The organism is Armatimonadota bacterium (assembly GCA_022563855.1).
In the GTDB taxonomy this organism is placed as follows: Bacteria; Armatimonadota; Fimbriimonadia; order Fimbriimonadales; family Fimbriimonadaceae; genus JADFMN01.
In genome coordinates, this window is sequence record JADFMN010000004.1 from 1 (window position 1) to 115,343 (window position 115,343).

General features: G+C 59.8%; 111 protein-coding genes and 2 tRNA genes (1 of these 113 running past the window's edge). 64 read left to right on the forward strand and 49 right to left on the reverse strand.

The genetic code is table 11. The annotated features are described in order from the left end of the window. The first annotated feature begins 207 nt into the window (after positions 1–207). The 4 genes from IH944_05970 to IH944_05985 all read left to right on the forward strand — a co-directional run bounded on the left by IH944_05970 (position 208) and on the right by IH944_05985 (position 3,109). Positions 208–705, forward strand: a complete 498-nt coding sequence (locus IH944_05970; GenBank protein ID MCH7904099.1) for an HIT domain-containing protein — start codon at positions 208–210, stop codon at positions 703–705. Next, on the forward strand, positions 702–1,307 hold the full coding sequence (locus tag IH944_05975; protein MCH7904100.1) for a uracil-DNA glycosylase: 606 nt from the start codon (positions 702–704) through the stop codon (positions 1,305–1,307). Before IH944_05970 ends, IH944_05975 begins: the two co-directional genes overlap by 4 nt. Beyond that, positions 1,304–2,314 carry an FAD-dependent oxidoreductase gene (locus IH944_05980; GenBank protein MCH7904101.1) on the forward strand — a complete coding sequence of 337 codons (1,011 nt, stop codon included), beginning with the start codon at positions 1,304–1,306 and terminating at the stop codon, positions 2,312–2,314. The genes IH944_05975 and IH944_05980 overlap by 4 nt, the downstream gene beginning before the upstream one ends. A gap of 147 nt (positions 2,315–2,461) precedes the next feature. Beyond that, positions 2,462–3,109 (forward strand): 1-acyl-sn-glycerol-3-phosphate acyltransferase, encoded by a 648-nt coding sequence (locus tag IH944_05985; GenBank protein ID MCH7904102.1) that lies wholly within the window; start codon positions 2,462–2,464, stop codon positions 3,107–3,109. On the opposite strand, the gene IH944_05990 is transcribed toward IH944_05985, so the two are convergent. The 3 genes from IH944_05990 to IH944_06000 all read right to left on the reverse strand — a co-directional run bounded on the left by IH944_05990 (position 3,024) and on the right by IH944_06000 (position 6,005). Continuing rightward, on the reverse strand, positions 3,024–3,635 hold the full coding sequence (locus tag IH944_05990; protein MCH7904103.1) for a hypothetical protein: 612 nt from the start codon (positions 3,633–3,635) through the stop codon (positions 3,024–3,026). The two genes, IH944_05985 and IH944_05990, sit on opposite strands and share 86 nt — an antisense overlap. A gap of 124 nt (positions 3,636–3,759) precedes the next feature. Beyond that, positions 3,760–4,575 carry an FAD-binding oxidoreductase gene (locus IH944_05995; protein MCH7904104.1) on the reverse strand — a complete coding sequence of 272 codons (816 nt, stop codon included), beginning with the start codon at positions 4,573–4,575 and terminating at the stop codon, positions 3,760–3,762. After that, the gene (locus IH944_06000; protein MCH7904105.1) at positions 4,572–6,005 is read right to left on the reverse strand and encodes an FAD-binding protein; all 1,434 of its coding nucleotides are present in this window, start codon (positions 6,003–6,005) and stop codon (positions 4,572–4,574) included. Before IH944_06000 ends, IH944_05995 begins: the two co-directional genes overlap by 4 nt. Before the next feature lie 43 nt (positions 6,006–6,048). Here IH944_06000 and IH944_06005 point away from each other — a divergent pair, with 43 nt between their 5' ends. After that, positions 6,049–6,654, forward strand: a complete 606-nt coding sequence (locus IH944_06005; protein ID MCH7904106.1) for a dTMP kinase — start codon at positions 6,049–6,051, stop codon at positions 6,652–6,654. Here the strand turns inward: IH944_06005 and IH944_06010 are convergent. After that, positions 6,651–7,124: a purine-binding chemotaxis protein CheW gene (locus IH944_06010; GenBank protein MCH7904107.1), complete on the reverse strand. Its 474-nt coding sequence runs from the start codon at positions 7,122–7,124 to the stop codon at positions 6,651–6,653. The two genes, IH944_06005 and IH944_06010, sit on opposite strands and share 4 nt — an antisense overlap. A gap of 105 nt (positions 7,125–7,229) precedes the next feature. Between IH944_06010 and IH944_06015 the strand changes: the two genes are divergently transcribed. After that, positions 7,230–8,318: a redoxin domain-containing protein gene (locus tag IH944_06015; GenBank protein MCH7904108.1), complete on the forward strand. Its 1,089-nt coding sequence runs from the start codon at positions 7,230–7,232 to the stop codon at positions 8,316–8,318. On the opposite strand, the gene IH944_06020 is transcribed toward IH944_06015, so the two are convergent. Genes IH944_06020 through rlmN form a run of 7 tightly spaced genes read right to left on the reverse strand, consistent with a single transcriptional unit; the run spans position 8,315 to position 14,533 of the window. Then, on the reverse strand, positions 8,315–8,737 hold the full coding sequence (locus tag IH944_06020) for a pre-16S rRNA-processing nuclease YqgF (protein ID MCH7904109.1): 423 nt from the start codon (positions 8,735–8,737) through the stop codon (positions 8,315–8,317). The genes IH944_06015 and IH944_06020 overlap by 4 nt on opposite strands. Beyond that, positions 8,734–10,233 carry a DUF3084 domain-containing protein gene (locus IH944_06025; GenBank protein ID MCH7904110.1) on the reverse strand — a complete coding sequence of 500 codons (1,500 nt, stop codon included), beginning with the start codon at positions 10,231–10,233 and terminating at the stop codon, positions 8,734–8,736. Before IH944_06025 ends, IH944_06020 begins: the two co-directional genes overlap by 4 nt. 2 nt (positions 10,234–10,235) lie before the next feature. Then, positions 10,236–11,345 carry an LptF/LptG family permease gene (locus tag IH944_06030; GenBank protein MCH7904111.1) on the reverse strand — a complete coding sequence of 370 codons (1,110 nt, stop codon included), beginning with the start codon at positions 11,343–11,345 and terminating at the stop codon, positions 10,236–10,238. Continuing rightward, on the reverse strand, positions 11,342–12,103 hold the full coding sequence (lptB, locus tag IH944_06035; GenBank protein ID MCH7904112.1) for an LPS export ABC transporter ATP-binding protein: 762 nt from the start codon (positions 12,101–12,103) through the stop codon (positions 11,342–11,344). The genes IH944_06030 and lptB overlap by 4 nt, the downstream gene beginning before the upstream one ends. Then, a complete protein-coding gene (locus IH944_06040; protein ID MCH7904113.1) occupies positions 12,100–12,939 on the reverse strand; it encodes a hypothetical protein in 840 nt (279 codons plus the stop codon). The genes lptB and IH944_06040 overlap by 4 nt, the downstream gene beginning before the upstream one ends. After that, complete coding sequence (locus tag IH944_06045) at positions 12,936–13,442, reverse strand: hypothetical protein (GenBank protein ID MCH7904114.1); 507 nt, start codon at positions 13,440–13,442, stop codon at positions 12,936–12,938. The genes IH944_06040 and IH944_06045 overlap by 4 nt, the downstream gene beginning before the upstream one ends. Positions 13,443–13,453: 11 nt before the next feature. Further along, on the reverse strand, positions 13,454–14,533 hold the full coding sequence (rlmN, locus tag IH944_06050; GenBank protein MCH7904115.1) for a 23S rRNA (adenine(2503)-C(2))-methyltransferase RlmN: 1,080 nt from the start codon (positions 14,531–14,533) through the stop codon (positions 13,454–13,456). A 64-nt stretch (positions 14,534–14,597) separates the two neighbouring features. On the opposite strand from rlmN, the gene IH944_06055 reads away from it, so the two are divergent. Then, positions 14,598–15,767, forward strand: coding sequence for a trypsin-like peptidase domain-containing protein (locus IH944_06055; GenBank protein MCH7904116.1), 1,170 nt, complete (start codon positions 14,598–14,600; stop codon positions 15,765–15,767). Positions 15,768–15,848: 81 nt separating this feature from the next. Beyond that, complete coding sequence (locus IH944_06060; GenBank protein ID MCH7904117.1) at positions 15,849–17,432, forward strand: AAA family ATPase; 1,584 nt, start codon at positions 15,849–15,851, stop codon at positions 17,430–17,432. Positions 17,433–17,587: 155 nt separating this feature from the next. Here IH944_06060 and IH944_06065 read toward each other — a convergent pair whose 3' ends face one another. From IH944_06065 to IH944_06075, 3 genes are read right to left on the reverse strand one after another with little or no spacing between them, the layout of a single operon-like run. Next, positions 17,588–18,946 (reverse strand): flotillin family protein, encoded by a 1,359-nt coding sequence (locus tag IH944_06065; GenBank protein ID MCH7904118.1) that lies wholly within the window; start codon positions 18,944–18,946, stop codon positions 17,588–17,590. Continuing rightward, positions 18,946–20,265: a flotillin family protein gene (locus IH944_06070; GenBank protein ID MCH7904119.1), complete on the reverse strand. Its 1,320-nt coding sequence runs from the start codon at positions 20,263–20,265 to the stop codon at positions 18,946–18,948. Before IH944_06070 ends, IH944_06065 begins: the two co-directional genes overlap by 1 nt. A gap of 5 nt (positions 20,266–20,270) precedes the next feature. Next, the gene (locus tag IH944_06075) at positions 20,271–20,921 is read right to left on the reverse strand and encodes a hypothetical protein (GenBank protein MCH7904120.1); all 651 of its coding nucleotides are present in this window, start codon (positions 20,919–20,921) and stop codon (positions 20,271–20,273) included. A 139-nt stretch (positions 20,922–21,060) separates the two neighbouring features. On the opposite strand from IH944_06075, the gene IH944_06080 reads away from it, so the two are divergent. Together IH944_06080 and dnaE are read left to right on the forward strand one after the other, a co-directional pair. Further along, positions 21,061–22,248, forward strand: a complete 1,188-nt coding sequence (locus IH944_06080; protein MCH7904121.1) for a hypothetical protein — start codon at positions 21,061–21,063, stop codon at positions 22,246–22,248. Continuing rightward, positions 22,229–25,849: a DNA polymerase III subunit alpha gene (gene dnaE, locus IH944_06085; GenBank protein ID MCH7904122.1), complete on the forward strand. Its 3,621-nt coding sequence runs from the start codon at positions 22,229–22,231 to the stop codon at positions 25,847–25,849. Before IH944_06080 ends, dnaE begins: the two co-directional genes overlap by 20 nt. Here the strand turns inward: dnaE and IH944_06090 are convergent. From IH944_06090 to IH944_06105, 4 genes are all read right to left on the reverse strand, one after another. Then, positions 25,850–25,925: transfer RNA gene (locus IH944_06090), tRNA-Arg, on the reverse strand. It lies immediately after the preceding gene. A gap of 30 nt (positions 25,926–25,955) precedes the next feature. After that, positions 25,956–27,326: a hypothetical protein gene (locus IH944_06095; GenBank protein ID MCH7904123.1), complete on the reverse strand. Its 1,371-nt coding sequence runs from the start codon at positions 27,324–27,326 to the stop codon at positions 25,956–25,958. Between the two features lie 111 nt (positions 27,327–27,437). Then, entirely contained in the window at positions 27,438–28,139 is a 702-nt protein-coding gene (locus tag IH944_06100; protein MCH7904124.1) for a metallophosphoesterase, read from the reverse strand. Then, complete coding sequence (locus tag IH944_06105; protein MCH7904125.1) at positions 28,105–28,983, reverse strand: matrixin family metalloprotease; 879 nt, start codon at positions 28,981–28,983, stop codon at positions 28,105–28,107. Before IH944_06105 ends, IH944_06100 begins: the two co-directional genes overlap by 35 nt. Before the next feature lie 184 nt (positions 28,984–29,167). On the opposite strand from IH944_06105, the gene IH944_06110 reads away from it, so the two are divergent. Beyond that, a complete protein-coding gene (locus IH944_06110; protein MCH7904126.1) occupies positions 29,168–30,145 on the forward strand; it encodes a Gfo/Idh/MocA family oxidoreductase in 978 nt (325 codons plus the stop codon). A 162-nt stretch (positions 30,146–30,307) separates the two neighbouring features. Here the strand turns inward: IH944_06110 and prfA are convergent, their stop codons facing one another. Beyond that, the gene (gene prfA, locus IH944_06115; GenBank protein ID MCH7904127.1) at positions 30,308–31,366 is read right to left on the reverse strand and encodes a peptide chain release factor 1; all 1,059 of its coding nucleotides are present in this window, start codon (positions 31,364–31,366) and stop codon (positions 30,308–30,310) included. A 92-nt stretch (positions 31,367–31,458) separates the two neighbouring features. On the opposite strand from prfA, the gene IH944_06120 reads away from it, so the two are divergent. Next, the gene (locus IH944_06120; GenBank protein ID MCH7904128.1) at positions 31,459–31,719 is read left to right on the forward strand and encodes a hypothetical protein; all 261 of its coding nucleotides are present in this window, start codon (positions 31,459–31,461) and stop codon (positions 31,717–31,719) included. Here IH944_06120 and IH944_06125 read toward each other — a convergent pair. Continuing rightward, positions 31,698–32,651 (reverse strand): SPFH domain-containing protein, encoded by a 954-nt coding sequence (locus tag IH944_06125; protein MCH7904129.1) that lies wholly within the window; start codon positions 32,649–32,651, stop codon positions 31,698–31,700. The two genes, IH944_06120 and IH944_06125, sit on opposite strands and share 22 nt — an antisense overlap. Before the next feature lie 32 nt (positions 32,652–32,683). Beyond that, the gene (locus tag IH944_06130; protein ID MCH7904130.1) at positions 32,684–33,364 is read right to left on the reverse strand and encodes a M50 family metallopeptidase; all 681 of its coding nucleotides are present in this window, start codon (positions 33,362–33,364) and stop codon (positions 32,684–32,686) included. A gap of 152 nt (positions 33,365–33,516) precedes the next feature. On the opposite strand from IH944_06130, the gene IH944_06135 reads away from it, so the two are divergent. The 15 genes from IH944_06135 to IH944_06205 all read left to right on the forward strand — a co-directional run bounded on the left by IH944_06135 (position 33,517) and on the right by IH944_06205 (position 44,375). Then, positions 33,517–34,236: a flagellar hook-basal body protein gene (locus tag IH944_06135; protein ID MCH7904131.1), complete on the forward strand. Its 720-nt coding sequence runs from the start codon at positions 33,517–33,519 to the stop codon at positions 34,234–34,236. Positions 34,237–34,352: 116 nt separating this feature from the next. Continuing rightward, positions 34,353–35,141: a flagellar basal-body rod protein FlgG gene (gene flgG, locus IH944_06140; protein ID MCH7904132.1), complete on the forward strand. Its 789-nt coding sequence runs from the start codon at positions 34,353–34,355 to the stop codon at positions 35,139–35,141. 6 nt (positions 35,142–35,147) lie between these two features. Continuing rightward, complete coding sequence (locus IH944_06145) at positions 35,148–36,308, forward strand: hypothetical protein (GenBank protein MCH7904133.1); 1,161 nt, start codon at positions 35,148–35,150, stop codon at positions 36,306–36,308. Next, positions 36,305–36,907: a flagellar basal body L-ring protein FlgH gene (locus IH944_06150; protein MCH7904134.1), complete on the forward strand. Its 603-nt coding sequence runs from the start codon at positions 36,305–36,307 to the stop codon at positions 36,905–36,907. The genes IH944_06145 and IH944_06150 overlap by 4 nt, the downstream gene beginning before the upstream one ends. 12 nt (positions 36,908–36,919) lie before the next feature. Further along, positions 36,920–38,095, forward strand: coding sequence for a flagellar basal body P-ring protein FlgI (locus IH944_06155; GenBank protein ID MCH7904135.1), 1,176 nt, complete (start codon positions 36,920–36,922; stop codon positions 38,093–38,095). Further along, positions 38,095–38,637 (forward strand): rod-binding protein, encoded by a 543-nt coding sequence (locus IH944_06160; GenBank protein MCH7904136.1) that lies wholly within the window; start codon positions 38,095–38,097, stop codon positions 38,635–38,637. The genes IH944_06155 and IH944_06160 overlap by 1 nt, the downstream gene beginning before the upstream one ends. Beyond that, entirely contained in the window at positions 38,638–39,117 is a 480-nt protein-coding gene (gene flgN, locus IH944_06165) for a flagellar export chaperone FlgN (GenBank protein ID MCH7904137.1), read from the forward strand. Positions 39,118–39,135: 18 nt separating this feature from the next. Further along, a complete protein-coding gene (gene flgK / locus IH944_06170; GenBank protein ID MCH7904138.1) occupies positions 39,136–40,509 on the forward strand; it encodes a flagellar hook-associated protein FlgK in 1,374 nt (457 codons plus the stop codon). Between the two features lie 30 nt (positions 40,510–40,539). Then, entirely contained in the window at positions 40,540–41,424 is an 885-nt protein-coding gene (gene flgL, locus IH944_06175) for a flagellar hook-associated protein FlgL (GenBank protein ID MCH7904139.1), read from the forward strand. Beyond that, the gene (locus IH944_06180; GenBank protein ID MCH7904140.1) at positions 41,421–41,879 is read left to right on the forward strand and encodes a flagellar assembly protein FliW; all 459 of its coding nucleotides are present in this window, start codon (positions 41,421–41,423) and stop codon (positions 41,877–41,879) included. The genes flgL and IH944_06180 overlap by 4 nt, the downstream gene beginning before the upstream one ends. Before the next feature lie 48 nt (positions 41,880–41,927). Next, a complete protein-coding gene (gene csrA, locus IH944_06185) occupies positions 41,928–42,137 on the forward strand; it encodes a carbon storage regulator CsrA (protein MCH7904141.1) in 210 nt (69 codons plus the stop codon). An 83-nt stretch (positions 42,138–42,220) separates the two neighbouring features. Next, a complete protein-coding gene (locus IH944_06190; protein MCH7904142.1) occupies positions 42,221–42,616 on the forward strand; it encodes a hypothetical protein in 396 nt (131 codons plus the stop codon). A gap of 23 nt (positions 42,617–42,639) precedes the next feature. After that, positions 42,640–43,551: a riboflavin biosynthesis protein RibF gene (gene ribF, locus IH944_06195; protein ID MCH7904143.1), complete on the forward strand. Its 912-nt coding sequence runs from the start codon at positions 42,640–42,642 to the stop codon at positions 43,549–43,551. A gap of 37 nt (positions 43,552–43,588) precedes the next feature. After that, positions 43,589–44,068, forward strand: coding sequence for a hypothetical protein (locus IH944_06200; GenBank protein MCH7904144.1), 480 nt, complete (start codon positions 43,589–43,591; stop codon positions 44,066–44,068). Between the two features lie 85 nt (positions 44,069–44,153). Beyond that, entirely contained in the window at positions 44,154–44,375 is a 222-nt protein-coding gene (locus IH944_06205; GenBank protein ID MCH7904145.1) for a hypothetical protein, read from the forward strand. 87 nt (positions 44,376–44,462) lie between these two features. On the opposite strand, the gene IH944_06210 is transcribed toward IH944_06205, so the two are convergent. Then, the gene (locus IH944_06210; GenBank protein MCH7904146.1) at positions 44,463–44,903 is read right to left on the reverse strand and encodes an SRPBCC family protein; all 441 of its coding nucleotides are present in this window, start codon (positions 44,901–44,903) and stop codon (positions 44,463–44,465) included. A 153-nt stretch (positions 44,904–45,056) separates the two neighbouring features. Here IH944_06210 and IH944_06215 point away from each other — a divergent pair, with 153 nt between their 5' ends. Continuing rightward, positions 45,057–46,289, forward strand: coding sequence for a M48 family metalloprotease (locus tag IH944_06215; protein ID MCH7904147.1), 1,233 nt, complete (start codon positions 45,057–45,059; stop codon positions 46,287–46,289). Here the strand turns inward: IH944_06215 and IH944_06220 are convergent. Next, a complete protein-coding gene (locus IH944_06220) occupies positions 46,237–47,463 on the reverse strand; it encodes a hypothetical protein (protein MCH7904148.1) in 1,227 nt (408 codons plus the stop codon). The two genes, IH944_06215 and IH944_06220, sit on opposite strands and share 53 nt — an antisense overlap. A gap of 56 nt (positions 47,464–47,519) precedes the next feature. Here IH944_06220 and IH944_06225 point away from each other — a divergent pair, with 56 nt between their 5' ends. The 14 genes from IH944_06225 to IH944_06290 all read left to right on the forward strand — a co-directional run bounded on the left by IH944_06225 (position 47,520) and on the right by IH944_06290 (position 58,867). Further along, on the forward strand, positions 47,520–49,058 hold the full coding sequence (locus IH944_06225; protein MCH7904149.1) for a hypothetical protein: 1,539 nt from the start codon (positions 47,520–47,522) through the stop codon (positions 49,056–49,058). A gap of 5 nt (positions 49,059–49,063) precedes the next feature. Further along, complete coding sequence (gene purH / locus IH944_06230; protein ID MCH7904150.1) at positions 49,064–50,596, forward strand: bifunctional phosphoribosylaminoimidazolecarboxamide formyltransferase/IMP cyclohydrolase; 1,533 nt, start codon at positions 49,064–49,066, stop codon at positions 50,594–50,596. Positions 50,597–50,638: 42 nt separating this feature from the next. Then, entirely contained in the window at positions 50,639–50,977 is a 339-nt protein-coding gene (locus tag IH944_06235; protein ID MCH7904151.1) for a hypothetical protein, read from the forward strand. 264 nt (positions 50,978–51,241) lie between these two features. Further along, positions 51,242–52,315, forward strand: a complete 1,074-nt coding sequence (locus tag IH944_06240) for a rod shape-determining protein (protein MCH7904152.1) — start codon at positions 51,242–51,244, stop codon at positions 52,313–52,315. A 134-nt stretch (positions 52,316–52,449) separates the two neighbouring features. Further along, complete coding sequence (locus tag IH944_06245; GenBank protein MCH7904153.1) at positions 52,450–53,115, forward strand: rod shape-determining protein MreC; 666 nt, start codon at positions 52,450–52,452, stop codon at positions 53,113–53,115. Further along, on the forward strand, positions 53,112–53,603 hold the full coding sequence (gene mreD / locus IH944_06250) for a rod shape-determining protein MreD (protein MCH7904154.1): 492 nt from the start codon (positions 53,112–53,114) through the stop codon (positions 53,601–53,603). The genes IH944_06245 and mreD overlap by 4 nt, the downstream gene beginning before the upstream one ends. Next, positions 53,600–54,853 (forward strand): Glu/Leu/Phe/Val dehydrogenase, encoded by a 1,254-nt coding sequence (locus IH944_06255; protein MCH7904155.1) that lies wholly within the window; start codon positions 53,600–53,602, stop codon positions 54,851–54,853. Before mreD ends, IH944_06255 begins: the two co-directional genes overlap by 4 nt. A gap of 21 nt (positions 54,854–54,874) precedes the next feature. Beyond that, on the forward strand, positions 54,875–55,459 hold the full coding sequence (locus IH944_06260) for a hypothetical protein (GenBank protein ID MCH7904156.1): 585 nt from the start codon (positions 54,875–54,877) through the stop codon (positions 55,457–55,459). Positions 55,460–55,509: 50 nt separating this feature from the next. Beyond that, positions 55,510–55,597: transfer RNA gene (locus IH944_06265), tRNA-Leu, on the forward strand. A gap of 120 nt (positions 55,598–55,717) precedes the next feature. Further along, complete coding sequence (locus IH944_06270) at positions 55,718–55,954, forward strand: hypothetical protein (GenBank protein MCH7904157.1); 237 nt, start codon at positions 55,718–55,720, stop codon at positions 55,952–55,954. Between the two features lie 36 nt (positions 55,955–55,990). Next, on the forward strand, positions 55,991–56,263 hold the full coding sequence (locus tag IH944_06275) for a TlpA family protein disulfide reductase (protein ID MCH7904158.1): 273 nt from the start codon (positions 55,991–55,993) through the stop codon (positions 56,261–56,263). A gap of 82 nt (positions 56,264–56,345) precedes the next feature. Next, positions 56,346–57,209 (forward strand): methylenetetrahydrofolate reductase [NAD(P)H], encoded by an 864-nt coding sequence (gene metF, locus IH944_06280; GenBank protein MCH7904159.1) that lies wholly within the window; start codon positions 56,346–56,348, stop codon positions 57,207–57,209. Beyond that, positions 57,210–57,890 (forward strand): phytanoyl-CoA dioxygenase family protein, encoded by a 681-nt coding sequence (locus IH944_06285; protein ID MCH7904160.1) that lies wholly within the window; start codon positions 57,210–57,212, stop codon positions 57,888–57,890. A gap of 47 nt (positions 57,891–57,937) precedes the next feature. Beyond that, the gene (locus tag IH944_06290; GenBank protein ID MCH7904161.1) at positions 57,938–58,867 is read left to right on the forward strand and encodes an aminoglycoside phosphotransferase family protein; all 930 of its coding nucleotides are present in this window, start codon (positions 57,938–57,940) and stop codon (positions 58,865–58,867) included. 46 nt (positions 58,868–58,913) lie between these two features. Here the strand turns inward: IH944_06290 and IH944_06295 are convergent, their stop codons facing one another. Both IH944_06295 and IH944_06300 read right to left on the reverse strand, forming a co-directional pair. Further along, a complete protein-coding gene (locus tag IH944_06295) occupies positions 58,914–61,922 on the reverse strand; it encodes an alanine--tRNA ligase (protein ID MCH7904162.1) in 3,009 nt (1,002 codons plus the stop codon). A gap of 25 nt (positions 61,923–61,947) precedes the next feature. Next, on the reverse strand, positions 61,948–62,916 hold the full coding sequence (locus IH944_06300; protein ID MCH7904163.1) for a hypothetical protein: 969 nt from the start codon (positions 62,914–62,916) through the stop codon (positions 61,948–61,950). A gap of 55 nt (positions 62,917–62,971) precedes the next feature. Here IH944_06300 and IH944_06305 point away from each other — a divergent pair, with 55 nt between their 5' ends. Both IH944_06305 and IH944_06310 read left to right on the forward strand, forming a co-directional pair. Continuing rightward, entirely contained in the window at positions 62,972–63,157 is a 186-nt protein-coding gene (locus IH944_06305; protein MCH7904164.1) for a hypothetical protein, read from the forward strand. Further along, positions 63,154–64,716, forward strand: a complete 1,563-nt coding sequence (locus tag IH944_06310; protein ID MCH7904165.1) for an FAD-dependent oxidoreductase — start codon at positions 63,154–63,156, stop codon at positions 64,714–64,716. The genes IH944_06305 and IH944_06310 overlap by 4 nt, the downstream gene beginning before the upstream one ends. On the opposite strand, the gene IH944_06315 is transcribed toward IH944_06310, so the two are convergent. The 11 genes from IH944_06315 to IH944_06365 all read right to left on the reverse strand — a co-directional run bounded on the left by IH944_06315 (position 64,713) and on the right by IH944_06365 (position 81,369). Further along, a complete protein-coding gene (locus tag IH944_06315) occupies positions 64,713–65,519 on the reverse strand; it encodes a UDP-3-O-acyl-N-acetylglucosamine deacetylase (protein ID MCH7904166.1) in 807 nt (268 codons plus the stop codon). The two genes, IH944_06310 and IH944_06315, sit on opposite strands and share 4 nt — an antisense overlap. Beyond that, entirely contained in the window at positions 65,509–66,555 is a 1,047-nt protein-coding gene (gene lpxD / locus IH944_06320) for a UDP-3-O-(3-hydroxymyristoyl)glucosamine N-acyltransferase (protein ID MCH7904167.1), read from the reverse strand. Before lpxD ends, IH944_06315 begins: the two co-directional genes overlap by 11 nt. Continuing rightward, positions 66,525–67,520: a hypothetical protein gene (locus IH944_06325; GenBank protein ID MCH7904168.1), complete on the reverse strand. Its 996-nt coding sequence runs from the start codon at positions 67,518–67,520 to the stop codon at positions 66,525–66,527. Before IH944_06325 ends, lpxD begins: the two co-directional genes overlap by 31 nt. Next, positions 67,504–68,151, reverse strand: a complete 648-nt coding sequence (locus tag IH944_06330) for an OmpH family outer membrane protein (protein ID MCH7904169.1) — start codon at positions 68,149–68,151, stop codon at positions 67,504–67,506. The genes IH944_06325 and IH944_06330 overlap by 17 nt, the downstream gene beginning before the upstream one ends. A gap of 10 nt (positions 68,152–68,161) precedes the next feature. Next, positions 68,162–69,946: a BamA/TamA family outer membrane protein gene (locus IH944_06335; protein ID MCH7904170.1), complete on the reverse strand. Its 1,785-nt coding sequence runs from the start codon at positions 69,944–69,946 to the stop codon at positions 68,162–68,164. 83 nt (positions 69,947–70,029) lie between these two features. Further along, entirely contained in the window at positions 70,030–74,460 is a 4,431-nt protein-coding gene (locus tag IH944_06340; protein ID MCH7904171.1) for a translocation/assembly module TamB domain-containing protein, read from the reverse strand. A gap of 65 nt (positions 74,461–74,525) precedes the next feature. Beyond that, entirely contained in the window at positions 74,526–75,425 is a 900-nt protein-coding gene (gene lipA, locus IH944_06345) for a lipoyl synthase (GenBank protein MCH7904172.1), read from the reverse strand. A 58-nt stretch (positions 75,426–75,483) separates the two neighbouring features. Continuing rightward, on the reverse strand, positions 75,484–77,892 hold the full coding sequence (gene priA, locus IH944_06350; GenBank protein ID MCH7904173.1) for a primosomal protein N': 2,409 nt from the start codon (positions 77,890–77,892) through the stop codon (positions 75,484–75,486). Between the two features lie 77 nt (positions 77,893–77,969). Further along, a complete protein-coding gene (locus IH944_06355; GenBank protein ID MCH7904174.1) occupies positions 77,970–78,362 on the reverse strand; it encodes a four helix bundle protein in 393 nt (130 codons plus the stop codon). Positions 78,363–78,406: 44 nt separating this feature from the next. Beyond that, the gene (locus tag IH944_06360) at positions 78,407–79,876 is read right to left on the reverse strand and encodes a sulfatase (protein MCH7904175.1); all 1,470 of its coding nucleotides are present in this window, start codon (positions 79,874–79,876) and stop codon (positions 78,407–78,409) included. A gap of 17 nt (positions 79,877–79,893) precedes the next feature. Further along, positions 79,894–81,369: a hypothetical protein gene (locus tag IH944_06365; GenBank protein MCH7904176.1), complete on the reverse strand. Its 1,476-nt coding sequence runs from the start codon at positions 81,367–81,369 to the stop codon at positions 79,894–79,896. 97 nt (positions 81,370–81,466) lie between these two features. On the opposite strand from IH944_06365, the gene IH944_06370 reads away from it, so the two are divergent. Then, positions 81,467–82,297 (forward strand): methyltransferase domain-containing protein, encoded by an 831-nt coding sequence (locus tag IH944_06370; protein ID MCH7904177.1) that lies wholly within the window; start codon positions 81,467–81,469, stop codon positions 82,295–82,297. Between the two features lie 308 nt (positions 82,298–82,605). Here the strand turns inward: IH944_06370 and IH944_06375 are convergent, their stop codons facing one another. Beyond that, a complete protein-coding gene (locus IH944_06375; GenBank protein MCH7904178.1) occupies positions 82,606–85,008 on the reverse strand; it encodes an extracellular solute-binding protein in 2,403 nt (800 codons plus the stop codon). A 176-nt stretch (positions 85,009–85,184) separates the two neighbouring features. Here IH944_06375 and recA point away from each other — a divergent pair, with 176 nt between their 5' ends. The 7 genes from recA (at position 85,185) to IH944_06410 (ending at position 93,016) form a co-directional block, all read left to right on the forward strand. After that, positions 85,185–86,234: a recombinase RecA gene (gene recA / locus IH944_06380; GenBank protein MCH7904179.1), complete on the forward strand. Its 1,050-nt coding sequence runs from the start codon at positions 85,185–85,187 to the stop codon at positions 86,232–86,234. After that, positions 86,231–86,692 (forward strand): regulatory protein RecX, encoded by a 462-nt coding sequence (locus IH944_06385; GenBank protein MCH7904180.1) that lies wholly within the window; start codon positions 86,231–86,233, stop codon positions 86,690–86,692. Before recA ends, IH944_06385 begins: the two co-directional genes overlap by 4 nt. 95 nt (positions 86,693–86,787) lie before the next feature. Then, entirely contained in the window at positions 86,788–87,558 is a 771-nt protein-coding gene (locus IH944_06390; protein ID MCH7904181.1) for a TIGR00282 family metallophosphoesterase, read from the forward strand. Between the two features lie 164 nt (positions 87,559–87,722). Further along, the gene (locus IH944_06395; protein MCH7904182.1) at positions 87,723–88,499 is read left to right on the forward strand and encodes a hypothetical protein; all 777 of its coding nucleotides are present in this window, start codon (positions 87,723–87,725) and stop codon (positions 88,497–88,499) included. Between the two features lie 56 nt (positions 88,500–88,555). Continuing rightward, a complete protein-coding gene (locus IH944_06400) occupies positions 88,556–89,353 on the forward strand; it encodes a phosphatidate cytidylyltransferase (GenBank protein ID MCH7904183.1) in 798 nt (265 codons plus the stop codon). Between the two features lie 7 nt (positions 89,354–89,360). Further along, entirely contained in the window at positions 89,361–90,338 is a 978-nt protein-coding gene (locus tag IH944_06405) for an ATP-binding cassette domain-containing protein (GenBank protein MCH7904184.1), read from the forward strand. Positions 90,339–90,406: 68 nt separating this feature from the next. Next, entirely contained in the window at positions 90,407–93,016 is a 2,610-nt protein-coding gene (locus IH944_06410) for a valine--tRNA ligase (GenBank protein MCH7904185.1), read from the forward strand. On the opposite strand, the gene IH944_06415 is transcribed toward IH944_06410, so the two are convergent. From IH944_06415 to IH944_06435, 5 genes are all read right to left on the reverse strand, one after another. Next, on the reverse strand, positions 92,985–93,857 hold the full coding sequence (locus tag IH944_06415; GenBank protein ID MCH7904186.1) for an MBL fold metallo-hydrolase: 873 nt from the start codon (positions 93,855–93,857) through the stop codon (positions 92,985–92,987). The two genes, IH944_06410 and IH944_06415, sit on opposite strands and share 32 nt — an antisense overlap. Next, on the reverse strand, positions 93,841–95,214 hold the full coding sequence (locus tag IH944_06420; GenBank protein MCH7904187.1) for a ComEC/Rec2 family competence protein: 1,374 nt from the start codon (positions 95,212–95,214) through the stop codon (positions 93,841–93,843). The genes IH944_06415 and IH944_06420 overlap by 17 nt, the downstream gene beginning before the upstream one ends. 5 nt (positions 95,215–95,219) lie before the next feature. Further along, positions 95,220–95,519: a DUF721 domain-containing protein gene (locus IH944_06425; protein MCH7904188.1), complete on the reverse strand. Its 300-nt coding sequence runs from the start codon at positions 95,517–95,519 to the stop codon at positions 95,220–95,222. Beyond that, positions 95,516–96,625: a DNA replication/repair protein RecF gene (recF, locus tag IH944_06430; GenBank protein ID MCH7904189.1), complete on the reverse strand. Its 1,110-nt coding sequence runs from the start codon at positions 96,623–96,625 to the stop codon at positions 95,516–95,518. The genes IH944_06425 and recF overlap by 4 nt, the downstream gene beginning before the upstream one ends. Positions 96,626–96,843: 218 nt before the next feature. Continuing rightward, the gene (locus IH944_06435) at positions 96,844–97,587 is read right to left on the reverse strand and encodes an RDD family protein (GenBank protein MCH7904190.1); all 744 of its coding nucleotides are present in this window, start codon (positions 97,585–97,587) and stop codon (positions 96,844–96,846) included. A gap of 23 nt (positions 97,588–97,610) precedes the next feature. On the opposite strand from IH944_06435, the gene IH944_06440 reads away from it, so the two are divergent. Both IH944_06440 and IH944_06445 read left to right on the forward strand, forming a co-directional pair. Beyond that, complete coding sequence (locus IH944_06440) at positions 97,611–98,921, forward strand: DUF58 domain-containing protein (GenBank protein MCH7904191.1); 1,311 nt, start codon at positions 97,611–97,613, stop codon at positions 98,919–98,921. A gap of 9 nt (positions 98,922–98,930) precedes the next feature. Then, positions 98,931–100,658, forward strand: coding sequence for a long-chain fatty acid--CoA ligase (locus tag IH944_06445; GenBank protein ID MCH7904192.1), 1,728 nt, complete (start codon positions 98,931–98,933; stop codon positions 100,656–100,658). Between the two features lie 227 nt (positions 100,659–100,885). Here the strand turns inward: IH944_06445 and IH944_06450 are convergent, their stop codons facing one another. Together IH944_06450 and IH944_06455 are read right to left on the reverse strand one after the other, a co-directional pair. Then, on the reverse strand, positions 100,886–101,332 hold the full coding sequence (locus IH944_06450; protein MCH7904193.1) for a hypothetical protein: 447 nt from the start codon (positions 101,330–101,332) through the stop codon (positions 100,886–100,888). Further along, complete coding sequence (locus IH944_06455; GenBank protein MCH7904194.1) at positions 101,316–101,549, reverse strand: hypothetical protein; 234 nt, start codon at positions 101,547–101,549, stop codon at positions 101,316–101,318. Before IH944_06455 ends, IH944_06450 begins: the two co-directional genes overlap by 17 nt. Positions 101,550–101,592: 43 nt before the next feature. Between IH944_06455 and IH944_06460 the strand changes: the two genes are divergently transcribed. Both IH944_06460 and IH944_06465 read left to right on the forward strand, forming a co-directional pair. Further along, positions 101,593–102,642 (forward strand): dipeptide epimerase, encoded by a 1,050-nt coding sequence (locus IH944_06460; protein ID MCH7904195.1) that lies wholly within the window; start codon positions 101,593–101,595, stop codon positions 102,640–102,642. Then, complete coding sequence (locus tag IH944_06465) at positions 102,642–103,670, forward strand: DUF1611 domain-containing protein (protein ID MCH7904196.1); 1,029 nt, start codon at positions 102,642–102,644, stop codon at positions 103,668–103,670. The genes IH944_06460 and IH944_06465 overlap by 1 nt, the downstream gene beginning before the upstream one ends. 17 nt (positions 103,671–103,687) lie before the next feature. On the opposite strand, the gene IH944_06470 is transcribed toward IH944_06465, so the two are convergent. The 4 genes from IH944_06470 to IH944_06485 all read right to left on the reverse strand — a co-directional run bounded on the left by IH944_06470 (position 103,688) and on the right by IH944_06485 (position 107,075). Next, on the reverse strand, positions 103,688–104,353 hold the full coding sequence (locus IH944_06470; GenBank protein MCH7904197.1) for a C40 family peptidase: 666 nt from the start codon (positions 104,351–104,353) through the stop codon (positions 103,688–103,690). Positions 104,354–104,439: 86 nt separating this feature from the next. Continuing rightward, complete coding sequence (gene purQ, locus IH944_06475; GenBank protein ID MCH7904198.1) at positions 104,440–105,126, reverse strand: phosphoribosylformylglycinamidine synthase I; 687 nt, start codon at positions 105,124–105,126, stop codon at positions 104,440–104,442. Then, positions 105,123–105,356: a phosphoribosylformylglycinamidine synthase subunit PurS gene (gene purS / locus IH944_06480; protein ID MCH7904199.1), complete on the reverse strand. Its 234-nt coding sequence runs from the start codon at positions 105,354–105,356 to the stop codon at positions 105,123–105,125. The genes purQ and purS overlap by 4 nt, the downstream gene beginning before the upstream one ends. A gap of 42 nt (positions 105,357–105,398) precedes the next feature. Next, the gene (locus IH944_06485; protein ID MCH7904200.1) at positions 105,399–107,075 is read right to left on the reverse strand and encodes a hypothetical protein; all 1,677 of its coding nucleotides are present in this window, start codon (positions 107,073–107,075) and stop codon (positions 105,399–105,401) included. Between the two features lie 178 nt (positions 107,076–107,253). On the opposite strand from IH944_06485, the gene IH944_06490 reads away from it, so the two are divergent. From IH944_06490 to IH944_06520, 7 genes are all read left to right on the forward strand, one after another. Continuing rightward, entirely contained in the window at positions 107,254–107,859 is a 606-nt protein-coding gene (locus tag IH944_06490) for a TetR/AcrR family transcriptional regulator (GenBank protein ID MCH7904201.1), read from the forward strand. 301 nt (positions 107,860–108,160) lie between these two features. Then, positions 108,161–110,170 (forward strand): S9 family peptidase, encoded by a 2,010-nt coding sequence (locus IH944_06495; GenBank protein ID MCH7904202.1) that lies wholly within the window; start codon positions 108,161–108,163, stop codon positions 110,168–110,170. A gap of 53 nt (positions 110,171–110,223) precedes the next feature. Then, positions 110,224–111,099 carry a three-Cys-motif partner protein TcmP gene (gene tcmP / locus IH944_06500; GenBank protein MCH7904203.1) on the forward strand — a complete coding sequence of 292 codons (876 nt, stop codon included), beginning with the start codon at positions 110,224–110,226 and terminating at the stop codon, positions 111,097–111,099. Beyond that, entirely contained in the window at positions 111,100–111,819 is a 720-nt protein-coding gene (locus IH944_06505) for a phage Gp37/Gp68 family protein (protein ID MCH7904204.1), read from the forward strand. Between the two features lie 315 nt (positions 111,820–112,134). Continuing rightward, positions 112,135–112,746 (forward strand): hypothetical protein, encoded by a 612-nt coding sequence (locus IH944_06510; GenBank protein MCH7904205.1) that lies wholly within the window; start codon positions 112,135–112,137, stop codon positions 112,744–112,746. Between the two features lie 260 nt (positions 112,747–113,006). Next, positions 113,007–113,219 carry a hypothetical protein gene (locus tag IH944_06515; protein MCH7904206.1) on the forward strand — a complete coding sequence of 71 codons (213 nt, stop codon included), beginning with the start codon at positions 113,007–113,009 and terminating at the stop codon, positions 113,217–113,219. A 182-nt stretch (positions 113,220–113,401) separates the two neighbouring features. Next, complete coding sequence (locus IH944_06520) at positions 113,402–113,698, forward strand: hypothetical protein (GenBank protein MCH7904207.1); 297 nt, start codon at positions 113,402–113,404, stop codon at positions 113,696–113,698. 92 nt (positions 113,699–113,790) lie between these two features. Here IH944_06520 and IH944_06525 read toward each other — a convergent pair whose 3' ends face one another. Beyond that, positions 113,791–114,405: a DUF1080 domain-containing protein gene (locus tag IH944_06525; GenBank protein MCH7904208.1), complete on the reverse strand. Its 615-nt coding sequence runs from the start codon at positions 114,403–114,405 to the stop codon at positions 113,791–113,793. Between the two features lie 168 nt (positions 114,406–114,573). Between IH944_06525 and IH944_06530 the strand changes: the two genes are divergently transcribed. Then, positions 114,574–115,343 carry the beginning of an ATP-binding protein gene (locus IH944_06530; protein ID MCH7904209.1) on the forward strand. 1,129 nt of this gene lie beyond the right edge of the window, so 770 of the gene's 1,899 nt are visible here — the first part of the coding sequence; it begins with the start codon at positions 114,574–114,576; its stop codon lies beyond the right edge, outside the window.

Genomic DNA, 115,343 nt, shown 5'->3' on the forward strand with positions numbered 1-115,343 from the left:
CTTAGTCTGCGGCTGGCGCGTGCCCCCAATCGCGCTCCTTCGATCCGCTCAGGATGACGATTGGGGGTACTGATCCTATTCGCAATATCCTTTCCTTCGACTCCGCTCAGGATGACGATTATGGGTACTGACTCCGAATTGCACTGCTGTTCGGCACAGGCATCCGAACAATAGTGGCGCAAGGTTTCGTAGTGCCATACTCCAAGCATGGCCGAGAGGCTATGGGCACCGTGGCGGTTTGACTACATCGCGCAGGCTGGCAAGTCGGGCGCCAGCGGCAACATCTTCGTAGACCTCCCCGCCGAGGACAGCGATCGCGAGAACTTGATTCTGTTTCGTGGTCGGACCGCGTTCGTGATCATGAACCGGTTCCCCTATACCAACGGCCACCTGATGGTCGCGCCGTACCAGCAAACGCCTGAGATCGGTGGCCTGGACGACGAAGAGCTGCTCGAGATCAACCGGCTGATCGCCCGGTGCATCGAGTGGCTGAGAACCGCGTACGAGCCGGAGGGGTTCAACGTCGGCGTAAACTTGGGCGCCGCCGCAGGTGCGGGAATCGCGAGCCACCTGCACTGGCACGTCGTGCCCAGGTGGTCGGGCGACACAAACTTCATGACGACCGTCGCCGACACGCGGGTGATCCCCCAAGATCTGCGCGACTCGTACGACCTCTTGAAGAAGATCATCGAGGGTAGCGAATGAACCTGGACGAACTCCGAGACTCGGCCTCGACCTGCACAGCCTGCGGACTGTCAGAACGAAGAACCAACGTTGTGTTTGGCGAAGGCAACCCCCGAGCGCCGCTGGTCATCGTCGGAGAAGGCCCCGGAGAAGAGGAGGACAAGACCGGTCGTCCGTTCGTCGGACGAGCCGGCAAGATGCTGGACAAGGCGCTCGCCGACAACGACCTTTCGCGAGACGACGTGTACATATGCAACACGCTGAAGTGCCGTGCGTGCGAGTGGATCGGCGACCGCCCGCGCAACCGCCCTCCGACGCCAGAAGAGGTCGCGACCTGCCGGCAGTGGCTTGTTCCGCAACTGGCCGCGATCGCGCCTCGCGTGATTCTCTGCGTCGGCGCGCCGAGTGCGAAGAACCTGATCCGATCGGACTTCAAGATAACGCGCGAGCGCGGCAAGTACTTCGAGTGCGAATACGCGCGGGTCGCCATCGCGACCCTGCACCCGGCGTACGTCTTGCGCCTACAATCCGCGACGAACGACGGCGGGTACTCGCTTATCGTGTCGGACATCGGTCGTGCGTGGGCGTGCGCCCAGAAGCTGCTTGAGACCGCGAGCGTATGAACGTAGCGATCATCGGCAGCGGGCTCATGGGATCGTGCGCCGCGCGGGAGTTGGCGAAGCGCGGGCACGAGGTCACGGCGTTCGACCAGTTCGAGCTCGGGCACACTTTGGGCTCGTCGCACGGCACTTCGCGGATTGTCCGCAAAGCGTACGCGGACCGCATGTACACCGAGATCCTGCTGGACGCGTATCCGATGTGGCGCGAGCTGGAGGAGGAGGCGGGCGAGCGACTGCTGTACGAAGTCGGGCTACTGTACTTCGGAAGCGAGACTGCGCCTGAGATCGTCGACCAGATCGAGGCGCTGACCGACCTGGAGGTTCCGTTCGAACTGAAACGAGGCAACGAAGCAGGAATTGCGCTGGAGCCGGACGAAGTCGGAGTTTTCACGCCCGAAGCCGGCTGGGTTCATCCGCCGACAGTGCTGGGCGCCGCACGTCGGATCGCGTCGTATCGCGGCGCGCGGTTCGTCCAGCGAAAGATCGAGCGGCTCGACGATCTCGCCAGTTTCGACAGAACCGTCGTCACGGCTGGCGCCTGGGTGCGGAGGTTCGTCGACGTACCGGTCAGCGTGCGCCAAGCGACGTTCGCGTACGTGCGGGGCGTCCACACGGGGCCAGTGTTCATCGAGGCGAGACGCGGCCAGGTGTACGGGTTTCCGAGCGAGCCCGGGAACGAATCGATCAAGGTCGGCTGCCACGATCTGCTGAGGGAGATAGATCCGGATGAACCGCGAGGCGGGCCGGACGACGACGCCCTTGAGATCATTCGAGACTTCTGCGTCCGAAGATTCGGCATGGATGAACCCGAAATCGTGGACGCCCAGACCTGCCTGTACACGCGAACGCCGGACGAGCACTTCAGAATCGGCTCTATCGACGACCGAACCGTCGTGGCCAGCGCGTGCAGCGGACACGGCTTCAAGTTCGGCCCGTGGATCGGTAAACTTCTCGCCGACATGTGCGAAGGCAAGGCGGACGTCGGCAGGTGGCCGTGTTTTTCCCTCTGACATCCGCTCCGTCTCCCAAAGAAGCAAACGCCCCGATCGCGCGAGCGGGTCGGACATAATCGCGTCGTGGATCGCGGAGGCAACCGTTGGTACTGGTTCGTCATCTTCGTCGCGCGACAGATCATCCTGCGCGCGCTGAGCGGCGGTATGAAGGTCGTCGGGCTTGAGAACGTTCCAGAGTCCGGCGGGGTCATCTTTGCGCCGAACCACGTTTCGATGTTCGATCCGCCGATCGTCTCCTGCGCCTCCCCGAGAGCCGTGATGTTCATGGCGAAAGAGGAGCTGTTTCGGCCCCCGATTTTTGGTTCGCTCATCAGAAGCGTCGGTGCTTTCCCGGTGAGGAGAGGGCCGGGAGACGTGTCGGCGATCAAGCTCGCCATTTCGAAGCTCAAGCAAGGCAACGTGCTCATTATGTTTCCTGAGGGCACACGAGGCGACGGGAAGACGCTTGGAGAAATCCAATCAGGTGTGGCGATGCTTGCAAAGCGATCCGGTGCGCTTGTCGTTCCGGTCGGAGTGTACGGCTCGCACAAGATCTTGCCGAAGGGTGCGAAACTTCCGCGCTTCTCTCGACTGAAAGTCGCGTTCGGCGAGCCGATCAAGTACACGGACACAGCTACAGCGCAGACGGAGAAGGAGAACCGCAAGCTGTTCGCCGACGAGCTATCGATAAGGATTCTCGAACAGTGTCGGATCGCCGGGCTCGAACTCAGAACCGGGCGTCAATCTGCAGACCGAGGATCACCTGATCCTGGCGAAAGAGAAAACGGAAGGTCGCCCCCTCGACAGGACTGATCTCAAACCCGGCCGTTAGTCTCATCGTGTCGTGCTCGGCGACAAGGATGAGATGCTTGCTGAACGGAAGCCTCGCGCCACCGAACGCCACGCCCCTTTCCTTGTTCCAAAGGCCGATGGTCAGCTCGGTCGGCACATCTTGATTGTGCACCCCGTAGTTCCCGTACCGAAACGTGACGGCGACGTAAATCCCGCGACCGTCCTCGGTCACGTTCAAAGCGTCCTGTACGCCGAAGCTGATGCCGGGCGCAAAGTCGGTCAGCGGAACCATGTAGTTGTAGGCGAAGTTCACGCTGGTCAACATTCGGCTTGAATCGAGGCTCTCTGCGCTGAACTCAAGTTCGAACAGCTCCCCGAGGCCGATGCCGATCCAGCCCTGCGTCCGGTCGCGGCTTGGCACTGCCAGGAAGTCGAGCCGCACGGTGCTAGACAGCAGTTTGCGCCCCGTAGGGATTAGAATCAGCCGATCTGCAGCAGCCGGCAGTCCGGCACAGACGAGACAGAGAGCGCACAGCGCGCGCCTCATCGGGCGCCCCTGCCAACCAATCGGTTTGACGACGATTCCATGATGCGGGTCTTGGGGGCTGCAGGTGTGGGCACTAGCGCCTCATTATAGACGCGCTGCGCAGGTTGCTTGGTGCTGTTCGAGATCACTCCGCCCACCCCGGTACAAACTTGCCGTCCGGGTTGAACAGCTCTTTGGCTCTAGCTTCCATGTACGAAGGCTGAGGAGTGCGCCTACGATATCCGCGCGGCCCGATCACCCAACCCTCCGCTGTTTTCGATGGCTCATCATCGCACCAGATAGTACACGACGCACGGTCGATCGCCTGAATCCGCTCCGCCGTTTGAACCGCATCGTCGAACTCGCTTCGCAAAGTTCGCTGGATGTAGCACGGTTCGTGAGAGTCGTCTAAGAGATCGACGGAATCGAGTGGCAGAGCGCCGATGGGCAAGGCGCGCAGAGTTGCCGATACGATGACGCCCAGCTCGCCGCGCGAACCAACGAACAGCTTGTGCACGTCGTAGCCCGCGACGCTCTTCACGACCTTGCTGCCGCACTTTGCCACCGTACCCGCTGAGCGCACGACTTGCAGTCCGAGCGTCCACTCTCGCGGACCTCCGGCCTGCGCCTGCAATCCGTGCGGCAGGTTCATTGCCAGCAGCCCGCCGACCGTGCCTGGGAAGCCAGCAACGGACGCCGGAAACTCGTTTGGCGACAACAGCGGCAGGCACAGGTCGTGCTCCTTCAGAGCCTCTTGCAGCTCGGCGATAGGCGTCCCCGCGAGCACGACGACGACTTGATCGGCAGGCTCGAACTCGACAATTCCCGTCAACTCAGCTAGCGAGAGTTCTTCGCCGCCCGAGTCGGGCAGAAACGAGGTCTTTGTTCGAAGCCCGACAGGGCGGAAGCGCTTGGTCGCCCGAACCGCTTCTTGCACATCTTCTATCGTGCGTATGCTCAAGTCGCAGCTCCGCGCCACCTTCGCATATGCTCAACGCAACCTTTTTGATCTGGGATGATCTTGCACGGGTTGCAAAGTTCGCCAGGGTTGAATATCGCGCGAGCGTCGCGCTGCAAGCCCATGTCGTCGTCGTTGAACATGAGGCGCAGCAACTCCGCCTTCTCAACGCCGATGCCGTGCTCGCCGGACGCGCTCCCTCCCAGCTCGATGCACTTGCGAATCACTTGCTCTCCGGCTGCAACGACCGCATCGACAGTGCCCGGTATGCGATCGTCGAAGTAGAAGATCGGATGCAGGTTGCCGTCTCCGGCGTGGAACATGTTGCCGACGCCTAGCCCGTGCTGGGCTGCAACGTCGTAGATGAACTCAAGCATCTCCGGCAGCTTCGAGCGCGGGATCACACCATCGTGCGTGATGATGGTCGGTGCGAGCCGCCCCATCGCGCCGATCCCCTTCTTTCTCGCCGTCCACAGGCGCTGGCGATCCGCTTCGGTTGCAGCGATCTGCACCTCGATCGCTCCGAACTCCAAGCACAGCTCCCGAACTGCGGATATCTCCTTCGTCGTGACGTCGCTCTCGCCGTCGCACTCGATCAAAAGCAGCGCCTCTGTGTCTTTCGGCACGTCTAGATGAAACGCTGCCTGGACGGCCACCAAGCAGTTCCTATCGATCATCTCTAGCGCGGCCGGAATGATCCCCCGGCTGATGATCGCGGCGACGGACTCCGTGGCCGCACGGACGCTCGGGAACGAGGCGAGCGCCGTCTCGATGCTCGCTGGAACCGGGACCAGCCTCACCCAGGCTTCTGTGACGACTCCCAGCGTCCCCTCTGAGCCCACGACCAGCGCCAGCAAATCGAGTCCCGGCGTGTCTCGGACGCGACTGCCGATGCTGACGACCTCTCCCTCGGCATCCACCAGCGTGACTTCCAGGATGTGCTGAGAGGTCACGCCGTGCTTCAGGGTGTGCGGCCCGCCGGAGTTCTCGGCGATGTTCCCTCCGATCGTGCACACGGTCTGACTCGATGGATCGGGCGCAAAATGCAGCCCGTACTCCGCGACTGCGCGCGAGAGGTGCAAATTGACGGCGCCAGCCTGTGCCTTCAAACATCGATTCTCCACGTCGATCTCCAGAATCTTGTTCATCCGCTTGGTCGAGATGAGAATCCCGCCCATGGCTGGCAGCGCGCCTCCGCTCAAACCTGTTCCTGCACCGCGCGGGGTGTACGGCACACGGTTGGCAGTACACCACTGAACAACTCGCTGGACTTCCTGTGTGTCTACTGGAAGCACAACGCATGCGGGTGGAGACCGGTCGATCGTGTACGCGTCGCAGTCGTACGCACGCTGCACGGCTGAGCCGGCGAGCACGCGCTCGTCGTCGAGCAGCTCAGACATCGACTGCACCAGATCGCGTTCATCCTGCGCCATACGGCGATTCTATCCGCTCAGTCCGTGAGTAAGCTTAGAGAGCATGTTCGTGACGTTCGAAGGCCCGGAGGGGTCCGGCAAGAGCACGGTGCTGAAGGAGATCGCCGTTCGCTTGAAGGCTGAGGGGATCGCTGTCGTCACGACCCGTGAGCCAGGCGGCAGCCCGGTCGGCGAGCAGGTCCGGAAAATCTTGCTGCACGGCCAAGAGCTGGAACCGATCGCCGAGCTGTTTCTCTTCCTGGCCGATCGGGCGCAGCACGGTGCGACCGTCATCAGGCCGGCGCTTGCCAACGGCAGTTACGTCCTGTGCGATCGATACGCGGATTCGACCGTCGTCTATCAGGGGCACGCGAGGGGCCTTGACAAGGAGCGAATCCGAAGCCTCAACGATTTGGCGACCGGCGGGCTGCGTCCGGACCTGACGATCCTATTGGATATTGAACCTGAGATCGGCTTGAGCCGCGTCAGCGACCGTGACCGGCTAGACGACGAACCGATCGAGTTCCATCGGCGCGTGAGAGACGGATTCCTGCGCGAAGCCGAGCTTCAGCCAGAGCGGTGGCGCGTCATCGACGCTTCCCAGCCGCTGGCCGACGTGGTCGAGCGGTGCTGGGATGCGTTTACCGACGTCAGTTCGAAGCGCGGCTAGGCAGCGAAGTCGGACGATTCCTTGCCCTGACTCAGAATCCGTTCTCGGACATCTGCCGGGAGGATGTGGTTCGGTTCTAGGAGAACGACCAAGCGCTCATCATCTTTGCCCACTCCAGACAAGAAGTCATCGTTGCGATCCTTGAGCATCTCGGCAGCTTCGTCGATGTCGTCGCTGTCGAACATCACGATTCCGGCTACAGCGTCGACCTTGATGGCACACTTTCCCGTCTCCGTCCGTATGACGATGTAGTTGGATCCCTCACCGTCCCACTCGGGGAAGGAGAACCGGACTCGCAGATCAATCGCCGGAATGGTCTCGCCCCTGAGGTCGAAGACTCCGAGAAACATTTCGGGAGACTTAGGGATCGGCGTTGGCTTCTGTTCCGGCAGAATTCGCTCCACGGCATCGATCGGGATACCGTAGCGCTCATTGGCCAACAGAAATACGATGAATTTTTGCTCTGACATGACAATACTCCTAGCGCATGGACTACAAATCCCTTATGCCACGCCGATATCTATGGCTACCCGGTAAAATCACCGGAGCTCCACTACATCAGGCGAAGTTAGACCATGCTAGGAATCTTGCTCGTAGCAATAACAGTCGTACCCGAACGGCAATCCGACGCTGCAGACCGGTTTGAGCGGTATATGTCCAGGGCGAACAGCTTGACCGTAGACATCGAGGTTCGCGAGAAATCCAGCCCGCTCGTCGGCAGGGGAATTTTGGAGTGGCGACGACCGAACAGCCAGCGGTTCACAATCGACTGGGGGAGAGAGCGATTCGAGTTCGTCCAGTCGCCCAAGGGAGTGATTTCGATCCGTCATGACTGGATGCAGTACCACGAAAACTTCGCGCGGAACACAATTGCGCCGCCGGCCGAAGAGCTCGCCGACAATGCGCAGTTGGCATACCCGGACATACTCCTGGCTACTACTCTTTCCGGCGATGATAGCTGGAAGCCGAATGGCACTGAAATCATCGCCGGTGTCCTCTGCGATGCATTGCGCTCACCGTTGAGGACGGCGTTCGGCGAAGGCCACACAACCGTTTGGATAGATCCAGCGGGACGCGTTCTCCGTTGGCACCGGCTGATGAACGGGCGAACCCAAGTGATCGACATTACCGTTGACTTGCTGAACTACAAGTCAACATCTCGTTCGTCGTCAAACTTCTACAGCGTCGAACCTCCGCTCGGATACTCTCCAGCGTCGATCCCGTTGCCGATGTCACCTACCATCACCGTCATGCAGCCGGCACCGCTTGGAAAGTGGTACGACGCGAGGGCAAAGAGAAACGTCGACGTCGCAGCGAAGGCGAAGGATCGTTTTATCGCGATCGTCTTCACCGATCCCGAGTCGAACATCTGCAAAGCTGCGGAACCTGCGTTCAACTCTCTGAGACAGCTTCTAGCCGAGCACGATTGCGAGCTGATCGAGCTGTCGCTTGGAGACAAGCAGCCGGACTTGGATAACAAGGACCCAGAGCGACCAGTGTTTTGGGATAGGAACGGTGAAATAGAGCGGTCTTACGGGATCGTCGGTACGCCGTATATAGTAGTCGTCGATCCGAGCGGCAACATCACCCGAGCTTGGCAAGGGTACCGAAAGGAGCTGAGAGACGAGATGTTCGAGACCCTGCTCAAGGCCTTCGACGACTAGCCGACTAAAACGCGCTCGGCAAGTATCAGCGCCACAAAATCATCTACTGGCGCGGGCGGAACCTGCATCGAGGCAGGAAGGAGCTTGCGCCATCCGCTGCGAGGATTGTGCAGCCAGTACCGCTCGCGAGCCTGCAAAGTCGTGTCTCGCTCATCAACGACGAGGATCCCGACCTGCGGCATGCGCTCGCGCAACTCCTCGATGAGGTTCTTGGAGCGCGTTCCATTGCCAACGATGACCATCGAGAACGGCCGCACGGCGCTCGCTTCATCGACCGCCTGGAGAAACTCCTTGGCCGGGGAGATTCGCCGCCACAGCAGCGACAGCTCGCCTTCACCGGTTCTCACGACCAACACCATCCCACACTTGGAGCTTCCAGGGTCGACAGCGAGAACAACCTTCTCGGTTGACGGCGTCACGAGATCTGAAACTCCACCTGCAACGGATCGCCCGCGCGGGTCTGCCGCGCCGCAACGACGCTGACCGTCACGTTGCGACCGGCCCGAGTGATGTCGCCAATCAAGTTCTGCAGATCCTCTTGCGGCACCTCTCCGAGTGGTTGCGGCTGTCCAATCGCCGGGATCATGCCATCCTGCAGCGCAGCCTGGCTCAGCTTTGTCTGAAGGAACTCGACTAGCTGCTCCGTCGCGCTCTGTATCCCCTTGCTCCCGTCGATCGTAGTCTGAGCGATCACGTCGCCAGCTTCATAGACGATCGGGTTCGGCCAGATGCTGACGATCAGCGGGACCCATTCGCCCCTGAACGCGTTGAACGGTGCGTGGGCGACGACGATTTGCTCAAAGTTCTTGCCCATCAGCCGCTCGACGGCCTGATCGAACAGGGTTTCCTTTGTTTGCCCTTCAGCCAACCAAAAGTCCGCCTCGCTGCCGGTCAGTCGGTTCTTTATAGCACCGCGCTGCCGGGCCACGCGAGTTGCATTGCCCAGCAGCGCCAGGATGAAATTTCTCGCCTCGGCTCGTGTCAGGAGCGACCGAACAGGTATGCGGCAAATTTCGTCCTTCCGATTGTAAATGAGCGGGCTGACTCTGGCCTGATTGCTCTGCGCAAGCAAGGCGTTGGCGAGGTTCTGTAGGTCGACAAGCTCCCTCTCAGCGTCGCGCAACTCCTTTTCGGCGTCCCCCAGCTTCTGGAGAGCTGCCTGACGATCCGACTCGATTCTGGCCAGTTCCCCCTCGAAACGATCGCTGGCGACCTGTTGGGCCTCTTCTAGCTGAGCGGTCTCTCGCTCCAGGCCTGAGATCTCCTTTCCGAGATTGTCAACCTGCATTTCTAGGCTGGCGTTGACATCCCGAAGCCTGATATTCTCGTCGTTCAGCTCGGCCTGTTGATCCTGAAATTCCTTGATGTTCCCCTTGAGGATTTCGGATTCACTGGTCAAGTCATTAAACTCGACTTTCAGCGTCAATAGAGCTTTCTGCGACGAAGCCAAAAGGACTCCAAGCTCCTGAACGTCTAGTCGCAACCGCTCCACCTCTGCATGCAGCCTCTCGGCCTCCGCCTTAGCCAGCGCAACGTTGCGCTGCTCTTGCCGCAGCTTCTCCGTCTCCTCGGCAAGTTCGGATCGCACGCTATCGATCTCAGATTCTGCGGACGCCACTTCCTTCTTGGCGTCCGCGAGCTCCTCCTTCGACTGCGCCAGTTCCCTCTGCACGCGAATCCCGTCACGCAGCCAAGTTTCGACCTGATCGCTGAGCGAGGCGATAATGAGGATAGTCGCCAATGTTCCGACCATTCCGGCCAAGAACGTGAACAGCACCGCCGTGTGCTTCGGACGCAATCGACCGATGCGCAGGCGCTTCTTTCCCACCCGGCGACCGATGTAGTCACCGAGGGCCGCGAGTGCGCCGCTCACCAGCACGAGCAGCGCTACGAATGCGATTGTAATAGGATCCACTGCTATCTATTCCGACGTTGTACGAGCACGATTGCAGTCACAAGACCGATGAGAACCGGAAGAAAACTCGCTACGTAGGACGGTACCTGACCGCCCTGCGCGGCTATCGCCATTACGTTCGTGAGCAAGAAATACAGGAAGATGATCGCAATCGCCAGGCCGAAGCCGGTCGCCTTCCCGGCACGGTGGTTTCTGATTCCGAGCGGCGCTCCGAGCAGTCCGAATACGAGCGCCGCAAGCGGCAGCGCAATCTTGTTCCAGTATCCGAACTGAAGGTTGGCGACAACGCCGCGCCGAGCGAGAGGGTTGTTCTTTTCGCGCTCGATCTGCTCTCGCATCTGACCCATGCTAAGGGCTTCTAGCTCCTTGAGCGCCTGCGTAAACAGGTCGTCGGGGGTGATGTCTGGCTCAGGAACGTTGGCGGGGAACATTCCGTCTGGATGGATGCTCCGCGCGCCCGACGCAACGTCCAACAAGCGTGCTTCGCCGATAATCTTCCAGTTGGTCTCATCCACGAACTCCATCTTGTCGGCCATGAGGAACATGGACGGCTTCTCGTCTTCGCCATAAACGGTGAGAACGACGCCGCGCAGCACCTTCTCGGAGATGCTGAAGTCTCGTGCCGTCAGGTACATCTGCAGCCTGCCGTCCTTGAAGATCGCCCGAGCGGTCGCCTGCTCCTTGCGATCGAATATCTGAGACTCGATGTCCAACCTGATCTGCACGGCACGGTAGGTTGCCCGCGGCACGACCATCTCGCCGAAGCCGAACGCCAAGAGCGAGACGGCGACTCCGAACGCGGCGACCGAAGCCATGATTCGGGCGAGGCTGATGCCCGCAGCCCGCAAGGCTATGATCTCGCTGTCTCCGCTTAAACGACCGAACGCCAGCAGCGCGCCGAGCAAGACCGCCATTGAAAACGTCTTGGCGATGATTCCTGGCAGCAGCAGGATCATGAACTGTACGGTAAGCCCGAAGTCTGCGCCTTTCGCGAGGTAGCCGGTCACTTGGAACAGGAACTGCCCGGCGGCGATCATGACCGTGAACATGCTCACCCCCAGCAGCCACGGACCGACGAGCTCCGAAATGATCAACCGATCTACGGTCTTCACGAATCGGCTTCTCCGGACTTGACTTCGTCGGGCTGTCCATTCCCATCGAGGCCTTGGCCGAGATAGAACTTGCGGACCTGGGCGTTTGCTCTGATCTCAGCTTCGTCACCCTCGGCACGGATCACGCCATCGATGAGAATGTAGTTGCGATCTGTGATAGAAAGCGTTGCGCTGACATTGTGGTCCGTGATGAGAATCCCGATCCCATCGTCTCGCAGGCGCAGGATTATCTTCTGAAGCTCTTCGATCGTCACGGGATCGATGCCTGTGAACGGCTCGTCGAGCAGGATGAAGCGCGGCTTGGTGGCCAGCGCGCGAGCGATCTCAACGCGCCGCATTTCCCCGCCTGAGAGGATGCCGCCGCGACTGTCCAAAATCTGCGTGATGTGCAAAGCCTCGGCCAGCTCTTCGACCCGCTCATCGATCTCCGGCTTGGACAGCGACGAAAACTCGAGGACCAGGCGGATGTTGTCGCGAACGGAGAGTCGGCGGAACACAGAAGTCTCCTGCGGCAAATACCCGATGCCGGCTCGTGCCCGCTTGTACATCGGCCACTTCGTTACGTCTTCGTCGTCAAATATGACCGTTCCGGAGTTCGGTTGGATGACGCCCGTGATTATGTAAAACGTCGTCGTCTTCCCCGCGCCGTTGGGGCCGAGAAGCCCGACGACCTCCCCCTGATCGAAGCTGAAACTCACCTTGTCAACGACGCGGCGACCTTTGTACGCCTTCACCAGCTGCTGAGCGGCGATCTTCACTCCCCGCCTCCGATCTTGGCCTCTCCGGCACCGGAGGACCAGTTGGCGATTTCGCCGTTTTCGTCAAATGTGATCGCGACGAAGTCGTTTCTGAAGGTAATTGGATCGCCCTCGCTATCTGCAGTCGTTGTCACAATCGTAGTCACGACGTCGCCTTTGAAGGTGAGCGTCCGAGTCTTGGAGTCGTACGTCATGCTCTGGGCCGTCATGTTGTAGATCTGTACTTCTTCTGGCTTATCGTCTTCACGCCGTGTAGTCGTGATACGGACGGTCACGGGCCCCGGCACCTGCGCTGACCTCAGGGGAATTGCATCGGTAGACTCCGCTGTCAGCGACGGAAGCACGAACGTCCCGCTCGGCCCGCGAAGATCGATTTCCCGATGGCCGAACTCGATCTCCGAGACCATTTTGTACTTAAAAGGTTCTTTGAACGTAACGACTGCAGTTTCGCCGTCGTCGCTCAGCGTCATCCACTCGCTGAGCATCGTCGACTTTGATTTGCGCCCATCTCTGTCCACGGACTCAATATCAAAGCGAACGTTTTCGCGTGCGTCGACATCCTGGAGGCGCATTTCTCCATCAGAACCTCTGACGATCACGCCATCTAGATGGCCCGCGCTGAAGGTCAGTCCTTGATCCTTGAACCAGCCCCGCGCAGGAATTGCCGTGAACGTTATTCTTTCCGTTGGCAAACCTTCTGCCAGCCACTCGGTGGCGAACAGCGCGAACCTGCCGTCCTTGTCCTCGAGCTTGGCTTGCTCGGTCTGTGCCTGGCCGACCTGGCCGGCGGCGTAGCAAACTAGGAATAACGCTGCGAAAATCACACGACTGCTCATGACTCAAAAATCTCCGGCGTACCGACTCGCTCCAGGCCCGGCGTCGCTAAGAGCGTGTTAAACGGCCCCAGGCGTATGCTGGCGGACTCGATCCTCACATTGCCCTCCGCTGTGACATACCCAGCCTGCTCGTTGAACACCACCCGATCGGCTTTCAGGAAGACGTTCTCGCCAACAGAAGTCAACGTCACACGTCCGGTCAGTTCGAGGTGGCCTGTGCTCCGGTCCGCAACGCCGAAGTCTGCGACGAACCTGCTGGCGATACCGCCACCGTCTTGGTCCAGCAGATCGCCAGAGACCTGCGTCAAGTTGATCACCGCGGAACCGCTGTCTGCCACTGTCGCGCTGGAATCTTCGGCTTGCAACTCCCAGTAGTCCAAGAAGATTTCGACCGGGCCGCCCTCGAAGACGCGCTTGTCTTCGGCAACAAGTTCCGCGCCGTCAGAGCCGACAGTGGGCGCGGACGCGGGATCGGCGCCACAACTGCTGAGTGCTGAGCACAAAGCGATGACCGCTACCGTTGCGCTTGCTGCAGATCTAATACCTGGCTCCTTCGTGCGAGTCTTCCTTGGCTCTTGCCAGCTAGCTGCCCGCAGGCGGCCGCGATGTCGTGGCCTCGCTCTACTCGCTGAGTTACGGTTGCTCCCAACGACTCTAGTTTCGCTCGAAATCGTCGAATCCGTTCAGATTTAGGACGCTTGAACCGGTTCGGTGTATCCACATAATTGAACGGAATCAGGTTGATGATGCACTTGATCCCTCTCGTCAGCCGTGCGAGAGCGACCGCCTGGTCCAGCAGGTCGTTGACCCCGTCGATCAGCAGGTACTCGAACGTCACCTTCCGCCCTGTGGCCCTTTGGTAGTCGCGCAGCGCACCCACGACCTCTTCGACCGGCCACTTTCTGTTCACCGGCATCAGTTCGTCCCGCACAGCGTCGAACGGCGAGTGCAGCGACAGCGCGAGGTGAATCGGCAACTTCAATTCGGCTAGCTTCCGTATTTGCGGCACCATACCGACCGTCGAGACCGTGATGTGCCGGTAGCTCAGGCCAACCTCCTCGTGCAGCAACGCCATCGCCTTCACCAGATGGTCGAGGTTCAGCAGCGGCTCGCCCATGCCCATGAAAACGACGTGACCGATGCGGCGCTCGGATAGCCGTTGAAGCAGAAGATACTGTCCAACGATCTCTCCTGGCGTCAGGTTCCGGGCGAAACCACCAAGGCCGGTCGCGCAGAACGTGCAGCCCATCGGGCAGCCGATCTGCGAAGACAGGCAGCAGCTGACCCGATCGCGATACGGCATCAGCACGGCCTCGCACACCTCGCCATCGCCCATCTTCACGAGCAGTTTCTCAGTACCATCGCTGGATACTTGATGGTCAGCGATCGTGACCGGGTTCACAACGTGGTCAGCAACGAGCCCTTGCCTGAGGCTCGACGGCAGGTTCCCCATACGGTCGAATTCCGGCTCTGCTCGTCCGTAGATCCACGAAGCGAGCTGCTTGGCGCGATACGGTGATTCGCCCAAGCCGGTGACGACTTCAAGGATTTCAGGTGTTGACTGGCCAACAAGGGAGCGGCGGGCGTCGCTCACAGGTTCGAGTGTACCTGTCGTTAAGATGAAACTAGCGCCACCCTACCGAGCGTATGAACATGCAATGGACTCGATTCTGTCGATCAAGAACGCGGTGCTGATCTTCGCCGTCGTATTCGGGTCAGTGCTCTCAGCACTGCTGGTCAACAACGTGATGGTGTCAAAGACGGGAGCCGTCACTGATTCGCGGGGCTACAGCGGGCTCGAATCCGCCAGCTACGACGGACTCGAGGCACCGTTTGACTTCCGCGCCGCCGCACGCCGTGTGATGCCGAGCGTCGTCACCATTGACTCCGCGATTGAGCTAGACAGTTTCATGTCGGGCAACCCGATTGTGCAGCCTACGGGGTCAGGATCGGGCGTCGTCATGTCAGCGAACGGTTACATCGTGACCAACGCTCACGTGATCCGCAATCCGAACCGGAAGGGCTCGGCGGTGGCGGCCGATCAAGTGCGCGTGCGCACCAGCGACGGGCGAGGTTTTGACGCTGAAGTCATCGGCATCGACCCGATTAGCGACCTCGCGGTCATCAAGGTCGACGCTCAAAACCTGATCCCATCGGTTTTCGGCGACAGTGACGAAGTGGAGATCGGCGAGTGGGTGTTTGCTATCGGCAACCCGCTCGGATTCGAAAACACGCTCAGCGTCGGCGTCGTGAGTTCAAAGGGGCGATGGCTTGAGACGAAAGAAGGGTCGATCATCCTGAACTCGATCCAAACCGATGCGGCGATCAACAAGGGCAACAGCGGCGGCCCGCTTTGCAACACGAAAGGGGAGGTCATCGGGATCAATTCAGTTCTCGCAGAGAGCAACGGTGCGCCTGTGGGCATCGGTTTCGCCATCCCATCAAATCACGTGCAGCGCGTGTTCGCCGATATCCAAACCTACGGACACGTGCGATACGGGGTGCCTGGGTTTTACTTCGGCCAATATCAACCGTCGCTCGCAGCGCCTTCGAACAGGCTCCGCATCCTCCGGCTTACAAACGCCAGCAGCGAACCTCCTAACTACGGGCTCGTCATCAGACAGGTCGATCCGGGCTCGCCAGCCGCGACGGCAGGGCTCGGTGGGCTGGACATCGTGATGGAAATAGATGGGAATCGAATTGAACGGTACCGTGACTACATTCGCCTAATGATCGAGAAGCGACCAGGCGACAAGGTTGAGTTCCTGATTTGGTCCGCCGGAGAAAAGAAGACGATAACTCTGGTCATGGCTGAGTACAACCCGTAGCGCTCGGGCAACGGGCGCTACGCAAGTTCCGGTAAAATCGACCCGTCCCCAAAATTGTATTGAGTTCGACGTATCGCACATATGCCTAACACCGTCAACGGCCTTTTGCAACTGCTTGAAGTGCTGCCGCCCGCTATTCGCGCGAAGCTCGTCGACAGCCCGGAGATCGAGAGTTTGATCGAGGTCGTGCTCGACTACGGTCGTGCAGCCGAAGCCAGGTTCAAGGGGCACGTCGAGCGATGGCCAGGATTGATCACTTCGGACGAGGACATCAAGTTCGTCACGGCGTCTTTGGGTGAGTTCGGCGCCGACAATCGAGCCGGGATCGAACGAACTCTACACCGCATCTCCGCTATTCGGAACCGGCACGGCCGCATCATCGGCCTAACCCTTCGCGTTGGGCGCGCGCTGGAGGGCACGATCGATATCATCGACGACATCGTGCGCAGCGGACAGTCGATCCTGCTGCTGGGGAAGCCGGGCATCGGCAAGACGACGAAGCTCCGCGAGATCGCTCGCGTGCTGGCCGACGAAGTCAACCGGCGGGTCGTCATCGTCGATACTTCCAACGAGATCGGCGGCGACGGCGATATCCCGCACCCGGCGATCGGAACGTCGCGCAGGATGCAAGTGCCGATCCCGTCCGAGCAGCACAACGTGATGATCGAGGCGGTCGAGAACCACATGCCCGAAGTCATCGTCATCGACGAGATCGGCAACGAGGCCGAGGCAGTAGCCGCACGAACCATCGCCGAGCGCGGAGTGCAGCTGATCGCAACCGCACACGGTCAAACTCTTGAGAACTTGATGCTGAACCCGTCGCTGTGCGACCTCATCGGCGGCATCCAGGCGGTGACGCTGAGCGACGACGAGGCGCGGCGGCGCGGAACGCAAAAGACCGTGCTCGAACGCAAAGCGCCACCGACGTTCGACATAGTCATTGAGCTCTTGGACTTCGAGAAGCTGGCCGTTCACCACCACGTTCAGAAGGTCGTAGACCTGATGCTTCGAGGCGTCCCACCCCGACCCGAAGTCAGAGTCCGCACGGACGAAGGACGCGTCGAGGTTCTGCAGCGCGAGGCGATTCCGGAACAGGACGCGACGCAAGACGATCCACCGGTTGAGCGACCGCACACGCTTGAAGAAGCCCCGATATACGACGAGCCGACTCGCCCCCCGCGAAGGCGACAGAACAGCAAGAGCCGGCTCCGCATCTATCCGTACGGCATCGCCAGAACGCGTTTGGAGCGCGCGATCCGAGAGACTCAGGCCGACGCTCACATCACGAGCGACATCAATCAGGCTGACGCGGTGATAGCGATGCGCTCCACCTTTGAGAGCACGCCGAGGAAGCTGCGGGACCTTCGGCGGCCGATACCGACCGTCGTCATCAAGTCGAACACCTTCAGCCAAATATCGGGAGCCCTAAACCAACTGGTTAGCGAGAGTTTAAGCGGAAGGAACAACAAAGACAGGGCAGTGCAAGAGGTCAAGAAAGCGATCACCACGGTCCGGCGCTCCGGAAAGCCGGTCGAACTCTCGCCACAGACGGCAAATCTGAGAAAGGTGCAGCACGAGATCGTCGAAGGCAGCGATCTAGCCGCAGAATCGTTCGGCCAGGACCCGGATCGCAAGCTCAGGGTTATGCCAAAACGGAACAAGTAGACATTTATATACTATCCGTGCCATGATGGAGTCATGAACATTCGATTGGACGCGATTGGGATCGTTGTCTCTAGCATCGATCGCTCCGCTCGATGAAGCCAAGTAACGGTCAGCGCCCGCAACACGATTGATTTCGCGCTGCGGGCACCTCCTCTCTAGTCGTCGCCTGCGATCGGCGGCGGCTCGTTGTAGACTGCGGGAGCGTCGGACGAGCGCGACCTACGCTTCGTCACCTTCCGTTCCGGCGCGGGCGAGCTTTGCGGCGCGGGCTCCGGCGCGATCGCCATTGCGGCGGGTTCTCCCGGTGTCTTGGTCATATCCTGGAGCTTGCTGACGACGTCGATCCCGAACACCTCTTTCACCTGCTCTGCCAGCATCAGCATCTTTCGCGAGTCCATGCCGCTTGAGCCGCCGACGTCGATGACCGTCATCTTTTCGATCCTCGCGCCGCTGATCGTGTCGGTCAGCTTGTCGATGATCGGCTCCATCTTGCGCAGCAGGAATATCTCCCGAGCCTGGTCGCCCGCGTTGTTCCAGCTCCTCGCCAGGTTTCGCAGGGCCTCGGATCGAGCACGACCGTCCTCGATGATCGGCGCGACTTTGGCTTTCGCGTCCTGCTCTTGTGCCTCGCAGTGCGCCTTGGCCGGCTGGATTACGTCTGCGTCGAGCCGCCTCTTCACCTGTTCGTACCGCGCCTTCTGCACTTCGACGTCGGCCGACGCCCTCGCGACCAGGGCCGCGACGGCGGCCTTCTCTTCAGCGACGACCGCAGCTCTGCGAGTCATGATGTCCGCGAGCTGCTTCTCGGCGTCAGCGTTCGCCACCTGGATCGCAGCGGTGACCTCGGCGGTCACCTCTTGCTCCAAGTTCTCGGCGTTCCGAACTTTCGAGTCCGCTCTAGCGATGGCCTCCGCGATGCGCGACCGGCTCAGCAGCTCGGAGTTCCGGATCCTTCCGATCGAATCGAGGTATTCGACGTCGTCGGTGATGTTCTGGATTTTCAGCGTGTCCACTACCAGACCGAGCGCCGTCATGTCCTGATCGACCTCCTGCACGACCTCTTCCGCGAACACGTTCCGGTCTTCGTTCAGCTGCTCTGGAGTCAGAGTTGCGAGAACGCCGCGCAGCGAGCCCTCTAGCGTCGCCTTGGCTACGCCCATGATCTCAGCCTGATCTTTGCCCAAGAACCGCTCGATGGCGTTGTTCAGTGTTGGTTCGTGCCCCGCGATCTTCACGTTTGCAACGCCCTGAACATTCACGGGAACGCCGCCCTTCGCGTAGGCGTTGGTCACCGTCAGATCGATGATCATGTTGCTGAGGTCGAGCGCATCAACGCGCTCGAGCAGCGGTACGCGCCAGCCGACTCCACCTTTGAGCAATCTTGGCCCCTTCTTGTTCCCAGAGAAGATCATCACCTTGTTCGGCGGGCACCGATAGATCAGGCCCTTCAGGCTCAGCACCAATAGGACGAGAAGTACGCCGACGACGATTAATACGACTTGCAGGATATCCATTATTTGGCCACCTCCGACTCTTTTCTCCCGCTGAGCGTGCCCGGGATGTCGATACCGATCGTGTTGTTAACGGCGTCGAACACAGACCCAAGCATTGCGGGATACGCGGCTATGTAGTTCGAGAGCGTCTGACCATCGCCGCTGTCGATGACCGTGAGCCCCTCCACTTTGATCTTCTTGACGCCGCGCACCGCGCTCTCCAAGATCGTCTCCAGATCCTCGATGAGCGCGATCTGCATGGCGCTGTCGCCGGCCTCTGCCCACGCCTTGTACATAAGCTCAAGCGCCTCGGCGACCGCCGCACCGCGCTCTCTGATGAACGCGGCCTCTCCTCGGGCTTCGAACTCCTTGCTCTGCCGGTTCGCGTCAGCCGGGAGCACCTCGTCGACCTGCAGCCGCATCTCTTCGAGCCCCGACCTGATCTGCTGAAGCTCCTGTTCGGCTTTGGCGCGCGCTTCGCGGGCCGCAGCCTGCGTCCGCTCCTCCTCAGACTGAACCTTCGCCTCCAAATCCGCTCGGATTCTTCGCAGGTCGTTTCTGAGCCTGGCCACAGCAGCTTCCGCCTGCGCAGTCCGCACGTCCGCACGGCCGGCGTTCTCGGACTCTTGCTGCTCTGCGGCTCGACGCGCGTCGGATTCTGCGATCTCGGCCGAACGCAAGACATTGGCTATCGACTTGCGGCCGGTCGTGTCCAAGTATCCGACCTCGTCGCTGACGTGGAGAATCTTGAGCGTGTCCAGATGCAAGCCCAGCTTGTTCAGATCCTGCTCAGACTCGGTTCTCAGCGCGACTGCGAACTTCAGGCGGTCTTCGTTGACCTGCTCAGGCGTCAGCTCCGCGATAACGCCGCGCAAGTGCCCCTCCAGCGTCTCCTTCGAAACCCTGCGCAGCTCGTGAACGTCGCTGTCCAGGAACCGCTCGATCGCGTTGTTCATGATCTTCGGGTCGCTCGATATCTTCACGTTCGCCATCGCCTCGACGTTCATGGCGATGCCGCCCTTCGAATATCCGTTTCGCACGGTGATTGGCACCTCCATTAGGTTCAACGAGATCCGGTCGATCTTGCGAATGATGGGTATGGCCAGAGCTCGCCCGGACGTCTGCGGCGTGAACCCGAGCTCCCGTCCGCCAGCGAGCTTCTGCCTCTTGCCCGTGACCACCAGCGCCTCGTTCGGACGACAGATGCGCAGCATCGACTTGTAGATGCCGAGCACGATGAGAATCACGCCCAGGATCACGACCGCAGTCACGATCACCTTTGGGTCGAACTGCTCCATCAGCCCCTGATCGACCTGTCCAAAAATACTCGATGAAACCATAGTTTTTAACCCAAAACGTCCGTCTTGCGAGCAATGCAGACGCGTTCCCCCTCCAGTCCAATAACGACAACCACTTCCCCTCGCTCGATGTCGGCTCCCTTTTCGCTCAACGCCAACATATCGATGATGTCATCCTTGATACGCAGTCTGACCTTGCCGGGTTGCGCCCCGCGCGTACCGACGATCATCTTGCCCTGCGTACCGAGGAAGTCCTGACTCGTCACGCCGCTGTGAATCTGCGACTTCCTCAAGAACCTGATCGCCATCGAGACGCCGTACCCCATCAAGAACCCTGTGATGAGGCTCGTCGCCAAGATGGTCGGAGCGGACGCGACTTTCAGCCAAGTCATCACGACGCCAAGAATGCCGAACGTGCCGATGAAGTAAGTCCAAAACCGTAGGCTCAGGAACGCGAGCCACACGTCGGAGAGGTGGAAATCGGACGCTATGTAATCGCTCGAGACCTCGAATCCGGGGTCGAATTCGTGGTCTGCGCCAACGGTCGCGGAGAGGTCGTGATCGAAGTCGATATCGTGCGAGGCGTCGAAGTCGATATCGTGCCCGACGTCGACGTCCCCGCCCCCCATAGCGCCAAGCGCGGAGATGAGAATCAACCCTCCGCCCACAACGCCTGCAATGATATAAAAAGCCAGCATCACCCTGCTCCCGTCCGTTCCTATCCGCGTTTGATGAGCGGGGTTGCAGGGTACCCCTAGCTGACTGTGGCCGCTTATGGAAAATCGTGGATATCTATAGTGTATAGTAGATATCTTTCTACTATACTAGAAGACTGGAATGCGTTATTTTTTGTATTTGAGCTTGGATCAGTTCTATGTCAGGCAGCACGAGGCTGGGCTGGCGACGGTCGTCCACCGCGAGGGCGCCGTTCTGGACTGCTGCGAACTCGCGCGTGCTCGAGGGGTTCGACCCGGTACGCCGACGAGCGAGGCCAAGGCGATCTTGCGCGAAGACGCCCGCAATATCGAGTACCGGCTGGAGCAGTACACGCAGGCCCGCGACCGCTGGCTCGACATCTGCACGCTGTACAGCAGCTCGATCGAGCACGAATCCCCCGCCACCGCGTGGGTCGACCTCAGCGCGCACCCAGAGCCTGTGGACATCTCCGGGCGGCTCATCAGCGAGGTATGGATGCACACCAGCTGCCCGATCTCGGCCGGGATGGCCTCCTCGAAGTGGGTCTCTGTGCTCGCCGCGCGCCCGTGCGACCCCAGCGCCATGAGCCTCGGAATCGCAGATATTGAACCTGTCGAGTCCCCTGAGTCGTTCCTCGCCCCTCTCCCCACCATGCGGTTGGCGCCAATCCCCATTCAGCACCGAGAGCGGCTTGTGCTGCTGGGGTATCGAAGGGTCGGCGACGTCCGCCGCGCGCCGCTGAGAGCGCTGACAGAGCAGTTCGGCCAAGACGGGCTGCTCATACACGAGGCCGTCTGCGGGCGCCTGCGCGACCACCTCCAGCCCAACTACCCCGGCGACTCGCTCGCCCGGCGCCAGCGGTTCGAGGGCGGGGTCAGCAACCAGATCGCACTAGAAGACGGCGTGTGCCAAATCGCCAGCCGACTTGCCGAGGACCTACAGGCCAGAGACCAGCATGCGGTTGAAATCCACCTGATTTTCGAGCTTGAGAGTGGGAAAACCGCCGATATCCGCCGCAAGCTGCCGAAGCCGATCCAGGACGAGCGCGCCCTGCGCTCGTGCCTGCAGTACCTGCTTGGGCAGATCAAGCTCGACGAACCCGTGATCGCGGTACGGGCAAACGCGCCCCACCTGCGCAAGACGCCCGCCATACAGCGCAATTTGGAGCCGCGTTTGAACCCGCGCGAGCGAACCAAGGCGATCACCCTGGCCCAGAGGAAAATCCACAGCGTATTCGGCGCGGAGTCGATCCTGAGAGCCAGCGATGTGAAACCGCCCCGCAGAAAACGTCTTTTGAGGGCTTGGCAACATGCGACCGGATGGCGCTAAGCTCGTAGCGAAGTGGCGCGAGACAGGCGCCTGGTGGGCCGGGGAAACGCCGGTCGAGGTCGCCGAGTGGAGGGATCGATCGGGCGTGAAGCGGCGAGCCGAGCGGAACCTGCCACCGCTGATCCAGTCGAACGACCAGCGCGAGCACCACGAGAACAGTACCGAGGACATCTCGCTGCGCCCGTTCAAGACCCGCGACGAGAAGGTCAGCAAAGCGTGCGGGCACGTCCCGCCGGACTACACCCCCGCCAGATGCCCCGCGCAGGGCGCCTACGCCCCATTGCACGTGCTCAGCGGGTACTCGTTCGGCCACAGCGTTCTGCTCGCCCGAGAGCTGGCCAGACGCGCGGCGAACCTGGGGATACCCGCCCTGTGCATCACCGACAGGCTCGCGCTCACCGGCGCGATGGAGTTTGCGCGCGAAGCTAACTCAGTCGGGATCAAACCGCTGATCGGCGCGACTCTCGAACTGGATACAGGAGGCGAGATCGTGCTGATCGCCCGCGACAAGCAAGGGTACGAGTCCCTGTCGCTGCTCATCACCGCCTGTCACCTGCGCGAGCCGCGCCTGTATCCGCTATGCACCTGGGAGCGGCTGGAGCACCACACCCGCGGGCTGCTCTGCCTGACCGGCGGCGACAACGGCCCGATCAACCGGCTCCTGCTCCATCGGCAGTACGAAGACGCACGCCTCCTAACCACGCGGTTGGTCGATCTGTACGGCCAGGCGAACGTGTTCGTCGAAATCGACCGGAGCTACCTGCCGTGGGACATCGCCGCCAACGGAAGGCTGCTCGAACTGGCGGATCAACTGGACCTCACGCCCGTAGCCGGGGGAAGGGTCACCCACGCCGCGCCAGAGCAGTTCCCGGCTCAGGACGTGCTGCTGTGCTCCGAAACGCTCTGCACGGTCGAGGAGATCATCGGGCGCAAACCTCTGCGCGACGCGTCCCAGCCACAGGTTCAAGATCGCCCCTCTCGAGCCCTCAACGCAGAGAGGTACCTGCGCTCCGTCAAGGAGATGAGGCAGCTGTACAGCGACCGCCCTGACCTGCTCGAGAACACCCTCCGTGTCGTCGACCGCTGCGACGACGACGTGCTGCCGGCCCGCACCCGCCTGCCGCAGATATTCGCGCACCCGGAGCAAGCGTTGAGGGAGATCACTTACGCGGGGGCTCAGGTGAGGCACAAGAGCGTCACGCCGAAGCTTCACCGTCGGCTCGACTTGGAGCTTGAGCGCATCACCCGCCTTGGGTTTGCCGATCACTTCCTTGCCGCGTGGGATATGTGCAAATGGGCGGAGGAACAGGGCATCCAGCACAGCGGGCGCGGTTCCGTGGTCGACTCAGCGGTCGCGTACTGCCTCGGCCTCAGCAGGATCGACGCGATGCGGCACAATCTGCACTTTGACAGGTTCCTCCCAGACGACGGCAACAAAAGGCCGGACATCGACATCGACTTCGAGGCCAAGAGGCGCGACGACGTGCGCAACTACATGATCACGAAGTACGGCGCTGAGCACGTCGCGACCGTCAGCGCGATCGGCGCCTACTGCACGCGCGGCATCGTGCGCGAGGTCGGCAAGGCGCTGGGGCTCTCGCCCAAAGCGATCGGCTTCCTTGCCAAGCGCATCCACGGCGGAGTGCCGCCAAGAGAGCTTGAGAGCGCGCTCAGCAAAAGGCCGGAGCTGCGCGACAGCGGCATCGACAAGCAGCGGCTGCACTGGATTTTCAAACTCGGCCATATGCTGCTCGACGTGCCGCGCAACATGCGGGCGCACTCCTCCGGCATCGTCATCTCCGACAGGCCGCTCGCCGAAATAGTGCCCGTGCAGTGGTCCGGCGGCTTGCAGAACGACGGCGAGAACGAAGAGCACCTACGGATCATCCAGTGGGACAAGCGCAGCGCCAAGCACTGCTTCGACAAGTTCGACATTCTCTGTTTGCGCGGGCAGGACGTGCTCTCGGGAACACAGGAGCGCGTCCGCGTCCAGACCCCGGATTTCGACGTCAGCCAGATTCCGAGCGACGACGAAGAGACGTACCGCGCGATGCGCTCGGGGGAGCTGATCGGCATCCCGCAATCCGCCAGCCCCGCGATGCGGCAGGCGCACATGCGGCTGCAAACTTCCGACCTGCACGACGCCAGCCTGGTGCAGGCGGGCATCCGCCCCGGCGTCGGCGGCGCGGTCAAGATCAACGAACTGATCGCGCGCCGCAGGGGGACGAAGACGTTCTCGTTCGAACACCCCGACTTCGAGAAAATCCTCGGGATCACGTACGGCATCATCGTGTTCCAGGAGCAGGTCGATCAGATCCTGCAGACGTTCGGTGGGTACACCAGCGGGGAAGCAGAGGACATCCGAGAGGAGATCCACAAGCGCAGACGCGAAGACTTCGGCCAGGTGATCCACGACGAGGTGATCCGGAGAACAGTAGCGCGCGGCTACACGCAGAAGGTCGCCGAACTAGCGTTCGAATACGTCGCTGGGTTCAAGGGGTACGGGTTTGCGCAAGGTCACGCACTGGCGTTCGCAGAGATTTCGATCCGCTCGATCTGGTGCCAGCAGAACCACCCGGCGGAGTACTTCGCGTCATTGCTAGACGCGCAGCCAGCCGGCTACTACGGGCCGTGCACTCTGGTCAACGAAGCGCGCTCGCGCGGCGTCGCGATCCTCCCGCTCGATGTGAACAGGAGCGGCAACAAGTTCCTCGTCGAAGACGTGCAGTCCACCGAAGACCCGAAGCTCGTGTTCCCCAACGGCGGGATCCGCGTGTCGCTCCGGTCGGTACACGGGTTGTCCACGAACACGATCGAGCGCATCGTGTCTCAGCGCGGAAGTGGTTACTACTCGCTGTGCGCCTTCGTCAGCCGTGTACAGCCAAACCGCGACGAGCTGGACCAGCTCATCCTGTGCGGCGCATTCGACTCGATCGAGCCAAACCGGCGTGCGCTCCTTTGGGGAGCGTCTCCCGCTTTGCTGTGGGCCGCTTCGCCGTCGCCTAGTGGTCGCCTAATTGTTGCTGAATCATCGTCCATTGGTGACTACTTGGCGACAACTTGGCGACAACTAGGCGACGTTCCCCCTCTCGGCGACGTTCCCCTGCTTCGCCTACCAGAGCCGACGATCAACTCGGACGTCCACGACTTCACCGAAGCGGAAAAGGCGATCCGCGAGCGCAAGGTCTTGGGGCTGGACGTCGCGCGCCACCTCATGGCGTACGAGCGCGAAAGGATCGCAAGCAAGGGCGGCATCACGACGGCGGAGGGCAAGCGGCTCAAGGACGGTGAACAAGCGATGCTCGTCGGCAACCCGATCCGGCTGCGGTTCCCGCCGACCGCTAGCGGCAAGCGCGTGGTCTTCTTCGACCTCGAAGACGAGACCGGCCTGCTCAACATCACCTGCTTCGACCAGACGTACCGCCGGTACGGCCACGCGTTCGTGTGCTCGCCGTATGTGACTCTGATCGGGCACGGGCAGTGGCGCGACGGCTGCACCGCGTTCCTCATCGAGCGCGCCTACTCTTACGAGCCGACGATCACCGAACTCGCGAACCAGGCCGAAGCACCGATCAAGACCCGCGATTTCTTGGTGGGGTAGTGGCACCCCCGGCCCGATTCGAACGGGCGGCCAACAGCTTAGAAGGCTGCTGCTCTATCCACTGAGCTACGGGGGCACAGGGGCGAGGCTAGTTTACCGCTGGCGGCTAGCTGCCTTGCGACTCTCTCTGGTTCAACAGACGCCGCAATTCGCTGAGCGTCACGCCCAGCGCCCCGCGATGCTGCTGGACCATCGACTTGCACCGCTGACCGATGTCTTCGCGGCTCTCCGGCGAGTTCAGGACTCCGAGCCAGTGGACCGCGAGCTGAGAGACCTGGCCGACGCGAGTGCCGACCCCTGCCCGCTCGCAAGCCTCTTGGATGGCGGCAAAGTTCCCGCGGTTCATGCCGTAGCTCACGGGTATGCCCCATTCCAGCGGCTCGATCACGTTGTGGCCCATACCGTTCAGCGAACCGCCCACGTACGCCGCAGTGGCGAACCTGTAAGCATACGAAAGCTCACCGAGCGTGTCTAGCAGGTAAACATCTGCATCCCCCTGCATCTTCGAACGGCGCGACACCGTGAGCCCCATATCCCTAGCGAGTTTTTCGAGATCTGCCGCGCGCTCCGGTCTGCGCGGCGCGATCATGAGCTTTGCCGCGTGCGTTTTTCGGACGCTCGCGAACGAGTCCAAAACGAACTGGTCCTCGACCTTGTCGACCGTGCTGCCAGCGGCAAGGATCGGCGTGTCTCCAGCATTGGCCAGCCACTTCTCCACGCGAACTGCCCTTTCCGGCTCGATCGGAATATGGCTTAGATCGAACTTGATGTCGCCGGTGCTGGCCGACGTCGTGCGCCGCCCGAGAAACTCCGCAGCGTTCGCCATGTCCTCTTCGTTCTGAAACAGGGCAGACCCGAAGGCGCCGAACAGCCAGCGGTAGTACGGCTTAGCGAACCTGAAGAAGAACTTGCGTCGTTTGCAGCGACCGTTGACCAGCATGAGGTCGGCACCGTACCGCCGCGAACCGATGACCAGATTAGCAAACCTCCACCGCTCGACGAAAACGATTACGTCTGGTTTCGTTTGACGCAGCCATCGGACAACGGGGGTGATCCAGTCGTACGGCCAGAGTACGACCGATTGGTCGGGGTGCATCTTTATGACGTGGTCGGCAGTCTGAGAATCCCTGATCGCCCACGTGATCTTAGCTCCCGGCCGCTCGCTCCGCAGCGCCTTCGTCAGCTTGTCGACGAGCCGGAACTCACCAAAGCTCGCTCCGACGATGACAATGTGCGCACCGGGTCTATCGAGCAATTCCTCCGTTATCTTCGGAGTCAGCGACATAGCAGACCATCGTCCAACAATGAACGGCTCTCCCTTTGATCGCAACACAGTCCGCCTAAGCCGGTGGATGAGGCTGAGAGGCAGGAACAGCAGCTGGGCTGCATTCCACAGCGCCAGTCGGAGATCCCACCAGCAGCGTCCTGCTTTGCTGGCGCGCGATCTCTCCGTGTAATTTGCTCGCGTGATACTCATTCAGCCTTTCTCAGTGGCGCGGACAACCTCCGGCCACGGTCACTCCGTTGACGGCTTTTTCGACACAACTTTACCTGATTGCGAGGTTCTGATCGAGGCTCGGCCCAGCCTTCATGCCTGCCCGTGTAGCGTAAGCAAAGTGACCTCCGGTGGACAGAAAAGGCGTGCCGGCGGGCCGGTAGTTCCCAGTCCCCGAGAAACGTAGAGCGGAATCGGCGCATCAGGATAGTATCCCCGAATGAACTCTCGGCCGTTCTCCGCTGTAGCTGGAGCCCAGCCCCAGGGCGTAACGAACTGCCCGCCGTGGCTGTGTCCGCTCAGCATCAGCGCTGGTCCACGGGGCGCAAACCTCACGGCGTCCGGCTCGTGCCACAGCAGTATCGTCGGGAGCGACGGGTCGGACTGCTTCACAGCCTTGAAGACGTCGGCCCGGTCGGCGTTCACCGAATCGACGCATATCCAGCACACCGAGCCTTGAATCGCACACTCGTTGCTGAGCAGCCGCACGCCGAACTCGTCGAGAACAGGTACCAAATCGGACGCCTCGCCTCCAAAGTAGTCGTGGTTGCCAGGCACGGCCAGCGCAGTGCCGTCATACTCTTGAAGGGGAGCCAGAGCCCTACGGATCATTGACTCGACGCCAGGCTTCCAGTACGCGATCAAGTCACCAGCAAAGACTACGATGTCGGGAGACTCGGCCAGAGCCCAACTCAGTGCGCGCTGGGTGAGCGAGATCGTCTCTTCGTCACGAATGTGATGATCGGCCAGCAGCGCGATCTTATAGCCGTCTAAACGGGTTGGCCATCCCGCCAAATCCAGACGAACGCGCTCTTCGCGCAGCTTTGCGGTTTCGAACAGGGCGCCGTACAGCAGCGTTCCTGCGCCGAGGAGTGTTGTTCCGAATAGGAGCCGTTTCCAGTTCACGATGTGCCGCCGACCAACTTACCTCTTGCTTCTTCTCTGCGTTGCGCGCGATGGTGGCCTCAAGGCTGGCATCGGCCTTCGCCAGCACTTGGCGCACTTGATCTCGGAACGCGAGAAGACCCTCGATCTCCCGGTCCGAAGCGCGCATGACCGGTCGATTGAACAGGAGCGGCCCCATGATATCGCCTTGTCGCCCACTGTCTTCCAAACCGAGAATGTGGCCGAACTCGTGGGCCGCAGTGTGACGCATCTGCGAGTAGTTCATCATCCCGCCGTTCGGCTTGTGTGTCCGCAGCGTGATATAAGCTGTGACTCTGGTGGTGTAGCGGTCGTTTGACCAGGCCTGCACCTGCCGACTCCAGCGAGCGTTGCCAGCGGCCTCCCTGCCGCCGAACTTCATGACTCCCGTGTAGGCGACGATCACGTCGGCCTCCTCACGCGTCGTAAACCGAAAGTTAACCTCGCGGTTGAGAGCCGACTCCCAGAGCTCAGCTGCGCCCATCAGCGCCCTCAGCGCGTCGGATCGCATGTCTCTAGGCAGGTTGCTTCGATCGACGAAGACCTTGATGTCCTCCCTCATCAGCATCAGTTCAGCGTACGCCTGGGCCTCGTTTACCCGGCCCTTCTCGACGAGATCCTGGGCGTAGTCGAGGTGTTGATACATCCGTGACTGCACCATCTCGCTCCGGCCTTTGCCGTTCGAGAATCCGAGCAGGCAGGTGGCGACAGCCATGCAGAATCCCACCTTCGCGCACCCTTGTAAAATACTCAGCCTATTCATTGTTCGGTCGCCCCCAGCCTTGCGCCCGACGGGCGCTTGTCCCTTACGTCGTTTGTTCCACATGGATTTGCCTGTACCACCAGGTATTGTTTTCGGAGTCTAGGAGCGCGAAATTAACGGTACCGGGCCGGTTAATATGAATAAAGTTCGAGTTGGCCTCGTCGGATGCGGCGGCTTTATGCGCCACCGTCTGCCGCAAATGCTCGGCCTTGACGAGATCGAGATCGTCGGCATGGCCGATCCGGTGAACGAGCAGCTGGACGAAACGGTCGCCGCACACCCGGCGCTCCAAGAGTCGCCGCAGTTCGCGAGCCTGGAAGCCCTGCTCGCTGGCTCAGACTTGGACGCCGTGCTGATTGCGACTCCCCACCAGTACCACTGCGGGCAAGTTGTGCGCAGCTTCGACGCCGGCCTTCACGTCTTGATCGAAAAGCCACTGGCCTGTTCGGTTGAAGATGCCCAGGCGTGCATCGACGCGCGTGATCGGAGCGGCAGGGTCGGCGCAGTGAGCTACCAGCGGCACGGGCTGCCGGAGTTCCAATGGCTTCGGGAAAAGGTGACCGGCGGCGCGTACGGCCCAGTTCTCATCGTGAACTCCATGCTCGGCCAGGACTGGAAGAACTTCACTGCCGGAACGTGGCGGCAAGACCCCGAGATTTCGCAAGGAGGAATGCTGAACGACTCTGGCAGCCACATTTTCGACATTCTGCTCTGGACCACTGGGCTGACCCCGGCCTCGGTCTGCTGCTTTGCCGACAACTGCGGCACACCGGTCGACATCGACACGGCGACGACGATCCAGTTCAAAGGTGGAGCGCTTGCGACGGTGTCAGTCATGGGGCACGCAGCGACGTGGCACGAGCGGCACGTCATCACTCTGGAGAACGCGATCATCACATGGACCGACGGAAAGACGATGCTCCAGGAGCGCGGATCGGACGAGCAGGAAGTAGACGACTGGCCTGAGGCGACGACTCCAGACGCGAACTTCATCGACGCCGTGCTAGGCCGGGGCGAAGTGCTCGCTCCGTTCGAGTGCGGGATGGACGTCGTGAGACTTACGCGAGCGTGCTACGAGTCGGCTGAGGCCGGTGGATCGGCTGTAGATCTGTAGAAATTGGAGCGCGGACTCTCAGTCCGCATCCCGGCCCGTGGACTTTTAGTCCACGACTTCGGCCTCACACGTTGAAGAAGAACGGTGTCGCGGGAAGCCACCCTCTGTATGTGCGGCTCGCGGGGACGCTCGCCCTCCCGGACGACTCAGCTTGCGAAATCGTCACTGCGATTCGGCGATCTTGCGAGCTTCCTCCTCTTGGTTGAGGGCGTCGATCATCTTCTGGATGTCGCCGTCGAGGTACTGCGGGATGCCGTGGGCTGTGAACCCGATCCTGTGGTCGGTGATGCGGTCCTGCGGGAAGTTGTAGGTGCGAATCTTCTCTGAGCGGTCGCCGGAGCCGATCTTGCTGCGCCTCAACTCACCTCGCTCTTTGGCCAACCGGTCCTGCTCGGCGTCGTAGAGCCGCGTGCGCAAGACGGTCATCGCCTTGAGCTTGTTCTGCGCCTGGCTCCGCTCGTCCTGGCACGTCACTACGGTGCCCGACGGCTTGTGCACGATCCGGATCGCTGTGTCGTTCTTCTGCATGTGCTGGCCGCCTGCCGAACTCGAACGGAAAGACGATATATCGAGGTCGTCTGCTTTGATCTCGATATCGACCTCTTCGGCCTCGGGCATCACGGCGACCGTGACGGTCGAGGTGTGGATGCGACCGCTCGACTCGGTCTTCGGGACGCGCTGCACTCGGTGTACGCCGCTCTCGTGCTTCAGTTGGCTGTAGGCGCCGTTCGCGTCTATCGAGAACACGACCTGCGACATCCCGCCGATTCCCGACTCCTCTGCTGAGATCACGTCGTACTTCCACTTCCGACGCTCTGCGTAGCGCGAGTACATGCGAAACAGCTCTGCGGCGAACAGCGCGGCCTCGTCTCCGCCGGCTGCGGAGCGGATCTCGACGATGACCGACTTTTCGTCGTTGGGATCTTTGGGGAGTAGCATCACCCTCAGCTTCTCCTCCAGCTCCGGTATCTCCACCTTCGCTTGGTCGCGGTCCTCCTTGGCCAATTCCGCCATCTCGGGATCGCCGAGCAGCTCCTCCGCCTCCTTCAGCTTCTTCAGAGAGGCTTTGTACGCCCGGATGACGACGACAAGCGGCTCCAGTTCGGCGCGCTGCTTGCCGTACTTCTGGATCTTCTGCGGATTGACCGCGATCGCAGGATCTTGGAGCATCTGCTCGATGTCCTCAAACCGCTTCTCGATCTCGTCGAGCTTGTCGAGCACGATCTTTTCGAGCATCGGGGGCCGAGTGTACCTTCGGGCAATCCCGGGCCAGAGGGCCGCTGACCAGGCCGCCCTGGGCGCATGCTTGGCTAATGGATCGGGTCAAATTGAGGAAGGCAGAACGCGAGGACGCCTCAGCAATCCTGGCGTTCATCGAACGCCTCGCTGAGTACGAAAAGCTCTCGCACGAGCGTGTCGCGATCGAGGAGGAGCTTGTGCGCGTGGAATGGTGGGTGCTCGACTGGTACGAGCCCTCCATCAAGTTCTACGAGAGCATCGGCGCGAAGCCGATGTCGGACTGGACCGTGTACCGGATGGACGGCGAGGCGATTCAGTCGTTCGTCGGCGACTGAGCATCACGCTTCACCGTAACAGCGTTCGCAAACTGTGGAATGCTCCTCATAGCCTCGAACACTTCGATCGGCAGAGCCAGGACGACCGTGTTCGAGCTGGACGGCCCTAGCCCGTCCAAAGTCTGGAGCGTTCGAAGCTGCAGCGCGCCGGGCGAGGCGGCCATCGTATGCGCGGCGGCGGCGAGGTTGTCGGCAGCCTCGCGATCTCCCTCTGCTTTCGTGATGGTAGCCCTCTTCTCGCGCTCGGCAGACGCTTGCCGGGCCATGACGCGCTTCAGATCCTCGGGGAGTTCGATGTCCTGAATCCTGATGCCTTGCACGTGCAGGCCCCATCCGTCGATCTCGGTCGACACCATCTCCTCGACACGACGACCGAGCGCCTCGCGCTCGGTCAACAGGTCGTCCAGCGTCATCGAGCCGACGATATCGCGGAGCGCCGTCTGCGCGTACTCTTGAACAGCCTGTTCGTAGTTCTGGACGCGAACGATCGCGTTTTCCGGCGTCTCGACTCTCATGAAGATCACACCGTCTATCCGAACTGGGACGTTGTCTTTCGTGATCGCCTGCTTGTGAGGTATCGGGAGGGTTTGAATCCTAGTGTCGATCAGCTTCACCGTATCGAAGAACGGCACGACGAAGAACATTCCCGGGCCGCGCTGAACCATGAACCGACCAAGCCGGAATACCAGTCCCTTCTCCCACTCTGCAGCGATTTTCACCGTCATCGACCCAAAGATGCCGATCATCCCGAGCGCTCCAGCGGCAATCATGCCGGACATGGACCAGGCCGTGGATAAGCCGATCCCAACGCCGATCCCCGCGAAGAACAGGAAGATGATCGCTTGGATCGGGTTCGCCATCGCGAGGGTCTGCGGGGCGCGGTAGCGAACGACCGGCCCACCGAAAGGATCCTGGTAATTGCCGTTTGACATCTCTAGATCCTATGATACAGGCAAAACCCTCGCTATTTGGGCTTTGTCGACCAAGCGTGCCGAACCGCCCAGAATACGATCGCCGCAGACATCAGCAGCCACACGATCGAACTCGCTAGGGCCGGTATCCCTGTCTCGTCCTGCAAGAGCACGGCGTCGTTGTGCTGGTTGGTGAACGCCGTCAGTTGGAGAAGGACGAGGAAGGCGTGCGCCGACGTGATGCACTGCTGAATCCCGAGGAACTGCGCCGCAAAGACGACCTTGCCCTGCTTGAGCCACTGGCCGCACGCGAACAGCACTGCGATCCAAGAAATCGCGCTGACAACGCCTATCGTCTCGCCTCGCACGAAGAACAGCAGGCTGAACAGCAGAAAACCAGCCGCTATCCAGAGTGTTCTTCGAGCGCCTTTTTCGGTTCGAGAGCCGGCGATCAGCATCCCGCCGACGATCGCGCTGCCTACGTATCCGCTCGACGCCAAGAGCCAAGGTGACCCACCCAAGACGCTCGTCACCCCGCTACCGTTTGCGAAAACTAGGATTCTCAACACCTCCCCGCCGGTTGCAACGGCGGCCAGCGCGTGGCAAAGCTCGTGGATATGTGTGTTGTAGTAGACAAGCGGGAGCAGAAACGGGCGGAAAAAAGGGAACAGCCACAGGACAAGGGACGCTAACCCCGCCAGCAAGAGAATCGATTGGTCCTTCCGCAATGCCATTCGTCAACGGTTCATACGGCATTCGAGCGCTTTGGAGGCACTTTTATTCCATGTTTTTGGTCACGACTCATGCTTGAACCCGCCAAACCTGAAGTCGATTGCGAAGTTTGCGCCCTCACGGCCCCGGCATAAATACCGATAGTCAACCTAGGATGCTTAGAGGTCTTTATTCGACCGCTTCCGGTATGGTCGGCGCCCAGCAGTTGTTGGATGTCGTCGCCCACAACCTAGCCAACGTATCGACCAACGGCTACAAGCGAGAGGGCGTCGTCTTCAGCGACGGCTTTACCCGATTGCTGAACGCCGCAGACGGTCGTGAAATCGGCTCGTTGGGCAGCGGCACAACGATGAAAGGGCAGTACACCGTCCACGAAGTCGGATCGCTGACAACGACGGGCAACCCCTTGGACGTTGCTATCCAAGCCAAGCGCGGAATGTTCGCCGTCCAGACCGATAACGGCACGCGATACACGCGCAACGGCGCGTTCACTTTGAACTCGGACCGCGAACTGGTTGCGAAAAGCGGCCTGCCGGTGCTCGATGACCGGGAGAGCTCTATCATCTTGCCGACCGGAAAGATCGAGATCAGCATCTCCGGCGCAGTAAGCGTCGATGGCGAGCTGGTCGCAAACATTGGGATCTTCGATGGAGCCGTCCAAAAAGTCGGCAACGGCCTCTATTTCGGCCAGGGGATGCAGCTCGTTGACGAGCCGAATCTCCAATCCGGAATGATCGAAGGCTCGAACGTGAACGCGATTGAAGAGATGATCCACATGATCCAGTTGAACCGGATCTACGAGATGGCCCAGAAAGCAGCGCAAGGCCACGACGACATGACACAACGGTTGATCCAGAGCCTCGAAGGCCGATAGCGATGCTGGACCGGTCCAGGGATGGATCGGAGGCACGGAGCGCACGCAGAATGCGGGCGCAGGTCTAGGAAGGCGATGCTCAACCCCAATTGAAAATTGAGGATATTGCCAAGAAAATGATACGAGCACTCAACACTGCCGCGACCGGCATGGTCGCACAGCAGCGTAACTTAGACACAATTGCCAACAACTTGGCCAACGTCAACACAACGGCGTTCAAACAGCAGAGGGCGGAGTTCCAGGACCTCGTTTACCAGACGTTCCGGGCGTCAGGCGCCAGCACTAGCGCCAGCACGGCCGTTCCTCAGGCGGCACAGATCGGCCTCGGCGCGCGCTTTTCGGCGTCCGCGACCAGCTTTGCGATCGGTTCGATCGAGTCTTCGGCCAACCCGCTGCACTTTGCAATCACGGGCAGCGGATTCTTTCAGGTCACACTGCCGGACGGAACGACCGCCTACACGCGAGACGGCTCTTTCAACATGGACGCCAACGGCCAGATTGTTACGTCTGACGGTTATCTCGTAGAACCCAACATCGTAATCCCGTCCGGCGCGCAGGCTCTGACGGTTTCGCCGTCTGGAATCTTCACCGCAGTCCTCCCCGATCAGAACGACCCGACGGAGTTGGGCGCCCTTCAGATCGCCATATTCCCGAACCCAGGCGGTCTCACTCGACTCGGCCAAAACCTGTACCGGGGGGGCGGAGCGAGCGGAGACCCGACGCTGGTGACTCCAGGTGAGCAAGGCTCAGGCGCGGTCGGTCAGTACCTCCTCGAGGGATCGAACGTGCAGGTCGTCGAGGAGATGGTCCGGATGATCATCGCGCAGCGCGCCTATGAGATCAACTCGAAGGCGATTCAGACCGCAGACGACATGTTGAGCACCCTCAACAACCTCAAGAGGTAAGAACTGATGTTTGTCGCAGCTGTTTCCATTGCAATCCTGAGCACAGGCACAATCGACTTCTACGTCGACGGACCGGGGTTTGTCCGGTTCGTGCGAGAAGGTCGCTCGGTGTACTCGCGCGACGTCCAACTTACGTACGCGGACTCGCAGATTCGGCACGAAGGCGGCTTGGCGCTCAACCCGAGCATACACCTCGGATCTGCGCCCGACGATCTGCGCGTCGATCTCGATGGTCGACTGTTCGGAACGCTCGGTGAAAGCGAGGTCGAGCTGGGGCGGATCGTCTTAGCGCTCTTTCCAGACGACGTCCGGCCCGTTGTGAGCGGCGGCTTCGTCGTCTCGCCGATCCGGCCAAAGATCAAGGCTCCGGGTACTGACGGTGCAGGCGTGATCCGAATGGGCAAACGGCCGCGGCGCGGCGTGACGGCGCGTCGGACTCCGAATGACGCAGATCAGAAGCCCAGGAACGACCAGTGGGCTGGCGCTCCGAAGATCGAACTGCTCGCGGAAGCGGTGATCGACGGCAATCGCATCGTCCTCGGACAGATCGCGACAATAAGCGCGAGTGAAACCCTGAAGCAGAAGATCGGGCAGGTTTCCATCGGTCTCACGCCCGCCTTTGGCGTCTCAACGCGGCTCTCGCGCGACCTCGTGCTCCTCAGGCTTCGCTCCGCGTTCAAAGATGCCGACGCATACGAACTCATCGGAGCGACGTCGGTGACGGTCAAGAGAAAGTCGCAGTTGATCCCCCACGACCGATTCGTCGAAGCGGCGATCGCGGCGGCAACACAACAGATCAGCGAGGACGCGACCTACGCCAGCACCAAGCCGGCGCCGTCTATGGCCGCGCCGTTTGGAGAGGTTGAACTCATCGCCGAGTCTGTTCGATCAAGCGGCTCGACGGTGACGGCTGTCGTAGCGCTGTTCGTCGATGGAAAACGAATCAACAGCCGAACGATCAAACTCGACTCCAGCGACCCGTTCGGCAAGATACGAATTGGTCAGACGGTGAAGGTCATCGTGCGCTCGAATGCGGCGTCGGTCGTGACGACCGGCACCGTCAAGGGGAAGAACGCGGCAGCCCGAACCGTGACGGTTCGCACAGCGACGGGCGCAATGCTCGAAGGGGTTGTGACCGCGGTAGGGGTCGTAGAGGTAGCAGCATGAAAAAGCTCTTTATATCAATCTTGATCGCGGCAGCGGCCGCAGCCTGCTTCGCGCAGACGAGCGACCAGAAAGGGAACCCGGGATCACTGTTGGACACGACGTACGTGAATCCGTTCGTCGACAGCGTCGCGCGTCGGGTCGGCGATCTTCTGACCGTCATCATCGACGAAGAGTCGACGGCGAATTTTGCGGCATCGACCGAGGCGACCAAGAACGACAGAAGCTCCATCAGCACGCAGTTCTTCAGCGATCTTCTGGACCGTCTGTTCAGACCGATCTCGACGGGAGGCAACAGCTCTGTGAGCGGAGACGGCAAGACGAGCCAGTCCAGCAGCATGGCCGCAACGCTCACGGTTATCGTAAAGCAGATCCTGCCGAACGGCAACCTCGTGATCGAAGGGCATCGCACGCTGATCACGAACAAGCAGACACAGACGTTCACGCTGAGCGGCGTACTTCGTCAGGCCGACATCAAGCCGAACAACACGATCGCCAGCTCGCAGATCGCGGAGATGGACGTGAAGATGGACGGTTCTGGACTGATCGCCGACAGGCAGCGCAGGGGAATCTTGACGAGGATAATCGACTGGCTGTTTTAGCGAGGAACTAACATGAAAAGCACTTTACTGATCGTTGGAATCGCGGCCCTCGCGCCGTGCGCTTGGGCTCAGCCCGACCCGGACACCCAGCAGCGAACTGCCAGCTCTCAGCTCAACGACGCCATTTTGCGCGCCGAACGAGAGGGAATCGAGGTCCGCATCAAAGACATCGCCCGCTTCCGCGGCGTTCGCCCCAACCAGCTGGTGGGGTACGGAATCGTTGTTGGCCTGGACGGATCGGGCGATAGCCAGCAGACTCCGTTCACGCGCACGCTGTTGCAGAACGCACTCAAGCTTTGGGGCACCACGTTCGACGAGACGAAGTTCCGTCCAAAGAACTTGGCCGCTGTTTCGATCACGGCAGTGTTGCCGCCGTTTGCCGCGCCGGGCAACCAGATCGACGTCACGGTCAGCTCGCTTGGAGACGCCAAGAGCTTGCAGGGAGGGACGCTTCTGATGTCTCCGCTCTTCGGTCCGACCGACCGGTCGACCATCATCGCCATGTCGCAAGGGTCGGTCAGCATCGGAGGTTTCGGCGCCTCCGCTGGCGGCAGCACGACGCGTAAGAACCATCCGACCGTCGGGCGAATTCCGCGCGGCGCCATCGTCGAGCGCAGCGTGCCGACTCAGATCGTGTTTGGCGATCACGAACTGTACCTGGAGTTAGACCAGGCCGATCTCACGACTGCGCAACGAATCGCTACGGCGCTGACCGAGGCGTTTCCTGCTTTCTTCGTGACACCGCAAGATGGCGGGACGATCAGGATCAAACTCCCAGAGGAGTACCCCACGATGCTAGCGATCATGGAAATCGAGGCGACGAAAGTCTGGGCCGACGTTCCCGCGATCATCGTCGTCAATGAGCGGACAGGCACGATCGTGATAGGTGGCAACGTCCGCATCGGCCCCGCCGTGATTGTGCACGGGTCGTTGCAGGTGCGAATCGACAACCAGCCGATCATCAGCCAGCCTGCGCCGTTTTCGCAGGGCGAGACGGTCGTTACCGAGCAGAACTTCATCGACGTCGAGGAGACGCCCACACAGATCGGCGTGATCCCGCCCAACGCGACGATCAACGACCTGGCGAAGATCCTGCAAACGCTGAAGCTTTCGGCCATAGACATCATCGCGATCCTTCATGCGCTCGCGGACCAGGGCGCGCTCAAGGCCCGGATCAGGCAGCAGTAATGACACAGATCAATTCCAGTTCCGCCGCAATCGTCCGGGCAAGTCTGCAGACGCAGGCCGCTCGGACGGGCCTGGACGACTCGCTCTCGCTCAATCCGGAGTTTCAACGAGCCCTCACGGCGAAGCTCGAGTCTTGGCTCGGTAAGCCGGGATCTGCGAACCGCGCTCGCATCGAGAGGGCGGTCGAGCACCTGTTGGCAGAGCCGGACGCGGCCGGCATTCGCCACATCGATCTCGACAGCTTGCCGCTTGACATGCGCGCGAAGCTCAAGAAGCTGGAGAAGGCCGCTCAGGACTTCGAGGCGATCTTCGTCAAGCAGCTGTTGTCGCAAATGCGGCAGTCCAGCTTCTCGGAGGAGATCGGGCCGATGGGCGACATGGCGAAGGACATGATGGACCAAGCCCTCGCCGAAAGCGCCAGCCGAGGCAGGAACTCGATCGGCATAGCGAAGACAGTTTTTCTCAGCATGGCCCAGAACGTCGCGCGATCGGTCGATCCTGCGGCAACGGGCACGAATACTCGAACGGAGATAAAAGCGTAAATGGCAAAACAGACGAAGAAATTACAAGCGCTCTGGTGGGACTGGCTCAGCACGGCCGAACGGTTGTTGCTGTCCCTGCACGAACAGACCGCATCGCTGACCCTCAGGCGGATCGAACGGCTGGAAGAGATCCAGCCGGAGGTCGACAGCATGATGGGAAAGCTTCGAGAGATTGACGACAACGCTGTGGCGTCGGCGAGACGGCTGGCTGAGGAGTTTGGTTGCGAGCCAAGTCTTCAGGGCCTAGTCGGCGTCCTTGAAAAGGCGGAAGCACAGGAAGTCCAGGCAATTGCGAACCGCGTCATTGTGGCAGGTCGTAGCGTTCAAGACGTGATCGACAAGAACCGCGCGCTGATCGAGAATGAACTGGAGTACGTCAACGGCACGGTTGCACTCGTAAGCCGCGTTGCACACGAACAGCAAGGTCCGTATGCGAACAAGGCGAAGGACAGCAACTTCGTGATGAACCAGGTGGCCTAGACCCGAAGGAGACGAACAATGCCAGGAATCCTTTCAAGCATCAACATGGCGTCCAACGCTCTGAGAATGTTCTCCAGGGCGATGGAAACCTCCGGACACAACATCGCCAATGTCAATACGCCAGGCTACTCGCGTCAGACCGTTGAGTTCAAAACGAACCCGGCTCTGACGATCTACAGCGCCGGATGGAAAGCGCTCGGCACCGGCGTCGGAATGAGCGGAATCGAGCGCATCCGAAACGAGTATCTGGAGCGAAGCTCTCACGGCAGCTCCGGATCGCTGGGCAAGTTTCAGACGATTGCTACGATGCTCAAGAGCGTGGAAGGAGTCTACGGCGAGCCAGGCGACAACGGCGTCGCCGCAGCGCTCGATCAGTTCTTCGACTCATGGTCCGCTCTGGGCTCCAACCCGACTGAGCCAGCGGCACGACTGCAGGTCCGCCATGCGGGCACGGTTCTCACGGAGCGCATTCGCGGCGCTCACAATCAGATAGTCGGGCTCGAGGCGCGGGTCAACGCCGAGGCGAAGGCGACGATCCAACGCATCAACAAGCTCGCGGATAGCATCTCCGAGCTGAACGGAAGCATTCGAGCGTTCTCCGTAACGTCCGGAACGCCGAACGATCTGCTCGACCAGCGGGATTCGGCTATCCGCGAACTGAGCGGTCTAGTCAACGTAACGGTGAGTGATTGGCCGGACGGAACACGCGCCGTCTACATCGGAGGCTTCAACCTAGTCGATAACGTCGGCGCTCACGCGCTCCCCTCGGACTACGACTACATCGCCAGCACCGTTACCGACGGCACGAACGATTATCCGATCAGGTCAGGCACCCTCGCCGGACTGTTCCAGACGCTGGGCATGATCGACGATCAAAAGGCGGAGATCGGTGCCCTCGCGGACGAGTTGAGAACGCAGTTCAACACAATACACGCCACCGGAATCAACGCGAACGGCGACACAGGCATCAATTTCTTCAAGCCGACCGGCATTGCCGGGGCTGCCGACTTCTCCTTGAGCGATGAGGTTTTAGCCTCGCTCAACGCAATCGCGGCGGGCACGACCGGCAAGCCTGGAGACGGAGGTCTTGCGCTCTCGCTGGCCGGTCTTCGAGACACGGCGATGACCGCGCTCGGCGATCAGACGTTCCACGCGTACTACAGCGGCAACATCGGACGCCTGGGGACCAACGTCAGCTTCTATGAGTCCGCCAGGAGCACAGAGGCAGCTGTGGCCGCGCAGATATCGAGTCAAATGGCCTCGGTCAGCGGCGTGTCGCTCGACGACGAGATGGCGGACATGATTCGGTTCCAGCGAAGCTACCAAGCTGCGGCCCGTGCTCTAATGGTGTTCGATCAAGTGGCCGAAGATTTAATAGGGATGATCCGATAACAGGCAAAAATACCGGGGATCGCAGGCACGATGAGAATCAGCACCGCTTACAAGTTCGAAGCCTATAGCAGCAGAATTCAAGAGGCTGCTTCACGGTACTTCGAGGCACAGGAGAGGGTGATGACCGGCAAGCGGTATACCCGCGTCAGCGAGGACCCCGTGTCGGCCATAGTGGCTATGAGCGCGCGCAGCCTCCAGACTCGCCTTGAACAGCTCACGGACAACCTCGCCAATGCAAGGGAGTACGCAGGCACGACCGAACAGGTTCTCGACGAGACGGGGCGGCTGACCCGCAAAGCGTATACCCTGGCAATACAGGGCGCGTCGGACGCCACGACGCAAGAGTCGCGGGACGCGATGGCCAGAGAGATAGCGACGATTCAGAACGCGATCCTGGAAGCAGCGAACACGAAAGGCCTGAACGGAAAATATATTTTTGCGGGACAGAAGACCGACACCAAGCCGTTCACGGCATCAGGCGGCACTCTGACGTTCAACGGCGACACGCTTCCGGTCAGCGTCGAGGTGCGGCCAGGAGAGATGATGCGCGCCAACCTGGAGAACGCAGATGTGTTCTTCATCGACCTCTACGACACGCTGGAGACGCTGCGACTTGATTTGGTCGGCGGCGACATCGGCAAGATCAGCGATCAAGACATCGACGCCCTGCTTCGATCGATAGACACGATTAGCGTTGCCAGAGGCTCGAACGGCGTGCGGCTCAACGACATCACGCGAATCGAAGCGGAGAACACGCGCCGCACCGACAACTTGACGAAGACGATCTCCGACAACGAGGACATCGACCTCGCCGACGCCATTACGCAGATGCAGATGGCAGAGACCGCATACGCGGCAGCGCTACAGACGGCTGGACAAGGTTTCCGGCTTAGCTTGATGGACTTCTTGAGATGACGCAGCAAGCTCTGAAATCCACGCGGTTTGGAACGATCGAGTTCTCGAAGGACGATATCGTCGAGTTCGTCTCAGGGCTCGTTGGCTTCGAAGAACTGCGCTCGTTCATCTTCATTGAACACGGTGAGAACAGCCCGTTTCGGTGGATGCAGTCTCTGGATGACCCGAACGTGGCGTTCTTGGTTATCGATCCCATCCACTACGTGCCTGAATACGCTCCCGAGATGCCGCAGGCTACGGCAGATCGGCTCGATCTCGGACCGGGAACGGGCCGCCTAGTCTATACTATCGTTACGATTCCTCCGGGCAGGCCTGAGGAGATGACGATCAACCTAGCCGGTCCGATCATCATCAACGCCGAACGGCGCATTGCTCAGCAGATCGTTGTCGAAGACGAAACGTATAGCGTCAAGCACCGAGTTTTCGAGCAGCAGATTGAAGAGGAAGTTGCCTAACGCCGATCAACGGTCGGCCGCTGGATTGAGCCATGGAGGGCAGATCAAGTGTTAGTACTGACAAGAAAGGTCAACCAAAGCATCATCATCAACGACAACATTGAAGTGATCGTCTTGGAGGTGCGCGGCGAACAGATTCGGCTAGGTATCAAGGCGCCCCGCGAGGTCGCCGTTCACCGCAAGGAAATCTACGATCAGATTCAAGAAGAGAACCGAGCCGCAGCCAGCGTTAAGACTGACGACGTGCCGGATTCGTGAGCGCTGTGGCTAATCGGCGCCTACCAATCGCGCAGTGGGGCCAAGAAGTACAGAGGACGTTGCCGTACGCTTTTTTGGTCGCCATGATCCTATTCGCGGTCGCAGCGTTCAGCGCAGCGTTTGTCGCGTGGCAAAACGGAGCCCAGTCCACCTTGGGGTACGTGCTCGGGGTCGTGGATCCTTTGCTCGTCGCAACCCTGATGATCCTGTCGTGCCTGGTCGCTCCGGGAGCTTATCTAGGCAGCGCGTTTCGAGGAGTACACGTCGTCACGCTGCCTACGCTGTTCGTCAGCGGAGTCGCGGCCATGAAGATCGTCGGCAGCCAAACGCCATGGATCTTGCAGCGCTTCGAGAACGTTCAACGATTCGACCTGATCTGGACGAACTGGAAGTTCCTCTTCATCGTTTGGGGCATCATGTGCCTGACTATTGCTCTGCTCGGCGCATTGCGCGTCGGCCAAGTACCTGAGGGCAAGTAATCGCGCTGTACAATGAACACGCCATGCTCGTTCAGTTTGGCCTAGCACCGTTGGCTCCCGAGTGGGACAGCTGCGTCGTGTGCATCGGCACGTTCGACGGCGTTCATCTCGGCCACCAGGCAGTCATTTCAACGGCGGTTTCTCAAGCGTTGGAGCTGCAGCAGCCGTCAGTCCTCATCACGTTCGACCGCCATCCGGCCGCCGTGTTGGCGCCTGACAAGAACCCCGCCGCAATCGCCACGCTGGGACAGAAGCTCCGCCGCTTTGAGGCGCTCGGGGTGACGGTCTGCCTAGTGCTGCCGTTCGACGAACGCACGTCTCAGATCGAGGCACAGGCGTTCCTCGACGACGTGCTCGTAGCGAAGCTGCGCACGAACTCGATCGTCGTGGGTCACGACTTTGCGTTCGGCAAGGGCAGGGTTGGAACTCCTGAGTGGCTTGCCGAGCGCTTGTCGACAGTCGTTGTGCCGCCCTGCGAACTTGAGGGACAGCGGGTCAGTTCTACCAAGATTCGCTCTCTGATCCGCTCGGGAGACGTGGAAGCCGCCAAGAGAATGCTCGGAGCGCCGTTCAGCCTGGGCGGTGTCGTGGTGAAGGGCCAGCAACTTGGTCGACAGCTTGGATTTCCAACCGTAAACGTTGCGCGCCTTTGCGACCAGATTCTCCCCGCCGACGGTGTATATGCTGGGCGCTGCGACACCGTCCACGGCGAATTTCGAGCTGCAATCAGCGTCGGCCATCGGCGAACGGGTACAGGGCCGTGTCCCGTAGAGGCGTTCCTCATCGATTATCACGACGACTCGCTGTACGGCACGCTGGTGGAACTGCAATTCGCCTCGATGATCCGCGAGCAGCGCGATTTCGACGACTTCGACGCGCTGGCAGAACAGATTCGCAAAGACGTCGCCGTAATTGAAAACGGCCTAGGGATTTAGGTCTGGCTGCCGTCAATCGCCTATACAATGAACGGTGATGGTTCGCAAAGTCTTGCTCGTCTCGTGTTTGGTTTTTGTCGCCGCGCTCGTCGGGATATTCTACGCGACTGCGCCAAGCGACGAAGAGTTGATCGAGCGGGCTCTAGAGGAGGCGATCGTTGCGAGCAAGGAAGGCAAGCCGGGAGGCGTGCTCGAGCATCTCAGCCGCTCGTTCGTCTACGACGGCCAGCCGGTCTTCGATTGGAGCAAGGTCTCGCAGTACATCAAGGTCGCCAAGCCGGTCTTAGAAGTCGATGCGAACCGACCGCAAATAGACGGAGATCAGGCCATCATCGTTGCCCATATTGAATTCAAGATGGGGTTCCAGGCATTATCCTTCGATGAAAGCATCGACAACGTCGAAATCAGGTTCGGCAAGGAGTCTGGCACCAGATGGCTCATTTTCCCTTCGCCGCAGTGGAAAATTACCGAAGTCAGCACACCCGAATCAGGTGAACTCCCGTCTTTCGCACAGTAGGCAGCGTGGCATTTTTGCGGCAACGCGGTCATAATGCCTTGAGCGACGGGGTTTCTCCCGAAGCAAGTCTAGCGGTGGATACGACATGAAAAAGATAATCAGCTTAATTGCATTGTGTGCTCTATTGGGAGCCAGCCTCGCCGGTTGCACGGGCAACGACGACACAGAGGGCACGGACAACGACACGACGACGACTGATGGCGGTGGCGACGACGACGCGGGTGGCGATGACGACGCGGGTGGCGATGACGACGCGGGTGGCGACGACGACGATGGCGACGACGACGATGGCGACGACGACGACTAAGAACTAGGGTTTAACGTACCGAGATGTACTCAGGCTCGCCGGAATCGGTGGGCCTGAGTCTGTTTGTCGCGGCGCTGGGGCGATTCACTAACTCTCTGCTCGGGCCTTGATCGCGGCCAAAACTCCGTCCATATTCTTGACGACGATGTTGTGAATCACCTTTTTAATCAACGGCCCGATGCCGGGAACGACGTATTCGTACTCGACGTCGCTGTCGAACCGCGTCCCGCAGTTCTCCTCCGTAAAGCGCCACGTACCCTCAAGTTTGTCGTAGTCGCCGCTGATCTGAGAAAACGTGCACTGGTGCGTGCTGTCGTTCCAAATATCTTCCTGCCGCCATCGTATTTTGAGGCCGAATGTGGAGATGACGCCGACCCAATCGCTGACGACCCGGTCGCCATCTCTCTCGACAACGACCAGCGAACTCACGTCGTCCATGTACTCCGGGAAGCTCTCATTGTCCTTGGCGATCGCGTAAACCGCCCCGATTAGCGCGTCGATCCACGTACTTGTTTCAACTGTGGGCATTGCGGGAGCCTGATCGAAGGTTGCCTCCGAACGCCGAAAGTCTACCTGCCGACCGTGGACTGGCCCCGATTCGTCAGATCGCTTGACGGCAGGGGCCTTCTGGGCCCAAAATTGAACTCATTCAACAACTTCGACCGTTGAATATGTTGAGAGATGTCTGGACTTAGATTCCATCTAGCATTGCTACTGCTGTCGCTGGCGACTTTGATCGCCGGCGGTTTTCAAGGTGCCAAATCTGAGCAGCAGGCCGAGCAGCAGGGTGAAGAGGCCCAAGAGCTTCCCCCGATCAAGGTCGATGACCCGAGGCATCAGCGCGACATAGATTTCGACGTCGAAAGGGGGGCAGAGATCGCCGCTTGGATCAAGGAGAACTACGAGTTCACCGAGAACGAGGCGTACATAGAGCGCGTAAGTCGCATCGGAGGCGAGCTAGGCAAGATAGCGCGTGAGAACCGGGTCGAGGCGACTTACGGCGACACTAGGCTGAATCCGTTCAACTACCAGTTCTTCGTATTGAAGGGCGAGGAGGTCAACGCCTTCTCCGTGCCCGGCGGATACATCTACATCTACGAAGGTCTGATCGATTTCTCCGAGACCGATTCGGAGCTTGCCGGCGTCATTGCGCATGAGATCGCGCACGCATCGTTCCGGCATCTCAACGAGCTTCGCAAGGCTCAAAACAACTTGAGCCTTGCGACGATCCCGGCGATAATCGCCGCGCTCTTCAGCAAGAGCCCCGACGCGGGAGCGATTATCATCGGCACTCAACTGTATACGCAAGGGATGATGAGCACGTGGAGCGTCCAGGCAGAGAAGTCTGCCGATTACGGCGGCATTCAGTACCTCGTTTTGAGCCGCTACAGTCCTCTGGGGGCGCTCACGTTCATGGAGCGGCTCGACTACCGCAGGAGATTCAAGCCCCAGATCAAATGGGGAATCTACGAAACGCACCCACCTTCCGATGAGCGTGCGAGAACCGTCCTGCAAAACCTCGCCTATTACAACGTTCCTCTCAGAAGAAGCCTCGTTACGACATCGCTCCGCGCCGTTTCAAAGAAGTTAGATGATCGAACGGAATTATGGTTCGGAAGCCAACTGATTCACACGATGGGCGGACCGGATGCCGAGGAGCGCGCCGACAGAGCCGTCGCTAAGCTGAACACGTTTTACGACGCCGTGCCTGCACTGTTCGAACTTTCGCTTCGCAACGGTTCCGATATTTACGGCATGAATCGAAAACTGTTCTCGGTCACCGAGGCAGACGCATGGGCAGTCGATCTCAGCACTGAGGAGGTGGTTGGCATTGCTCGCAGCGCCATGAAGAAGTCCGTGTTCAACCTCGCTTACCGAATGTGGCCGGCGCGGCGACGCGCGTTAGCGCGGTAACGCAGGCCTTCGCGGACTCAAGTACTCGCAGTCCAGTCTCGCGACCGTGAAAAGACATCGTCGCCTCGTATCCGCCGCGGTCATAGTCCTCCGGCTCTAGAACGTAGCCGATCCATCCATTCACATGGCTGACGACAACGCAATGTGGAAAACCTAAGGATTGCGCGAAAACTTGCACTTTGCGCCCCAAAGAGCTCGTCGGCTCGCCCGGAATTCCAACCAGCAGCAGCCCCCCGATCGACACGGCCACAACCTCAGCCTCCTCCGGCGCAAATCGGCTCACTAGAACCTGATCAAGGGGGCTGGGCGCCCCGAACTCCTCTGCGAAATCAGGGTGTGGGGTAGACGAATCCAGCTCGATCGGCACTCTCGATACGGCCAACTTCGATGTACCGCTCATTACGTGAACCACTTGAGCCTTGATCCGTGCCTCTTGAAAGTTTCCCACAAGGCGCTCCAGGTTTTCCACACCGCTCTCGGCGAGCTGTGCAGGGGACACGTCGCCTATCGCCCCAGGCAAGACCAGGCCGCCCGAGGCCTCCGACAGCGCACCCGGCCAGTCGCCGGACAGTTTCAAAAAGGACTCGTCCAGAACAGTCGCATGTGCGGAGAACACCGTTAGCAAAGGCCGCCCGTCAGCCATCAGCCAGGTCGCGGCCTTGTCCGGAACTGCGCCCTCCCTCCTTGCGCGATTTGCATCGACGTCCGCCACCAACACGGAGATCGGATCAGACCGATACGGCCCGTCTAGCACACCGTTGACCCCCTCGGCGATGCGAGATGCATACCACTTTAGCCACTTCTCCTTATACGAAGCGATGCCTGGTACTCGAAACGTCATTCGGCTGTTCAGCATCTGGCTGTCGGGCGCACTGTGCGTGTGAGTCGCGACGAGCATCAGCTCGACGTCTTTCGGCAACTGCTGCTGCACGGCGAGATAGAGGCTCTCGGGGATCGTGAGCATCTCGGCAGAGACGATTGCGATAACGGTCGTGCCCTGTCGCAAAACGAGAATTCGAGCAAACAGGCGCTGATCGCTCGGCTCGAAAACGGCGTCGTTGCGTGCGGTGTAGCCCCCCAGCGCCAACGGCGTGTCCGGCGTGATGTCAACCTGGCCAGCGCTGTACTGGATTGCTCCGGAGAGAGCTAGTCCGCAGATCAAGGCAGCAAACATGCAACAGGTCAACGGTACCCCTATATGAATCCAGACCGTCTGCTAAAATGGACGCGATGCGATTCGCGGTCAAGCTGACCTCAGACACGTTCGAAGCGGAACCGGGAGTCGCCTGTCCTGCCAGTTTCGAGGTCACGAACACCGGCCCTACTGCGCTGAGTTTCATTGTCACGGTTCGCGGCATCGACCCGCAGTGGGTGACGTCGAGCGAATTGACGTTCGAGCTGGCACCGGGCGAATCTAGCGTTGAAAGGGTGTTTTTGAAGCCAGCCAGAGAGCCCGAGAGCCTTGCAGCCGCGTACCCCTTCGAGATCGTGATCGCGACGAAGGACTCCGCTGAGAGCGATCGACTCCAGTGCTGTCTCAACGTCAAGCCGTTTCACAACATCAGCGTCGATATCCAGCCTAGGCGAGCCGTTGTCACGCCATTCAAAAGAACGGCCGGCGTCTCGGCGACGGTCGTCAATTTGGGCAACGTCGAGCAAACCATCCAATTCCACGCAAGCGACAACGACGACCTGTTCGCGTTCGACATTGCGGATCAGCAGGTGACGATCGCGCCTGGCCAGCAGAAGGCGGTCGCGATCGAGGTCACGGCAAAGCGAAGGGCGCTGCTGGCTAATCCACGCCTGCAACCGTTTACCGTGACGTGCAGAAGCGCCACTAATCGCGCAGTGTCGGCAAGTTCGCAGGCAATGGTCGAACAGCGAGCCCTGATCACCCCTGGCTATCTCGCCCTTGGCGCGCTGATCTTCATTCTGCTGGCTGCGTGGGCCGCGTTCATGCCTAAGGCGCCTGTCGTGGATAACGTCACGGTCGCCCCTACGCGACCGATGCTGCTCGACACTGTGACGATCCGCTGGTCCGTGTCAAACGCGAAGTCGGTCAAGCTCGTCATTGGCGACGATGTCATCAACGACCTTGCGCCGCAAGGAGAGCGAAATTTCATCGCTGAAAACAGCGGTCCGCTCGACATCGCCGTAACTGCATTCCGCGGTAAGCGCGCTAGCACGGCTGTCACGCGGAGGATTTTTGTAGTTGAGCCTGTGCTCCCTCCCGACCCAGTTATCGAAGTATTCCGAATTGAGCCAGCGGAACTCGTTGTCGGCGATATGTTCCAGATCACATACAAGTTTAACGACGCCGTCACTGAGGCAAAGCTCTCGCCAGGCGGCATCGTCCTGGATCCTGAGCTCGAAGGCATCAGATTAACGGCAGATCTTGCAGGCGTCTTCGAATACAAGATCGTCGCGCGGAACTCAGCTGGGCAGACCGTCGAGCGACGGCAAATGGTGATCGTCATTGCAGGTAGCAGGGCTAAAATCGTCACGTTCCGAGCAGAGCCGGCGGTCGTCGATCGCTTGGGCGGCCGGGTCACGATCACTTGGCAATTGACCAATGCAGAACGAGCGGAGTTAAGGTTCGAGGACCAGATGATTCTGCTCGCGATGGAAGGTCAGTTGGACTTCCCGGTCAATCGGGAGACGACGTTCAAGCTGATCGGCTACGATAACGAGGGACTAACGATTGAGCGCGAGATCGTCGTTTCGATCAAGCCGGAAGATCCGCCGACGTTGCCTCCTTGGCCGAACTAAACACAATGTCGCGTGCGCTCATTTCAGTCACTGACAAAACAGGAATTGCCGAATTCGCCCGAGCCCTCGCAGACATAGGATTCGAAATTGTCAGCACGGGCGGCACAGCCGAGGCCATCCGCAATGCGGGCATGCAGGTCACCGACGTTTCACAAGTGACAGGGTTCGCCGAAATGCTCGGCGGCCGGGTCAAGACGCTGCATCCCATGATTCACGCAGGGCTCCTCGGAGATCGCGCCAAAGAGGATCACGTCAGGCAAATGGCCGACGCGGGCATCGCAGGGTTTGATCTCTTGTGCGTGAACCTCTATGAATTTGAGCGCACCGTAACTGGCCCGCACAAATTCGAAGACGCGTTGGAGTCGATCGATATCGGCGGACCTGCGATGATACGTTCGGCGGCCAAGAACTGTTCCAACGTCACCGTCGTCGTCGATCCGGCTGACTACGACTCGGTCGTTTCGCACCTAGCGTCCAACACAATTGCGGACTTGAGGCAGTCGCTCGCCGCAAAAGCGTTTCGTCAAACGGCGTACTACGATGCGATGATCGCGCGGTATATGACCGAAGCGGCAGGCGACGGTCCGTTCACCGAGACAGTAACGATCGGCTTGGCAAAGCGCCAGACGATGCGGTACGGCGAGAACCCGCACCAGACTGCCGCGCTCTACGCCGACCCGCTCCTGCCAGGAGGAATCACGGCTGCGAAACAACTGTGGGGCAAGGAGCTGAGCTACAACAACGTCCTCGATTCCGACGCGGCCTGGGAACTCGTCTGCGATCTTGCTCCGGGCTCCTGCGCGATCATCAAGCACGGGAACCCGTGCGGAGCGGCGTCGGCATCCAGCCCTGCTGCCAGCTTTGTGCTAGCAAAGAAGTCCGACCCGGTCTCGGCATTCGGCGGAGTGGCCGCGTTTCACGGCACGATCGAGGGCGAAGCGGCGGCTGCCATGACCGAGAAGGGCAACTTCCTCGAGGTCGTCATCGCCGAAGCGTTCACCGCAGAGGCTCTTGAGCTGTTCAAGAACCGTTCGGGATGGGGGCAGCGCGTCAGGCTGCTCGAAGCCTCGATCGCTCCCGACTCCACCTACCTGGAGACGAGGTCGATCCGCGGGGGCGCGCTGCGCCAAACGTCTGATGAGGACCCCGGAGACGAGTGGCGGTTCGTGACGGAATCTGGGCCATCTGAGGCCCTCACGGCTGCGCTGCGCTTCGCTTGGCGGATCATTCCGCACGTCAAGTCCAACGCCATCGTCGTGTGCAATGAGAATCGACTCTTGGGCATCGGCGCTGGCCAAATGAATCGGGTTCAATCGGTGCGCCTAGCGCTCGAACAGGCAGGTACTGGGGCCGCAGGCGCGGTGCTGGCCAGCGACGCCTTCTTCCCGTTTCCAGACAGCGTCGAAACGGCCGCCGAAGCTGGAATTGCCGCGATCGTGCAGCCTGGAGGCAGCAAGAACGACGATAAAGTCATTGCGGCGGCGACAAAGTTTTGTATCCCTATGGCCTTTACCGGCGTCAGACACTTCAGACACTAGGGTCAAATCTGCTAGAATGGAGCCCCTGGTAGGAGATTAATCTTGAAGAATCAGAATGATTTTATTTGGGCTGGCGCATTTCTATTCGTCGCCATTATCGTGGGCCTAATCTTCTTGTTGAAGACCCGTAAGCCGGACCTCCCGCCAGCAGTGCCGACGATAGTAACCGAGGATGCTCAGATTCAGGAAGCCAGCGTCGTCTACGGCAACAGTCTGCCAGGCGGCGGCGGTGACTCCAGCGGCGGTGCCGGTAGCTCGGTCGGATTGGCGGCAGGCGGCGGCTCATTGGATCCGTCAGGCGGCTTTGCCGCTCCGTCCGGAAATGTCGGCGGAAGCAGCGGGGAAAGAGTCGGGCGGCCGAGTATGGGTGTCAGCCGGTAACCCTGCGGCGCCATTTAGCGGTTACAGCCCGCCACCGGCTTCTGCGGTGCGCCCCTACAGGTCCCAGCTGCCCCGCAGCTGGCTTCTAATCGCCCGTCGTAACGCGTCTGATTCCTTGTCGACGGTTCAGATCGTTTGCTCGTCTGCGAATGTTGGAAGCAGTTTCGGTAACTGATCTCCGACCGCGACTGGTAACCTTGTTGACCTTCCGATCGATAAGCGGATTACAACGGCTCGATTCGGTAGTGCGGAAAACTGATTTGGATGGCGAACAATCGTCAGAAGCCCCTCATAGCCAGGATTATTGACAAGTTCACCCTCGACGTAGGCATCGACTTGGGTACGGCCAACACGGTCGTCTTCATAGGCGGTCGGGGGATACAGATTCGTCAGCCGAGCGTAGTCGCCGTCAACAGAGACACCGGCAAGGTGTTGAAGGTGGGCGAAGAGGCGAAGAGAATGCTCGGGCGAACTCCAGCGAGCATCGTCGCGATTCGACCGCTCAAAGACGGCGTCATCGCGGACTACGATCAAACCTTGGCGATGATCAAGGAGTTTCTGCACATGGCGCGCGTAATTCGCGGCGGGATCATTCTGCGCCAGACAGTTGTGGTCGGCATTCCGAGCGGAGTGACGGAGGTCGAGCGCGACGCCGTGCTCGATGCCTGCCACAAGGCTGGCGCGCACAAAGCGTATTGCATAGAAGAACCGATGGCCGCGGCGATCGGAGCAGGACTGCCGGTCGGTGAGCCGGTGGGCTCCATGATCATCGATGTCGGCGGGGGCACGACCGAGGTCGCGGTCATCTCCCTCGGGGGGATCGTCCATTCGAGGTCGATTCGGATCGCAGGCGATGAAATCGATGAAGCGATCAGCGCATATGTGCGCCGCGCCTACAACCTTTTCATTGGCGAGCGCACGGCAGAGGCGATCAAGATAACAATAGGCAGCGCGTTTCCGATCGATGAGGAGCTGACTATGAACGTCAGAGGTCGCGATCTCGTCACAGGTCTGCCGCGCGAGGCGGAGTTGACGAGCGAGACGATCCGAGTGGCCATTCAAGAACCGCTCAGGGAGATCGTAGAGGCCGTCAAGCTGACTCTTGAAGCCACACCTCCCGAGCTTGCCGCCGACTGCATGAACAGCGGCATCTATCTCGCTGGCGGTGGAGCGCTGCTGCGCGGCCTGGATCATTTGATCGCAGCCGAGACCGGTGTCCAAGTCCACATCGCAAAAGACCCTTTGAGTTGCGTCGCCTTTGGAACCGGTCGAATGCTCGACCTTGTACACGAGGATCCGGCTATTCGCCGGATGTTGGAGCGAGCATCAAGAACCTAAAAGAAACACGCAGTACGGATTGGGCGGCGGTCGTAGGCCTGTGCATACTCGGCGTCGTCCTCGGAAACGTTCAGAGCCGGGCAAGATTCGACGGCCGGTTGGACCCTCTTACCAAAGCAGTGCAGAAAGTAGTCATGCCAGTCGCGAGAAGAGCGACTGCATCGATGCAGGCGACGCACGATTTTTGGCAGGGCTTTAGGAACGCTCGCTCGCTGCGAGAGAAGAACAGCCAGTTGGCGGAGGCCCTGAAGGCGGCAGAGCAGGACCTCTCTGAAAACGACGCGCTCAGGCGCGAGTTGGACGATCTCAAGCGTGCACTTGGATTAGAAGCGCCCGGCGACCGCGAGAAGATCTTCGCGCCGATCATCGGCTATGCACCTTACGAAAACAGGATTACGCTAGGCCGCGGGAGGAATCACGGAGTAGAGGCGCATCAGCCGATCATCACTGCAGACGGATTGGTCGGCGTAATTCAGACGGTCGATGACGACACGTCGCAGGCGCTCTTGATCACATCTCCCGCCTTGGTCATCGGCGGGCTCGTGCTGGGCGACAGCAACGTCGCCGCGTTGGTGCGAGGAGCAACGACGCACAGATTGGTCCTCACGATTCTAGATGACCTGGAAGTCCACACCGGAGAAATCGTCGTGACGAACGGGTACTCGAAATACACACCGCGCGGCATCCCGATCGGGGTTATCGTCGAAGTGCGGCACAATCCGGAATTCGGCGAGCGGCGCGCGTACGTGCTGCCCCACGTCTCAATCTCGGATTACAGCGAGGTGATCATCCTCAAGTGAAGGTCGTCGCGCCTTGGCTCGCGCTCGCGCTTCTGTTCTGGCTAGCGGCAGGGGTTCAGCACGGGGCGGCGACAAGGCTCGCGGTTTTCGGCGCCAATCCGGATTTTCTGCTGGTCGTGGCTTTTTGCAGCTCGATACTGACGAGGCCCGCCGCTTCTGCCGGACTCGGGTTCTTGGCCGGGGTGCTGCAAGGCGCCATGGCTGGTGCGCACCTCGCGCACCACGTCATTTCGCGGGCTCTCACATGCTTCTTCATCGGGTACGAAAGCAGACTCGAATTCGGCGTCAAAGTCGAGTTCGCTGCGCTGACCGTGGCGATCGGCACGGTCGTATCGCGCGTTCTTCTCGCGATCTTGGCCCCACCCCCTGAAATTTGGCCGTTTCTGCGAGCTACAATTGGCACGGCTATTTACAACGGGGTTCTAGCGGTGCCGACGTATCTGCTAGTCCGCCGGTTATTCAAGCATCAGGTGAAATCACGTATATGAATGAAGGCAAACGTGTGCTAGCAATGGCCGAAGAGCAGTTGGCCGTCGCCGCGAAGTACCTTGACCTCGACGAGGGGTTGCAAATGGTACTCACAAAACCGAAACGGCAGGTCGCCGTCAACTTTCCGGTGGTGATGGACAACGGTGAAGTCCAAGTCTTTGAGGGATTCCGCGTTCAACACAACGCTAGTAGAGGCCCGACGAAGGGCGGTCTACGCTACCATCCCGACGTCAATATGCACGAAACGACCGCGCTCGCGATGTGGATGACCTGGAAGTGTGCTGTAGTCAACATCCCCTACGGCGGCGCGAAGGGCGGCGTCAGGGTTAACGTCAAGCGCCTGAGTCGCCGAGAGGTAGAGAAGCTCACGCGCCGATTCGTCACGGAGATCACGAGCGTAATCGGAGAGAGAAGTGATATCCCTGCTCCAGACATCGGAACCGACGCAACCGTCATGTCGTGGATCATGGACACGTTGTCCATGCACGCTGGATACACTGTTCCCGGTGTCGTGACCGGGAAACCGATCGAGCTCGGTGGTTCAGAGGGTCGTGTAGAGGCCACGGGACGCGGCGTAATCGTCACCGCTGAAGAGGCTTGCAAGCTGATGAACCTCGATATATCCAACGCACGTATCGCCGTGCAGGGCTTCGGAAACGTTGGCTCGGTCGCTGCACGACTGGCCCACGACCTGGGCGCAAAAATCGTCGCCATTTCTGATACGAAGGGCGGCATTTACGATCCCGACGGCCTGCCGATTCACAAGCTCTACCATAAGTACGGCGGCTTCGACGGCGGCATTCACAAATTCAAGGAGTGTGACAACATCACCAATGAGGAACTGTTGGAGTTGGACTGCGATATCTTGATACCTGCGGCTATCTCTCGACAGCTTCACAGCGAAAATGCCGATAAGATCAAGGCCCGGCTGGTCGTAGAAGGCGCAAACGGCCCGACGACGCCAGAGGCGGACAGAATCCTGCGGGACAAAGGCGTGCTCGTGATCCCGGATATCTTGGCCAACGCTGGCGGCGTCGTCACCAGTTACTTCGAGTGGGTGCAAGACCTTCAGAACTTCTTCTGGGAAGAGTCCCAGGTCAACGACCGGCTGTCGAAGATCATGCAACAGGCGTTCGCTGCGGTGCACCAAACGATGCAGGCGCATAAGACCGATATGAGAACGGCCGCAATGATCATCGGAGTCAAGCGCGTTGCAGACGCGACCGTGATGAGGGGCATATACCCCTAGCTGCCGAGGTAATCTCGGCAAATGGCGAACAGTCCGTGGGGCGAAACGAAGCTTGAGCTGCGTCGCCAGATGTTCAAACTGATAGGCGCCAACTTTCGTATCTCGGATTCTGCCGGGAATCTGGTCTTGTTCTCGCATCAAAAGGGATTCAAGCTGAAGGAGGACATCCGCATCTACTCGGATGAGAGCATGAGCCAAGAGCTGCTGATCATCAAGGCGCGCCAAATCCTCGACTTCTCAGCGGCGTATGACGTTTGGGACCCCGTGGCCCGCGAAAAGGTAGGGGCTCTGAAGCGACAGGGTCTGAAGTCGATCGTGCGAGACGAGTGGATCATGATGGACGCGCAAGACCGTGAAATCGGAAAGATCATAGAAGACAGCATGCTTTTGGCTCTGCTTCGCCGATTTGCGACGAACCTCATCCCGCAAAACTACGACCTGGTGCTGCACGATGGAACCAGAATCGCAGAATTTCGGCAGCACTGGAACCCGTTCATCTACCGATTGGCGCTGGATCTCTCCATGGACGGTCGCGGAGCCGTCGATCCGAGGCTGAAGATAGGCGCCGCCGTGCTGCTAGCAGCGATAGAGGGCCGCCAGGGTTAGCGGGACCGCCATCGAAAAACCCCGGAGCAAGGGTATCCTTCCGCCGGTTTGCGCGAGTGGCGGAATTGGTAGACGCGCTACCTTGAGGTGGTAGTGCCCTATCCGGGCGTGAAGGTTCGAGTCCTTTCTCGCGCACCAAACTGGCCCTGGCTGTCAGTTATCTCAAAGATTCTCGCTTTTCTGACGGAACCTCCGGTCGGCTTTCGCCGTTTAGGAGGTAGGTCGTCGGCGAGGCGACTGCTCACGAGGACAAAAAATATGCTGAGTGCAATAATCCTGGCTCAAGTGATCACGATGGCTAGTCCAATGGCTCCAAGCCTAGACCTGCCCGTCGCTCAAGATCCCTACGCCGCCTACAAGAAAAACTTGATACCCATCGGGACGAAGGTGCCAAATTTCAAAGTCAAGGACGACAAAGGCAAGAACTTCGACCTGTACAAAACGTTCAACGACAAGACAAAAGCCACGATCATCAACTTTTGGTTCGCCACGTGACCCCCTTGTCGTGCGGAGTTTCCGCACCTTCAAGACCTGTACGCTAAGTACAAGGACAAGGGCCTCAACGTCATTGCTGTGAACACACAAGACTCTAGCAGCGCCATTCGACAGTTCCGCAAGGATTTCAAGCTGACTATGCCGCTCCTGCTAGGCAGCGGCGATCCTAGGAGCGTGCCCAAGCAGTACGGGATCATCGTCACTCCGACGAACTACGTCTTGGACAAGAACGGCAAGGTTGTCGCCCAGATCATTGGATACGACGAAGAAGCCATGCTCGAGGCGCTGAAGAAGCTAGGCATCAAATAGCCTTCGCTCCGATTCGGCAAGGTTATTGGGAGGGCGCGGATTCGCGTCCTCCCTTCAATTGTCTTACGTGTAAACTGGGCCGATGAGGATTCACTCGATGCTGGAGAGCGGTTCCCCGCTGTTCTCGTTCGAGTACTTTCCACCGAAAACAGCGAAAGGTGAGCGGAAACTTTTCGATACGATTCGGGCGATGAAGTCGCTCAAGCCCGCGTTCGTGTCGATCACGTGCGGCGCGGCAGGAACAACTCGAGCCCGCACCGTCGAATGGGCTGAGCGCATCAAGAACGACATCGGGCTGCAGGTTCTTGTACACCTTACTTGCCTGGGAATGACGCGTCATGAACTCGTAGATGCGATCCGCGCGGTTCGATCGGCCGGACTTTCGAACATCCTCGCCCTGCGCGGCGATCCGGCACAGGACGGAAGCGAGTTCGGCCATCCCGAGGGTGGCTGCAAGTACGCGATCGACCTCATTCAGATCATACGAGACGTATATCCGGAGGCTTGCGTCGTTGGAGCCTGCTACCCCGAGGGACACGTTGAGGAGGCCGATAAGCAGCTCGATCTCGACCGGCTCAAAGCGAAGTGCGACACGGGCCTCGACGTGCTCATAACGCAGTTGTTTTTCGAGAATCGGCACTACTTCGAGTTCGTGTCGCGTGCGCGAGACGCCGGAATCCAGCAGCAGATCATCCCAGGGATCATGCCTGTCACAAATCTGAAGCAGATCGAGAAATTCACGCGGATGTGCGGCGCTACGATCCCTCCCGAGCTGCTAACTAAACTCGAAGCGTGCGGCGATGACTCAGAGGCTGTGCTGGCCGTCGGAGTCGAGCACGCCACCGTGCAGTGCCGAGATCTGATCGACCGGGGTGCTCCGGGCCTGCACTTTTATACACTGAACAAGTCGCCTGCAACGCGCATGATCGTGGAGAACCTCAAGTAAGTGCCGAATTCGAAAGAGCAGGTCGAAGAGAACGGTTGCGCGCTCATAAAACGCGTACTAAACCCGGAATCTCTCACCGACCTTCGATCTATTCTGTCAGAATCGATCCCGCCAGGCAAACGTGCCGGAACGCGACGTCTGCTCACGATCCCAAAGATTAGAGAGCTCGCTGAAAGCGATGCAATCCTGAGTTTAGTGCGGGGAATCTTGGGCAGAGGCGCCAAGCCTGTTCGTGCAATTCTGTTCGACAAGCGGCCAGGGGCGAACTGGCATCTTGGCTACCACCAGGACCGCGTGATCGCGGTCAAGGAGAAACTGGACGCCGAAGGCTTTAGCGGCTGGTCTGTGAAAGAAGGAGTGCCGCACGTTCTACCACCGGCATCAGTTCTGGAACAAATGCTGACGATCCGCCTGCACCTCGACGACTGCACGCCCGGGAACGCGCCGCTCCGCGTTTCGCCCGGTACGCACCGACTTGGCATACTCGACAAAGCCGATGTGCCGGCGCTCGTCAAAGAGCACGGCGAGATCGTCTGCGCCTGCCGCGCGGGCGACGCGCTGCTCATGCGCCCGTTGATTCTCCATGCGTCTTCCGCTGCGGAGTCGCCGCACCACAGGCGCGTGATTCATATCGAATACACAGGCACCGAATTGCCGCATGGTCTGGACTGGTATGAGTAGCCGCTCGCAGTTTCGGGGCGACCCGCTAGGTTCGGATATCATCAGCCGTGCCCCAACCGTTCTCGCTACAGATGTTGCAGGCGTTCGCCGAGAAGCACGAGCTTTCGGGCGAGGTGCGCTACATCGGCTCTGGATACGTCAACTGGGTCTACGCGGTCGGCGACAACGTGATCGTACGCGCGACGAAGCAGGACATGGATCCCGAGGACTCTTACACGGAGGCCGTCGCGGTGCCTGCTGCGCGTGTGGCTGGACTGCGAACTCCAGAGCTCCTGGTCTTCGACGACGACCGCGATGCGATCGACTCGGTCGTCACTGTCTACGAAAGGGCGGACGGTGTTGCGCTCGGCTCGCTAAGGGTCGACCAGTCGGAGCTGCCATCACTCTATCGCGAGTTCGGTCGCGAAGTCGGTCGGTTGCACTCTCGCGTGAAAGAAGTCGACGACCCGAACGGCTGGCTCGACGAGCAGTACGACTATAAGCTCCAACAGGAGATCGACAAGGCGTTCGATATGAACAAGCTGGAAACGGTCAGCTACGACTGGTTGTGCAAATGGGCACAGAAGCTAGAACCCGCTACTCAGTCTGGCTTTGATAAGAAGTTCATCCACAACGATATGCACGCAGCGAACACCATGGTGCTGACAGATCCGCTTCGCTTGTCTGCGATCATCGACTGGCGCGACGCTTGTTGGGGCGACCCCGCGCAGGACATCGTCAAGACGCCCGTCTGGGCCGCGCCGTGGTCGATCGAGGGGTATCGGGAAGAAGGCGGGATCGTCGATGAGCTTTTCGTCGGTCGGGTGATTGTGCAGAACATCGGCATCGCAATGGATTCCCTAACCGGCGGTTGGGAAGATGTTGGGAACACGCCCTGGGAACCGATGTCCTCGAGCTTCTTCATCAACCTCGTACGCTTGATGGCGATGGATCTGCCTGACGAGTGGCGGCCGTGGATGCCGGACGCACCGATCTAATGTCGCCGCATCCTTTAGGTTGCGATACGCAGGCTGAAGCCTGCGGCTACATACCGACCTGCTCGGCCAAAACCTCGCGTCCTTTTGCGATAGCCTCGTCGATCTTGCTGGCGTCCTTGCCGCCAGCGGTGGCGAAGTCGGAGCGGCCACCGCCGCTGCCGCCAGCTACGTTGGCGACCTCGCGGATCAGGTTTCCTGCGTGGGCTCCGGCGTCTTTCGCCTGCTCGCCGACCTTGCAGACGAACGTAAGTTTTCCACCTGATACCAACACGACCAAAGCGACGCGATCCGGCTTCCCATCGATGAGCCGGTCGGCAACCAGTTGGGCGTCTTTCGGATCGGCTTCTTCTAACTTTTCAACCGCAAGCTGTACAGATCCAATCTGTTCGACCTGCTCTTTGGAGCCAGCACCCTGCTGGGCCAGGCGCTGCCTCTTGAGCTTCTCCTCTTTGAGGCTCTGTAACGTCTTTTCCACAGATGTGAGTAACTCCGCTGGCTGTGATTTGAGCAGTCTGGCGGCTTGTTCGACCGTTTCCCGCTGCTGGTTTGCCCATGCGAGCGCGCCGTGTCCGGTGACCGCCTCGATGCGGCGCACACCGCTTGCAGCGGACGCCTCACTAACGATTTTGAACATCCCGATCTCGCCGGTGTTCTTCACGTGGATGCCGCCGCACAACTCACGGCTGAAACTCTTTTCGGCCGGCGGCATGTCTCCGATCTGCACGACACGCACGCGGTCGGCGTACTTCTCGCCGAACAGCGCCATCGCGCCCATGTCTCTAGCTTCTTGCAGGGGAAGATCATCGTAGGTCTTAACGAGCTGGGCTTTCATCACCTCTTCGTTGACGATCTGCTCGACCTCTGCGATCTCGTCGTCGGTTATCGCTTTACCGTGCGTGAAATCGAAGCGCAGGTGCTTCTCGTCGACGAGCGAACCGGCCTGTGTGACGTGGTCGCCAAGAACTTTCCGCAGAGCCGCGTGCACGAGGTGCGTCGCCGTGTGGTTGCGCGTGATCGCGTTGCGACGGTCATGGTTAACATACAATTCGGCAGTTGCGCCGACCAGCTTTTGAGGCGCTGAATGACTGGATGTCATGTGTACGATTACGTGGTCGTCTAGCCTAACATCGAAGACGTCCAGGAACTCATCGTTCACATGTATTTGCCCCGTGTCTGAAACCTGGCCGCCAGCTTTTGCATAGAACGGCGTTACGTCGAACGCTATTGCCAAGCGATCATCCGAGATCTCCCGTACTGCGAGAACTGATCCTCCAGCGCCGCAAGTCCGGAAGCCGACGAATTCGGTAGCCTGATCAGTCAACGCTTCGCCGTTCTCGATACCTCCGTAGACCGTGTCCATCCCCGAGCCAGACCTCGACATTTCCCGATCCAAATCGATTGCCATGTAATAGGAGTCCATATCGACTGATATGCCGGCCTCTCTGCACAATTCGTCCGTGACCTCGACCGGAAACCCGTAGGTGCTATGGAGGTTGAAGGCCTCATGTCCAGAAAATGAGAGTTCGTCCAGCGAATGCAAGAACTTTCTTCCTGCTGGCGGGAGGAACTTGGTGCCCAGATCTTCTCGAACGGCATCTACAATTGCCTTGAAATCCGTCGGTTCCTTGACCTCACCCCAGACTGCCTGCAACTCGCGATAGGCGTCAACTAACTGATAGTCTTCCGCCCGATCCGAGCCGAGCGCATTCATCATTTGAATAAGCCTTTTGTCCGATGGTTCGGGCATCTTGTCGTACTCGTCGATGAGACGACCCCAGCTTGAAATCACATCACAAACTCTAGTTCCAAGAGCGATTCGGAACCTCTCTCGACCGTCACTCAGCGTCCGGCGGAACTGCTCCTCTTCGTTTTTCAGCGTTTCGACGACGACTGCCTTGCGCTCGTTCAGCTCTTGGTAGTGCTCGCCCAAAGCCGACACCACCCCCTCGTAACAGCGGTGCAAAAACAGCTCATCGAAGCCGAGAACGCGCACCCCTTTCAACACCGCCCGTCGGATCAGGCGGCGTAGGACGTAGCCGCGCCCGGTGTTCGAGGGGAGCACACCTTCGACGATACAAAAAGAAGCCGCTCGGAGGTGGTCAGCGATGATACGGATGGCGACGTCGTTTTGGGGATTCGTGCCGTACCGAACACCCCCTCCCCTACCCTCCCCCAAGGGAGAGGGGGTTATGGCCTCGATCGCGGCGATGATCGGCGTGAAAACGTCGGTCTCGTACACAGACGAGAACCCGCCTAGAACGCAAGCCGTCCTTTCAAGCCCCATTCCGGTGTCCACCGATTGAAAAGGCAGATCGGGCAGCCCGGTCTTCTCGTACCCCTTGTCGGGACGAGAGGGATCGCGCAACGAGCCCTGCCAGTTATAAGAGATGAAGACGTCGTTCCAGATCTCCAGCCAACTGCCGGCCTTTTCGTCATGCAGAAACTCTTGGAGACCGTACGACCCCGACGGCGGCGGCTCGTCGTTTGGCACCCAGTAGAACATCTCCGTGTTCGGCCCGCACGGCCCCGGAGGGCCAGAGGAGAACGCCCCGGCCGGCCAGTAGTTCTTCTCCTCGCCGAGCCGGAAAACACGCTTGGAAGGATCAAGGCCGGCAGACTTCAAGTGCCCCGCCCACAGGTCCCATGCCTCGTCGTCGGTCTCGAAAACCGTGAAACAGAGACGAGCAGGATCAAGCGCAAGCCACTCCGGAGAGGTCATGAACTCCCACGAGTAGGCGATCGCGTCCTTCTTGTAATAGTCGCCGAACGAGAAGTTGCCGAGCATCTCGAAGAACGTCAGGTGGTTGAGGTTGCCGACCTCGTCGATGTCGCCGGTCCGCATGCACTTCTGCACGTTCATCAGGCGCTTGCCCGGCGGCTCAGCGACGCCGAGGAAGTACGGCTTGAACTGCACCATGCCCGCGCCGGTGAACAGCAGCGACTCGTCTAAGCGGCCGGTCACGTCGTACGGCACGAGGCTCCCCGAGGGGTGCTCGTCGTGGCCCTTCGACTTGAAGAACGCGAGGTACGTTTTGCGCAGTTCGCGGGCGTTCATCTCTGGTCGCAGAGGGTACCCGCGCTTAGCGCTTGATCTTCGTGACGGCCTCGGCTACTTTCCTGACCTCGTCGCCCTCCAGCCACTGGGTCATCACGATCCGGTCGGCCGTGACAGTTACTTTCCGTAAGAGTTTCTGGAGGCTGCGCCCGTTCGACTTGTGGATGAACGTCTCGTTTGGCGTGACTATGACGGTCAGCCCTCCATCCGGCGAGGTTTCGAAGTCGATAGCTTCGGGGTACTTGCGGCGTACTTGCGACCACGTCGGTCGCCTGCCAGCGTGCGCTCCCAAGTCGGGAGACACCGCTTCGGGCACCTCATCGGGAATATCACCACCGGCGTCTCCAGGGCCGGGTCTATAATAACCGCCCAAGTACCATCTGCCCTGATCTCTCGTCAAAGTCCAGTTTGTCGGTGGCATCTCACTATCCGGGTCTGTCGCCAAGCTACCGGTGTGTTCGTTCAGCATTTCATAAAACTTCTTCATCGTCTGACCATCGAAGTATTCTCCCGCGTCGATCTCACGGTCCAATTCGTGCCAACCCACGTTGCGATAGATTGAACGGCGACGATAAATCCACTTCTCCAAGTCTTCCAAGTCTTTCGGATCAATCGACTTTGTCCCAAGTCCAAATTCTAAATGAAATCCCATGCCTAAAACCTTGGGTGCCACAAACGTCACCCAATAGTCGGTCTGAGGGTTGAGATCATCTGACTTGACGACCGTGACGGTTCCGCTCGCGTCCGTAACGACTACTCTGGCACGACCACCTGAAGCTCGAAGATCTTCGGAAACGATGTGCCAAAAACCGCCGTCCTTCCACAGCCAATACCCCTGTCCGGCGCGCTGGGTGATCGTCGCGACACCTTGCTGACTGATCCAGAGCGTGCTGCCGGTTCCACCGGGGCTGCCGAGGCCGAGCAGAATACCGACGTCCTCAGCCGAAACGACTGCCGACAAAACGAACATCGAGGCGATTAGGAACGATCTCATCCTTGGCCACCATCCACGGCTATTATACGACGGGTAGGCTCGAAATGCGGCGGACATGAACTATTACGACATTTGGGTGAACCTGAAACCGGGCACGGACGACATGGAGTTCGTCAAGTGCCTGCGCGCGGCGAAGAGGTCAGGGGCCCTGGAAGAGCTTCACAGCGCGGTCTACAGCAAAGTGACCGACTTCAAGGCCGCGCTTTACCGCGACTTCCCTGACCCGGTGCGAGAAGAGTGAAAGACCCCGATCTAGTCATCGTAGGCGGCGGGGTCGGCGGGTGCGCCGCGGCCCTGGCGGCCTGCCACTTCGAGCTTCGCACCGTCATGACCGAGCAGTACGACTGGATCGGAGGACAGCTCACGTCGCAGTGCGTGCCGCCTGACGAGAACCCTTGGATCGAAGAGCTTGGCTGCTCTCTGTCTTACAGCGAGTTCCGCCAGCGGGTTCGCGATCATTACGTCGCCCACGAAAAACTCACCGAAGAGGCCGAGAGCGAAGAGTTTCTGAACCCCGGCGGTGGCTGGGTCAGCCGCCTGTGCCACACGCCGGAGATCGCCCATAGGGTCCTATACGACCTATTGGACTTATATGTCATATCCGGTCAGCTGCAGATCTGCACCGGGCTTCGCCCTGTCGCTGCGAAGACCGACGGAGACAGGGTCGTCAGCGTCGATTTTATTGGCGCGTCCGGAAAAGTCGAAACGCTGAGAGCGTCTTTCTTCATCGACGCGACCGAGACGGGCGAGCTCTTACCGATCACCCGCACCGAGTACGTCGTCGGTGCGGAAAGCAAGAGCGATACGGACGAGCCGCACGCGATCGACGGCGATGTGGAGCCCGACAACGTTCAGGGCATCACTTGGTGCGCCGTGATCGGTTATGACAAGGGCGGAAGCCACGTGATCGAGAAGCCCGAGCAGTACGAGTTCTGGAGAAACTATCAGCCGAAGGGCTGGCCGGACAAACTCCTCAGTTTCAAAGCCGTGCACGCCCAGCGGGGCGCTGCGATCGACTTCCCTCTCTTCGGAAACGGTGGATTCAATCTTTTTTCGTACAGACAGATCGTCGACGGTAAGAAGCACAAGGACCGCCGAGAGGACGCGACGGTGATGAACTGGCCTATGAACGACTACTGCGTCGGCTCGATCCTCGACGTGCCCGCCAAGCTTGTCAGGGAGCGCCTGGAGGCCGCGCGCCAGCTCACGCTCAGCATGCTCTACTGGCTCCAGACTGCGGCCCCCAGGCACGACGGCGGCACCGGCTACCCTGAACTCAGGCTCCGGCCCGACCTGACTGGCACGGAGGACGGCCTAGCGATGGCGCCATACATCCGCGAGTCGAGGCGGATCAAGGCGATGTTCACGGTCAAAGAGCAGCACATAGCCGCCGAATGCAACCCACGCCGTGACCGCGCTCCAGCGTTTGAGGACTCGGTCGGGATCGGCGCCTACCGCATCGACCTGCACCCCACCACGAACGGGCGGCCGACCATTGACCTCAGCAGCCTCCCATTTCAAATCCCGCTCGGCTGCCTGATCCCTGTGCGAACGAAGAACCTGATCCCAGCCTGCAAGAACATCGGCACGACTCACATCACGAACGGCTGTTACCGCCTGCACCCGGTCGAGTGGAACGTCGGAGAGGCGGCAGCGGTCATCGTCAAAGTTTGCAGGGAGAGTGGCGTCTCTCCGCAAGAACTAGGCAGCTCGAAGCCATTGATCCATGAAGTGCAAACGCAGTTGGCCCATTTAGGCGTTTTGACTTCATGGGGCGACCTTCCCGTACACGCGCTTTAGTCGCTAAAAACGACCGCGTCGCGCAACTTCTGCGCAACGGCGACGTTCGCTGTGTGACCGCTCCGCAACGCCACGACGTTGAGCAGCTCGACCGGAACGCCAGATAGATACAGGTCGCCGATCAGGTCGAGCATCTTGTGCCGCACGGGCTCATCCTCGAACTTTGTCTCGTTCACATAGCCGTATGAGCCGATCAGAAATGCCGTCGTCTCATCGAGCCCCTGTCCAAGCCCTGCCTCGCGCACCATCTCCATCTCGTCTTCGAACGCGAAAGTGCGCGCGGGCGCGACCTCCTCCGCATACGCGCGAGCACCCAAGGAGATCTCAAAGTGCTGGCTGTGCGGCCAACGGTCTCCGCACTCGAATTCGAATCGCCAAACCCCTGATCCGCTCGACACTTCGACACGGACGTCATCCTCTTCGTGAACGATTGTTTCGCTCGGCCCGGCGACAGACCGCTCACCGAGAACCGTGAGGCCAGCCGCGCTGATCCCGTCGAAGTACGCCTTGCTCGCTCCGTCCAGCGCGGGCAACTCGCCGCCGCTCACCATCACCTCGGCGTCCGTTACGCCGTGAGCGGCGAAGGCGCTCATGAGATGCTCGATAGTGGAGATCGTTCCCAGCTTGGTGCAACGCGCGGTATCGGTCACGTTTTCCGGTATCGACTCGAACCGCTCGCCGTTGTGAGTGAAGGCGAGGCCGTGCTCGCCAGCCTTGATTTCCACTGTGACGGGTTCGCCGCTGTGCAAGCCCAACCCCTCGAAAACCGCAGGATGTGTTAAAGTTTTACGCCTAAAGTTCATCACTTCGACGCAGCTCCGCAACCTCGGATTCGAGCTTCTTGATGCGATTGAGAAGCTCTGGCAGGCGGTGCTGCAACGCTATCATCCGCATCGCTTCCAGCATTGGAGTGACGGGAGTTCCAAAATACTCGCCAGGCTCTTGCACGTCCTGAAACGCTCCGCTACGACCTCCGAGGACGACGCCGTCCGCGATCTTTATATGGTCCGAGACCGCAGCTTGGCCTCCCAACATCACCCGACTTCCCAGCCGCGAACTGCCTCCGATCCCGACCTGCGACGCCATCACCGAGTGCGCACCGAGGGTTACGTTGTGTGCGATTTGTACGAGGTTGTCGAGCTTGACGCCGTCGCCGATTCGCGTCTCGCCGCATGTCGCCCGGTCGATGCAGCTGCCTGCGCCAACTTCGACGTCGTCGCCGATCACAATGCTGCCGACTTGCGGAACTTTCGCGTGCCGTTCTCCGTCCCAATGAAATCCGAATCCGTCAGCTCCGATCACTGCGCTGGAATGCACAATGCAGCGGCTACCGAGCGTAACGGATTGGTAGAGAACAACGTGTGGGTAGAGCACGCAATCCGCTCCGACCTCGCACCGCTCGCCGACGTAGCAGAACGGGTAGACGCGGACGCCTCGACCGATCTTTGCGCCCCGCTCGACGACGCAGTACGGGCCGACAGACGCCGTGTCGTCGATCGACGCATCCGGCGAAACGACGGCTGTCTCATGAACGCCATCGTTGATCGGCAACTCCTGTTTCATGGCGAACATGACCGCGCCGAAGGCCTCTCTGGGCGATTCGACGACGATCGCCGGCCGCTCAAACGGCGGTGCGTCTCGATACACAATGATCGCGCCGACGCTCGTGTCCAGGCAGCGCTTGAGGTACGCGTCCGACTCGGCGAAGGTCAGTCCACGAAGATCGTCGCTGCCCGCCGGTACAACCCGCTCTATCACCAAGTCGCTCGGGCCGCGGCACTCGCCTCCGACGAGATCAGCGAGCTGCCCTAACGACCAAGTGCAAACTGCTTCCGCCATGAAACAAAGTCCTCCGTCACGTCCTCTTCCCCGGGGTCATCGCTCAAAACGTACCCGCGCAGTCGCGCATAAGTTTCGGCGTGGCGCGCTATTTCCTGTTCGGTTTGTTGCCGATTCGGGCTTGCGTTCCACGGTTCGAGCGAGCCCGGCACTCCATCAACGGTGGCAATGACGCCATCGACTGCGACTAGCACGGCCTCAGGATCGAGCGCCGACCGCTGCACATCTTCAAGCTCGGCTTGAGCCGCTATGCGCGCCGCCTGTTCAGCGCGATCTATCGCCGCCCTGCGCCTCACATCCAACTCCAACTTGAGCTGATCCATATCTTCGCTCAAGGCTGCGTCGAGAGCGGCCAACGTTGCGCTAACCGAGTCCCGGTGCTTGCTGTTCGCCAGCGCCAGCTGTTCCCTAAGCTGCTTTGCTCGCTCAAAACGGCTGGTTGCAACCTCGTTGCTGGCTGGAGGAACGCGCCGCGAGTCTGGGTCTGGATCAGGAAATCGGGCGAGCCATGCAAGCTCCTGCCACATCTTGCCGACGTGATTTGCGTGGACCTCGAACTCCTCGCGGATCGCCAGGAAAGTCGTGTCGACGCGCTTGTCGTGCTCCTCCAAAATCGACCTTCTGTGTTCCGCATCGTATGACTCAACCTCTCGCAAGTACGTCCCCTCCAACCGTTCTAGCGCTTGCAAATACGCGCGCTCTTGGTTGTCGACATAAGCCTTCATCGCTAAAGCGGCCCGATCCTCCGCCGAGCCGATGAACAGGCGGCTGCTGTCCAGGTCGTCGATTGATAGCTCGGCACGCGTAAGGTCTTCTCCACCAAGGCGCACGAACTGTATCTGCTCGCGTTCAGCGTCGGCAGCCGCTGCAAGGTCGATATAAACAAGTTCGGGGTTCGGGCTGCAGCCCAGAACCCCGACGACGCTGATTGCAAATGCGGCTAATCCGCTACTGCGAATCCACATGCGCTATGACCTCTTCCGTGACGTCGTTCGCCGCGTAGACAGCCGTACTGCGACTGAAGACGACCGTGTACCCGTCCCTCTTCGCGATCGCCGCACTTGAATCGTACGCCTTTTTGATGGCGTCGCTTTGGGCATCTGCCTCGATGATCTGGAGCTCGCGCTGGAACCCAGCGCCGAATTCGCTGATTCTTGTAACAGTATCGTCGAGAAGACGACCGTATCGCTGCAGCGTGTTCCTCTCAGCCTCTGTCGGACTCGTCTGGCCGTTGATCCGATCGTACTCCGCAGATGCGGCAATGATGTCCTGTTTGACCTTTTCATGTGCCGCCTTCTCTTCTTCCGTAGGCGCGTCTTTCCGCAAGAAGATAATGAGCTGCTCCGCCTCCTCTTTCGTCATGATCATGTAAAGTTCCATGAAGTCGAGAAGGTCCTGCCGCTTGGTCAACTCCAAGTTGAGCTCGTTCTGAAGTTCTCCAGCCAACCTGCTCTCTCGAATCACGCGCTCCAAGTCGACGACGCCAAATTTCTGCGTCCCGCCTTGGAATGCACCGCCGACAATCACAGCCGCAAGGCCGAATGCCACGACCCAGCCCCCGACTCCAAACGCGCTCAATTTCCTCGTCGTGTTCATTTGTTCATCTCTAGAAACTAGTACCGAATGTGAAATGCGTTCGACTCCCGCCGTCTTGATTAAAGGCAAAGTCGATCCGGATCGGGCCGATGGGCGTCCTAAACGACACGCCGAGTCCGTACCCTAGCCGCAAATCCATTTTACTTGATTGAGTGAAGGAATCGATCCCACCGTATCCACCCCACGCTCCACCGTAGTCTGTGAATGCGACGACGCTGAACGATCGCTGAATCGGATACCTGTACTCCAGTGTCGCCAGGAGCGACTGTTTTCCCCAAAACCGTTGGTTCGTGTAGCCGCGCAGAGAGTCGGACCCCCCAACGAACAGCTGCTCGAAGAACGGCACATCTCCCGAGATCACACCGTACTTGATGCGGAACGCAACGACGGAGCGGGGCTTATCCACCGGCGTATCTTCCGGCACCGGACTCGACCAGAAACTGCGATACTCAAGCGTCGTCCTCAAGAAGTAATTCGGGCCGAGAATTCCTGTGAAGCCTTCGAAAGTACCCGCAATCTTGTTGATGTTCGTGTACGTCGGCTCCAGCATAATGCGGGCGAGATGGCCTTCATAAGATTCGACAGATGGGTGCCGCGTGTTGTGATCAAGACCTAGCTGGAGCACGGCGATGACTCCGTCCTGCATTATGAAGTTGGTCGCGCCAGGATCAACGTTCAGCGTCAGTAGATTCTCAGCGCGGACTCCTATAAACGCGCGGATCGTGTCGTTGAGAGGCCGACCCACCACGAATGTACCGCCCGTTCTCCGCTCGTTGAACTGTCCTCCGATCGGGCTGTTGAACCCTCCGATGCCGTTGCCTGTAAAGTGATAAACCACACGCGAATACACCCGAGCATTGATGCTCGTGCCGAGCGTGTCGAAGAACCGGTCGCCCCATCCCAACTCTGCGCTCACACCTCCGCCGCGCGTTGCTTGCGATAAGTTGACCGATACGGTTTGCCCCATTCCGCGCCAGTTCGACTCGCTGAAACTGATTTGGCCCACCAAGTTGCTTTGCGGATCGAGCGAGACGCCGGCGTTGAATTGACCCGTGCGAGCCTCGACGAACACCATCTCCAGGTCGTAGTGGGCTGGCTCGTCCTTCGTGATTGTGCGCGCGGTGATGTTGTCGAACCAGTAGGTCGCGAACAACTCTTCCCTATCCCGCCTAAACTGCAGCTCGCTGAACGCTACGCCAGGCTTCGTCTTCATGATTCGACGAATGACGCTCGGTTTCGTACGGTTCAGGCCGATGAACCTAATGTCGTCGACAATGGGCTCGAGTATGGCGATTCGCAAAGTCCCCTCCGATAGCGGATCGGGCTCTAATCTGTCGATTTGCATGAAGTACCCCCTGTCGAAGTACTCCTCCTCCAACGCGTCACGGATCAACCGTAGGTTGCGATTGTTGAGAATCCTCCCCAGTTCCTGAATCTCGGTGACGATCTCTGTTAGGCGCTCTGTCGATACGACCGTGTTGCCAGTGATGAAAACTTCGATGATGATCGGGTTCTCGACCAGGTCGACAACCACCTCAACTTCAAACTCCGACACGAGTGGGCGTGTGAGGATCTGAACGCCCTTGAAGAACCCGATGTTTAAGATCCTCCCCTCGTCGTTCCGAAGCTCCTCTTGCCGAAGCACGTCGCCTTCTCTCGTGACCATCGCGGCCATGACGGCCGCACTCGATATGATCTTGTTGCCGCGCACAGTGATCGTCTTGACGATGACGTTCTGGCTATAGGTGACGGCGCAAATGGAGAGCAGCGAGATCAGGACACAAAAACGGTTCAACAGATGATGACTCCTAGGCGTTCGCCCGCCCATTCAGACGATCTGTAAACTTTACCGTTTTGCAACAGCGGGTCGCTCGCCTGCTAGAACCTACGAGCCCAACTGAGGCGAATTCGCCACGAAACGTCCTGGGTCGTCGCCAGCCCGAGGCGCAACCTACTGAAGAATTTGTCGTGCAGGGGCGGTCGGAACGTCAGTTCCAATTCGTACTTCAACCGCCCGGTCGTAGGCACTGAAAGCTGCCTGCGACCGTGCAGCATCAAACCTCGAGCGAGCGTCTTTCCCGCGCCAGCGATAGCTAGGTCGAACGGGTTGTAGTCGATCGTGAGGTAATCGAGCTTCAGCCCGGTCGCCAGCTGGCCTGAAAGAGACGAAGTAACCGACGGCAGTCCAACCGAGAACAAATCTCGCAAGCCCCCCCGGCCGCCGCTCAGCGCCAGTCCTTCGATCAAGTCCTTTTGACCGAGCATCGCCAGCAACTGTTCTGAATCAAAATCCGGGGGATCGCTCGAAGCCGTAATCCTGAGGCCGCCGGACTCCAGCAAGTTGCCCTGGATGTTCAGCAGCACGTCGTACCGCTCGTACTCGGCTTCCCCACGCCTAGCCACTACGTACGTCGTCCCCTCGATGTTCACGACGACCTGCGCGAGCGGAGACCCGATCTCCGATCCGCTGTAAAGCAGATTGATCGTGCCGCCAGACTGTATCTCGATCTTCGCGGTCGGCAAGTTGAACTCTCCTCCAGAGACGGTCAGCGGTATGGTGATCCTGGGCGATTTCATGCTGCCGGCTAGAGTGCCGCCGCCGAAAAACTGTATCTCGGCCGTCCTTGTGATGAATCTGGAGCCACTGCCTGCTGTTATGGCGATGCCATCCAGCGTTGGATTCAGTTCAAATGGCCACTCGGCTGCAGACTCGGGAAGCTCGCTCGGAAGCCAGACTGTTAGGTCTGCCAGATCTACTGTTCCGCCGATAATTGGATCGCTAGCCGTGCCGCCGATGGTCAGATTGCCGGACTGTATCGCAACCGATGAGGCTCGTACCGATGGGGCTCGAACTGACTTCGGCAGCTTAAACCGGACGTGGAAATCATTGAAATCCGCGGAGCCCTCCAACTGGATTCGGCTGCCCAAGGAGCCGTCCACGTCCAGCGGATCGTTCAGCGTAGCATTCAACAAAAGCTCTGCTGAACCGCCCTCGTCGCTCAAAAGATCTATCTGCAAATTAGATTGCAGTCGCTCCCGCGTACCGACAAGCTGAAGCCTTCCCTGGACGGTTGCGTCTGTCTGGATGGCAGCGAGCGCGGGTACCTCTTGCTGAATTTCGCTCAGCTTTCGCGCATCGAATTCCGCAAGAAGATTGATCGGCTGTCGTTCGATCGCGTCCTTCTCGAACGCGCTAAACGGCACTTCGCCGGTTATCGTGGCCCACACTCCTTGGTAGAACGCTCGACCGTGCCTCAGCTCTATCTTGCGGTCCTCGATCACAATCTCGACCCGCCTCAAGCTCAAGGGCAGGTCAATGGCGTCTTTTTCGCTGAAGTAACCGAGATCGTGCGCAGTCAATGTCGCGTAGCCTGACGGATTATCGGTCGTCCCGCTGAGGGTCAAGGTCAGGTCGTCAATGCGCCCGACCATCGCCGGTGCAGACGGGATCAGCTGTTGCAACCACGCCAGTTTGAAGTTCGTTAGGCGTGCCTCTGGCACGTCGAATCGACCGTCGGGAAAGATCGTTCCGCTGCCAGAGAAAGTGGTGCGATCCATCTCGTCGCCTTGGCTCCAGGTTAACTGATGGATTCGCCATACTCCGTCGTCCCGACTACCGCTTGCCTGGACCTGACCGCCGGAAACTCCGGACACTTGCAGCGCCTCGAGCGACGCCGAAGGGATCTCAACATTAAGGTTTTCCACCGGTCCAGAAACCTTGACCGTCGCACTGAGCGCCCCGCTCGTTCTGTCGGCCAGTTCCCGCAGTACCTCGGGTATTCCTTCCACTGATTTGTCCACGATTTTGAATAGATCCTGCACAGACAGACGCGTCGCCGACCCGCTGGCCTGTAGCAACCTATTCTTCCAGTCGTAGACCGACGGGTCGAGCAGGATGTAGCGCTCAATCGAGCCGATCTGGCCGCTCGCCTGAACCGAATGGCCTTCGAATACCGCCTTCAGCGACCCACTGCCGACTAGCTGGCCGTTGACCGTCAAGTCGTCCACTGTAAGCGTCGATTCGCCGTCTACGCGGTCGCCCACGCTGAAAGTCAGAGAGCTTTCTCCGGACACTGATCCTTCTAGACTGGCGACGCCGATATCGACCGGCGCGAGGCCGAGCGGTAAGGATTCGAACTCCGACTTGACCGTCGCCGTACTAGTTTCGAAGTTGAACGCTCCGGTAGAGCGGAAAAGGCCATCACCGACTCCGAACACGCTGCTTGTCAGCTTTGCAGAGTAGCGATCGACGTCGAATTGCAGCCGTGAGTCTCTAAATGGAACGCCGTAAACGAGAGCCTCCGGCACGGACACACTGGCGAGAAGTCGGGGTTGTTCAAGGCTGCCGGAAAGAACGCCTCCTGTGATCTGCACCGATCCGACGAACTCCGGTCCGACCCAATCCTGCAGCAATAGACCGTCACCCACTAGACTGCCGACGAGATTGTGCGTCGTCCAATCCATTCCGACCGAAGCGAGGATGCGCGAAGCGCCGATTCGAGCAACGGTGTCGTACGCCCAAATCTGGTCGCGGTCGACATATATTTTCGCAAGTATTTGTGGGATGTTGCGACCGAAGATTTCTGCGCCGTAGACCTCCGCACTGATTTCCAACAGCGGATCCTGGCGCGTGCCGGAGACCGTCCCTTCGACGAACGCCAAGCCAGCCAGCCGATCGTAGAGACCGTTGACATCGATCCCGCCGCCGTGCAAAGTGAAATCGAGGTTGTCATCCCAGTCCATCAGGCCGCTCGCCGTGAGCACTCCGTTTCCACCGACCATGGACAGCCGATCGAGAGTCACACCGTCGCCGTCGATATGCGCTCTGCCCTCGAAAACCCCCAGGGAAAACGGCGGGTCCCCTTCAGCCAGCCGCACTGTGCTGGAGCCGCGAACATACAAGTCGATGAGCGGCTGGGCGAGCGTTCCAGTAATGGTCGCGTTCGCCGCGAAGTCGCCACGAACGCGGTCGGTACCCAGCCGCTGAGCAATACGATCCAGCTGCCCGCCATCGCCGATCACGAAGCCCGCTATGGCGCCCGTTGCGTACTCGACGGAGAACGACCCTCGGAACGGCACACCTTCCCACTTTGCTTGATCGATCTCGGTGCCGAACCTCTCTGAACTGACCGCAATAGAACCTACGACGTCCGTCACGGTCTCGCCGAGGGCAGTCAGCGAATCGGCGTTCGTCTCGCCGTTCAGGGTCAATACGCCGTGATGGACATCTATCCAACCATCGAGAGAAGCGTTCGTGAAATCGAGCTCACGCGGTACGAAGCTTCGGATTAGCGGCGGTAAGTCCGCGACGGTGGGCACCTCGGCCGAGAGGCGACCCGCGATGCGGAAGCCCTTGCTCCACTGCAGCTGCCCGTCAAAATCGTACGACGTTCCGCCCATTTGGCCGTCAGCGACGATGCGCAGATCCCCGCCGACTGCTGCTACGGTGGCTTTGATCGAACTGTCGGTGAGCGTCTCCGACGTCGAAATACCGTCGCCATGGACTTGCAGGGAAGCTAGCAAGGATGCGCCTTCGTCGTCGAAGGTCAGCGTCGCGCTGCCGTCCAGTATAAGGGAGAAAGCGGTCACGTTCGCCCACTCGCCGAGAACAGCAGGATCCAAGAACCGATTGATTACCGGAAGCAGCGACGCAACGTCGTCATTACCCCACCTTGTTGCAATCTTCTTCAAACGTCCGTCAGAAATCTCAAGACGAAACTCCGCGTCGCTAACCGCGTCCGCATCCAGGCGCCATGCGGCGTAAAGATCATCGCCTGCGCCATCAACGTGCAGCCTCTTGATCTGCGCCTGCACGACTCGTGAGATCGCCTTAGTGTGGTCGCGATACTCTATGTCAATTGAATCGAACACTAAAGTAAACGTTGTGTCGCGCTCTCGTTCGTCGGACTTCGGAAGAAGCCGATCTATGTCGAAGCTGCCGTCTTCCCAGCGATTGACTAACAGGTCGGCGTTGTGACCTCGAATCAGAGCGCGCGAACCGTCCATCACGATTTCGAGCCGGGCAATGCCTGCGGACCGTTCTCCGTCTGGATCGAACACCTCTACGTTGAGAAGAACGAGCTCCCGCTCCTTGATATCGATGCTGAACGACTGGGCGCGCATCGTCGCCGTGCCGTACTCAGTCTCGTACGACAGTTCGACGGGTGCGCCGGGCGCGGTGAGGACGGTGAGACAGCGCAACGCGTAGGAGCCGCCCAAGACCGCCATCAGGACGACCGGCGCCCATCCCACCAGCGCTACGGTAAGCGCGAACAACGCTCGCCAGCAGACGTGCAGCGCGTTCTGCATCTCTTAAACTTCAGGTTATCAGAGGCCGCCCTGAAAAGCAATGCGCCGACGACAAATCAGGCGCGCTATGCCTGAATCGCCGCTGAGCGCATTCGATCAAGCCGCTCCTTCATGACCTTCTCGCTAAACTCGATAGCGTTATAGGAAGAACGAACGAAAGGGGCGCTCGCTACGAACGCAAAGCCGAGTTCTTCTCCGATCGTCGCGAACTCTTTGAAAACTTCGGGGTGGATGTACTCGACGACCGGCAAGTGCGACATGGTCGGGCGGAGGTACTGGCCGATGGTCACGGCGTCGACCCCGCACTCGCGCAAGTCCTTGAGCGTCTGAACGATCTCCTCTTTCGTCTCGCCCAGCCCGAGCATCAGGCCGGACTTCGTGTAGATCTTCGGGTCGATTCTCTTGACGGTCTTCAACACGTCCAGCGACCTTTGGTACCGCGCTTGCGGACGAACGATCTTCTGCAGTCGGCTGACCGTTTCGACGTTGTGGTTGTAGATTTCGGGACGCGCGTCGCACACGATCTTGATCAAGTCCTCGCGGCCCTGGAAGTCCGGAGTCAGCACCTCGATAATGACGAGCGGCAAACGCCTTTGCAACGCCTTGATCGTCTTGGCAAACTGCTCCGCTCCTTGGTCTTTCAGATCGTCGCGGTTGACGCTCGTGACGACCACGTGCTTGAGGCCGAGATCCTCGGTCGTCTTTGCGATGTTCGCAGGCTCGAACGGATCGACGTCCAGGCCCTTGCCGACTTTGATCGCGCAAAACCCGCACGAACGAGTGCACGTGTCCCCAAGGATCATGAACGTCGCCGTCTTCTTCGACCAGCACTCGGCAAGGTTGGGGCAGCGCGCTTCCTCGCACACGGTGTGGAGGTTCTTCGCGCGCATCATGCGCTGCACCTCCTGGATCGTGTCCGGACGGGGCAGCCGGATTCTCAACCAGTCCGGAAGCCGTTGCACCATGGGTGAATTATAGCAGTTGGGCTGCTCGTGTCTCGGGCCGTTCTACCGGGGTCTCAAGCTACATCATCGAGTTCGGATCAACGTCGATATGTACGCGCACGCTCTGCTTGTCCAGCCCTTCCAAGGCTTCTGCGATTGGGAGCACGTTTGCGTCCTTTGACAGCTTTATCAGTAGGTGTCTGCGCCACTCGTTCTTGATCTTCGCTATCGCACACTCCGTTGGACCGAGCAGCTCAACTTCGGGCAGCGCCGCCTTCAATCGCTCGCCGGCGTCTGCCGCGACCGCAACGACGTCGTGCCTGGTCGACCCCGCGAACTGGACGTTGACGAGCCGGTAGAAAGGAGGATAGTGCGCCTCGCGGCGCTCTTCGAGGATGACCTTGTAGAACGATTCGAAGTCGTGGTCTCGCGCGCACAGCACCGCGACGTGGTCGGGATTCATCGTCTGGATCACGACCTCGCCCGGCGACTGACCGCGACCTGCCCTTCCCGCGACCTGGCTCAACAGCTGAAACGTCCGCTCCGACGCACGAAAGTCGGGAATGCTGAGCGACGTGTCGGCGGCGATCACCCCGACGAGCGTGACGTTCGGAAAGTCCAGCCCCTTCGCGACCATCTGTGTGCCGACCAGCACGTCGATCTCGCCAGATCGAAACTTCGCCAGGATCTCTTCGAGGGCGCCCCTTCGGCGGGCCACATCCCGATCCAGTCGCGCGACCACGGCGTTCGGAAACTCGGTTTTCACGGCCTCCTCTACTTTCTCCCCCCCGATCCCAAACGGCGCGACCCGATTGCCTTCGCACTCCGGGCATGAGTCCGGCGCAACCTCGAAGTACCCGCAGTGGTGGCACCTCAGTTTCCGGTCGTGCCGATGGTATTTCAGCGAGACCGCGCAGCGGGTGCAGACGAATCGGTGAGCGCAGTCGCGGCACATCAAGAACGGCGCGTACGCCCGTCGATTCAGGAACAGGATCACCTGCTCTTTCTTGGCCAGCCTTTTCTCGATCCCGTCCCGCAGGGAGTCGGTGAAAATCGAGAGCCTGTGATCTCGGTACAGGTCCGTCAGATCCTCGATGTGGACGTTCGGAAGTTTTGCGCTAGCAGCGCGTTTCGGCAGCCGCAGCAGTTTGTAGTCGCCGGCTTCTGCCGCTGCGTAAGACTCGATGCTCGGCGTAGCAGAGCCGAACAGAACCGGCGCAGAGAACTCCCTTGCGAGAAACTCAGCGAGCCGGTGCGAGTGGTACCTCGGGGCGTTCTCCTGCTTGTAGCTCGCCTCGTGCTCCTCGTCTACGATGATCAGGCCGAGGTTGGTCAGCGGCGCGAACAGCGCGGACCGTGCGCCGAGGATCACCGGAGCCTCGCCAGAGCGCACTCTCATCCAGCTCTCCAGACGATCCAGCGGGCTCATGTTGCTGTGCAGGACGGCGACCGACTTGCCGAACCGCTCGCGCAGCTGCGCGATCACTTGCGCGGTCAGCGCGATCTCTGGCACCAAGTACAGAACTTGTTTGCCCCGCTGAAGCGCCTCGGCGGCCGCGCGCAAGTACACTTCGGTCTTCCCCGAGCCGGTCACTCCATACAGCAAGAACCTTTCGAAACTCCCATCCTTGATTGCCTTCGTGACGGCTTTGATCGCAACTGCTTGATCTTTGTTCGGCGTGGGCGGTGGGGCTGCGAGACCGGGCTCTGATTCCACGCGGTCGAGCAGCCCTCCTTCGATGAGCGCCTTGATCGTCTGGTCGCTGACACCGCCCAGCGCCTTGATCTCGGCGATTGAAAACGCCGCTGCCTCAGACCCCTGCAGGCGCATCAGCGTCACCGACTGAGCAGGCCTCTTCTTCCCCGGCCCTTTTAGGAACTTCTCGATCTTGTCGCTGTCGGCAGTGAGGCGCAGCATCCCTTGCACCCTCTTTCCTGGGCCGCCCATCGACACTGACATCCCACGCACGACCAAGCCTCGCCGCTCCAAGGCGCGCAGAGCGTTGCGCGATCCTCTTGGCAGCGGCTTGCGCGGCGAGTCCTCTAGCTCGCCGGCATCGACCAGCGTCGCCAAGGCCTCGCTCTGCGCTGGCGTCAGTGCCTCGTCCGGTTTTTTGGTCGAAGCCGGTTGCCACACCGTCACGAGGCGGTCGCGAATACCTGGCGGCGAAATCAAGCCGATTGCCATGGGGAGCGGCGAAAGCGTCTGCCGCGCCACCTCGTGAGCGAGTGCGATCGAACTCTCAGGAAGAGTCAGCCCATCGATCTTCGGCCCAAGCGGCTTCAGCAGCTTCTCCGCGAACCCCAATTCCGACGGGGGCGTCTCACGAAGCCGCACGACGAAACCAAGAACCCGCCGAGGCCCGAGCGGCACGAAGTAAGCCTCGCCAATCCGCGTGTCTGCCGTCGCGCTATACGTGTAGACAGCGTGAACGCCGGCAGACTTTGAGTCGATGCCGATGTCAGCGACGAGGATTTTTGGGGACACTTTTATGAACTACACTCCGGGGTAGCGTTCGGATTGGTTCGGATTAGTTCGGATTCGTTCGGGTTTGCCTTTCACTTTCATTCTTCTTCTAGGTTGCCGTACATTTCGCTGATCTCTTTGACGATGTTCCCTTCGACCTTCGTCGTCAGATTTGAAAGCATCGAGCCGATCTTCGCCGTCCGATCGACGAGAGATTCGATATCGTCGATGAATCCGATCTCGTGGGAGACGATGAGCAAGGTTTCGAGTTCGTTGATCGATCCTTTGGCTATCCGCAAGTACTGAGAATACGATCGGGGCGTTCGCCGTCCGTACCCTTCGGCGATATTCGCCGGAACAGAGACCGCCGCTCTGCGAATCTGAGACGTCAGCCCAAATTTCTCCTCGCCAGGAAACGTCGCCGTCAACCGATACAGATCAACGACCAAATCCATGCTCAGCCGCCAAACATCAAGCTCTTTATAACCCATCTCAGCTCACATTGCAAATCCGAACCAATCCGAACTAATCCGAACTAACCCGAACCAACCCGAACGTCCCCCGCCGCCCGCCTCTCCGCCTCCAACAACCGCAGCATCCCATCGCGAATCGCAGCGTAATCAGGATCGTCGAACACGGAGTTCTTCTCGCGCGGGTCGTTCTGGAGGTCGAACAGCTCCCACTCGTCGAGGTCGTAGTAGTAGGCGATCTTGAAGCGGTCGGTGCGCGCGCCGTAGTGCCGCGGCACGTTGTGAACGCCCTTCTCGTAGTAGTGGTAGTACATCGAGCGACGCCAGTTGCCCGGACGCTCGCCGCGCAGCAGCGGCATGAGGCTCGCTCCTTGCATACCGTCCGGATCTGCCGCGCCCGCCAGGTCCAAGAACGTCTGCGCGAAATCCAGATTGAGGACGATGTCCTCGTTGCGCGCCCCGGGCTCGGTCGTGCCCGGCCACTTGACGATCAGCGGTGTGCGCAGAGACGGCTCATAAATCCAACGCTTGTCGTACCAGCCGTAATCGCCGAGATAGAAGCCTTGATCGGATGCGTAAACGACGATCGTGTGGTCGGCGAGCCCCGCATCCTCCAGGTAATCCAGAACCCGACCGACCGAGTCGTCCACTGACTGGATGCACCGCAGGTAGTCCTTGATGTACCGCTGGTACTTGTAGCGAACCAGGTCGTCTCCGGACAGATTGGCGTTGGCGAACCACTCGTTTCGCGGTCCGTACGCCGCATTCCAGAGCGCTTTCTGCTCGTCGTTCAGCCGCTCGGGGGCGTCGCCGATCTTCAGGTCGTAAGCCAGTTGGAGATGGTCGCGCACGCTCATCTCCTGGGTCTTCGCGCCGGAGTTGCGGTTCGACCAGTCGTCGAACAGGTCCACCGGCTCGGGGATGTCGATCCCTTCGTACAGGTTCAGATACTTCGGCCCGGGCCTCCACGCACGGTGCGGCGCCTTGTGCTGCAGCATCAGCATGAACGGCTCGTCGCCGCGCCGCTCGCTCATCCAGTCGATCGCCTTGTCGGTGACTATGTCGGTGACGTAGCCGGTCACTCGGTACCGTCCGTCGGCGTTGATGAAGTCCGGGTTGTAGTAGCTCCCCTGCCCCGGCAGGATGTCGAAGTAGTCGAACCCGGTCGGCGTGCTTCTCAGGTGCCACTTGCCGATGAGCGCGGTTTCGTAGCCCGCCTGCTGCAAGAGTTTCGGGAAGGTCTGCTGCTCGCCGTCGAACGTCGTGCCGTTGTCGCGGACTCCGTTGAGGTGGCTGTGCTTGCCGGTCAGGATCACGGCCCTGCTCGGCGCGCAGATCGAGTTCGTGACGAAGCAGTTCTCGAACAGCATTCCGGCGGCGGCCAGGCGGTCGATGTTCGGCGTTTCGTTGATGACCGATCCGTAAGCGCCGATCGCGTGGCTAGCGTGGTCGTCGGTGAAAATGAAGACGATATTCGGTCGCGCCTGAGGCTGTGTGAAGAGGCCACCGACGATCAACGCGCTTGCCAAGAGCATTGAGCGAAGTTACCTGATCAAGGCCCTTCTGAAATATCCATCGTAATCCCGACCACCCTGTCTTCTTTGTACACAATCGTGAGCTGGTACTTTGCCGAAAACTGGCCGCTTCCGAAACCGGAATCGTACTCCCAATCATAGATGTGCACCCAGTATCCAGCAAGCCTGGCATACGACGTCGCGTAGCCGATCTTCTCGTACACGTCTGAGAAATTTGATCCAAGGCCAAAGCCGTGCTCGGTCTTCCATTCGCCAATGTCTCGCTCCGTCTGCTCTGATAGATAGACATGAGGATTCCAGATGGCTACTGTGATAAATCTATGAGTCCCGTCTGCGTCGCCAGACAGTACGTAGTAATTCCCGTTTGCGTCCTTCAACGCCTCCGGTCTCGCGCCCTGTCCCTCAATCGACTTGGGGCCGATCTTGAGCGTCAAGAACGGCGCGTCCTTCAGGCTCTTGATTTCCTTTCGGTTGATTCGCCAAATCGCCCTACTCGCCAAATCGCCAACCGTGTAAACCGTAGCGAGCGAGCCCGCAAACCTCTGGTAGCTCACTCGGATAGGACGTAGATTATCGATAGCGTTCAACAGCTGATAAACGGCGCCCTGCCCCTCTGCCACCAGCGCGTCAAAAATCGGATCGCCTTGAAAAAACGCACCACCTGGAACGAGAAACGCCCTCGGCTTGACGCTATGGAGCTGGCTGACCATCTGTTGCACCCTTGTGTATTGATCCGAATCTGCCAGGAGGTCTTCATTGAGTTCTGGATCCGGGACGCCTGACCTGTACACCCGATCCGAGACACCACGATACAATCTTCCAGCGAGCCTGCAAACAGAACGTGAAATATCCTCATGAAGACCACTGTAGCGCGCTTTGCCCGTTGCCGAAAACTCCTCAGCCCTTATCGCCTGCCACTTCAAGACCTGTGCTAGCAACCTAAGCGCTTCCGCGTTGTCGCCAGTCATGTAGTAGCCGACAGCACGGTTGTAAATCCGCTTGAAATACGTTGCCACCAATCCGCCCTCGATAAAGGTGCCCGCTGGCGGGTACTTTCGGAATGAGTCTGCTACCAGGTCAACAAGGTCGCTTCGTCCTGACGCTTCGAGACCGATGAGGCCTGGATACGCCGTCCTGTCTCTCCAGAACGGCGAGCCTTGCTCTCGGTTGGAGATAGCTAGGTCGATGTCGACCTGGCCAAAGTCTGCCTTGACCTCTCGGACTATTCCGTCCAGACTGACCGCGCGCAGTTTCTCGCCTTCGCTGATTGGAAGGATCCAGCCGTAGCTCTCGATAAACTTGTCGCGCGTATAAACGGGGCGCGACAGTTCATCTTTAAAAAGCACAAGCTCGACTTTGTGAAACGGTAGCCCCTTAATCTCCGGCATCCCGCACTCTTGCAGAACTGCGACTGCAGACCTCGTCTGCTCAAGAACACTGATTTGCGGGCGTTCCTGCCCGATGATGAGCGCCCCGATTACGGCAACTAACATATTGAATTAGACGACTGCAGATTCAACGAGGTTCTTCAATGCTTGTGATATGCAGGACGCATACGTGCATGTTGCGCGACATGCTATAACGGTACCAATGTTAGAGATCGAGAGTACAGTCGAAGGGCACTACTCCACGGGCGGGCTGCTGGATCGCGTGCAACAGGCGGTGGAGGCGGGAGGCCTCGATTGGGATGCGCTGACTGCCGCCGATCTCGGGCCGATCGACCACTTCCACATCCGCGGCCGCGACGCGACGCTGGAGATGATCAGTCTGGCCCAGTTCAAACCGGAAATGACCGTTCTCGACGTCGGCTGCGGCCTCGGCGGGCCGACGCGGGCGCTTGCAGCGGAAGTCGGGTGCCAAGTTCACGGCGTCGACCTCACAGATGAGTTCGTCGAAACCGCGACAGCTCTGACGGAAAGAACCGGGCTTTCGGACCGCGCGACTTTCGAGTGCTGCAGCGTGCTCGATCTGCCGCACGAATCCGCCAGCTTCGACGGCGTGCTGATGCAGCACCTCAACATGAACATCGCGGAAAAGCCCCGGCTGTTCTCAGAACTCGCTCGCGTCTTGCGGCCCGGCGGCACGCTCGCTATGCACGAGATTCTCGCGGATCGGGCGGACCAGCCGTACTTCCCCGTCCCCTGGGCGTCTGCGCCCGAAGGGAGCTTCATGTGCCAAGAGTCGGCGTTTCGCGAACACCTGGCCGACGCTGGGTTCAAGATCGGTGAGTTTCGCGACGTCACGCAGGAGTCAGCCGATTGGTTCGGCGCCGTGCTGGCCAAGACCGCCGAGTCCGGCCCGCCCAAGATGGGTCTGCACGTGCTGCTCGGCCCAAGATTCGGCGAGATGGCCAAGAACACCTTCAAGAGCCTGTCTGAAAACAGGGTCAAGGTCGTCATGGCCGTGTGCAAGAAAGGCTAGCTCCGGAGTGCGTGTGCCTTGGCACCGCTCGTCTGATAGGAGCTTGCCCCGGTCGAATTTCGACAAGGTTCTTCCAAGTCGTCCGCTTTGCCGTCGCCTGGTCGTCGCCCCATAGTCGCTCTTGTTCAACGTTCAGGATTACGCCCAAGCCGATTGGACGGGGGCGAGATGCGGACTCGAAATCGTGCTGCGAGAGCCGTCCCGTCAACCGCGCTCCTTTCCTTCGATCCGCTCAGGACAGGCTCGCTCAGGATGACGGTTGAGGGGACTAGGCGAAGCACTCTGCATTCAGCACTCAGCACTCTACACTAACCCTTCGCCGCCGTGAACTTCAGCGACGTCAGGTACCGAATCTGCACGACCGTGAAGCCGACGAGGATCGCGCCCATCACCCACGCCGCGGCGGTCGCGTAGCCGAACTTGAGGAACACGAACGCGTTGGTCCACACCTCGAAACCGACCGTGTGCGTTGCGTGCAGCGGCCCGCCCGCCGTCAGCACGAAGATGTTCTCCATCGCCTTGAACCCGGCGATGAACACGCCCAGCAGGTTGATGAGCATCAGCGGCTTGAGCCCCGGCAGGGTGATGTACCGGATCTTCTGCCGCCAGTTCGCGCCGTCAATGTCTGCAGCCTCGTACCGCTCGTCTGGCACGTTCTTCATCGCGGCGAGGTATAGGATCGAACCCGGCCCCGCACCAGCCCAAATGCCCGGCAGCACGACAGCGAACATCGCAAGCGACGGATCGCCGAGCCAGTCGTGCGTGAGCGGAACCGCCGCGCCTGTCAGGTTGTTCCACGCGTTGATGAAAGGAGAAACAAGCCCGTTGATCACGCCCGCCTCGCTACGGTCGTACAGCTGCCGCCAAAGAAAAGCGATCACGATTGGGCTGGTCATCGCCGGCAGGAAGAACAATGTGCGGAAGAACACTTTCCAGCGCGGAATCTCGTTCAGACCAATCGCCAAGAAGACCGGTATCAGGAACCCGATCAGGATCGTCAGACCGACGTAGACGAAGCTGTTGCCGATCGACTTCCAGAACAACTGCTCGTTGAATACGGCGATGAAGTTGTCCAGCCCGACCCACGTCGTCTCGCCCATGATCCGGTAATCCTGGAACGCGATCACAAGCCCGTGCATCAGAGGCCAGTACGACCAGACGAACACGCTCAAGCAGGCTGGAATGAGCGCAAAAACGAGGAATCGCAGCCGCCCGCGCCTCTTCAATCCTGCCGGAACATCGTGCGTCTTCGGCGCTGCCGCGGCCTTGCGCCAAGCCCATACGATCACCGCCAGAACAGTCAGGCCGAACGCGATCGCGATGCCGAGCGCCCACGCCCTGCGCGCGCGCATGATCTCAGCAGGCGTGTAGCCCAGCAGCTTGCGATCCACCTCCGCCGCGACCTCCGCGAGAATCTCCGATGCCGGCTTGTGCGGGTAGAGGATCGCTTGATCGAGCGCGCTGTCAAGCACGACGTACACCTGCTGGCAGTTGCGGCCGTACGGCTCCGGCTTGCCTGTGGAAAAGAGGTTCCGGTTCGCCTCGACGTACGCGGGATCGACGGCTGAGGCGAGGTCTTCGTAACCAAACTCGCTGAGCAGCACAGGGTTGACCAAGTGGCCGAGTCCGAGCTCGACGAACGCGTCGGTCTGCACGCGCGCCGCGTCCTGCCCGACGAAGAACTTGATGAACTTCCAGCACGCCGCGAGCCTCTCGGGATCCTTGACGTTGGCGTTGATCGCCCACATCCCTGCGTTCACTTCGTTCTTCCGTCCGGCCGGCCCCGCAGGCATCGCGCCGATCCCGATCAGAGCAGGGTTGAGGTCGCTGATGCTCAGCACGACGTCGTTCGTGTAGGCGAACCACATCGAGATCTTGCCGGACGCAATGTCTGCGCCGAACGATGGCGACAGCGCCGCGGCGGGGCCAACTGTGCGCCCGTCCGGACCGACCCACTTGTCGAGCGCAAGCTTGCGGAAGAAGTCCAGCGCGACCGCGCCCTCAGGCGTCGCGAACGCTGACTTCCAGTATCCGCCCCCGGCCTCCTCCACGACCTCGCCGCCTGCCTGCCAGACGAAGTTGACCCAGTGGTACGCCTTGCCGCCCAAACCCGAGCTGAACCCGAAACCCGACCGGCCGGGAGCGGACTCGGTCAGCCGCTGCGCGTACTCGTAGAACTCGTCCCAATCCTGGGGCGGAAGCGCAGGGTCGAGCCCTGCCTCCAGGAAGTGATCCTTGCGAAAGTACAGCGCCTGCGCGACCTGATAGAACGGCACGGCGTACACGCGACCATCGAAGCTGCGGACGACCTCCATAACCGTCCGGTTAAACCGGCTCTCTACTTCTGGATCGCCTGCGATCAGATCGTCGAGCGGGCGGCAGAACCCCTGCTCAACGTAGTTGTAGTACTGCCGAAAGTTGACGTAGAACACGTCGGGCGCAGTGTCGGCGGCCATCGAGATCAGGAACGAGCTTTCCGCGAACTCGTTGGCCAATTCGAGCCCGCCGGCGTTCACGACCCGAATACCCGGATTTTGGCGGTGAAACTCGTCGAACACCGCCCATCGAGCCAGGGATCGCGAATCCGTTGCCTCTCTAGGTGGGATGCCCTGGTACGGGCCGGCCATCATGCGGACGGTTATCGGCTTCTGGGCTAAAGAAACCGCTGTCAAGGCTGTGAACAGCACAAATAGGCTGGCTGCGCGACGCACGGTGAATGAAGGCGAGTATACGCACCGGAAGTAGCTGCCTGTGCAGCAATCCGGCTGCACTCAAGGCATAATGAAGGAACCAACCTAAAACAAGATTGGAAAATTACTTTACGTTAATGGTTGACAAATAGTGCATATATGTCTATACTTTGACCGTTTCGAGTAGGAGTATTACCGTGGCAACGAAGGAAATCAAGAAGGATCGCGCACTGGAACTGGCCCTGCAGAACTTGGAAAAGCAGTTCGGCAAAGGAGCTGTCATACAGCTGGGAGGCGACGATCTGCCGTCCGTCGAGTCAATATCAACCGGGTCGCTGAGCCTCGATCTAGCGCTGGGCGGCGGCATCCCGCGAGGCAGGATCACTGAGATCTACGGAACTGAGGGCAGCGGCAAGACGACGATAGCGCTTCACATCATCGCCGAGGCCCAGAAAGCGGGCGGCATGGCGCTGTTCATCGACGCTGAGCACGCCATGGACATCGAATACGCCAAGGTGCTAGGCGTCGACGTTGATCGGCTGTACGTCGCCCAGCCCACGACGGGCGAGGAGGCGCTGCAGATCATGGACGGCATGGTGTCCTCGGGCGCGATCGACCTCATCGTTCTGGATTCCGTCGCAGCGCTCGTGCCGAAGGCCGAGATCGATGGCGATATGGGCGACGTCCATGTCGGCCTGCAGGCTCGAATGATGAGCCAGGCGCTCCGCAAACTCGGCGGATCGATCAGCAGGACTAACACGGCGGTAGTCTTCATCAATCAGATCCGAGAAAAGATCGGAGTGATGTTCGGCAATCCGGAGACCACTCCGGGCGGCAGAGCCCTCAAGTTCTGGGCTACGGTTCGGCTGGAGATTCGTCGCGGAGAGCTCCTGAAAGACGGCACCGAGGCGTTCGGCGCCCGCTGCAGGGTCAAAGTCGTCAAAAACAAGGTGGCTCCGCCGTTTCGGCGAGCCGAGTTCGACATCATTTTCGGCAAGGGCGTGAGCCGCTCCGGCGATCTGCTCGACCTCGCCGTCGAGCACAACCTCATCACCAAGGCCGGGACGTACTACAACTACGGCGAAACCCGCCTCGGGCAGGGCCGTGAGAACGCTCGGACCTTCCTTGACGAAAACTCGGAGATGTTCACCGAGCTGGACGGCAAAATTCGAGAACTGCTCGTAACGAAGCCGACTAAAGTCAAAGTTGCCGATACGGCGGTAGTTGCGGCGAACGGCAAACAGTGAGCCAGTTAAAGCTGACTGAGTTCGACGAGGCCCTCAAGTCGGCTCTAACCTGGCTAGCAGGGCGCGACCGCTCGGAGCATGAGCTGAGAGAGAGGCTCAAGGCTCAAGGCTCGACCGCTGAGACCTCCGATGCCGTCATTGAGAGTCTCATTGAGCGCGGCATAGTCGACGATCTGCGCCTGGCCAGCCGACTGGTCGAGCAAGCGGCAAGCACCAAGGGCGTGCTACGAATTAGGCTTGAACTGCAGAAAAGGCGCATCTGCGAGGCGACGGCAAACGCGGCGCTGGACGCGCTGGACGGCCAACCTGAGCTTCAACGGGCGAAAGACCTCTTGAACGAGCGGTTTTCAGGTTCGCGCGAAGTCGGCCGCGCCACAAGATTACTCGCCCGGCGCGGATTTGCAGAGGAAGCTGTCCGAGAGGCCGTCGAGCAGCACTTCGAACTCCTGGACTCCTAGTCGGCCGGTTTCAACCTAGTGTATGCTTGCTCAGCCTCTGGCTCACCGTATTTCGTGACGCCAGTCGCACGCAGGCGGACTTGAGCGAATACACCATCCTGTTTCTCGGCGACATCGTAGGGCGGCCCGGTCGAAAGATCGTCTCGGAGCGGCTTCCCATGCTGATCAGTGAGCACAATCCGACGTTCGTCGTCGCAAACGGCGAGAACTGCGCAAGCGGAGTGGGGATCACTCAGGACATAGCCGAGGACCTGTTCAAAATCGGCATCGACGCGATCACTCTCGGCAACCACGCGTTCAACCGGAGAGAGGTGTTCGAGTACCTAGACGGGGACCGGCCGATAGTCAGGCCGGCTAACCTGCCTGCTGCGGCCCCCGGCAAAGGCGTAACCGTGGTTGAAAAGAACGGAGTTCGATTGCACGTCGTCAACCTGTGCGGCCGAGTCTATATGACCGGATACGACGACCCGTTCCCTGCAATAGACCGGATTCTCGAGGAGCTGGACTCGCCGAACGTGCTGGTCGACTTTCACGCAGAAGCGACAAGCGAGAAAATGGCGTTCGGATTTCACGTCGACGGCAGGGTCAGCGCAGTCCTGGGAACCCATACTCACGTCACGACGGCCGACGAAACGGTGCTGGAGCGCGGCACCGCGTTTATCTCCGATGTCGGCATGTGCGGACCCGTCCCCAGCGTCCTCGGCATGGACAAAGACGTAATTTTGCGGAGATTTCTCACATCCATGCCCACAAGATTTGAGGTTGCGCAACAACCTGGTGTAATCTCTGGGGTACTGATTCGCGTCGAAGGAACTACAGGTCGCGCCAAGTCGATAACTCGAATTCGCTACCCGGATCAGCGTTGAGGAATGAAATGAACCTTATCAGCAAACTTGCCACCATCGCTTTAGTTGCCGCAGTCGCAGGCCAAGCGGTCGCCCAGGACCTATACACTTCGACGAGCAGCTTGCCCGATCAAGGAATCTCGGTCAGTGCCTGGGGCAGCGGCACGATCGCTGAGACGGACGAAATGGCGTTCGAAGGTTCAACCTCAATTCGAGTTTCGTCCCGCAACTTCTTCCAAGGCGGCATCATCAGCTTTTCGACGCCCATCGATCTTGCGAGCGCAACAGCCGAATCGAGCAATATGCTTCAGCTAGTCCTTCAGGCGCCGGACGAAACTGTCACACTCGGTGGCGGCGCGGCGGGCGGCGGTCGAGGCGGTCGAGGCGGACTCGGTGGCTTGGGCGGCGGCGGTGGCCTTGCCGGCGGCGGCGAAGAAGTGGCTTCCTCTATCGATGCAGGACTATCAACAGTTCGCTGTATCATCACCACGTCAGATGGAAAGAAGTCCGAAGTTTTCTTTGATCTGACATCTGCACTGCCTGACAACAAAGGATGGATGAGAGTCGGCGTTCCATTGGTCGCGATTCGTGGATTCTCAAGCAGTAACAAACAGATAACTTCTTTAGCTTTTTCCGGCGATACGATCGGTAGCTTTTACCTTGGTTCCATCCACATTCTGAACGATACGACGCCGATCTGGGGCGAGCCTAATGTGCGAGAATTGAACCTGGCATTCGGTGATGAATTCGTGTTCTTCGCCAGCGCCTCTGCGGGAGCAACGTCACTGAGATACACATGGGATTTCGATTCCTCAGACGGTGTCGATATCGATTCTGAGGGCAGGGTGGTAAGGCGAACGTTTAGAGTGTCCGGTGATTTTATTGTTACCTTAACGATTCATGACGCGTACGGCCTTAAGGAGCCTTACAGCACAATAATTCTCGTAACAGTTAACCCTTAAGGGCTGTGTGTTTGTGCAGAGTTGGCTGTGATTGAATCGTCAACTCTGCTAGGTTAATGCTGACTCGCATCTTGACCGCGCTAGTAGCGATTCCGCTGGCGCTGTTCGTCATTTTGACACCCCTCAGTTGGCCGCTGTTGGCTGTGTTTGCAGCCATCCTGGTCAGCGGTGGGCTGGAGATTGCCCGGCTCCTCAACTCCCGCGGCTTGATTCCGCTCGCCCTTGGGGGAAGCCTAGTCGCGGTTGCAGCGATCAAAGCGCCGCTTGAGTTGGTCCCTTCCCTAATTCTGGGCGGCTGGGCGATTGGCACCATCGGCCTCGCCTGCAATCTTCAGGCAAGGTGGGTGCGCTCTGCGCTGCTCGGCGCCTGGCTCGGATCTGGTCTGCTGGCATGCTATGCCCTTCACGATCTCGTCCCAGTCGAATTCTTGGGTTATGGCAATGGCCTCGTGCTTGCGGTTATTCCCCTTTGGGTCGGCGACTCCGCCGCGTACTTCGTTGGAAAGGCGGTCGGTCGCCGACTGCTCGCTCCCAAGATCTCTCCGAGCAAGACGGTCGAAGGTTCGGTCGCCAATTTGATCGGATGCCTGATCGCAGCGTTTGCGATCGGTCGGTACTCGGGCCTGCCCTGGTCTGTGTCGCTGGCGTTCGGCTTGTCCACCGGCTTGTTCGGTCAGGTCGGCGACTTGTTGCAGAGCAAGCTCAAGCGCGACGCTGGCGTCAAGGACAGCGGAGGCCTGCTTCCCGGTCACGGCGGTATCCTAGACAGACTTGATTCCTTGCTTTACTCCGCGCCGATCAGCCTCTGGTGCGCGATCCTGTTTGCCAGCAGTATGTTTCACGTGAAACCGTAAGACTCTTATGATCGCTATCGACGTCGCCGACCTGGTCAAGACGTTCGACGTCACTGAGAGGCGCGATGGCGCGCTCGGGGGCCTCCTCGGACTGTTCGCTCCGAAAAGGAAGCGGGTCGAGGCTGTGCGGGGAGTCACCTTTTCGATCCCGAGGGGGCAAATAGTCGGTTTCCTGGGGCCAAACGGCGCGGGCAAGACGACAACCCTCAAAATTCTTTCCGGCATTCTCCGCGCCACATCAGGGAAAGTGTCGGTCCTTGGGTACTCCCCGTTTGATCGCGACCATCGTATGCTAAGGCGGATTGCGCTCGTCATGGGCAATAAGCAGCAGCTGTGGTGGGATCTGCCAGCCATGGACAGTTTTGAGGTCTTAAGGGAGATTTACGGCGTTCCGAACTCAGAGTATCAAGCGCGGCTCGACCTTTTGGTCAATCTGATGCAACTTGAGGGCGAGGTCAACACTCAGGTTAGACGCTTGAGCCTCGGCGAACGCATGAAATGTGAGTTGGTCGCCTCGTTGCTGCACGGGCCCGAGGTCCTGTTCCTCGACGAACCTACCATTGGGTTGGACGTGGTCAGCCAGCGGCGAATTCGAGGCTTCCTGCGGCAGTACAACGAGCAAACCGGCTGCACGATCGTCCTGACGAGCCACTACATGGCGGACGTTCAGGCGCTTGCGGAGCGTCTTATCGTGATCGACAAGGGAGCACTCGTCTTCGACGGCACTTCCGAGGAGCTGGCGGGTCGGTATTCGAACCGGAGAATCCTCAGGCTCACGTTCGAAAGTACGGCGGTCCCGCCTAGCCTCGGCGAGTTTGGCCAGATCGTCTCTCAAGAGGGCAGCAGCATCTCCCTATCGGTCGACAGGGCAAAAGCGCCGGAGACGGTATCGCGCATCCTCCAACAACACACGGTACGCGACATCGCAATCGACGATATCTCGCTCGATGAGGTGATTCACGACCTTTTCACGGGCCGCGAGTAAGGCTGCCATGTTTCACGTGAAACGTCTTGGTACACTGGTCGGCAACCTTTCACGACAGGAAAGCAAAATTGCAGGAACCGACTCTATCTTCAAAATACGACGCTTCTCAGGTTGAATCCAAGTGGTACGCAAGGTGGGATTCGGCGGGCCTGTTTGAACCTGATTCCAACCCCGGCAAGCCCACGTATACGATCACGATCCCGCCGCCGAATATCACCGGGTCACTGCATATGGGCCATGCGCTCTGCTATCCACTTCAGGATCTGTTCGGCCGGTACCGTAGAATGCGCGGCGACGCGGTGCTGATCCTTCCAGGCCAGGATCACGCCGGCATAGCCACCCAGAGCCTGATCGACAAGAAGCTTCGGGAGGAGGGCACCAGTGCGACCGAGATCGGTCGAGAGGCGTTCGTGGACCGTACCTGGGAGTGGCGCAAGGAGAGCGGTGGGCTGATCCTGAACCAGCTCCGGTCTCTCGGCTGCGCGTTCGACTGGAGCAAGGAACGGTTCACGCTCGACGACAGGTACGCAGACGCCGTTCTGAAGGTGTTCATCGACTGGTTCAACCGCGGGCTGATCTACCGCGGCAAGCGCGTCGTGAACTGGGATCCGGTGCTCAAGACCAGTGTGTCGGACATCGAAACGGAGCGCAAGCTCGTCCAAGGCAAGCTATACCACATCCGCTACCCGTTCGCTGATGGGTCAGGCTCAGTCACCGTCGCCACCACTAGGCCGGAGACGATGCTCGCGGACGTCGCGGTGGCCGTTCACCCAAAGGACGAGCGGTACAAGAGCCTAGTCGGCAAGACTATCACGCTTCCACTTGTCGAGAGAGAGATACCGCTGATCGAGGACGAATACGCAGATCCCGAGTACGGCACAGGGGCAGTTAAGATAACTCCTGGCCACGACGCAAACGACTTTGAGGTCGGGCAGCGCCACGACCTGCCCCTGCTCATCCTGTTCGACGAGTCGGCCAGGATCACCGAAGACGGGGGTGCATACGCCGGTATGAGCAGAGAAGAAGCCCGAAAGCGGATCGTCGCCGACCTTGAGGACCAAGGACTCCTCGAGAAGGCCGAGCCGCACGAGATTTCAGTCCTCGTCAGCGATCGAAGCAAGAGCTTTATCGAACCCCTCGCCAGCGAACAGTGGTTCGTCCGGCAGACGGAGCTGGCCCAGGAAGCCATCCGCGTTGTTGAGCAAGGAGAAGTTCGATTTGTACCTGATAGGTATACTGATGTCTACCTTTCTTGGATGAAGAACATCCATGACTGGTGTATCAGCCGACAGCTCTGGTGGGGCCACCGAATCCCGGTCTATTACACCGAAGACGGCACTGCGTACGCGGCTTTGAGCTGGGAGGACGCCCAATCCCAGGCAAGCGATAAGAAAATCGTCCGTCAGGACAACGACGTGCTGGACACCTGGTTCTCGAGCGGCCTGTGGCCGTTCGCCACGCTCGGCTGGCCAGAAAAGAGCGACGACCTCAAGAACCACTACCCGACCGACGTACTCGTCACCGCCAGGGACATAATCTACCTCTGGGTCGCCCGCATGATCATGATGGGGCTCGACCTCCACGGCGAAATTCCGTTCCGAACCGTCTATATTTACGCTACGGTGCTCACAGAGGACGGCCAGCGAATGAGCAAGAGCCTGGGTACTGGCATCGACCCGATCGAGATCATCGAATCAAGGGGTGCGGACGCCCTCAGATACGCCCTGTTCAACCAGACTGGGTCGAACCAAGATATGCGCTACGGCGAGCGCAGGATCGACGAGGCACGAAACTTCTGCAACAAAATCTGGAACGCAACCCGATTTGTTCTCATGAACCTGGACGGTTTCGACGGGAGGGAGCCTGAAAAACTCGAACCGGTCGACCAGTGGTTGCTGAGCAAGCTTGTTCAAACCGAAAACTCCGTCCGCAAGGCGTTTGACGAGTACGACATTCAGAGTGCAACGCAAGCGCTGTACCGGTTCTTCTGGACGAACTTGTGCGACTGGTACATCGAGGTGAGCAAGGCTCGCTTAGCCTCGCAGGAGGCGCGACACGTGCCGCAGTGGGTGCTGACGACGTGCCTCGACGCGTTCCTAAAGATGATGCACCCGATTATGCCGCACATCACCGAGGAGATTTACGCACATCTGCCGATCGAGGGGAAGGCGGAGTTTCTCATGCAGGCGAGCTGGCCCGTGCTACCTGATTCGTACCTGCAGCCCGAGGCGGAGGATCTCGTCGAATCGTGGATCGAGTCGACCCGTGCGCTGAGATCGCTCAGGGCCGACCTTGGGCTCGCGGCCATGAAGTCCGTGCCGCAGGCTCATTTTGAAGGTGATCTGAGGGGTGGCGAGGAGATCATCGCCGGACAGGCGTGGGTCGAGGAGCTCTCGCAGGGCCGACCGAACGGTAGGTTCATCTCAATCACGTCCGGCAGCGTGGATTTCCACCTTGCTACCGCCGGCCTCGTCGATGAGGCGACAGAAACGGCTCGTCTAACCAAACAGTTGGCCAGGTTCAAAGCAAACCTAGCGAAGGCTCAACAGAAGTTGGCCAATCCGAACTTCGTCGAACGAGCAAAGCCAGAGGTGGTCGAGAAAGAGCGAGAGGCGGCCAAGGAGCTGGAAGACCTCATCCGCAAGACTAAGGAGCGGATCGAGATGTTCGAAAGTTAGTCACCCGAACGAATTTGCCTTCTTCGAGGCGGAACGACACCGTGCCGACCGAGTCCGTACGCCAGACGGATGCCCCAGATTGGATTGCCCGCAGCACTGCCGACGGGTGCGGATGCCCGTAGACGTTGTTTCGACCAGCGCTGAATACGACGTGCTCCGGGGTTGTCGCCGCAAGCCAGAGCCGACTGGTCGCGCCCTTGCTGCCGTGGTGGCCTGCCTGCAAGACGTCTACGTCCCAGTCTATGCCCGCTGCGATCGCGCCCTGCTCGACCTCCTGGCCGGCGTCTCCAGTTAGCAGTACGGCCGCGCCCTCAACCCCGGCCATCACAAACATCGAGCCGTCGTTAGCACTCGTGCTCGGTGTAACATTGGGAGAGTACAAGTCGAGCCTTAGGTCGCCTAGTTCCGCCCACGAGTGTCCTGCAACAAATTTGAATTTGCCGACCGGCAAGCCGGACTGCCGCATGATCGAAAGCATTTTCTCATCGTTGCTGAAGTGTCCTGCGACGAGGACGCGACCGATGCGATACCGATGCGCCAATGCCGAAAGCCCGCCAGCATGATCGCCGTCGGGATGGGTCAGAACGATCACGTCGATCTTCCTGACGCCGAGCTTGCGCAGCGCAGGGATCACGATACGGTCGCCCGCGTCGTAGCCGTCGTGCCTCGGGCCGGTATCAACGAGGACGACCCAGTCCTCGTGCAAGATCACCGTGCAGTCGCCTTGACCGACGGACAGGAAGTGCACCGAGGTGCCAGCGTGCGATGACCTCTCAGCCAGTAAAGCCCCGAAAAGCAAGGCTCCCACGAGCAGAACAAATAAACTAAGACGACCTAACATACGGCTTCCAAATGAGTGCAAGGCCGACGTAAATGAACGGCAGCCAGTACGCCGACATGGCGGGGACAAAGACGCTGGCGTACGGAATCCGACCGAGCGTCTCGATCGTCGCGACAACCCAGCCGACGAACGGTTCTACCGCAACGGCCAGCATTCCGTCAGCAAGGGCAGGGAACACAAGCGATATGCCCCAGCACAGCAGCGATCCGCAGACGATCACGCCGAGAAGCGGTACGGTCAGTAGGTTCGCGAGCACGCCGACTACTGGAATCTCGCCAAAGTGGTACGCAAGCAGGGGCGAAACAGCCAGCGTCACGATGAAGCTCGACTTCACCACGCCGACGCCCCACTGACGTAGAACGTGGAGCATCGACGTAGGCTCAGCGTCGAACTCGCGCGGCATGAACAGCACCAGGCTGAGGACGGCGGCCGTAGAAAGCTGAAAGCCGACGTTTAGAGCCATCTCCGGTGCGATCAGCAAAGCGACGATTCCGGCAGCCGACAGCGCTGACAGCCCGTCGATCGGACGGCGCCATAAATACGCCGTTGCGAGAATTACAGCGGTAATCACCGCTCTCAGAATAGGAGGCCGCATCCCTGCCGCGCCTGCGTAGATCAGCAAGCAGACGGTGAGGATGGCTAGCTGCCAAACACGGGGCACCCGCGTTCGACCAAGCAGGAACATCAGCCCAAGCGCGGTGACGATCACGTGCAACCCCGACGTCGAGACGATGTGCGCAGTGCCCGTTGCCCGCAGGCTCCGCCAAAACTCCGGCGTCAGTTCATCCGTCGCGCTGAAGCACACGCTGTCGATGATGTTTCCAGACCGCTCGCCGGCGGCGCTTCCTATGAACCGGCGAAAGCTGTGCCGAACCCAAAGGCCGGCTCGCCAGAAAGGCAGTCCGCTCCTGATTCGCTCGAACGAATCAACCTTCAGCCTCCGCGATGCGCCTCTCAGTCGGCCCTGCCCCTCGTTGAGAGGCGAGACCTCGCCTACGACGCGCAACCGATCCCCCAAAGCAACGTCCGAGCCTAGCGGGAACCGCGCCCAATACCGAACGCCGTCTGCCTCGATGACCGCAGACATGCCTACCGCAGTATCGCGCGGCATCGTCAGCACGCTGGCGTTCACGGCAATCTGCTCTTCACGAACCTCCGTGGCCAAGTTCATCGGCGGACTCAACCACCAGGCAACGCCGGCTGCGAACAGAGGCAACGCTCGCTTCCAGTGCGCTTTCGGCAGCAGGGTCAGCGGGAGGACGAACAGAACGTTCCACGGGCTCCAAGCAGCGGCCGCCCCAACGCACAGCCCCGCGAAAACGAGCAGGAGAGGCCGATTCTCGAACTCATCCCGCATGGCGATTACTCTCGCTTACGAGGCCGCGTTCCGATCCTGATCTCCTGAAACAGCCCTCTCTCACCGGCGAGAGCGTTCAATCGCGACAGAATCTCCTCCTTCCGCATTGCCAGCTCTTGCGCCCAGGCCGAACCGGACGCAGTGACCCAAACAGTTCCACGATCGAATCGGTCCGGCTCGGTCTTCTCGGCGAGCAGCGTCCCGACCACCTCTTCCCACCTTCGCATCACCTTCTGCGCCCGAGCGCCTCGCAACACCTCGGCGTGCCCGATGGCCGTTGGCATGATGTCTTGCAGCTTCTTCATCGCTCTCGCACTGCGCCGCATCGTACCTCGAACAGTTTTGACCGCCCGATCAGTTCGGTGCCTGCCTGCTCCGGCTCGGTGCAGGTCAAGAACACTTGCCCACCTTCCTCGAGCGCCTTCGCCACCAAGTTCGATCTCCGGGATTCGTCGAGATCGGAGAACACGTCGTCCAAGAGCAGAATCGGAGGGACGCCGGTTATGTCGATCGCGCACTGCAGCGTCGCCAGCTTGATCGCGATCACCGCCGTGCGCTGTTGCCCCTGTGACGCGAAATGTCGTGCTAGCCGACCCTCGACTAGCACGTCCAGATCGTCTCTGTGTGGCCCACAGGTCGTGAAACCACGTTGGACGTCCGCCGACCGAGCCGACTGTAGCCTGGAAAGCAAATCATCGGAGTTCTCTGCGTCGTCTTTCGGCGCGTATTTGATCTCCAATGACTCGCCGGCGCTCAGCTGCGCATGGGCGGACGGCGCCGTTTGCTGCAATCGCTCGGTCCACCCTTTCCGAATCGCTCGAATCTTCACGCCGTGCTCAGCCAAGATCGCTTCGTAGGTCGCAAACAGCTCATCCGAGGGAAGAGACTCCTGTGCGGCTCTCAGCAGGGCGTTTCGCTGCGCTAGGGTCTTCCGGTACACCGTCAGGTGCTGGAGGTACGCAGGGTAGAGCTGTGCCAGCTCTGTGTCCATGAAATGACGGCGGTCCGACGGCTCGCCGCGCGCAATCAGAAGGTCCAACGCAGAAAACGACACGCTCGGCAAACGCCCGAGCACGTCGGAGGCACGCGGTAGAGACGCGCCGTTCAGTTTGACCATCTTCCGAACACCGACCTTGAGTTCGACTCCGATCGTCGTTCCACTGGGATTGATCTCCGCGTGTATGCTAGCCTGGCTGCGCCCCTCGCGAATGGCCAGAGCGTCCTTGGTCGCTCTGAGAAGCCGACCCGTCGAAACCAAGTGAATGCTCTCGAGCAGATTCGTCTTGCCCTGCCCGTTCGCGCCGTAAATGATGTTGCAGCCTGGGTGCGGATTGATCTCGGCAAAGTCGATGTTGCGAAAATCATCGACCTTGAGATGGGCGAGAGTAGAGATCGTCTCGGGGTTGTCCACAGATGTTTCCTATATCCTATCTATTTATGAGAGAACTTATTATTACTATTAGAGCCGGTTTGCGGTGGACAACGCTCATCAACTAAGCTCAACCCAAACCTGGCGAGAGAGAGCGATCGGCGTGGAGACGACTGTGGGTAAGGGAAGGACAAGTCAGGGCAATCACGTCCAATCAAAGCATCGCACAGGCTTACCCCACGCTTTCCACAGAGCAGTTCTCAGAACAGTTTCTTCTGACGGCCGTACTTCATGATGACCGCTTCCATCTGGTACACGGGATGGACGTTCTCGACCGGCAGAATGCCCTCCTTAGTGGCGAACGGTTTCCATATCTCCTCGACGCTCCGGATTTGCACCGTCGGCGGCAGCTGCGGAAATCGGTCGCAAAGCCTCTTGATCGCAAAGTATTCCTCGGTCGTCATGCTGTCCAACTCGCCGACCGTGTCTTCTAGCGGGTGCAGACCGTATCGGTGCGGCGTCGGCTGGAACTGGGGATTTGCGCGTGGAACGTGAATCACCAACGTGCCGGCAACGAGATCACCGAGCCGCTGCGACCGTTCATTAAGGAATATTGCCACTAACCCGACGATGTAAAAGCCCAGGAAATCCGCGATTCGCATCAGGTTGCGGAAGGCCGCACCCCGCAAGGTAACAGGGGTTCCGTCAGCGGAGACCACCTTGATCCCCATCACCTTCTTCCCAATCGTGAACCCGTTCCAAAAAGCCTCTTGAAGGATGAAGTAAAGGAAAATCGTTGCGAAGATGATGAATATCATCAGGCCGAGGGCCATCTCGCCGAACCCGATTACGGCGAGAAACCCCCCCGCGAAGGCGACTATGTTGAGAATGATGAACAGAAGGACAGCGTCCAGCAAGTGCGCTAGAATCCGACTCCCCAGTCCAGCCAGCCGGTAGCTGACGACCGCTTTTTCTGGAGTCAGCACAAAATGCTGGTCATTCATGCGAGAATTGTATCATCTGAACGATGATTGTGCCGACGCGCCTGTTTTGGTGGCTCGTTGCAGCCGGGATTCCCATGGCGGCGATCGGTATTGTCGTGCCTGGATTCGAGCGGATTCTCGTTCCGTGGAACATTGCGCTATTCGTGCTTTTGATCGTGACCGGCCTAGTGGCCCGAGGCTGGAACATCCTGCGCATCGAGCGGCAAACGAACTCGATTCTCTCCGTCCGAGTTCCGAACGTGGTAACGCTGAAGCTTGAAAACCTGACCGACACCGATCTCTATGTCCGCGTCCGGGACGAAGCGCCCGCTGGATGCACGACTACAAAAAACGACTTTGAAGTTCGGATCCCCGCTGCGCGCGAGGTGGAGTTGAAGTACACGGTGACGCCAGAAGAGCGGGGGTCGCAGGAGTTTCCAGGAACGTGGGTGCGGTACAAAGCCTCGTTGGGTCTGGCATGGGTTCAAAAAAAGTACGACAACGCCGAACGCGCCGCCGTCTATCCGAACATTAGGGCACTGAGCGAGTTCGACCTGCTGCGCCAAAAGGGGCGTCTCAGCTTAATGGGCGTCCGTCGTTCAAGGGCTAAGGGGCTCGGCCAGGAGTTCGAGTCGCTGCGCGACTACAACGACGATGATTTTCGACTCATAGATTGGAAGTCGACGGCGCGCAGGGGCAAGCTGGTCGTCAAGAACTTTGAACAAGAGCGCAACCAAGCGGTTATCGTCTGCCTCGACGTCGGCCGGCACATGCTAGCCGAGGTCGAGGGGCGGAAGAAGCTTGACTACGCGCTCGATGCCGCACTTCTCTTGCTGCACACTGCGGAGAAGATGGGCGATCAGGTTGGACTGCTGCTGTTCAGCGACGTCGTGGTCAGGTTCATTCCGCCCAAGCGCGGCCGCTCTCAGGTCGCAACGATCCTCGACACGGTCCACGCGATTCACGCCGAGCCGGTACAGCCGAGCTACGAGGGCGCGTTCGCGTACTTGGCATCGCGCTGGAAGCGCAGGTCGCTGATCGTCGTGTTCACCGACGCCGAGAACGAAAGTCAGGCTGCCGAACTATCTTCGTCCCTCATGTACCTGAATCGGCGGCACCTTCTCATGGTCGTGCGCGTTGCGGACCCGCGGCTCAGGGAGCTGTTGGAGCAGGATATTCGTAACCCAGACGATCTGTTCCTGCGGGCGTCTGCGCGCTGGTACTTCAACGACCGACGCCTAGCGGATAGAAAGCTCGTGGCGGCCGGGATCGGGAGCATCGAAGCCGAGCCGAGCGACCTTTCGGCCGCGCTGGTGTCGTCGTACCTGCGCGTGAAGGAGCTCTCGCTGATCTAGCGGGTAACGATGTCTCACATTTCCGACTCGCAATCTCTCGGCGATCTGCTCCGCCGCTCGGTGAAGCGGTTCAGCGGTCGGCAGGCGCTCATGGTGCCGGAGGAGAAGGGGTTCCGGAGGGTCAGTTTTGACGAGCTGTACGACGAGGCTTATCGGTATGCGGGCGCACTGCGCGCTGCGGGCGCGGAGAAGGGCGAGCGGCTGTGCATCGTCGGCGAGACCTGCGTGCAATGGGCTCTGGTCGATTGGGCAGCTCAAACGTTGGGGGTCGTGACAGTTCCGATCTATCCAACTTTGCCGGCGGACCAGGCACAGTACATAGCATCCGACAGCGGCGCGAATTTGATCATAGTTGGCGACGGAACGCAGGCCGCGAAGTTTCAGGGGTTGGACGGAGTGAAGGTTGTCGGGTGGTCAGACGGTGCGGGCGTCCCGTCTCTGTTCGACCAAGACGCAACGCTGACGCGCGTCGAGTGGGAGAAGGGCATCGACGCCGTCGAGCGACACGAGCTGGCGACGCTGATCTACACCAGCGGAACGACCGGCCCGCCAAAAGGCGTGATGCTTTCGCACGACAATTTCATTTCGATCTGCGCCGATATTCCGGTCGCTCTGCCGGTCGATGAGACAGATGTGTTTCTCGTCTTCCTTCCGCTGTCGCACGTGTTCGCGCGGCTCGCCGGTCACGTGCTGCCGACGGCTATCGGCGCGACGATCGCGTACGCTGGTTCGGTCGCGTCAATTGCGTCGGACATGGTCGAGGTTCGACCGACGATCATGTTCGTCGTTCCTCGGTTTCTCGAGTCGGTCCGCGCCCGCATCATCGCCGGTGTCAAGAAACAGTCTCCGATGAAGCAGCGGCTTTTCAACATGGCGCTTGCGCAGGGTTTGAAGAAGCAGCGCGGCGAGTTTGCGCCGCTTGGCGGCTTGCTCGACAAACTTGTCGGAGAAAAAATCCGCGCGCGAACAGGAGGAAAACTTAAGTTCTTCGTCTCGGGCGGCGCGGCGCTTTCGCCGCACGTCAGCGAGTTCTACATCGCGTTCGGACTGACTGTCTTGCAGGGGTACGGGCTGACGGAGACGACGGCGGCGAGCTGTCTCAATTCACCCGACGACAACCGTCCCGAAACCGTCGGCAAACCGCTCGGCTGCGTCGAGTTCAAGATCGCGGAAGACGGCGAGATTCTGCAGCGCGGGGCGAGCGTGATGTTGGGGTATTACAACCTTTCCGAAGCATCGAAAGAAGCGATCGGCGCGGACGGCTGGTTCCACACTGGCGACATCGGCGAATTGGACGCAGGGAGCTTGAAAATCACAGATCGCAAGAAGGATCTGCTGGTTTTGGGCAACGGAAAAAACGTCGCGCCGCTGCACGTTGAGAGCACGATCAAGGAGAGCGACTTCATCGAAGAGGCGGTGCTGTTCGGCGACGGCATGGAGTACTGCTGCGCGCTGATCGTGCCAGAGTTTGACCGCATCAAAACGTGGCTGAAAGAGAAGGGCGAAAGCGAAGGCGACAACGCGAAGATCGTCGAGCGCGACGACGTAAAAGCGCTCATCAAGTCGGAAATAAAAACTGCGAACAGCAAGCTCGCAGATTACGAAAGGGCGAAGAAGCACGTGCTGCTCAGCAAACCTTTCACACTCGAAACCGGAGAGCTGACGCCATCGCTAAAAGTGAAACGTCGCGTAGTGAAGGAGATGTATGCCAACGAGCTTCAGTCTATGAAGCGCTAGTTTGGGAGTGCGGTGATTCATCACCGCTTTTCTCGGCGAGGCACGAAACGGGCTCATTAGTCCGGTGTGACGAATAAGTCCTGAGTCTTGTTCTCGTATTGGCGGGATTCGTACTGTTCAATCGCGTGCAGTGCCCAACCTGCCTGGCAGCCAATCGGATCATCGTACGATTCACTATCTTCTTCCAATTGCTGAACAAACTCATCGGTAAGTTCTACCCTCCTATACTACCCCTTGTAGCGAAGATCGTAAGATCCTTTAACGTGGGTCAACTTCATGCGATCATCGCCGTCGAATTCGTAGTCGTAGCGACCCGTTTGGTTGCCTGCAAAACAATTGCCGCAGCGTGACATATGGTCGACGAAGAACGATCCTTTGTCAACGTGCCAACGTCGAAACGACATGCCAGGCCCGTCCGCCACCTGCGAATCGCTTTCAAGGATGAATGCCGATGCTCGGAACCCGTACATCTCGGGCTCTTCTTGCATCCACATGCCGACAAAGTTGTTTGGCTGCGTCCCATGCGGACGGTGAGGATGACCGCGCAGCGGATCCACTATCGAGTAGATCATTCCCATTCCGGGAAACGGGGCAAGAACGAACAGCGCAGGGACTGCAACGCAAGCGGTGACTGCTAACCGTTTGATGAGCCGCTTGTTAATCTTCATAGCCATCAACTTCCATTATTTCAGCTGCTGTGACCTCGTCCAACGTGTCCGCTTCGAATAGACGCCACTCGAAGTAAACACCGTCTCGTTCCAAATTCCGCTTGGTCCGCTCTAGCAACGGGCTTGCTGGCGCGATCGAGCCGAACAGCGTCACACCGATGAGCGCGATTACAGCGAAATAGACGCTGATCCGCGATACCAACAGAAACCTCTTGCCGTACATTCTTGGGCCCTCGCTCTACCCCTCGGTATCATTGTATCAGATGCTGGAGCTAACGACAAGAACAATCGAGCTGGTGAAGCAGCACCCGCTGCAGATCAGCAGGGGCACCAGCGCGGGCTCTAGCAACGTTTTCGTTTGCATCTCAGACGGCGAGCACACCGGTATCGGCGAGTGCGCGCCGGGGGTCGGCGAAGACGAGGAAGACCAGGCCCAGCGCGCCGTGAATCAGATCGCGGACCTCGCTGGCGCCGGCCTCTACGACCTGGCGATCCACGAGACCTACGAGCGCATGAACACCATGGGGATGGACGCGCCAGCTATGGCGGCGGTCGATTGCGCGCTGTGGGACCTGCTCGGCAAACAGGCGAACACCCCGCTCTACAAGCTGTTCGGCCTGTGCAAGCCGTTCGTGCCGACCTCGATCACGATCGGCATCAACCCGCCGGAAGTCATCAAGGAACGCATCCCCGAAATGGTCAAAGAGTGGACGGACTTCGAAGCGCGCTCGCTCAAGATCAAGCTCGGAAATCCGAAAGGGATAGAGGCCGACAAGGCGAGCTACGAAGCCGCCAGGGAAGCCGCGAAGCCGTTTCAGATGAGCCTGCGAATCGACGCGAACGGTGGCTGGAGCGTCAGTGAGGCCAAGCACATGATGGCGTGGCTCGCCGACCGCGACTGCGAATACGTCGAGCAACCGCTGGCGAAAGGCGAAGAGGACGCGCTGCCGGAGATCTTCGAAGGCAGGCCACTGCCGATCTTCCTCGACGAGTCGATCCGCACGAGCGCAGACGTCCCGCAGAACGCAGACCGTTGCGACGGCGTGAACATGAAGCTGATGAAGACAGGCGGCCTCACCGAAGCCCTGCGCCTCGTCGCAACTGCGCGTGCACACGGTCTGAAGACGATGATCGGATGCATGGGCGAATCGAGCATCGCAATCGCCGCGGGCTGCAGCATTGGCGCGCTCATGGATTACATCGACCTCGACGCGCACTTCAATCTGGCGCCCGATCCTGCTGGCGGAACAAAGACCGTAGCAGGCGTCGTCGTCCCTACCAACCACCCCGGACACGGGGCCTACTTGAAGGAATAGTGCTGCAATCCGGCGACAGAATCGCGATCTACATGGAGGGCGCGCTCGCGAGTCGCGGCAGCAAGATGGGGATCGGCACGCTTCGGTATTCGCCGCACGTAATCGCGTGCTTGATCGACAGCGAAAACGCAGGCCAGGACGTCGTTGCACTCACTGGAGTTGATCGCAGCGTGCCAATCGTTGCGAGTCTCAATGAGGCGAAGGAGCTCGGAGCCAACGTGCTGCTGCTCGGCATCGCGCCACCAGGCGGGTTGATTCCGGTCGAGTGGTACGCGACGTTGGACGAGGCGGTCGGCATGGGGTTAAGCATCGTCAACGGCCTGCACGATCTGCTGTCGACGCGATATCCGAATCTGGCAGACGGCCAGTGGATTTGGGACATTCGCCAAGAGCCGGACGGCGTCGGCGTCGGCACGGGCGAAGCGCGCAACTTGAAGAACAAGAGGGTCTTGTTCGTCGGCACGGATATGTCGGTCGGCAAGATGACCGCAGGGCTGGAGCTGCACAAGCTGGCTCGCTCGCGCGGCATAAACGCGGAGTTCATCGCGACCGGCCAGGTGGGGATCACGATCATGGGTCGCGGCGTTCCTCTGGACTGCATCCGTGTCGACTTTGCCGCAGGCGCGATGGAACGGGCAGTGCTTGACGCATCAACCTCAGAGCTCGTCATCATCGAAGGCCAGGGGTCGCTCGTCCACCCCGGCAGCAGCTCGACGCTGCCGCTGCTGCGCGGCGCGCAGCCGACTCATCTCGTGCTGTGCCACCGCGCCGGGATGACCGAATTGATCGACCAGCCGTGGGTGAAGATCCCGCCCCTGAAAGACCTCGCGCAACAGTACGAAGACCTCGCCGAGGTTTGCGGCGTCTTCCGACGACCGGTGACTGCTGCGATCTGTCTGAACACGTCTCACCTCCCCGAAAAAGACGCCGAGCGGGTTCTTCGAGAGACGGAGAGGGAGGTCGGTATGCCCGTTTGCGACGCAGTTCGATTTGGTGCAGAGCGCATTCTCGATGCGCTTAATTGCTAGTCCGAAGCGTACATAAACTAGCGACGAGCGGCGACGAGCAGCTTGCGCCACTTCGGCTCGCGGAGGTCGTCGGTCGCGACGCCCTTGTTGCCTTTGCTGCTGTGGATGAAGAACGCTCCGCCTTCGGCGGTGAACCCCATGAAGATGCCCGTGTGGCCGATCAGCCCGCGCTTCTCTTCCCAAAAATACAGCCGGTCGCCGGGCTTCAAATCCTCGATACGCGCCACAGCCTTGCCGACCTTGTACTGCTCTGCGGCCGTCCGCGGAAGGTCCACGCCGATCTGCGCGAACAGCTCCTTCACGAAGCCGGAGCAGTCGATCCCGCTCTTCAGGTCGTTGCCACCCCACTTGTACGGCGTCCCCATGTACTTGTAGCTCATGGCGAGGACGGATTTCGCGTCGCCCGTAGGCAATCCCGTTCCTTTGGTCTTTTTCGGGATCGTCACGTTGTACGGCAGTCGCGCGATCTTGTCGTCGGGGATGAACCCGTGCTTCCCGTTTCGGAGCAGAACCTTGAGCCACCCTTCCTTCTCGTACGAGTTGATGACCAGGTACTCGAACGGCTTAACGTTGTAGTAAACGGTCGAGCGCGTGCTGGCCGTGCGATAGATCTTCGTCGCCTCGGTTGCCTGCCCCAGTTTGCCTAGCGTGATCCGCTCCTCGTCCTGAGCGAAAACGCTCACGGCGAAGAGTAGGCTGAGGGCAAGGGCGGAAAACTGGCGTCGCATCGGCGGTAAGGTTCAAATTATAGGCGATTTTCGCAATTCCTTCACTGCGCAGAGACGAGATTCAGACCTTGAAGGATCAGTCGCCCGTCCGTACCGCCTAAGATTTCGGCAGTAGCGCGCTCTGGGTGCGGCATCATTCCCAATACGTTGCCCGCCCGGTTCAATACCCCCGCAATGTTGCCGATCGAGCCGTTCGGGTTGGCGTTATCCGAGGCATTACCGTTTGAGTCCACGTACAGGAACGCGATCTGGTCGTTCCGGCGCAGTTCCTCAAGCTCTGAATCCTGGCATATGTACCGGCCCTCTCCGTGCGCGATCGGGAGCTCGAACACGCGGTCCACCCCTTGCGTCCATAGGCTGGAGCGGTTGACTGCCTGTAGCTGCACGTTCTTGCAGACGAACAGCTCGCTCCCGTTGAGCAGCAGCGCGCCAGGGAGAACCCCGCTCTCGCACAAGACTTGAAACCCGTTGCAGACGCCGATGATCGGCCTTCCCTCAATTGCGAACGCCTTGATCGCAGACATGATCGGCGCGCGCGCGGCAACCGCGCCGCACCGCAAGTAGTCGCCGTAAGAAAACCCGCCAGGAATGAACACGGCGTCGAATCCGATGAGGTCGTCGTAGTCGTGCCACACGTAATCAGCGTCGACTCCGATCTGTTCACGCAGCGCGTATAGGGCGTCCTGATCGCAGTTCGATCCCGGAAACTGGACGACGGCAACCCTCACTCGGCGACCTCGACTCGGTAATCCTCGATCACGGGATTGGCCAGCAGCTTGTCGCACATCTCGTTCACTCGCGACTCGTCGTAACCCTCGACCTCGAGGGTGATGAGTTTGCCGATTCGCACTTCGGAAACCTCGTCGAAGCCAAGCTTGGCGAGTGAGCTTGCGATGGTCTTGCCCGCAGAATCGAGCAGGGAGGGTTTGAGCGTCACAAAAATCCTGACCGAAGCCATGGAACAATTTTGGCAGAACGCGCGGCGGGCTCGCCGGGATCGCTACGCGGCGACCGACGAGTCGAAATCAAATGAGATGTCCAGTTGCGTCTTCTGCTCGAGGTTGATGACGAACGGAGTGAACAGCGTGCCGTACCGAACCTCCGGAGCCGGCGTGAAGTTCTTGTTGCTCGACGTCGCCTCAAGACCTGCGCCTAGCAACATCAGCGTGAATCCCGGTGCGTCGCGCTTGCACACGAGCGACAACCCCGTGACGGACTCTTTGATCCATACATCACGGCGAGCTTGATCGTGCCAATAGAGCTCATCCGGCGAGAAGAACCTAAAACGGGACTGCTTGAGGAGCATGAGCGTGTCCTGCAAGTGGCGCTCAGAGTTCTGGTCGACGCACTTGGAGACTCTCAGACTGAACTGAAAGCATCCCTCAACCCGCGCAGTGGATGAGATGAGTTTATGAATGGCAGCCAGCGGTGTAGTCGTTCCGGGTAAGTGAGCGCAGTACGGCAGTTCGCGGATCTCGAACGGTTCGCCGCCAAACCGAAGCGGACGGAACATCTGGCACGTGCCGAACAGGTAACCGACCGAACCTGGCTGGACTCCGCCCTTGGACAGAGAGAGCCGAGAGCCTGCGCGCTCTGCCGACGCGTAGAACCGCGTGTACCCTTGCCACCGCCCGTCCTCGGGGCGCACGCAGGACACACCCTTGGAACCGGCCGTGCGGCTGACCATCAGGTGCTGAGTCCTCAGGCCGACGTTCTCCCCGTCCACGGACTCCCGGTACAGCAAGCCGATCGAGTGGCCCCAGTCCCTGAGCAGCCGCAGAACGTCGGCGGGCAGCCCAGGCGGCGCCACCATCCAGGCAGGCCGCATTCCGAAGTTCATCATGATCCTGCGGATTTGCATTACGGTGTCGACGTCTGGGATGTCGCAGTCTATTCCAGCCGTGGCGACCGTTTTGGCGTTGTCCGGCCATTTCCAAAGCAGGTAGAACGGCTTTTCGCAAGTTTCGATCGATTCAACGATTGCCCTAATCCAAATCTCGCGGATCACGTCCGCGTGCGGCGTTGCGAAAATCGGCGAAGGGCACCCTTCGACGCACTCGCGATCCTTAGCGTAGTCGAAAACTGTGCCGTCCTCGGCCCGCAGCACGCCATCCGCAAGGTCGATGCTGTCATCGCCTGGACCAACGGCGTCGCACGATACCGCTCGGCCCATCAGCATCAGGCTCAACGTTCTGCCTACGTGCGGGCCGAAGTAGATAGCACGGGCTGTTCGCTTCAGCAGGCACTCGCCGTTGCTCTCCGCCAGCACGCATTTCCCGTCGATAGCTTCAGCCCGCTCGCCGCCGAAGAACAGCGATGCAGCCGACCCGTCCGGCCACAGCCGGTCTGACGTCTCTGGAGCTTCGATGCGAGCCCTCGAGTACCGCTGGTCAGAAACGTGCCGCAGACCGATCTCTGCCGATAGCCCCCAGGTTGAACCGCTCACGACAAGCCGTCCACCTTGCTCTTGCCAAGCCTGAATGCTCGATTGCTCAGATGCGCTGAGCACGCTGGCGCCGCAAAGAAGCAGAACGTCCAGGTGATCGATATAGTCGAGCATAGTTCGTTCGACCTCGACATACGGAAGGCCAGCATGGCCGAGGGCCTCTCGATACCATGCGGCGTAGACGTCACCGTCGGCAAGCAACAGCCCAAGTTGCGCGTAGCCGCTTTTCACTGTATTGGCGTACTCCGTCCCCTTGATTCAGTTTTCGGCTCACGAGCCTGCGAACATTATGCTCCTGCCGCAACACGGCGTTCAGTAGGCTGCAGAACCCAGATCGCACCACGGGATTTGAACCAACAAATAGGTCATGTTACACAAATAAACATAAATCGTATAATTGTGTAGTACCATGATTGTTATGCCAGTTGCGGAAGCAGTCTCAACGGAACAGGCGATTCTGGACGCCGCCGATCGGATGATCGGTCGCTACGGCCTGCGCAAGACGACCATGGAGGACGTGGCCCGGGAAGCCGGGTTCAGCCGCGGGACCGTCTACGGCTACTTCAGGTCCAAGCAGGACCTGGCCTTGGCGTCGATCGACCGCGTGGTCATGCAGGCGCACGAGCAGATGGATAGGGAGTCGCGAACCGGCGAGACTCCGGCCGAGCGGCTGTATCGGATGCTCGTCGCACGGGTGGCAGCCAGGATCGAAAAGGTGCGGGATAGCACCCAGAGCCTCGACACGATCTTCGCCGAGGTCCGGCCAGCGTATATGCAGAGGAGACGGGCGTACTTCGATCAAGAGGCGCGGATGCTGGCTGAGGTCATCGAGCACGGCCAGCGGATGAACGACTTCGGCACGATGAACGCCTTAGAGACGGCGCAGCTCTTCGTCGAGGCCACGAACGCCTACATCCCGTACAGCCTCAGCCTAGAAGAACTCCAACAGCCTGGGGACCTTCAGGGCCGAATTGAGAAAATGGCGGCGATTCTCGTCGCCGGAATCAGTCGATAATTGCTTGCGGCAAGCACTGGCCCGGAGGCCGGGGAAGGCATCTCGGCACGCCTCAGATAGAGCGGCGTCCTCCTGGGCGACCTTGGCTTTCGCTCCCCTGTTCATTTGACTTGCAGCGCTGGAAGCTGAAATGGCAGGAGCCAGTCGCAAGCGAGGTGTCACAGGATCCTCTCCTTCGTCAAGCTCAGGACAGGCTCACTCAGGATGACGTGCCACGCCCCAAGCGAACACGGACAAACTCTGCGGGCCTGACCGTGGCACACCAAACCCCCGAACCCCCCGCAGGTAACCTAACGTCGCTATGGCCAAGCGCCCAATTACGGCGGCCGACCTGCTGAAGATTCAGTTCGTCTCCGACCCGCAGATGAGCCCTGACGGATCGCGAGTCCTGTTCGTAAAGACGCACGTCGACAAGGACAAGAACAAGTACGTCGGTAACCTCTTTACCGTCGATGTCGAGAGCGGCGAAGTAAAGCAGTGGACGCAGGGCGAGAAGCCTGGCGGCATGGGGCGCTGGTCGCCTGACGGCTCTTCGATAGCCTTCGTTGCCGGTCGCGTTGACAGTTCGTCGCAGGTTTTCATCCTGCCGACCGAAGGAGGCGAGGCGCGCAAGCTGACGTCGCTGCCAGAGGGCGCGATCGGTGAGATCAAGTGGTCGCCAGACGGACTGCGCATCGCCTTCACCTTCCGCGAGGTTGCCGAAGATCGCACGAGCAAAGCAAGCAAAGAGCGCAAAGAGAAAGGCGGAAGCCCGCCGCCGTGGGAGATCGACGAGCTGTGGTACCGCATGGACGAAGACGGTTACTTCGGCGGCCAGAGGTTCAAGCTGTACGTCGTCGACGTCGCGACCGGCGAGCACCGAATGCTGTACGGCAAGGACAAGCTCGGATTCTACAGTTTCGACTGGCTGCCGAACAGCTCCGGCCTCGCGGTCGCGCACTCGGCGCACCGCAAAGAGCCATTGCTGAAAAAGCCGAACGACCAGGTCTACATCGTGCCGCTCAACGGCAAGGTCAAGATGATCTCCGGCCTCGCGAAAGGGCCGAAGGGGAACCTCAAAGTCTCGCCGGACGGAAAGCAGGTCGCGTTCCTCGGCGACCACATCCAAGAAGAGGTGTGGGGCATGCGGAACACCCGGCTTTACGTTGCGCCGATGCGCGGCGGCGGGCAGAGGTGCCTCAGCGAACGGTCCGACTTCTGCCTCGCAACGTACACCCTGAGCGACACCGGTGCGGGGGGAGAGGGCGTTCTCGAATGGGCGCCGAACGGCAAGAGCATTTTCGTCATGGCCGGCACCGAGGGCACCGCGCAAATCGGCAAAGTCTCGGTCGCAAGAGGCGGAGTCAAGCTCCTGACAGAGGGCCAACACGTGCTCGCGCCAGGTTCAACAAGCGCGGACGGCAAGATGATGGCTCTCACGCGAGGCACGACAACCTCTCCAGCAGAGGTCGCCGTCTTCGACGGAGAGGAAGTCAGGGTACTAACGGATTTCAACAAGCAGCTCTTGAAAGATATCGAGATTTCAAAGCCGGTCGGTACGTGGGTGACCTCTGCAGACGGAACGAAAGTCCACACCTGGGTCATGAAGCCGCCACGGTTCAAGAGAGGCCGGAAGTACCCGGCGGTCTTGGAGATCCACGGCGGGCCGCACTGCCAGTACGGCTGGGCGTTCTTCCACGAGTTCCAACTGCTCGCCGCGCAGGGTTACGTCGTGGTGTTCAGCAACCCGCGCGGGTCGAAGGGGTACGGCGAGGCGTTCTGCGAGGCGATCCGGCGCGATTGGGGCAACAAGGACTGGGCCGACGTCGAGGCCGTCAAGGATTGGATGGCTTCGCGGAGCTACGTCAACACGAAGAAGATGGGCGTGATGGGCGGCTCGTACGGCGGGTTCATGACCAACTGGGCGATCGGCCACACCAACGACTTCGTCGGCGCGATCACCGACCGCTGCGTGTTCAACTGGACCTCGATGGCCGGCAACAGCGACTTCCCGCTCAACCGCGACGACTACTTCGGCGGCTGCGCGTGGGGACCGCTCAAGAACATCGAGGATCTATGGCGACAGTCGCCGTGCTCCAGCTTCGACAAGGTCAAGACCCCGACGCTCGTGATACACAGCGAGGGCGACCTGCGCTGCAACGTCGAGCAGGCCGAGCAGGTGTTCTACGTGCTGAAGTCGATCGGTGTCGAGACGCGCTTCGTGCGGTATCCGGCGAACTCCTCTCACGGCCTCTCCCGCAACGGCCCCCCGGACCTGCGGATTCACCGGCTTGGGGAGATCGTAGACTGGTGGAAAAGGTGGCTACAATAGTAGACATACGTCGGCTAGTTATGTTACCATCATCTTGCAGGGAGAATTTACTGATGGGTGATCAAGAATTTGGAAGTTCGTGGACAAGTGACAAGCTAAGAGTATTGAGGGAGTACCTTAGCGCGTATCTCCACATCCTTAGGGGGCCAAAAGCCAAGGGATTCTACAGACTGACATATCTGGATGCATTTGCGGGTACCGGGAATATTGCGATAGGGAAGCGCGACCCAAGGGGGCAGGATCGGCTGATTGATGTCGGGGACGAAGAGACCCTAATTGCCGGCAGTGCCCGAGTAGCGCTCGAGCAGGAAATGAGTTTCGACGAGTACGTCTTCATTGAGCAAAGTTCAGCTAAGGTTGCGCGATTGGAATCGCTCAAGAACGAGTATCCAGAGCGGGCCGACAAAATTCGTGTCGTAAGAGAAGACGCGAACTCGTTCCTTCAGAGCTGGTCGAAAACAGTATCGAGGCAAACCAGGGCAGTTGTGTTCATCGACCCATTCGGAATGCAGCTCTCTTGGGAGACGATGGTTTCGCTCGCAGAAACCGGATGTTGCGATGTGTGGATTCTGTTTCCCCTCAGCGCAGTGAACCGTGTTCTAACCGAGAAGGGAAAGTTGCCCGACCAGTGGGCAAGCAGGCTTGACGTTTTCTTTGGCACCAAGGAGTGGAGGAAGGCGTTTTACAAGGAGCGAGAGGTTGAAACCCTGTTTGGTACCGAGATCGAAACTATCCGACAGGCGGATTTCAGTGCCATTTCGGAGTATTTCGCAGACAGGCTAAACGGCATATTTGCCGCCACAATCCGAGAGCCAAGAGTCTTAAGAAACAGTCGAGGTACACCGCTCTTCTTGCTTTCATTTGCTACCGCAAATCCTAAATCGGTTAAGGTAGCGATTCGAGTAGCTCAGTACCTAGCGGAGAAATAAATGGCTTCGACAAGCTCGATCGAGTGGACGAACATGACGTGGAACCCGGTGACGGGATGCACGAAGGTCAGTCAGGGCTGTAAGCACTGCTACGCCGAGCGCATGGCGAAGCGGCTCAAGGCGATGGGTACGGAGCGGTACAAAAACGGGTTCAAACTGACCCTCCATCCTGATCTGATCGAACTGCCGAAGCAATGGAAAAAGCCGCGCCTTATCTTCGTGAACTCCATGAGCGACCTCTTCCACGAGAATATCCCGCTGGAGTTCATCGAACAGATATTCACGACGATCAAGGAGTGCCCGCAGCACACTTTCCAGGTGCTAACGAAGCGGAGCGAGCGACTGTCGCAGGTAGCCGGGGAGCTTGAATGGCCTGAGAATCTGTGGATGGGGGTCAGCATCGAGGACGACCGCGTTATACAGCGTGTCCATGATCTGCGGACAGTTCCTGCGGCTGTAAGATTCCTCTCTTGTGAACCGCTCATCGGCCCGCTGGACGATCTTCCGCTCGACGGGATCCACTGGGTCATCGTCGGGGGCGAGTCCGGCCCGAAGGCGAGACCGATGGACGGTGACTGGGCCCGCTCGATCCGAGCCCAATGCTATGACGCCAATGTCAAGTTTTTCTTCAAGCAGTGGGGCGGTGTGCGCAAGCATGTGACCGGCAGGGAGCTTGACGGAAAATTCTACGATGACATGCCGGCGCGCGCATTTTCGTAGTCACCACGTATACACTCAAACGTACGTCGGGTACCCGGTCGGTGGCGGGTCGTGGAGCTTCACGCCGCTGACGAATCGGCAAAAGGTGTCCGAAAAACGTCCCCTCTCCCGGAGCGGAGTTTTCGGCAAAACCGCAGGTCACCAGTTCCGGGGGAGGGACAGGGAGGGGGTAGAAAGCAGTACTTTGGCGAAGACTGAGCAGCGCCTCCAATCTGGCGACCCGTCCCGTCTGCGCAGGGCAGGCGCTCGCTCATGACATCCCGCCCGACCGCCGCGCGTCTATCCAGTAGACTCGCCTCGAAAGGAGCCGGCAAAATGCTGACCGCGATCTTATTAACGATACTCGCTACCTCGCCTTCCACGTACGCAAACGACGTCGTCTACAAGCTGGACGGAGTAGGCATCATCGCTCCAGATGAGACTGCGGCACGGTACGCGATCGCGAGGCTCAGAGAGCTGAACAAGGGGTTCTACCGGGTCGAACCGATGGACGACGGCACTTTCTACCTCGACTACAGTCGGAGCCTGCTCCACGATCCGCAAAGAGTGTCGACCATTCTCAAAGGCGAATACAGAGAACCGGATGTCCACGTCGCGCAAGGCGCGGTGGAGGAGGAGGGCGCGCGGTCCAGTACTTTCGCTAAGAGGGTCGAAGGCGGACTGTCGGTGACCGCCAGTTCCAGCGACCTGCACGACGTCCTCTTCGACGTCATGAAGGAAGCGCGGCGCTCGTACCAAGTCGGGCCGAGAGTCAATGGGGTGGTCACGTTCAGTTACACCTCAGAATCGATCGAGTCGATCGTGGGCATACTTTCGCGACAGGTCAACGCCCTGTTCTTGATCGAAGGCAAAGATCTGATCTTTATCGACGACGCTGGCATTATAAAGAGGAGGAACGTCGGCTTTCGCGGCATCCGTCCCTATTGATGCGCGGGTGCGGTGGGCAACAGAGCCTGGCCAACGAACACACGCGTCGATACAGCGACGCCCTCTATTTCATGCCTCCGCGCTTGCAGTCTGCAGGGTTCTTTCTGTGAGTTGCCGACCCGGCTAGCCGGCCCCCCAGCGCCGCGATTCTGTACAAAAAGATCGAAAAACCCGAACCCAGTTGGCTCGCAGCCGTCAAACATAACGCAGGGAAGCGACTGCTGCGGCAGGAGGCTGCGTCATGGATATATATATCTGATATGTTACAGACAGATACAAACCTGCAATGGGAAAAACTCAAGGTTGCTGAGCCCAAGCACGAGTTCAGCTACGGCACCATCTACCGGGGCAAGGTTCCCGGCGGCTGGCTCATCACCATGTTTTGGACGACTGGCCACAGCGATGGCGGGGTCACGATGACCTTCATGCCCGACTCCGACCATAGCTGGGACGGCGGAACGCTGCCGAACTGACCCGGCGACAAAGCCGAGTTCAAATCCCCGGTCGCACGGAGAACGCAGTGCGCCGGGCGAGCCCGATTGCGCTAGCCCGGCAACAAATCTTCTCAATTTCGCGTGGCATGGCTGTCCCGATGTGTGCCGGGATCAACCATCAGCTTGAGTTACTTCCGACGATAAGGTCAGAATCTATCCTGATGGAGCAAAAGAAGGGCAGCCTCTTGGATGAGTTGAACAAGAACCACAGGCAGTGGGCATTGGGCGGAATCATCGGTCCACCACTGTTCGGCGACGCTTGGATCGGCAGCGTCATCGGTATTTGGGGAGCCGATTTACTCACGTACTTCGCATTGGGCACTTGTGCTATGGCGACTTTCCTGCTTCCGATTCGCGCGATAGTCTGCCTGATCGACAAAGACGATTTCCGCGTTGTGCTGATGTTCCTCGGCTTGGCAGCGATCAACGCGCCGTTCCTGTATTTCTTCTTGCGATAACACCCAGACCGCAACAACCTTTCACCAGGTGTAAACCCGCACCGCCGACCGACACTGGCTGACGGTAGCGAGTCCGCAATCAAAAGGACGATCTACTTCAGCGCCTTGAGATAGATGTCCTTGTACTCGATATCCATCTCAAGCCCGCCATGGAGCTGCAGCGCGAGGCGTCCCTCGGTGCGGCCCTTCGGGTCGTCGATGTCCGTGATGACCACGCCGTTCACCTTGATCAGGTAGTGCGTGCCGATAGCGGTGACCTCTAGATCGGTCCACTCTCCCGGCTTGTACTTCGACTGATCGTGAAGCTTGAAGTCGGGGAAGTGCACCCAGCCGCGACCGCCGGTCTCGTAGATCCCGCCGGTCTCCAAAGAAGTGTCGACCTCGACCTGGAACCCGTGCACGATCACCTCGTCGTCGACCCTCTCGGTGCGGAAGTAGAACCCGCTGTCGCCCGCGCGGATGCGGAACTTGAGCTTCGCAGTGAAGTTCTTGACCGGGTCCTTCCAAAGAAGAATCCCCTGCGGCTGGTCTTTGGTGCTGGTGCCGGCGATAACGCCGTCCTTGACCTCCCACTTCCCCCCGCCGATCGCGGTCCATCCGTCAAGCGTCTTGCCATCGAAGATACTTTCGTCGTTTGAGAACTGCTGGCCAGACGCGAGCACTGCGCAGACTGCGACAACGACTAAAACGGATCGTCGAACGAGCATGACGACATTCTGGCGCATTCGGCGCGGGCCACGCGAGCCTGCCGTTCAGCCGACAGCAACCGCTCGATCTTCGTCGACCGATTCTGTGGACGTCACAACTACGGCAACCGAAGCAGGGGCCATAATGCTGATCACGGCGTAAGGCAGGGGTGAGGCCGTAGGTTGCAAGTGTTACCCCTGTCCGAGCGGTTGAAAGAGGCAGTGCGAAGTGGATCGCCAGAAGAGGCGCTTTCCGCGCTTTTCGTGCGCGAACTGGGTTGGGTGCCGGGGGAAGGAGCCGACGTCGTCGCACTTTCGGGATCGCTCTCGCTCGTGATTGTGGCCGATTCTAACACAGCGCCGAGGGCTCGGGAGATTGGCGCAGTGCTCGACTCGGACTCGCGCACGATGACGTTGCTAGCGCTGACAGAGGGCACAGTATCCCGTCTCGATATAGACCGCGAGCACCCAAAGTCGATGGTATTGGACAGGCTGCGTCTGCTGCGCCGCGAGCAGGGCGTGCACGAGCGGGACGAAGCCAAGGATGATCGAAGGCTGGCCGCGTGCTTTCAAGCCAAAGGAATCGCCGACTCGTTCCTCGCCGACTATCGTAGCTTGTTCGAGAAGTACGTAGATCGAGTTGAGCCGATGCCGGCAGCGAGGTCGCGATCAGCCGCGGTGCAAGATTCGCGGGCTCTGAGAGGCCAGCTTCTGAATCGTTGCCTGATCCGTGTGCTGCTGCTTGCGTTTTTGCAGAGCAAAGGGTGGTTCAGATTCGCGGACAGCCAGAACTACATCGCCGAACTGTATCGCGCGTGGAAGGCCGCACCGGGCGCGTACCGATTTCACCAGCGGCTCGCGATCCTGTTCTTCAACGCCCTCAACCAGCCGTCGGCAGCTGCGCGAGAGTTGCTCCGCCCGCAGGTCGGAGACGTTCCGCATCTCGGCGGGGGCATCTT

Coding starts and splice junctions, on each gene's coding strand:
- IH944_06010 (MCH7904107.1), bottom strand. CDS start 7,124: ATGTCAGAGCAAAAATTCATCGTATTTCTGTTGGCCAATGAGCGCTAC.
- IH944_06240 (MCH7904152.1), top strand. CDS start 51,242: ATGGCGAACAATCGTCAGAAGCCCCTCATAGCCAGGATTATTGACAAG.
- IH944_06260 (MCH7904156.1), top strand. CDS start 54,875: ATGGCGAACAGTCCGTGGGGCGAAACGAAGCTTGAGCTGCGTCGCCAG.
- IH944_05970 (MCH7904099.1), top strand. CDS start 208: ATGGCCGAGAGGCTATGGGCACCGTGGCGGTTTGACTACATCGCGCAG.
- IH944_06245 (MCH7904153.1), top strand. CDS start 52,450: ATGCCAGTCGCGAGAAGAGCGACTGCATCGATGCAGGCGACGCACGAT.
- IH944_06080 (MCH7904121.1), top strand. CDS start 21,061: ATGCGTTATTTTTTGTATTTGAGCTTGGATCAGTTCTATGTCAGGCAG.
- IH944_06160 (MCH7904136.1), top strand. CDS start 38,095: ATGACACAGATCAATTCCAGTTCCGCCGCAATCGTCCGGGCAAGTCTG.
- IH944_06330 (MCH7904169.1), bottom strand. CDS start 68,151: ATGAACACGACGAGGAAATTGAGCGCGTTTGGAGTCGGGGGCTGGGTC.
- flgG (MCH7904132.1), top strand. CDS start 34,353: ATGATACGAGCACTCAACACTGCCGCGACCGGCATGGTCGCACAGCAG.
- IH944_06505 (MCH7904204.1), top strand. CDS start 111,100: ATGGCTTCGACAAGCTCGATCGAGTGGACGAACATGACGTGGAACCCG.
- IH944_06425 (MCH7904188.1), bottom strand. CDS start 95,519: ATGAAGAAGCTGCAAGACATCATGCCAACGGCCATCGGGCACGCCGAG.
- metF (MCH7904159.1), top strand. CDS start 56,346: ATGAGGATTCACTCGATGCTGGAGAGCGGTTCCCCGCTGTTCTCGTTC.
- IH944_06060 (MCH7904117.1), top strand. CDS start 15,849: ATGCCTAACACCGTCAACGGCCTTTTGCAACTGCTTGAAGTGCTGCCG.
- IH944_06135 (MCH7904131.1), top strand. CDS start 33,517: ATGCTTAGAGGTCTTTATTCGACCGCTTCCGGTATGGTCGGCGCCCAG.
- IH944_06000 (MCH7904105.1), bottom strand. CDS start 6,005: ATGGCGCAGGATGAACGCGATCTGGTGCAGTCGATGTCTGAGCTGCTC.
- IH944_06300 (MCH7904163.1), bottom strand. CDS start 62,916: ATGAGATCGTTCCTAATCGCCTCGATGTTCGTTTTGTCGGCAGTCGTT.
- ribF (MCH7904143.1), top strand. CDS start 42,640: ATGCTCGTTCAGTTTGGCCTAGCACCGTTGGCTCCCGAGTGGGACAGC.
- IH944_06370 (MCH7904177.1), top strand. CDS start 81,467: ATGTTAGAGATCGAGAGTACAGTCGAAGGGCACTACTCCACGGGCGGG.
- IH944_06205 (MCH7904145.1), top strand. CDS start 44,154: ATGAAAAAGATAATCAGCTTAATTGCATTGTGTGCTCTATTGGGAGCC.
- IH944_06420 (MCH7904187.1), bottom strand. CDS start 95,214: ATGCGGGATGAGTTCGAGAATCGGCCTCTCCTGCTCGTTTTCGCGGGG.
- IH944_06095 (MCH7904123.1), bottom strand. CDS start 27,326: ATGAGTATCACGCGAGCAAATTACACGGAGAGATCGCGCGCCAGCAAA.
- IH944_06520 (MCH7904207.1), top strand. CDS start 113,402: ATGGAGCAAAAGAAGGGCAGCCTCTTGGATGAGTTGAACAAGAACCAC.
- IH944_06145 (MCH7904133.1), top strand. CDS start 35,148: ATGTTTGTCGCAGCTGTTTCCATTGCAATCCTGAGCACAGGCACAATC.
- IH944_06155 (MCH7904135.1), top strand. CDS start 36,920: ATGAAAAGCACTTTACTGATCGTTGGAATCGCGGCCCTCGCGCCGTGC.
- IH944_06120 (MCH7904128.1), top strand. CDS start 31,459: ATGGATCGGGTCAAATTGAGGAAGGCAGAACGCGAGGACGCCTCAGCA.
- IH944_06075 (MCH7904120.1), bottom strand. CDS start 20,921: ATGCTGGCTTTTTATATCATTGCAGGCGTTGTGGGCGGAGGGTTGATT.
- IH944_06525 (MCH7904208.1), bottom strand. CDS start 114,405: ATGCTCGTTCGACGATCCGTTTTAGTCGTTGTCGCAGTCTGCGCAGTG.
- lpxD (MCH7904167.1), bottom strand. CDS start 66,555: ATGGCGGAAGCAGTTTGCACTTGGTCGTTAGGGCAGCTCGCTGATCTC.
- IH944_06440 (MCH7904191.1), top strand. CDS start 97,611: ATGATTGTGCCGACGCGCCTGTTTTGGTGGCTCGTTGCAGCCGGGATT.
- IH944_06455 (MCH7904194.1), bottom strand. CDS start 101,549: ATGTACGGCAAGAGGTTTCTGTTGGTATCGCGGATCAGCGTCTATTTC.
- IH944_06200 (MCH7904144.1), top strand. CDS start 43,589: ATGGTTCGCAAAGTCTTGCTCGTCTCGTGTTTGGTTTTTGTCGCCGCG.
- IH944_06125 (MCH7904129.1), bottom strand. CDS start 32,651: ATGTCAAACGGCAATTACCAGGATCCTTTCGGTGGGCCGGTCGTTCGC.
- IH944_06015 (MCH7904108.1), top strand. CDS start 7,230: ATGCTAGGAATCTTGCTCGTAGCAATAACAGTCGTACCCGAACGGCAA.
- IH944_06190 (MCH7904142.1), top strand. CDS start 42,221: ATGATCCTATTCGCGGTCGCAGCGTTCAGCGCAGCGTTTGTCGCGTGG.
- IH944_06220 (MCH7904148.1), bottom strand. CDS start 47,463: ATGTTTGCTGCCTTGATCTGCGGACTAGCTCTCTCCGGAGCAATCCAG.
- IH944_06450 (MCH7904193.1), bottom strand. CDS start 101,332: ATGGCTATGAAGATTAACAAGCGGCTCATCAAACGGTTAGCAGTCACC.
- flgN (MCH7904137.1), top strand. CDS start 38,638: ATGGCAAAACAGACGAAGAAATTACAAGCGCTCTGGTGGGACTGGCTC.
- IH944_05975 (MCH7904100.1), top strand. CDS start 702: ATGAACCTGGACGAACTCCGAGACTCGGCCTCGACCTGCACAGCCTGC.
- IH944_06415 (MCH7904186.1), bottom strand. CDS start 93,857: ATGTTAGGTCGTCTTAGTTTATTTGTTCTGCTCGTGGGAGCCTTGCTT.
- IH944_06490 (MCH7904201.1), top strand. CDS start 107,254: ATGATTGTTATGCCAGTTGCGGAAGCAGTCTCAACGGAACAGGCGATT.
- IH944_06255 (MCH7904155.1), top strand. CDS start 53,600: ATGAATGAAGGCAAACGTGTGCTAGCAATGGCCGAAGAGCAGTTGGCC.
- IH944_06225 (MCH7904149.1), top strand. CDS start 47,520: ATGCGATTCGCGGTCAAGCTGACCTCAGACACGTTCGAAGCGGAACCG.
- IH944_06340 (MCH7904171.1), bottom strand. CDS start 74,460: ATGCAGAACGCGCTGCACGTCTGCTGGCGAGCGTTGTTCGCGCTTACC.
- dnaE (MCH7904122.1), top strand. CDS start 22,229: ATGCGACCGGATGGCGCTAAGCTCGTAGCGAAGTGGCGCGAGACAGGC.
- flgK (MCH7904138.1), top strand. CDS start 39,136: ATGCCAGGAATCCTTTCAAGCATCAACATGGCGTCCAACGCTCTGAGA.
- IH944_06270 (MCH7904157.1), top strand. CDS start 55,718: ATGCTGAGTGCAATAATCCTGGCTCAAGTGATCACGATGGCTAGTCCA.
- IH944_06005 (MCH7904106.1), top strand. CDS start 6,049: ATGTTCGTGACGTTCGAAGGCCCGGAGGGGTCCGGCAAGAGCACGGTG.
- IH944_06070 (MCH7904119.1), bottom strand. CDS start 20,265: ATGGTTTCATCGAGTATTTTTGGACAGGTCGATCAGGGGCTGATGGAG.
- lipA (MCH7904172.1), bottom strand. CDS start 75,425: ATGGTGCAACGGCTTCCGGACTGGTTGAGAATCCGGCTGCCCCGTCCG.
- IH944_06105 (MCH7904125.1), bottom strand. CDS start 28,983: ATGGCTGTCGCCACCTGCCTGCTCGGATTCTCGAACGGCAAAGGCCGG.
- IH944_06510 (MCH7904205.1), top strand. CDS start 112,135: ATGCTGACCGCGATCTTATTAACGATACTCGCTACCTCGCCTTCCACG.
- IH944_06360 (MCH7904175.1), bottom strand. CDS start 79,876: ATGCTCTTGGCAAGCGCGTTGATCGTCGGTGGCCTCTTCACACAGCCT.
- IH944_06400 (MCH7904183.1), top strand. CDS start 88,556: ATGCTGACTCGCATCTTGACCGCGCTAGTAGCGATTCCGCTGGCGCTG.
- IH944_06215 (MCH7904147.1), top strand. CDS start 45,057: ATGTCTGGACTTAGATTCCATCTAGCATTGCTACTGCTGTCGCTGGCG.
- IH944_05985 (MCH7904102.1), top strand. CDS start 2,462: ATGAAGGTCGTCGGGCTTGAGAACGTTCCAGAGTCCGGCGGGGTCATC.
- IH944_06040 (MCH7904113.1), bottom strand. CDS start 12,939: ATGAGCAGTCGTGTGATTTTCGCAGCGTTATTCCTAGTTTGCTACGCC.
- IH944_05990 (MCH7904103.1), bottom strand. CDS start 3,635: ATGAGGCGCGCGCTGTGCGCTCTCTGTCTCGTCTGTGCCGGACTGCCG.
- IH944_06435 (MCH7904190.1), bottom strand. CDS start 97,587: ATGAATGACCAGCATTTTGTGCTGACTCCAGAAAAAGCGGTCGTCAGC.
- IH944_06365 (MCH7904176.1), bottom strand. CDS start 81,369: ATGTTAGTTGCCGTAATCGGGGCGCTCATCATCGGGCAGGAACGCCCG.
- flgL (MCH7904139.1), top strand. CDS start 40,540: ATGAGAATCAGCACCGCTTACAAGTTCGAAGCCTATAGCAGCAGAATT.
- IH944_06130 (MCH7904130.1), bottom strand. CDS start 33,364: ATGGCATTGCGGAAGGACCAATCGATTCTCTTGCTGGCGGGGTTAGCG.
- IH944_06150 (MCH7904134.1), top strand. CDS start 36,305: ATGAAAAAGCTCTTTATATCAATCTTGATCGCGGCAGCGGCCGCAGCC.
- IH944_06210 (MCH7904146.1), bottom strand. CDS start 44,903: ATGCCCACAGTTGAAACAAGTACGTGGATCGACGCGCTAATCGGGGCG.
- purS (MCH7904199.1), bottom strand. CDS start 105,356: ATGGCTTCGGTCAGGATTTTTGTGACGCTCAAACCCTCCCTGCTCGAT.
- purH (MCH7904150.1), top strand. CDS start 49,064: ATGTCGCGTGCGCTCATTTCAGTCACTGACAAAACAGGAATTGCCGAA.
- IH944_06395 (MCH7904182.1), top strand. CDS start 87,723: ATGGCGTTCGAAGGTTCAACCTCAATTCGAGTTTCGTCCCGCAACTTC.
- IH944_06180 (MCH7904140.1), top strand. CDS start 41,421: ATGACGCAGCAAGCTCTGAAATCCACGCGGTTTGGAACGATCGAGTTC.
- IH944_06325 (MCH7904168.1), bottom strand. CDS start 67,520: ATGTGGATTCGCAGTAGCGGATTAGCCGCATTTGCAATCAGCGTCGTC.
- IH944_06065 (MCH7904118.1), bottom strand. CDS start 18,946: ATGGATATCCTGCAAGTCGTATTAATCGTCGTCGGCGTACTTCTCGTC.
- IH944_06355 (MCH7904174.1), bottom strand. CDS start 78,362: ATGGGTTATAAAGAGCTTGATGTTTGGCGGCTGAGCATGGATTTGGTC.
- IH944_06315 (MCH7904166.1), bottom strand. CDS start 65,519: ATGAACTTTAGGCGTAAAACTTTAACACATCCTGCGGTTTTCGAGGGG.
- IH944_05980 (MCH7904101.1), top strand. CDS start 1,304: ATGAACGTAGCGATCATCGGCAGCGGGCTCATGGGATCGTGCGCCGCG.
- IH944_06295 (MCH7904162.1), bottom strand. CDS start 61,922: ATGAACGCCCGCGAACTGCGCAAAACGTACCTCGCGTTCTTCAAGTCG.
- IH944_06405 (MCH7904184.1), top strand. CDS start 89,361: ATGATCGCTATCGACGTCGCCGACCTGGTCAAGACGTTCGACGTCACT.
- IH944_06515 (MCH7904206.1), top strand. CDS start 113,007: ATGTTACAGACAGATACAAACCTGCAATGGGAAAAACTCAAGGTTGCT.
- IH944_06110 (MCH7904126.1), top strand. CDS start 29,168: ATGAATAAAGTTCGAGTTGGCCTCGTCGGATGCGGCGGCTTTATGCGC.
- IH944_06495 (MCH7904202.1), top strand. CDS start 108,161: ATGGCCAAGCGCCCAATTACGGCGGCCGACCTGCTGAAGATTCAGTTC.
- tcmP (MCH7904203.1), top strand. CDS start 110,224: ATGGGTGATCAAGAATTTGGAAGTTCGTGGACAAGTGACAAGCTAAGA.
- IH944_06445 (MCH7904192.1), top strand. CDS start 98,931: ATGTCTCACATTTCCGACTCGCAATCTCTCGGCGATCTGCTCCGCCGC.
- IH944_06055 (MCH7904116.1), top strand. CDS start 14,598: ATGGACTCGATTCTGTCGATCAAGAACGCGGTGCTGATCTTCGCCGTC.
- IH944_06305 (MCH7904164.1), top strand. CDS start 62,972: ATGAACTATTACGACATTTGGGTGAACCTGAAACCGGGCACGGACGAC.